Source organism: Peribacillus sp. FSL K6-5616 (assembly GCF_038008245.1).
Lineage (GTDB): Bacteria > Bacillota > Bacilli > Bacillales > DSM-1321 > Peribacillus > Peribacillus frigoritolerans.
This window is the reverse complement of record NZ_JBBOYT010000001.1, coordinates 2929885-3045227: the sequence shown is the minus strand read 5'-3', so window position 1 is coordinate 3045227 and position 115343 is coordinate 2929885. Positions and strand designations below refer to the sequence as shown.

The 115343-nt window shown below is 42.0% G+C and carries 117 protein-coding genes and 2 pseudogenes (1 of these 119 running past the window's edge); 99 read left to right on the top strand and 20 right to left on the bottom strand.

Translation table 11 applies throughout. The features are described from left to right. Positions 1 to 2102: the 3' portion of a vitamin B12-dependent ribonucleotide reductase gene (locus tag MHB45_RS14555; RefSeq protein WP_340907944.1), read on the top strand. It extends 469 nt beyond the left edge of the window; only the last 2102 of its 2571 coding nucleotides appear in the window; its start codon lies off the left edge, out of view; it ends in the stop codon at positions 2100 to 2102. Positions 2103 to 2254: 152 nt separating this feature from the next. Here MHB45_RS14555 and MHB45_RS14550 read toward each other — a convergent pair whose 3' ends face one another. Continuing rightward, positions 2255 to 2440 (bottom strand): hypothetical protein, encoded by a 186-nt coding sequence (locus MHB45_RS14550; protein ID WP_048688331.1) that lies wholly within the window; start codon positions 2438 to 2440, stop codon positions 2255 to 2257. 137 nt (positions 2441 to 2577) lie between these two features. Here MHB45_RS14550 and splB point away from each other — a divergent pair, with 137 nt between their 5' ends. The 3 genes and pseudogenes from splB to MHB45_RS14535 form a co-directional block, all read left to right on the top strand. Then, complete coding sequence (splB, locus tag MHB45_RS14545; protein WP_034308346.1) at positions 2578 to 3603, top strand: spore photoproduct lyase; 1026 nt, start codon at positions 2578 to 2580, stop codon at positions 3601 to 3603. An 85-nt stretch (positions 3604 to 3688) separates the two neighbouring features. Further along, positions 3689 to 4570: a patatin-like phospholipase family protein gene (locus MHB45_RS14540; protein ID WP_161922370.1), complete on the top strand. Its 882-nt coding sequence runs from the start codon at positions 3689 to 3691 to the stop codon at positions 4568 to 4570. Positions 4571 to 4884: 314 nt separating this feature from the next. Next, positions 4885 to 5868: pseudogene (locus MHB45_RS14535) on the top strand (IS1182 family transposase); the annotation flags it as partial. Between the two features lie 77 nt (positions 5869 to 5945). On the opposite strand, the gene MHB45_RS14530 reads toward MHB45_RS14535, so the two are convergent. Both MHB45_RS14530 and MHB45_RS14525 read right to left on the bottom strand, forming a co-directional pair. Further along, positions 5946 to 6320 (bottom strand): SA1362 family protein, encoded by a 375-nt coding sequence (locus tag MHB45_RS14530; RefSeq protein ID WP_048677789.1) that lies wholly within the window; start codon positions 6318 to 6320, stop codon positions 5946 to 5948. A gap of 137 nt (positions 6321 to 6457) precedes the next feature. Next, complete coding sequence (locus MHB45_RS14525; RefSeq protein WP_048677787.1) at positions 6458 to 7411, bottom strand: DUF1385 domain-containing protein; 954 nt, start codon at positions 7409 to 7411, stop codon at positions 6458 to 6460. Positions 7412 to 7745: 334 nt separating this feature from the next. Here MHB45_RS14525 and MHB45_RS14520 point away from each other — a divergent pair, with 334 nt between their 5' ends. From MHB45_RS14520 to spo0A, 27 genes are all read left to right on the top strand, one after another. After that, the gene (locus MHB45_RS14520; protein WP_048677785.1) at positions 7746 to 8258 is read left to right on the top strand and encodes a YqhR family membrane protein; all 513 of its coding nucleotides are present in this window, start codon (positions 7746 to 7748) and stop codon (positions 8256 to 8258) included. Between the two features lie 94 nt (positions 8259 to 8352). Beyond that, the gene (gene aroQ, locus MHB45_RS14515) at positions 8353 to 8802 is read left to right on the top strand and encodes a type II 3-dehydroquinate dehydratase (protein WP_048677783.1); all 450 of its coding nucleotides are present in this window, start codon (positions 8353 to 8355) and stop codon (positions 8800 to 8802) included. Further along, positions 8799 to 9860 carry a M24 family metallopeptidase gene (locus tag MHB45_RS14510; protein WP_340907943.1) on the top strand — a complete coding sequence of 354 codons (1062 nt, stop codon included), beginning with the start codon at positions 8799 to 8801 and terminating at the stop codon, positions 9858 to 9860. The genes aroQ and MHB45_RS14510 overlap by 4 nt, the downstream gene beginning before the upstream one ends. Positions 9861 to 9886: 26 nt before the next feature. After that, positions 9887 to 10444 carry an elongation factor P gene (efp, locus tag MHB45_RS14505; protein ID WP_034308328.1) on the top strand — a complete coding sequence of 186 codons (558 nt, stop codon included), beginning with the start codon at positions 9887 to 9889 and terminating at the stop codon, positions 10442 to 10444. Positions 10445 to 11060: 616 nt separating this feature from the next. Continuing rightward, a complete protein-coding gene (locus MHB45_RS14500) occupies positions 11061 to 11249 on the top strand; it encodes a hypothetical protein (RefSeq protein WP_142953094.1) in 189 nt (62 codons plus the stop codon). A 170-nt stretch (positions 11250 to 11419) separates the two neighbouring features. Next, complete coding sequence (spoIIIAA, locus tag MHB45_RS14495; RefSeq protein WP_340907942.1) at positions 11420 to 12352, top strand: stage III sporulation protein AA; 933 nt, start codon at positions 11420 to 11422, stop codon at positions 12350 to 12352. Further along, the gene (gene spoIIIAB, locus MHB45_RS14490) at positions 12345 to 12860 is read left to right on the top strand and encodes a stage III sporulation protein SpoIIIAB (protein WP_072273217.1); all 516 of its coding nucleotides are present in this window, start codon (positions 12345 to 12347) and stop codon (positions 12858 to 12860) included. Before spoIIIAA ends, spoIIIAB begins: the two co-directional genes overlap by 8 nt. A gap of 21 nt (positions 12861 to 12881) precedes the next feature. After that, positions 12882 to 13085 (top strand): stage III sporulation protein AC, encoded by a 204-nt coding sequence (gene spoIIIAC / locus MHB45_RS14485; protein WP_034308319.1) that lies wholly within the window; start codon positions 12882 to 12884, stop codon positions 13083 to 13085. Positions 13086 to 13108: 23 nt separating this feature from the next. Beyond that, positions 13109 to 13489: a stage III sporulation protein AD gene (spoIIIAD, locus tag MHB45_RS14480; RefSeq protein WP_223255841.1), complete on the top strand. Its 381-nt coding sequence runs from the start codon at positions 13109 to 13111 to the stop codon at positions 13487 to 13489. Positions 13490 to 13522: 33 nt separating this feature from the next. Continuing rightward, complete coding sequence (gene spoIIIAE / locus MHB45_RS14475; protein ID WP_048681800.1) at positions 13523 to 14731, top strand: stage III sporulation protein AE; 1209 nt, start codon at positions 13523 to 13525, stop codon at positions 14729 to 14731. A 16-nt stretch (positions 14732 to 14747) separates the two neighbouring features. Then, positions 14748 to 15356 carry a stage III sporulation protein AF gene (gene spoIIIAF / locus MHB45_RS14470; RefSeq protein WP_034308312.1) on the top strand — a complete coding sequence of 203 codons (609 nt, stop codon included), beginning with the start codon at positions 14748 to 14750 and terminating at the stop codon, positions 15354 to 15356. A gap of 7 nt (positions 15357 to 15363) precedes the next feature. Continuing rightward, positions 15364 to 16035 carry a stage III sporulation protein AG gene (gene spoIIIAG, locus MHB45_RS14465; protein ID WP_048681803.1) on the top strand — a complete coding sequence of 224 codons (672 nt, stop codon included), beginning with the start codon at positions 15364 to 15366 and terminating at the stop codon, positions 16033 to 16035. 14 nt (positions 16036 to 16049) lie between these two features. Next, positions 16050 to 16643, top strand: a complete 594-nt coding sequence (locus MHB45_RS14460; RefSeq protein ID WP_034308309.1) for a SpoIIIAH-like family protein — start codon at positions 16050 to 16052, stop codon at positions 16641 to 16643. Between the two features lie 623 nt (positions 16644 to 17266). Then, on the top strand, positions 17267 to 17767 hold the full coding sequence (accB, locus tag MHB45_RS14455) for an acetyl-CoA carboxylase biotin carboxyl carrier protein (protein ID WP_034308306.1): 501 nt from the start codon (positions 17267 to 17269) through the stop codon (positions 17765 to 17767). 14 nt (positions 17768 to 17781) lie between these two features. Further along, the gene (gene accC / locus MHB45_RS14450) at positions 17782 to 19134 is read left to right on the top strand and encodes an acetyl-CoA carboxylase biotin carboxylase subunit (RefSeq protein ID WP_034308301.1); all 1353 of its coding nucleotides are present in this window, start codon (positions 17782 to 17784) and stop codon (positions 19132 to 19134) included. A 37-nt stretch (positions 19135 to 19171) separates the two neighbouring features. Further along, positions 19172 to 19576, top strand: coding sequence for an Asp23/Gls24 family envelope stress response protein (locus MHB45_RS14445; protein ID WP_222620245.1), 405 nt, complete (start codon positions 19172 to 19174; stop codon positions 19574 to 19576). Positions 19577 to 20008: 432 nt separating this feature from the next. Further along, a complete protein-coding gene (gene nusB, locus MHB45_RS14440) occupies positions 20009 to 20401 on the top strand; it encodes a transcription antitermination factor NusB (protein ID WP_034308295.1) in 393 nt (130 codons plus the stop codon). Positions 20402 to 20470: 69 nt separating this feature from the next. Further along, entirely contained in the window at positions 20471 to 21346 is an 876-nt protein-coding gene (gene folD / locus MHB45_RS14435) for a bifunctional methylenetetrahydrofolate dehydrogenase/methenyltetrahydrofolate cyclohydrolase FolD (RefSeq protein WP_048681806.1), read from the top strand. 139 nt (positions 21347 to 21485) lie between these two features. Next, positions 21486 to 22838, top strand: coding sequence for an exodeoxyribonuclease VII large subunit (gene xseA / locus MHB45_RS14430; protein WP_340907941.1), 1353 nt, complete (start codon positions 21486 to 21488; stop codon positions 22836 to 22838). Continuing rightward, positions 22835 to 23068: an exodeoxyribonuclease VII small subunit gene (locus MHB45_RS14425; protein ID WP_034308286.1), complete on the top strand. Its 234-nt coding sequence runs from the start codon at positions 22835 to 22837 to the stop codon at positions 23066 to 23068. The genes xseA and MHB45_RS14425 overlap by 4 nt, the downstream gene beginning before the upstream one ends. Before the next feature lies 1 nt (position 23069). Beyond that, positions 23070 to 23963 carry a polyprenyl synthetase family protein gene (locus MHB45_RS14420; RefSeq protein ID WP_048681813.1) on the top strand — a complete coding sequence of 298 codons (894 nt, stop codon included), beginning with the start codon at positions 23070 to 23072 and terminating at the stop codon, positions 23961 to 23963. 249 nt (positions 23964 to 24212) lie between these two features. After that, positions 24213 to 26105 (top strand): 1-deoxy-D-xylulose-5-phosphate synthase, encoded by a 1893-nt coding sequence (gene dxs / locus MHB45_RS14415; RefSeq protein WP_048681832.1) that lies wholly within the window; start codon positions 24213 to 24215, stop codon positions 26103 to 26105. A gap of 4 nt (positions 26106 to 26109) precedes the next feature. Then, entirely contained in the window at positions 26110 to 26937 is an 828-nt protein-coding gene (locus MHB45_RS14410; RefSeq protein ID WP_340907940.1) for a TlyA family RNA methyltransferase, read from the top strand. Positions 26938 to 27257: 320 nt separating this feature from the next. Beyond that, the gene (ahrC, locus tag MHB45_RS14405; protein WP_034308279.1) at positions 27258 to 27707 is read left to right on the top strand and encodes a transcriptional regulator AhrC/ArgR; all 450 of its coding nucleotides are present in this window, start codon (positions 27258 to 27260) and stop codon (positions 27705 to 27707) included. Between the two features lie 22 nt (positions 27708 to 27729). Next, the gene (gene recN, locus MHB45_RS14400) at positions 27730 to 29445 is read left to right on the top strand and encodes a DNA repair protein RecN (protein WP_048681817.1); all 1716 of its coding nucleotides are present in this window, start codon (positions 27730 to 27732) and stop codon (positions 29443 to 29445) included. Positions 29446 to 29606: 161 nt separating this feature from the next. Beyond that, positions 29607 to 30899 carry a SpoIVB peptidase gene (gene spoIVB / locus MHB45_RS14395; RefSeq protein WP_048681822.1) on the top strand — a complete coding sequence of 431 codons (1293 nt, stop codon included), beginning with the start codon at positions 29607 to 29609 and terminating at the stop codon, positions 30897 to 30899. A gap of 330 nt (positions 30900 to 31229) precedes the next feature. Continuing rightward, a complete protein-coding gene (spo0A, locus tag MHB45_RS14390; RefSeq protein WP_034308269.1) occupies positions 31230 to 32021 on the top strand; it encodes a sporulation transcription factor Spo0A in 792 nt (263 codons plus the stop codon). Positions 32022 to 32904: 883 nt separating this feature from the next. Here spo0A and MHB45_RS14385 read toward each other — a convergent pair. Next, positions 32905 to 34279 (bottom strand): annotated as a pseudogene (locus MHB45_RS14385) (IS1182 family transposase). 707 nt (positions 34280 to 34986) lie between these two features. Here MHB45_RS14385 and MHB45_RS14380 point away from each other — a divergent pair. Beyond that, a complete protein-coding gene (locus MHB45_RS14380) occupies positions 34987 to 35721 on the top strand; it encodes a glycerophosphodiester phosphodiesterase (RefSeq protein WP_072273212.1) in 735 nt (244 codons plus the stop codon). Between the two features lie 140 nt (positions 35722 to 35861). On the opposite strand, the gene MHB45_RS14375 is transcribed toward MHB45_RS14380, so the two are convergent. Next, positions 35862 to 37220 carry an IS1182 family transposase gene (locus tag MHB45_RS14375; protein ID WP_072272405.1) on the bottom strand — a complete coding sequence of 453 codons (1359 nt, stop codon included), beginning with the start codon at positions 37218 to 37220 and terminating at the stop codon, positions 35862 to 35864. Positions 37221 to 37527: 307 nt separating this feature from the next. Beyond that, complete coding sequence (locus MHB45_RS14370) at positions 37528 to 37764, bottom strand: DUF2627 domain-containing protein (RefSeq protein WP_034308264.1); 237 nt, start codon at positions 37762 to 37764, stop codon at positions 37528 to 37530. 205 nt (positions 37765 to 37969) lie between these two features. Here MHB45_RS14370 and MHB45_RS14365 point away from each other — a divergent pair, with 205 nt between their 5' ends. The 15 genes from MHB45_RS14365 (at position 37970) to MHB45_RS14295 (ending at position 57639) form a co-directional block, all read left to right on the top strand. Continuing rightward, positions 37970 to 40030 carry a sigma-54 interaction domain-containing protein gene (locus MHB45_RS14365; RefSeq protein ID WP_072273211.1) on the top strand — a complete coding sequence of 687 codons (2061 nt, stop codon included), beginning with the start codon at positions 37970 to 37972 and terminating at the stop codon, positions 40028 to 40030. Positions 40031 to 40398: 368 nt separating this feature from the next. Then, complete coding sequence (bcd, locus tag MHB45_RS14360; protein ID WP_340907939.1) at positions 40399 to 41496, top strand: branched-chain amino acid dehydrogenase; 1098 nt, start codon at positions 40399 to 40401, stop codon at positions 41494 to 41496. 131 nt (positions 41497 to 41627) lie between these two features. Further along, positions 41628 to 43049, top strand: a complete 1422-nt coding sequence (gene lpdA, locus MHB45_RS14355) for a dihydrolipoyl dehydrogenase (RefSeq protein ID WP_048679304.1) — start codon at positions 41628 to 41630, stop codon at positions 43047 to 43049. Between the two features lie 24 nt (positions 43050 to 43073). Next, positions 43074 to 44069, top strand: a complete 996-nt coding sequence (locus MHB45_RS14350) for a thiamine pyrophosphate-dependent dehydrogenase E1 component subunit alpha (RefSeq protein ID WP_048679300.1) — start codon at positions 43074 to 43076, stop codon at positions 44067 to 44069. A gap of 12 nt (positions 44070 to 44081) precedes the next feature. Further along, a complete protein-coding gene (locus MHB45_RS14345) occupies positions 44082 to 45065 on the top strand; it encodes an alpha-ketoacid dehydrogenase subunit beta (protein ID WP_048679296.1) in 984 nt (327 codons plus the stop codon). Positions 45066 to 45091: 26 nt separating this feature from the next. Next, entirely contained in the window at positions 45092 to 46375 is a 1284-nt protein-coding gene (locus MHB45_RS14340; RefSeq protein ID WP_072273210.1) for a dihydrolipoamide acetyltransferase family protein, read from the top strand. A 317-nt stretch (positions 46376 to 46692) separates the two neighbouring features. Continuing rightward, positions 46693 to 48594 carry a methylmalonyl-CoA mutase family protein gene (locus tag MHB45_RS14335; RefSeq protein ID WP_161922379.1) on the top strand — a complete coding sequence of 634 codons (1902 nt, stop codon included), beginning with the start codon at positions 46693 to 46695 and terminating at the stop codon, positions 48592 to 48594. A gap of 1 nt (position 48595) precedes the next feature. Further along, positions 48596 to 50788, top strand: coding sequence for a methylmalonyl-CoA mutase (gene scpA / locus MHB45_RS14330; RefSeq protein WP_053535666.1), 2193 nt, complete (start codon positions 48596 to 48598; stop codon positions 50786 to 50788). Continuing rightward, positions 50788 to 51921 carry a methylmalonyl Co-A mutase-associated GTPase MeaB gene (meaB, locus tag MHB45_RS14325; RefSeq protein WP_063594082.1) on the top strand — a complete coding sequence of 378 codons (1134 nt, stop codon included), beginning with the start codon at positions 50788 to 50790 and terminating at the stop codon, positions 51919 to 51921. The genes scpA and meaB overlap by 1 nt, the downstream gene beginning before the upstream one ends. 203 nt (positions 51922 to 52124) lie before the next feature. Continuing rightward, positions 52125 to 52562: a BrxA/BrxB family bacilliredoxin gene (locus tag MHB45_RS14320; protein ID WP_034308239.1), complete on the top strand. Its 438-nt coding sequence runs from the start codon at positions 52125 to 52127 to the stop codon at positions 52560 to 52562. A 1040-nt stretch (positions 52563 to 53602) separates the two neighbouring features. Continuing rightward, positions 53603 to 54406 (top strand): transporter substrate-binding domain-containing protein, encoded by an 804-nt coding sequence (locus MHB45_RS14315; RefSeq protein ID WP_176474321.1) that lies wholly within the window; start codon positions 53603 to 53605, stop codon positions 54404 to 54406. A 131-nt stretch (positions 54407 to 54537) separates the two neighbouring features. After that, on the top strand, positions 54538 to 55197 hold the full coding sequence (locus tag MHB45_RS14310) for an amino acid ABC transporter permease (protein ID WP_034311315.1): 660 nt from the start codon (positions 54538 to 54540) through the stop codon (positions 55195 to 55197). After that, on the top strand, positions 55190 to 55912 hold the full coding sequence (locus tag MHB45_RS14305) for an amino acid ABC transporter ATP-binding protein (protein WP_048678537.1): 723 nt from the start codon (positions 55190 to 55192) through the stop codon (positions 55910 to 55912). Before MHB45_RS14310 ends, MHB45_RS14305 begins: the two co-directional genes overlap by 8 nt. A 191-nt stretch (positions 55913 to 56103) precedes the next feature. Then, entirely contained in the window at positions 56104 to 57093 is a 990-nt protein-coding gene (locus MHB45_RS14300) for an aromatic acid exporter family protein (protein ID WP_048678535.1), read from the top strand. A 30-nt stretch (positions 57094 to 57123) separates the two neighbouring features. Further along, positions 57124 to 57639, top strand: coding sequence for a L,D-transpeptidase (locus MHB45_RS14295; protein WP_048678533.1), 516 nt, complete (start codon positions 57124 to 57126; stop codon positions 57637 to 57639). Positions 57640 to 57681: 42 nt separating this feature from the next. Here MHB45_RS14295 and prli42 read toward each other — a convergent pair whose 3' ends face one another. Beyond that, complete coding sequence (gene prli42, locus MHB45_RS14290; RefSeq protein WP_152908319.1) at positions 57682 to 57777, bottom strand: stressosome-associated protein Prli42; 96 nt, start codon at positions 57775 to 57777, stop codon at positions 57682 to 57684. Between the two features lie 167 nt (positions 57778 to 57944). On the opposite strand from prli42, the gene mce reads away from it, so the two are divergent. The 5 genes from mce to gndA all read left to right on the top strand — a co-directional run bounded on the left by mce (position 57945) and on the right by gndA (position 64137). After that, positions 57945 to 58370 (top strand): methylmalonyl-CoA epimerase, encoded by a 426-nt coding sequence (gene mce / locus MHB45_RS14285; protein ID WP_072273208.1) that lies wholly within the window; start codon positions 57945 to 57947, stop codon positions 58368 to 58370. Then, on the top strand, positions 58367 to 59917 hold the full coding sequence (locus tag MHB45_RS14280; RefSeq protein ID WP_072273207.1) for an acyl-CoA carboxylase subunit beta: 1551 nt from the start codon (positions 58367 to 58369) through the stop codon (positions 59915 to 59917). The genes mce and MHB45_RS14280 overlap by 4 nt, the downstream gene beginning before the upstream one ends. A 194-nt stretch (positions 59918 to 60111) precedes the next feature. Continuing rightward, a complete protein-coding gene (locus MHB45_RS14275; RefSeq protein WP_048678525.1) occupies positions 60112 to 61233 on the top strand; it encodes a tripeptidase T in 1122 nt (373 codons plus the stop codon). 174 nt (positions 61234 to 61407) lie between these two features. Next, positions 61408 to 62682, top strand: a complete 1275-nt coding sequence (locus MHB45_RS14270; protein WP_253349592.1) for a DNA polymerase IV — start codon at positions 61408 to 61410, stop codon at positions 62680 to 62682. A 42-nt stretch (positions 62683 to 62724) separates the two neighbouring features. Continuing rightward, the gene (gene gndA / locus MHB45_RS14265; RefSeq protein WP_072273206.1) at positions 62725 to 64137 is read left to right on the top strand and encodes an NADP-dependent phosphogluconate dehydrogenase; all 1413 of its coding nucleotides are present in this window, start codon (positions 62725 to 62727) and stop codon (positions 64135 to 64137) included. 93 nt (positions 64138 to 64230) lie between these two features. On the opposite strand, the gene MHB45_RS14260 is transcribed toward gndA, so the two are convergent. Next, positions 64231 to 64404: a hypothetical protein gene (locus tag MHB45_RS14260; protein ID WP_034308217.1), complete on the bottom strand. Its 174-nt coding sequence runs from the start codon at positions 64402 to 64404 to the stop codon at positions 64231 to 64233. Between the two features lie 223 nt (positions 64405 to 64627). Here MHB45_RS14260 and MHB45_RS14255 point away from each other — a divergent pair, with 223 nt between their 5' ends. Next, complete coding sequence (locus MHB45_RS14255; protein ID WP_202186188.1) at positions 64628 to 64861, top strand: hypothetical protein; 234 nt, start codon at positions 64628 to 64630, stop codon at positions 64859 to 64861. 42 nt (positions 64862 to 64903) lie between these two features. Here MHB45_RS14255 and zwf read toward each other — a convergent pair whose 3' ends face one another. Next, on the bottom strand, positions 64904 to 66400 hold the full coding sequence (gene zwf / locus MHB45_RS14250) for a glucose-6-phosphate dehydrogenase (protein WP_048678516.1): 1497 nt from the start codon (positions 66398 to 66400) through the stop codon (positions 64904 to 64906). 229 nt (positions 66401 to 66629) lie between these two features. Here zwf and rnz point away from each other — a divergent pair, with 229 nt between their 5' ends. The 5 genes from rnz to MHB45_RS14225 all read left to right on the top strand — a co-directional run bounded on the left by rnz (position 66630) and on the right by MHB45_RS14225 (position 71488). After that, complete coding sequence (rnz, locus tag MHB45_RS14245; protein ID WP_048678514.1) at positions 66630 to 67571, top strand: ribonuclease Z; 942 nt, start codon at positions 66630 to 66632, stop codon at positions 67569 to 67571. A gap of 63 nt (positions 67572 to 67634) precedes the next feature. Next, positions 67635 to 68453, top strand: a complete 819-nt coding sequence (locus tag MHB45_RS14240) for a squalene/phytoene synthase family protein (protein ID WP_048678511.1) — start codon at positions 67635 to 67637, stop codon at positions 68451 to 68453. Positions 68454 to 68659: 206 nt separating this feature from the next. Then, on the top strand, positions 68660 to 69655 hold the full coding sequence (locus MHB45_RS14235; protein ID WP_048678510.1) for an ABC transporter substrate-binding protein: 996 nt from the start codon (positions 68660 to 68662) through the stop codon (positions 69653 to 69655). A gap of 32 nt (positions 69656 to 69687) precedes the next feature. Next, on the top strand, positions 69688 to 70719 hold the full coding sequence (locus MHB45_RS14230; RefSeq protein ID WP_048678508.1) for an ABC transporter permease: 1032 nt from the start codon (positions 69688 to 69690) through the stop codon (positions 70717 to 70719). Beyond that, on the top strand, positions 70694 to 71488 hold the full coding sequence (locus tag MHB45_RS14225) for an ABC transporter ATP-binding protein (protein WP_048678506.1): 795 nt from the start codon (positions 70694 to 70696) through the stop codon (positions 71486 to 71488). The genes MHB45_RS14230 and MHB45_RS14225 overlap by 26 nt, the downstream gene beginning before the upstream one ends. Before the next feature lie 157 nt (positions 71489 to 71645). Here MHB45_RS14225 and MHB45_RS14220 read toward each other — a convergent pair whose 3' ends face one another. Beyond that, positions 71646 to 72197, bottom strand: a complete 552-nt coding sequence (locus tag MHB45_RS14220; protein WP_053087356.1) for a MerR family transcriptional regulator — start codon at positions 72195 to 72197, stop codon at positions 71646 to 71648. A gap of 286 nt (positions 72198 to 72483) precedes the next feature. On the opposite strand from MHB45_RS14220, the gene MHB45_RS14215 reads away from it, so the two are divergent. Then, positions 72484 to 72915: a VOC family protein gene (locus tag MHB45_RS14215; protein ID WP_048678504.1), complete on the top strand. Its 432-nt coding sequence runs from the start codon at positions 72484 to 72486 to the stop codon at positions 72913 to 72915. A gap of 100 nt (positions 72916 to 73015) precedes the next feature. On the opposite strand, the gene proC is transcribed toward MHB45_RS14215, so the two are convergent. Beyond that, a complete protein-coding gene (gene proC, locus MHB45_RS14210; protein ID WP_338565911.1) occupies positions 73016 to 73861 on the bottom strand; it encodes a pyrroline-5-carboxylate reductase in 846 nt (281 codons plus the stop codon). A 737-nt stretch (positions 73862 to 74598) separates the two neighbouring features. On the opposite strand from proC, the gene MHB45_RS14205 reads away from it, so the two are divergent. From MHB45_RS14205 to MHB45_RS14190, 4 genes are all read left to right on the top strand, one after another. Next, positions 74599 to 75567, top strand: a complete 969-nt coding sequence (locus MHB45_RS14205) for an MBL fold metallo-hydrolase (protein ID WP_048680215.1) — start codon at positions 74599 to 74601, stop codon at positions 75565 to 75567. 23 nt (positions 75568 to 75590) lie between these two features. Next, a complete protein-coding gene (locus tag MHB45_RS14200) occupies positions 75591 to 76382 on the top strand; it encodes an SDR family NAD(P)-dependent oxidoreductase (RefSeq protein WP_095678600.1) in 792 nt (263 codons plus the stop codon). Between the two features lie 148 nt (positions 76383 to 76530). Further along, positions 76531 to 76671 (top strand): hypothetical protein, encoded by a 141-nt coding sequence (locus tag MHB45_RS14195; RefSeq protein WP_153246096.1) that lies wholly within the window; start codon positions 76531 to 76533, stop codon positions 76669 to 76671. 20 nt (positions 76672 to 76691) lie between these two features. Beyond that, on the top strand, positions 76692 to 77054 hold the full coding sequence (locus MHB45_RS14190; RefSeq protein ID WP_338565908.1) for a hypothetical protein: 363 nt from the start codon (positions 76692 to 76694) through the stop codon (positions 77052 to 77054). A 51-nt stretch (positions 77055 to 77105) separates the two neighbouring features. Here MHB45_RS14190 and MHB45_RS14185 read toward each other — a convergent pair whose 3' ends face one another. After that, complete coding sequence (locus MHB45_RS14185; protein WP_034308187.1) at positions 77106 to 77765, bottom strand: C40 family peptidase; 660 nt, start codon at positions 77763 to 77765, stop codon at positions 77106 to 77108. 414 nt (positions 77766 to 78179) lie between these two features. On the opposite strand from MHB45_RS14185, the gene MHB45_RS14180 reads away from it, so the two are divergent. The 3 genes from MHB45_RS14180 to MHB45_RS14170 all read left to right on the top strand — a co-directional run bounded on the left by MHB45_RS14180 (position 78180) and on the right by MHB45_RS14170 (position 80337). Then, a complete protein-coding gene (locus MHB45_RS14180) occupies positions 78180 to 79439 on the top strand; it encodes a Y-family DNA polymerase (RefSeq protein WP_048680204.1) in 1260 nt (419 codons plus the stop codon). Positions 79440 to 79465: 26 nt separating this feature from the next. Then, positions 79466 to 79798, top strand: a complete 333-nt coding sequence (locus tag MHB45_RS14175; protein WP_054400243.1) for a YolD-like family protein — start codon at positions 79466 to 79468, stop codon at positions 79796 to 79798. A gap of 215 nt (positions 79799 to 80013) precedes the next feature. Then, positions 80014 to 80337 carry an iron-sulfur cluster biosynthesis family protein gene (locus MHB45_RS14170; protein ID WP_048680197.1) on the top strand — a complete coding sequence of 108 codons (324 nt, stop codon included), beginning with the start codon at positions 80014 to 80016 and terminating at the stop codon, positions 80335 to 80337. Positions 80338 to 80380: 43 nt separating this feature from the next. On the opposite strand, the gene MHB45_RS14165 is transcribed toward MHB45_RS14170, so the two are convergent. Further along, positions 80381 to 81280, bottom strand: a complete 900-nt coding sequence (locus MHB45_RS14165; RefSeq protein WP_055348374.1) for an alpha/beta hydrolase — start codon at positions 81278 to 81280, stop codon at positions 80381 to 80383. Between the two features lie 130 nt (positions 81281 to 81410). Between MHB45_RS14165 and MHB45_RS14160 the strand changes: the two genes are divergently transcribed. Both MHB45_RS14160 and MHB45_RS14155 read left to right on the top strand, forming a co-directional pair. Beyond that, positions 81411 to 81671, top strand: a complete 261-nt coding sequence (locus MHB45_RS14160; protein WP_048680192.1) for a YqkE family protein — start codon at positions 81411 to 81413, stop codon at positions 81669 to 81671. Between the two features lie 163 nt (positions 81672 to 81834). Then, positions 81835 to 82272 (top strand): MarR family winged helix-turn-helix transcriptional regulator, encoded by a 438-nt coding sequence (locus MHB45_RS14155; RefSeq protein ID WP_034308170.1) that lies wholly within the window; start codon positions 81835 to 81837, stop codon positions 82270 to 82272. 48 nt (positions 82273 to 82320) lie between these two features. Here MHB45_RS14155 and MHB45_RS14150 read toward each other — a convergent pair whose 3' ends face one another. The 3 genes from MHB45_RS14150 to mciZ form a co-directional block, all read right to left on the bottom strand. Further along, positions 82321 to 82746 carry an Ohr family peroxiredoxin gene (locus MHB45_RS14150; protein WP_053535641.1) on the bottom strand — a complete coding sequence of 142 codons (426 nt, stop codon included), beginning with the start codon at positions 82744 to 82746 and terminating at the stop codon, positions 82321 to 82323. A 222-nt stretch (positions 82747 to 82968) separates the two neighbouring features. Beyond that, positions 82969 to 83877 carry an aldo/keto reductase gene (locus MHB45_RS14145; protein ID WP_253349590.1) on the bottom strand — a complete coding sequence of 303 codons (909 nt, stop codon included), beginning with the start codon at positions 83875 to 83877 and terminating at the stop codon, positions 82969 to 82971. Between the two features lie 56 nt (positions 83878 to 83933). Beyond that, positions 83934 to 84095, bottom strand: coding sequence for a Z-ring formation inhibitor MciZ (gene mciZ, locus MHB45_RS14140; protein WP_072273199.1), 162 nt, complete (start codon positions 84093 to 84095; stop codon positions 83934 to 83936). Positions 84096 to 84170: 75 nt separating this feature from the next. On the opposite strand from mciZ, the gene MHB45_RS14135 reads away from it, so the two are divergent. Next, positions 84171 to 84722 carry an NUDIX hydrolase gene (locus MHB45_RS14135; protein WP_048680183.1) on the top strand — a complete coding sequence of 184 codons (552 nt, stop codon included), beginning with the start codon at positions 84171 to 84173 and terminating at the stop codon, positions 84720 to 84722. After that, positions 84723 to 85904 carry an endonuclease Q family protein gene (locus tag MHB45_RS14130; RefSeq protein ID WP_048680180.1) on the top strand — a complete coding sequence of 394 codons (1182 nt, stop codon included), beginning with the start codon at positions 84723 to 84725 and terminating at the stop codon, positions 85902 to 85904. Positions 85905 to 85940: 36 nt separating this feature from the next. Here MHB45_RS14130 and MHB45_RS14125 read toward each other — a convergent pair whose 3' ends face one another. Continuing rightward, positions 85941 to 86504, bottom strand: coding sequence for a GNAT family N-acetyltransferase (locus MHB45_RS14125; protein ID WP_048680179.1), 564 nt, complete (start codon positions 86502 to 86504; stop codon positions 85941 to 85943). A 139-nt stretch (positions 86505 to 86643) separates the two neighbouring features. On the opposite strand from MHB45_RS14125, the gene spoIIM reads away from it, so the two are divergent. From spoIIM to lysA, 17 genes are all read left to right on the top strand, one after another. Then, complete coding sequence (gene spoIIM / locus MHB45_RS14120) at positions 86644 to 87291, top strand: stage II sporulation protein M (protein ID WP_048680177.1); 648 nt, start codon at positions 86644 to 86646, stop codon at positions 87289 to 87291. Positions 87292 to 87410: 119 nt separating this feature from the next. Beyond that, the gene (gene fur / locus MHB45_RS14115; RefSeq protein WP_034311309.1) at positions 87411 to 87860 is read left to right on the top strand and encodes a ferric iron uptake transcriptional regulator; all 450 of its coding nucleotides are present in this window, start codon (positions 87411 to 87413) and stop codon (positions 87858 to 87860) included. Between the two features lie 166 nt (positions 87861 to 88026). Continuing rightward, positions 88027 to 88254: a YqzK family protein gene (locus tag MHB45_RS14110; protein ID WP_034308153.1), complete on the top strand. Its 228-nt coding sequence runs from the start codon at positions 88027 to 88029 to the stop codon at positions 88252 to 88254. 5 nt (positions 88255 to 88259) lie between these two features. After that, entirely contained in the window at positions 88260 to 89153 is an 894-nt protein-coding gene (gene xerD, locus MHB45_RS14105; RefSeq protein ID WP_048680170.1) for a site-specific tyrosine recombinase XerD, read from the top strand. A 298-nt stretch (positions 89154 to 89451) separates the two neighbouring features. After that, a complete protein-coding gene (deoB, locus tag MHB45_RS14100; RefSeq protein WP_202186195.1) occupies positions 89452 to 90654 on the top strand; it encodes a phosphopentomutase in 1203 nt (400 codons plus the stop codon). Further along, positions 90655 to 91467 carry a purine-nucleoside phosphorylase gene (locus tag MHB45_RS14095; RefSeq protein ID WP_048680164.1) on the top strand — a complete coding sequence of 271 codons (813 nt, stop codon included), beginning with the start codon at positions 90655 to 90657 and terminating at the stop codon, positions 91465 to 91467. A gap of 66 nt (positions 91468 to 91533) precedes the next feature. Further along, complete coding sequence (locus tag MHB45_RS14090; RefSeq protein ID WP_048680161.1) at positions 91534 to 92838, top strand: pyrimidine-nucleoside phosphorylase; 1305 nt, start codon at positions 91534 to 91536, stop codon at positions 92836 to 92838. A 207-nt stretch (positions 92839 to 93045) separates the two neighbouring features. Next, positions 93046 to 94212, top strand: coding sequence for a D-alanyl-D-alanine carboxypeptidase family protein (locus MHB45_RS14085; RefSeq protein ID WP_034308145.1), 1167 nt, complete (start codon positions 93046 to 93048; stop codon positions 94210 to 94212). A 131-nt stretch (positions 94213 to 94343) separates the two neighbouring features. Beyond that, positions 94344 to 94694, top strand: a complete 351-nt coding sequence (gene spoIIAA / locus MHB45_RS14080) for an anti-sigma F factor antagonist (RefSeq protein ID WP_034308142.1) — start codon at positions 94344 to 94346, stop codon at positions 94692 to 94694. A 1-nt stretch (position 94695) separates the two neighbouring features. Beyond that, the gene (gene spoIIAB, locus MHB45_RS14075; RefSeq protein ID WP_034308139.1) at positions 94696 to 95136 is read left to right on the top strand and encodes an anti-sigma F factor; all 441 of its coding nucleotides are present in this window, start codon (positions 94696 to 94698) and stop codon (positions 95134 to 95136) included. 13 nt (positions 95137 to 95149) lie between these two features. Further along, complete coding sequence (gene sigF / locus MHB45_RS14070) at positions 95150 to 95917, top strand: RNA polymerase sporulation sigma factor SigF (protein ID WP_034308137.1); 768 nt, start codon at positions 95150 to 95152, stop codon at positions 95915 to 95917. Between the two features lie 280 nt (positions 95918 to 96197). After that, complete coding sequence (locus MHB45_RS14065) at positions 96198 to 97487, top strand: NCS2 family permease (RefSeq protein WP_048680228.1); 1290 nt, start codon at positions 96198 to 96200, stop codon at positions 97485 to 97487. Positions 97488 to 97645: 158 nt separating this feature from the next. Further along, a complete protein-coding gene (locus tag MHB45_RS14060; RefSeq protein WP_034308133.1) occupies positions 97646 to 98263 on the top strand; it encodes a stage V sporulation protein AA in 618 nt (205 codons plus the stop codon). Then, entirely contained in the window at positions 98253 to 98675 is a 423-nt protein-coding gene (locus MHB45_RS14055; RefSeq protein WP_034308131.1) for a stage V sporulation protein AB, read from the top strand. The genes MHB45_RS14060 and MHB45_RS14055 overlap by 11 nt, the downstream gene beginning before the upstream one ends. A gap of 43 nt (positions 98676 to 98718) precedes the next feature. Next, complete coding sequence (locus tag MHB45_RS14050; protein ID WP_048680156.1) at positions 98719 to 99324, top strand: stage V sporulation protein AE; 606 nt, start codon at positions 98719 to 98721, stop codon at positions 99322 to 99324. After that, complete coding sequence (locus tag MHB45_RS14045) at positions 99305 to 100771, top strand: spore germination protein (RefSeq protein WP_373689802.1); 1467 nt, start codon at positions 99305 to 99307, stop codon at positions 100769 to 100771. Before MHB45_RS14050 ends, MHB45_RS14045 begins: the two co-directional genes overlap by 20 nt. A gap of 275 nt (positions 100772 to 101046) precedes the next feature. After that, positions 101047 to 102375 (top strand): diaminopimelate decarboxylase, encoded by a 1329-nt coding sequence (gene lysA / locus MHB45_RS14040; RefSeq protein ID WP_048680148.1) that lies wholly within the window; start codon positions 101047 to 101049, stop codon positions 102373 to 102375. 382 nt (positions 102376 to 102757) lie between these two features. On the opposite strand, the gene MHB45_RS14035 is transcribed toward lysA, so the two are convergent. Further along, entirely contained in the window at positions 102758 to 103627 is an 870-nt protein-coding gene (locus MHB45_RS14035; RefSeq protein ID WP_226990415.1) for a DUF1002 domain-containing protein, read from the bottom strand. A gap of 579 nt (positions 103628 to 104206) precedes the next feature. Between MHB45_RS14035 and MHB45_RS14030 the strand changes: the two genes are divergently transcribed. Continuing rightward, complete coding sequence (locus tag MHB45_RS14030; protein WP_034308124.1) at positions 104207 to 104551, top strand: GNAT family N-acetyltransferase; 345 nt, start codon at positions 104207 to 104209, stop codon at positions 104549 to 104551. Positions 104552 to 104579: 28 nt separating this feature from the next. Here MHB45_RS14030 and MHB45_RS14025 read toward each other — a convergent pair whose 3' ends face one another. Both MHB45_RS14025 and MHB45_RS14020 read right to left on the bottom strand, forming a co-directional pair. Next, a complete protein-coding gene (locus MHB45_RS14025) occupies positions 104580 to 105116 on the bottom strand; it encodes a DUF309 domain-containing protein (RefSeq protein WP_048680145.1) in 537 nt (178 codons plus the stop codon). 166 nt (positions 105117 to 105282) lie between these two features. Beyond that, entirely contained in the window at positions 105283 to 105375 is a 93-nt protein-coding gene (locus MHB45_RS14020) for a YjcZ family sporulation protein (RefSeq protein WP_072273196.1), read from the bottom strand. A 215-nt stretch (positions 105376 to 105590) separates the two neighbouring features. Here MHB45_RS14020 and MHB45_RS14015 point away from each other — a divergent pair, with 215 nt between their 5' ends. The 11 genes from MHB45_RS14015 to rluB all read left to right on the top strand — a co-directional run bounded on the left by MHB45_RS14015 (position 105591) and on the right by rluB (position 115224). After that, on the top strand, positions 105591 to 106358 hold the full coding sequence (locus tag MHB45_RS14015; RefSeq protein WP_048680142.1) for a segregation/condensation protein A: 768 nt from the start codon (positions 105591 to 105593) through the stop codon (positions 106356 to 106358). Further along, complete coding sequence (gene scpB, locus MHB45_RS14010) at positions 106345 to 106926, top strand: SMC-Scp complex subunit ScpB (RefSeq protein WP_034308120.1); 582 nt, start codon at positions 106345 to 106347, stop codon at positions 106924 to 106926. The genes MHB45_RS14015 and scpB overlap by 14 nt, the downstream gene beginning before the upstream one ends. A gap of 55 nt (positions 106927 to 106981) precedes the next feature. Continuing rightward, positions 106982 to 107392, top strand: a complete 411-nt coding sequence (locus MHB45_RS14005; RefSeq protein ID WP_048680137.1) for a hypothetical protein — start codon at positions 106982 to 106984, stop codon at positions 107390 to 107392. 28 nt (positions 107393 to 107420) lie between these two features. Further along, positions 107421 to 107909: a YpuI family protein gene (locus tag MHB45_RS14000; RefSeq protein ID WP_034308117.1), complete on the top strand. Its 489-nt coding sequence runs from the start codon at positions 107421 to 107423 to the stop codon at positions 107907 to 107909. Between the two features lie 120 nt (positions 107910 to 108029). Beyond that, on the top strand, positions 108030 to 108905 hold the full coding sequence (locus MHB45_RS13995) for a superoxide dismutase (RefSeq protein ID WP_048680134.1): 876 nt from the start codon (positions 108030 to 108032) through the stop codon (positions 108903 to 108905). A 442-nt stretch (positions 108906 to 109347) separates the two neighbouring features. Beyond that, positions 109348 to 109911, top strand: coding sequence for an alkyl hydroperoxide reductase subunit C (ahpC, locus tag MHB45_RS13990; RefSeq protein ID WP_034308115.1), 564 nt, complete (start codon positions 109348 to 109350; stop codon positions 109909 to 109911). Positions 109912 to 110089: 178 nt separating this feature from the next. Then, positions 110090 to 111736, top strand: coding sequence for an FAD-dependent oxidoreductase (locus MHB45_RS13985; RefSeq protein ID WP_072273195.1), 1647 nt, complete (start codon positions 110090 to 110092; stop codon positions 111734 to 111736). Positions 111737 to 111893: 157 nt separating this feature from the next. Then, the gene (locus tag MHB45_RS13980) at positions 111894 to 113054 is read left to right on the top strand and encodes a D-alanyl-D-alanine carboxypeptidase family protein (RefSeq protein ID WP_048680128.1); all 1161 of its coding nucleotides are present in this window, start codon (positions 111894 to 111896) and stop codon (positions 113052 to 113054) included. After that, positions 113047 to 113640, top strand: coding sequence for a nucleoside recognition domain-containing protein (locus tag MHB45_RS13975; RefSeq protein WP_048680124.1), 594 nt, complete (start codon positions 113047 to 113049; stop codon positions 113638 to 113640). Before MHB45_RS13980 ends, MHB45_RS13975 begins: the two co-directional genes overlap by 8 nt. Before the next feature lie 13 nt (positions 113641 to 113653). Further along, positions 113654 to 114181, top strand: a complete 528-nt coding sequence (locus MHB45_RS13970) for a spore maturation protein (protein ID WP_375543381.1) — start codon at positions 113654 to 113656, stop codon at positions 114179 to 114181. 302 nt (positions 114182 to 114483) lie between these two features. Further along, a complete protein-coding gene (gene rluB, locus MHB45_RS13965) occupies positions 114484 to 115224 on the top strand; it encodes a 23S rRNA pseudouridine(2605) synthase RluB (RefSeq protein ID WP_034308106.1) in 741 nt (246 codons plus the stop codon). Positions 115225 to 115343 lie beyond the last annotated feature (119 nt).

Below are 115343 nucleotides of genomic sequence, written 5' to 3'. Positions count from 1 at the left end.
ATAAATTCTATGAAGAATTAAAGAACCTTAATTTCGTCCCGGCAGGCCGAGTATTATACGGTGCAGGTTCCAATACGGATGTTACTTATTTCAACTGCTATGTAATGCCATTCGTACCGGATTCACGTGAAGGTATTTCAGAACATAGGAAACAAGTGATGGAAATCATGAGCCGCGGCGGCGGAGTGGGTACGAACGGATCGACACTGCGTCCAAGAAACACTCTGGCAAAAGGGGTAAATGGAAAATCCTCGGGTTCGGTGTCATGGCTTGACGATATTGCAAAACTGACGCATCTTGTTGAACAGGGCGGCAGCAGACGAGGCGCGCAAATGATCATGCTTGCTGATTGGCATCCCGATATTGCAGAGTTCATCATTTCCAAAATGCAAAATCCAAGGATCTTGCGTTACCTAGTGGAAAACACTAAAGATGAAGCCATCAAGAAATATGCGACGGATAAATTGAAATTCACGACGCACACGGAACAGGAAACGGCTATGTATCAAGGGATCATCAATTATAAGGAGATTCCTGGCCAAGGCGGGTTCAGCGAGAAAATCATTAGGGATGCAGAGGAAAAGATCCGTACAGGCGGAACGTACAGTGTTCATAATTCGGATTTCCTGACTGGAGCCAATATCTCTATTTGCCTGACTAAGGAATTTATGGAAGCGGCTGAACAAGATGCGGAATATGAATTGCGTTTTCCTGATGTTGAAAGCTATAATGCCGAAGAAATGGCCATTTACAATGAAGAATGGCATAATGTCGGTGATGTTCGCGAATGGGAGAAAATGGGTCATAAAGTCCGTGTTTACCGTAAAATCCGGGCTAAAGAGCTTTGGAACTTAATAAACATTTGTGCAACATATTCTGCTGAACCAGGTATTTTCTTTATCGATAATGCTAATGAAATGACGAATGCCAAAGCATACGGTCAACAGGTCGTAGCCACGAACCCTTGTGGAGAACAGCCATTGGCCCCATATTCAGTATGTAACCTTGCGGCTGTCAATCTGGCTGAAATGGCTGATAAAGAAAGCAAAACGGTTAATTTCGAGAAACTTAAGCAGACAGTTGAAGTCGGTGTGCGCATGCAGGACAATGTCATTGACGCAACTCCTTATTTCTTGGATGAAAACAAAAAACAGGCACTGGGCGAGCGACGGGTTGGACTTGGTGTAATGGGTCTGCATGACCTGTTGATCTACTGTGAAACGGAATATGGCTCTGAAGAAGGAAATATCCTGGTTGACAAGGTGTTTGAAACGATTGCGACCACAGCTTACAGGGCTTCAGTGGAACTTGCTAAAGAAAAAGGCAGTTTCCCGTTCCTGATCGGGTCAACGGACAAAGAAACCAATGAGCTTAGAACACGTTTCACACAAACCGGATTTATGGAAAAAATGCCGGAAGATATCAGGGAAAGTGTTGCTGCACATGGTATCCGTAACTCTCATTTATTGACAGTGGCTCCTACGGGAAGTACAGGAACGATGGTTGGGGTATCCACAGGTCTTGAACCGTATTTCTCCTTCACTTATTTCCGCAGCGGCCGTCTTGGTAAATTCATTGAAGTTAAGGCTGACATTGTACAGGAATACTTGGATCGCCATCCAGAAGCCGATACAGAAGAGCTTCCAAAATGGTTCATTTCCGCTATGGAATTAGCTCCAGAAGCACATGCTGATGTTCAATGCATCATTCAACGCTGGATTGACAGCTCGATCAGCAAGACGGTCAATGCTCCAAAAGGATATACTGTCGAACAAGTTGAAAAGGTATATGAACGTCTATACAAAGGCGGAGCAAAAGGCGGAACGGTATATGTGGATGGCAGCCGTGACAGTCAGGTCCTTACGCTCAAAGCGGAAGAAAACCAAATGGACGAGCAGCTTGAAATGGATGAATTGACAGATGTGGAAGAAAAGAAAAAAGTTGTATTGGTCGATACGATAAATGAGCTGCGTTCGACGAATGTTACAATTGGTTCGGAAGTGGGCAACACTTGCCCCGTATGCCGTAAGGGTGAAGTTCAGGAAATGGGCGGATGCAATACGTGCACGAATTGCGGAGCGCAATTGAAATGCGGGCTATAAGCTGATGCAAAGGAAGTCGTTAAGTATGCTGCAAAGCTATCTTAACGGCTTTTTTTTTAGAGTCATTAATCCAGGGCAGTGATAGTCTGTTCAATTAAATACCAATAAAGAAGACCGAATCATCGTAAATTCGGTCTTCTTTTCACGTTCAATCAACCATTTTCATTTTGCTGCCCTATTTCCTTTTCGGCTAGATATTGGTTGCCATCTTTCAATACCGAAAATTCATCGACCGAGTCTCCCGGTATATTCCTTGGATTTGGAAATTTATTATCTGTTTGAACGGTGATCGTTTGTTTTCCCATTCCATTTGTCAAGAAGTCTCGTTTATTAGCCATATCGCATCTCCTTCATTTTGAATTTCCAAGTAAAAACAATCATGAGGATAAAAGAATAAAGAAAAACTATCCTTATGAATTAGATTGTGTAGTTCGATTGAAAGTATGAACAAATCGAAAAAAGAATGGAGATCGAAATGAAACCATTTATGCCACAGTTAGTATATATCGAGCCGAGGGCATTGGAATACCCGCTTGGCCGGGAATTGAAGAAGAAATTCGAAGATTTGAACATTGAAATCCGTGAGACCACATCGCATAACCAAATTAGGGATCTTCCTGGAGAAAATGATCTGCAAAAATATCGTGTCGCCAAATCGACACTCGTGGTAGGAATCAGAAAAACATTGAAATTCGATTCTTCAAAGCCATCTGCTGAATATGCCATCCCTCTTGCTACAGGGTGCATGGGGCATTGTCACTATTGTTATTTACAGACGACACTCGGATCAAAGCCATATATTCGGACATATGTGAATCTTGACGAGATTTTCGAGGCAGCCGAAAAATATATAAATGAGAGAAAGCCTGAAATTACCCGTTTTGAGGCAGCCTGTACATCGGATATCGTCGGAATTGATCATTTGACACATTCGTTAAAAAGGGCCATAGAGTATTTTGGGAAAAGTGAATATGGGGTTCTTAGGTTCGTCACTAAATTCCATCATGTCGATCATCTGTTGGATGCTGAACATAATGGAAAAACGAGATTTCGCTTCAGTATAAATTCACGTTATGTGATAAAGAATTTCGAACCCGGGACTTCGAGCTTCGAAGAACGGATGGAAGCGGCACGTAAAGTGGCAGGTGCCGGATATCCCCTGGGTTTTATCGTAGCTCCAATATACCGTCATGAAGCATGGAAGGAGGGATACCATGAATTATTCGAACGGTTGAGTGAGGCCTTAAAAGGGGTGGATATTCCTGACTTGACTTTCGAATTAATCCAGCATCGGTTCACTGGTCCAGCAAAAAAAGTGATTCAAAAAAACTATCCGAAAACAAAATTGGAACTGGACGAAACGAAGCGTAAATATAAATGGGGCCGATATGGAATTGGTAAATATGTTTATCAAAACGAGGAAGCGGCAGAACTGGAAACGACCATTCGTGGGTATATAGCGGAATTCTTCCCGAAAGCGGAAATTCAGTATTTTACCTGAATCAAGGCCATTTTCTTTTTAAAACTGTCATAAATCGCTCTAATCCTGCTTAGAAATGTAAAGACCGGATTAGGGGAGGGCAGCTATGATTATTGACGGCGTTTTTTCCGGAGGCGGGATTAAAGGCTATGGTTTAGTGGGAGCCCTGCAGGAATTAGAAGAAAAGGGATTTGTATTCCATCGAACAGCAGGTACGAGTGCAGGATCCATAATTGCAGCATTCGTAGCGGCTGGGTACACGGGAAAAGAAATGGAAAAGTTTTTTCTTGATATAGATTTAAGCGGCCTGCTGGATAAAAGGCGTGGTCTTTTGCCTATCCCATTTGCCAAATGGCTTCTTTTATACTGGAAACTGGGCCTTTATAAAGGTAACGCCTTGGAAGCATGGGTCGCCGGTAAACTTGCCGAAAGGAATGTAGTCACCTTTAAGGATGTTCGGCCGAAATCACTCCGTATCATAACCTCTGACATTTCAAATGGGAAATTGGTCGTACTGCCTGATGATTTGCCTAATTATGGAATAGACCCGGGTGCTTTTCCAGTGGCAAAGGCAGTAAGAATGAGTTGCAGCATTCCTTATTTCTTTGAGCCAGTCAAACTTAATGTCGGAAAAAGCAAGTTCCTTTTTGTTGATGGAGGTGTGTTAAGCAATTTTCCAATGTGGTTATTCAATTCAGATCATGTTAGAAAGGAAAGACCGGTCATAGGCTTGCGGTTAAGCGTCGATGAGATATGGAAACCGCATGAGGTGGATAATGCGGTTGAATTGTTCTCCGCACTATTCAAAACGATGAAGGATGCCCATGATGCACGGTATATTTCCAAGAAACACGTCCATAATATTGTATTCATCCCGATGAAGGGAATTTCTGCAATGGATTTTAATCTGGATGATGAAAAAAAGGGTGAATTGATCAATAAAGGCAGGCAATGTACGAAAGAATTCCTTAAAAAATGGACTTATTGATGTTAAATAAAAAAATCGGGCTCTTAAAATGAAGCCCGATTCAGACTGTAGACAAACTCGATGAAAATCGAGTTTGTCTATTTTTATGGCTTGTACAATTTGGACGTTGATTTCCACTCCAGGCACTCGCTTTCCGCGGGCGGTCGGGGAGCCTCCTCGGCTTTCGCCTGCGGGGTCTCCCCTAGACGCGCTTTTCCCGCAGGAGTCTCGTACCTTCCGTTCCAATCAACTTTGTCTTACCTTTTAGATAGAACACTTTTGCCTGGAGTCATGTTTGTTTTAAAATAGAAGTATTAAAACTTGAGGTGATGAGGATGCTTTCTAAACATGATTCTATTCAGCGAGATCAACTTGAAATGATTACTTTAGATCAATTGGTGCCACCGAACCATTTGGTTCGTAAAATGGAGGCTGCCATTGACTTCACTTTCATTTATGACTTGGTGAAAGATATGTATTCAGAGGTAGGACGCCCAAGTATTGATCCAGTTATTTTAGTTAAACTGACTTTCATTCAATATACCTTCGGTATTCGTTCCATGCGTAAAACGATTGAAGAAGTTGAAACCAATATGGCTTACCGTTGGTTCTTAGGCTATGGTTTCCATGATAAAGTACCTCATTTCTCTACGTTCGGGAAAAATTATGAGCGACGCTTCAAAGATACAGATCTGTTTGAACAGATTTTCTATCGCATTTTAATGACAGCTGCTAATAAAAAGTTAATAAGTGCTGAACACGTTTTCGTGGATTCCACACATGTGAAAGCCAGTGCGAATAAACGGAAATTTGAAAAGAAAATCGTTCGTAAAGAAACACGAGCGTATCAAGGACGTCTTCAAGAAGAAATCAATCAAGATCGTGAAAACCATGGAAAAAAGCCTTTTCCACCAGATAAATTTGATAAAGAAGAGACCAAAGAGATTAAAGAAAGTACAACGGATTCTGAGAGTGGCTACTATGTGAAAGATGAACGAACAAAACAGTTTGCCTATTCATTCCACGCGGCCGCAGACCGCAACGGTTTTGTATTGGGAACGATTGTAACACCTGGAAATACACATGACAGTCAGATCTTAGAGCCACTAGTTGAACAAGTGATTGAGAAAGTTGGAAAACCGGAAGCCGTTGCCGCAGATGCAGCTTATAAAACACCAGCGATTACAAGCTACCTATTTAACAAAGAAATCATACCGGCTTTACCTTATACACGTCCTCGCACCAAAGAAGGATTTTTCCGCAAACAGGACTATGTATACGATGAACATTTTGATTGTTACCTTTGCCCTTCGGGCGAAAATTCAAAGGGAATTTCAAAAGGGGTTCAGAATTTTTTAATTCCGAACCCCTTTTGTCTACAAACTGAATCGGGCTCTTAAAAAGAAGCCCGATTTTTCTTTTTATTCTTTTTCCCTTCGATGACGGTTAAGTGACTATCCGTTTTCTTTCTCCATTTTATTTTCTTTGATGATTTTGCTGCAGAGAAGCTAGCCACATTATCCTTTTTCGAAGTTCGGTTTTTTAGCCTTTTTTTCGATTGGCGGGCAGCCTTTCGGAATGCTTGCTGCTCTTTCTTAACTGGTTTTCCCTTTGTTAATCCGGTATAAATCATATAAATAATCCCTGCGACAATGGCTATTATGAGAATGTTTCTAAAAAAGCCAATCGGGTCATTAAATAGTCGGCTCAATAGTCCGAGGACTCCGAGGGCGATGATTCCGTATATCATGAAAGATATGAAACGTTTCAACAAAGACACCTCCTTAAGAGCATCATAAGCATTTTTAGCTTATTTTAAACATTTTAATTGTGAAATATTTGAAAAAAATGAAGATCATTCATTTAGTTAGTATATGATTTTCCATCATCAAAATGTGTATAGATGTTTTACACAATTACATCTGATTCTAAACCTTTTTCGGTCTCTTTTTCCATCCTCAACAGTTCTTGGAAGGATGCCAATGCGACTTCGACTTGATCATCGGTAGGGGCTTTGGTTGTCAATAACTGAAGCCAAAGGCCGGGATAGCCAAGGTAACGCAGGATGGGAGTGTCCCTTACTTTGTTAGTCAACTGCAAGACTTCGAATGCTATGCCGAGCACGACGGGGATAAGTAAAATGCGATTGACGACACGAACCCATAGCGGATCCGTTGGTACAAGAAGATAGACAAACATCCCTACAATGACAGTAAATAAAATAAAACTGCTGCCACAGCGATAATGAAGGCGGGAACTTGCCTGCACATTCGCAACCGTCAATTCTTTTCCGCTTTCAAAGCAATTGATCACCTTATGCTCTGCTCCGTGATACTGAAAGACCCGCTTGATCAATGGCGTCAAGGAAACTACATAAATATATACGAGCAGTAAGATCAGCTTGAACAAGCTTTCCACTAATACCTGAGCCGTATGGCCACTGAAAATGGGTTCTGTCAATTTTGCGAGGAAGACAGGAATCAAGGTGAAAAGCAATTTCCCAAAAAGGAAGGAGATCACACCGATCACGGCAACACCTAGCCAAAGACTTAATTTAGAGGGGTCTTTCGTTTCTTTTTTCGTTTCGACCTCTTTTTCCCCGTCTTCTTCTTCATACTGTTCAGTTGAAAAGTTAAGATGTTTCGAACCGGTGGCACTTGACTGAAGCAGTGATACGATACCCCGTAGAAACGGTATTTTTTTTAAGCGGTTTACAACAGGTTTCGATTCACGCGGCAGATGATAATATACAATCGTCGAATCTTTGCGGCGTACCGCAGTGACTGTGTGATGTTTGCCACCGAACATGACGCCTTCCACTACAGCCTGCCCTCCATAAACGGGTTTTTGAACCTCAGACATTTCTACACCAACCTAATAGTTATTCACGTAGCTCTCTCATGGGTGCTAACATGTGTATTATCAAGCATCACAAGGGTTTAAGGCGGTCCTCCAAAATGGAATGGAAGCTTTACCCCCTGCAATTGCTTTTTGAATGTTGAATCACAGGAAGGTATTATCCTGTGTACATTATAAATTTCAACAGAGGATGGGGATTTTCCTCTGAAAAAAGCAGATTATTTATGATTTAATCATACAGAATTAATCACAAAACCTCTAGTGATTCTCCTCCCCAATAATAAAAAAAAATAGTTCTATTTAACAAAGGGCATACTACGTAGCGGAGGTGTTTGATATGTCTTCTAATGAAAATGGACAAATTCAACAGGAATATCAAAGCATGTTAATTTACAATGTACTTGCTGTCGGTTTTGTAGGGGGGGCTTTAGCCAGTTTTATCGGAATTCTAGCCCATTATGTTAACTTTATGGATTTTAGCCCAAAATTCATACTGACTTCGTGGTCAAATATGACCTGGATCGATCATTGGCTCGGTACGGTAATGACCATGATTATATTCGGAATTCTATCCGTGGGGATCGCCTTTATATACTATAGCCTCTTTAAAAGGATGAAGAGTATTTTTCCGGGTATTATTTTGGGGGTGGTCTGCTGGGCTTTGCTTGTATTTGTCCTGAAACCGATGTTCATCGATTTGCCAACCTTTTATAAAATGTCAGCAAATACTGTTATAACAAGTGTATGCATTTTTATTATATACGGTCTTTTTGTAGGGTTTTCTATATCATACGATCATCAGGAATATATACGCTATAAAAACAAGGCCGAGAAGCAATCGGAAAGCTGATTGCTTCTTGGTTGTAAAAAAGTAGTAAGACAATTTGTAATTATGATAGAATGTTCATGGAAAGCATTCTTTTAACATGAGCAGGTGTTTGATGATGACAAAAATCTTACTAATCAATGGTCCGAATTTAAATCGTTTGGGGAAGCGGGAACCTGCGCATTATGGATCCTCGACGCTTGCGGATGTCGAAGCGCAATTAATGCTGCAAGCACAAGGGTTAAATGTGGAATTAACCTCTTTTCAAACTAACCATGAAGGAGCGATTATCGACAAGCTCCATTGGTCAGAGGATCATGGGATCGACGGGATTATCATTAATCCTGGGGCTTTTACTCATTATAGTTATGCGATTCGTGATGCAATAGCCGGAATTGATGTTCCAGTGGTGGAAGTGCATATTTCGAACATACATGCCCGTGAAAGCTTTAGACATGAATCAGTGACCGCTGCGGTATCGGCGGGACAGATTGTCGGCTTGGGGATACACGGTTATGAATTGGCGTTGCAGGCGATCACAAAGATTGCAAAGGGGGAAATTAAATGAATAAACTAATGCGCTTAAGAGCCTCGATGGAAAAGGTGGGCATTGATGGTTTTTTGATCACCAGTACATATAACCGCCGATACATGACCAACTTCACGGGAAGTGCAGGCGTTGTACTCATTTCCCAAAAAGAAGCTAAATTCATCACTGATTTCAGATACGTGGAACAAGCGGGCGAGCAGGCACCGGACTATGAAGTCGTTCAACACAAAGGAACCATCATCGAAGAAGTCGGCAAGCAGGCTAAAGCGATGAATATCGGCAAGCTGGGTTTTGAGCAAGAGCACCTGACTTATGCTACATATAAAGCTTATGAAGCGGCCATTGATGGCCAACTTTTGCCGGTGTCTGGGGTTATTGAGAATTTACGCTTGATAAAGACTTCATCAGAGATTAAGATATTAAAGGAAGCGGCTGCTATTGCTGATGCTGCGTTTACGCATATTCTGGATTTCCTGCGTCCAGGGATTTCGGAACTGGATGTATCCAATGAACTTGAATTCTTTATGAGGAAACAAGGGGCAACTTCTTCTTCCTTCGATATTATTGTAGCATCCGGCATCAGGTCCGCACTTCCGCATGGAGTGGCTACTGATAAAATCATCGAAAAAGGCGATTTTGTCACATTGGATTACGGGGCATATTATAACGGGTATGTGTCTGACATCACTCGGACATTAGCGGTTGGCAAGCCAAGTGAAGAACTTATTATTATTTATGACATTGTTTTAGAAGCTCAACTGAGAGGAATGGCTGGGATCAAACCCGGTATGACTGGCAGGGAAGCGGATGCACTAACTCGAAATCTAATTGAAGAAAAGGGATATGGGCAGTATTTTGGACATTCGACCGGACATGGAATCGGCCTTGAAGTTCATGAAGGTCCAGCATTATCCTTTAGGTCTGATATCATTTTAGAACCAGGTATGGCTGTAACCGTTGAACCGGGCATTTATTTACCGGGTGTAGGCGGAGTGCGGATTGAAGATGATACAATCGTTACAATTGACGGTAACGAAGAACTTACTCATTCAACTAAAGAGTTAATCATTCTGTAAACATGTACATGTAGGAGGACAAATTTATGATTTCAGTAAACGATTTTCGCACGGGTGTTACGATTGAAGTAGATAATGGAATTTGGCAGGTTATCGAGTTCCAACACGTTAAACCTGGTAAAGGTGCAGCTTTTGTACGTTCTAAACTTCGTAACCTTCGTACGGGTTCAATCCAGGAGAAAACATTCCGTGCTGGTGAAAAAGTTGCTAAAGCACATATTGAAAACCGCAAGATGCAGTACCTTTATGCAAGTGGAGACAGCCATGTATTCATGGATAACGAAACGTATGACCAAATCGAGCTCCCGGCTTCAAGCATTGAACGTGAACTTAAGTTCCTAAAGGAAAATATGGAAGTACATATCATGACTTTCCAAGCGGAAACACTTGGTGTCGAGCTTCCAAACACAGTGGAACTAGAAGTGGCGGAGACTGAGCCTGGAATTAAAGGCGATACATCTTCAGGCGGCACGAAATCAGCCGTACTTGAGACGGGCCTTTCGGTTCAAGTGCCATTCTTCATCAACCAAGGTGACAAACTATTGATCAATACAAATGAAGGTTCTTACGTATCACGTGCATAAATGAAAGAAGGCCGAGATTAATATCTCGGCCTCAAATTGTAGACAAAAAGGTTTCGGAATGGTCTCATTCCGAAACCTTTTTGATTTTTTATTGGATGGGACTTCATGATGACGCAGATGATCTGCTTCTTCCATTTATTCTTGCCAAATATGAAGTGTCACCACTTTCTGAAGGTCCTTACTTTCTGTACAACACTGTGATAAAGATGAACGAGTCCTGCACAAATGCAATTGGATGATTTGTACACACGATAGTCCTCTTTAATCTCCATTTTACAAGCTGGCACCAGTTGGTCCAAAGTAATCATTCATGCTGATCGAATCATGATCATGTTTAAAAAGCATCCTCATCTCCTCAAGTTCCCAGTCTGGAAGGTCCGTATGGTCTCATCCCAAACCATGATTTTATAAGAAGACTTGGTTACCCTTCATGTTTTACTTTTTTATGGAGTGGAACCCTCACTGGATTGAAGAAATCTGCGACACTCCTGCCGAATAACTGGCTAGCCGAGACCCCACAGGCGCTTGCGCCGAGGAGGCTTGGCAGACAGTCGGCGGAAAGGGAGCGGATTTCTGAAATCAACTGAAACTTTTAAATGAAAAATGTATCCGAACCGTGTTTTTAAAACAAGACTTGGTTATCCTTCATGGTTTATTTTTTATATTGGATGAAACCTATATAGGATTGAAGAAATTTGCGACACTCCTGCCCAATAACTGGCTAGCCGAGACCCCACAGGCGCTTGCGCTGAGGAGGCTTGGCAGACAGTCGGCGGAAAGGGAGCGGATTTCTGAAATCAACTGAAACTTTTTTAAAATAAAAAGACGTAGACCGAGATTAATTTCTCGGTCTTTTTTAGATCCAGGAAGTTATAAAAAATCAATAAATGATCCGTTTCTTTAATAGCCTGTCATCATTGCGGGCTTGTCGGCATATATTTTATTGAAAGTGGTGTATACAGGAGGATTGTCAAAATGGAAACGATTCTTTCTTTTTTACCGAAAAGTTTATACGAGCAACTCCGCGGTATGACACCGATGATGATCGATAAGATGGAAGAACTGCGAATTCGGGTTGGAAGGCCGCTTGAGGTCATTGTAGGGGGGGAACCATACTTTTTTTCCTATGAAGTGACCCATTCGGATGCAGATCAATTATTGAATAATATAGGTCAATTTTCGTTATATACGCTTGAGGAAGAATTAAAGCGAGGATATATAACCATAGCGGGCGGACATCGGGTGGGGCTTGCTGGCAAGGTGATCCTGGAAAATGGGTCGGTCAAAGCGATCAGGGATATTTCCTCATTCAATATTCGGGTTGCACGTGAAAAAATAGGTGCAGCTGAACCTCTCACTTCATATTTATATGACGGGGAATGGCAGCATACCATGTTGATCGGTGCTCCGCAAACGGGAAAAACGACCATATTACGTGATATTGCAAGAATGATATCCGGTGGTAATGAAAAACTCGGCATTGCCCCTCAAAAGGTGGGGATAGTGGACGAGCGCTCAGAAATTGCCGGATGTGTGCATGGAGTGCCGCAGCTCGAATTCGGAACAAGAGTTGATGTTCTCGATGGATGTCCTAAAGCGGAAGGGATGATGATGATGATCCGTTCGATGTCCCCGGATGTATTGATCGTGGATGAAATAGGCCGCGAAGCGGATACGCAGGCTGTGCTGGAAGCCGTGAATGCAGGTATTAAACTCATGATAACCACGCATGGCCATACACTGGATGAAATCAAGAAGCGACCCATTATCGCCGAAATATTAAAGCAAAACATCTTTGAACGCTTTATTGAATTAAAAAGAAGTAAATCCGGTAGGAGGAGCTACAAAGTCCTTGATGCAGCAGGGGTTCCCATTTACTTGGGAGAAAGAGTGAACCCGCATGTTTAAGTTAATGGGAGCAGCGATAATTATTATAGCGACGACTTGGGCAGGTTTTGAAGCGGCGAAAAAATTAAGTATGAGGCCCCGTCAACTGAGACAGCTGAAAGTCGCCATGCAATCGCTTGAAGCTGAAATCATGTTCGGTCATACACCTTTGAAAGAAGCGGCAAGGAAACTTTCTAAACAGATGGCCAAACCTTTGTCCAGCTTTTTCGATACATTTGCAAATCGACTCGAGTCAGGTGAAACCACCGTCAAGGAAGCATGGGATGATAGTTTGAAGAAAATATGGCAATCCCTTGCTTTAAAACAGGGAGAATTCGAGATTCTTTCACAGTTTGGGGAGACGCTTGGGAAAAGCGATAAATATCATCAGCAAAAGCAAATCATGCTAACGATGGCACATCTGGAACGGGAAGAAACCGATGCACTCGACCGCCAGGGGAAATATGAAAAAATGATGAAAAGTCTTGGTTTTTTATCAGGGCTATTATTGATCATCTTGCTGATGTAGGAATATGTGGGGGGAATGAAAATGGGCATTGACGTGGACATCATATTTAAAATAGCGGGTGTGGGGCTTGTAGTGGCATTTCTTCACACGATACTCGATCAGGTTGGGAAGAAGGAATATGCCCAGTGGGTGACACTTTTCGGATTTATCTATATTTTATTCATGGTTGCTTCTGTAGTAGAGGATTTATTTCAAAAAATTAAATCTGTATTTCTATTTCAGTAAGGGAGGGATTCGCGATTGAAATCATAAAAATCGTGGCCATTGCCCTAGTTGCCACCTTTTTGGCACTGATCGTCAAAGAGCAAAAACCAAATTTAGCATTCCTGCTTGTTGTTTTTGTAGGATGCTCCATTTTTCTTTTTTTAGCTGACAAAATATACGAAATCATTTTAATGTTAGAAAAAATTGCAGTTAATGCGAATGTAAATACCGTGTATCTAGAGACCATTTTAAAAATAATCGGAATTGCCTATATTGCAGAATTCGCTTCCCAAATTACAAAAGATGCAGGACAAGGTTCGCTCGCTTCCAAAATAGAATTAAGCGGAAAAATCTTGATTCTTGCCATGGCGATTCCGATTTTGACGGTCATTATCGAAACGATTCTACAGATGCTCCCAAGTTAATGGATTACTCCTACTAGTCAATGAGGTGAATGTATGAAGCAGCGGATGCCTTACTTATCCATACTATTCGTTTTACTCTTTTTTTTGCATGCATCTATTGGACAAGCTGCCGAAAATCCAGAAAATGGTGAAGTTGATCAAGAGCCGATCATGCAGTCCGAACTGGTACAAGCCCAAATAGAAAGGCTGGGCGTCGATGAGCTCAAACAATATTGGGATGGCATCGTTACGGAATATGGAGGATTCTTACCGGAAAGCCAGAAAGGGAGCTTCATGGATTTTGTAAGCGGCGATAAGAAATTTTCTTTTGATGAATGGATTAAGGGAATCACAAAATTCATTTTTCATGAACTGCTCGTGAATGGAAAGCTGCTGGGGTCACTCATTTTATTAACCGTTTTCAGCATGTTCCTCCAGTCTTTGCAGAATGCGTTCGAGCAAAGCTCCGTAAGTAAGGTCGCTTATGCAATCGTTTATATGGTGCTGATCATTTTGGCACTTAACAGTTTTCATGTGGCGATTGAATATACAAAAGATACGATAGATTTGATGATTTCCTTTTTAATGGCGCTCATCCCTTTACTCTTGGCATTGATAGCTGCTTCAGGCGGACTTGTATCGGCAGCCTTCTTTCATCCGGTATTGATGTTTTTGATGAATACAAGCGGCATCTTGATTCAGTTCGTCGTCCTTCCGTTATTATTCTTTGCAGCGATTTTAAGCATAGTCAGCACGTTGACCGAACATTACAAAGTGACTCAGCTGGCACAACTTCTCCGTAATTTTGCCATCGGGATCCTTGGGGCATTCATGACCATATTCCTTGGTGTGATCTCCGTTCAGGGAGCATCCTCAGCTGTAGCTGACGGAGTGACGATCAGGACAGCCAAATTCGTGACAGGTAACTTTATACCGGTCATAGGGCGCATGTTTACAGATGCAACGGATACGGTCATTAGTGCCTCCGTCCTTTTGAAAAATACAGTGGGATTGTCAGGCGTCATCATTCTCTTGCTCATTACCACATTTCCCGCCATAAAAATCCTGATGATTTCTTTTGTCTATAAATTGGCAGCGAGTCTTTTGCAGCCGCTGGGCGGAGGACCTGTAATAAAATGCCTTGACATTATAAGCAAAAGCATGATTTATATTTTCGCCGCATTGGCCATTGTCTCACTCATGTTTTTTTTAAGTATCACGGTAATCATCGCCTCTGGAAACATTACCCTGATGGTTCGTTAGAAAGGAGGAGGACTTGGTGAGTTTTTTAGCTGGCTGGGTATCCAACATCATCATATTTGTATTGCTGGCTACTGTGATCGATATGCTTCTGCCGAATTCAGCTTTACAGAAGTATGCCAAAATGGTTATCGGGCTTTTACTGATTGCAATCATCATCACTCCTATATTGGGATTATTCAATAAGGATTTCGATGATATTCTCACTGCGGCCACTAGTGAATTTGAGGATCAGAAAAAAAAAGATTTAGGAAATTTGACAGAAATGAAGAAAAAAGAAATACAAGCTACCCAGGGTGCATATATTTTAAAACAAATGGCTGTTGACTTACAGGCAGAAGTGGAAGAGGAGCTGATGGCGGATTATAACATGAGGATTAGTTCAATTGATGTAGGGGTCAAGAATGAGGAAGAGCCGGGTGTTGATGATCTGCAGAACATAACCATCTCATTGGAAAAGGCAGAAGGGAAAGAAAACTCGGAGATAGAGGCAGTAGCGAAGGTTGATATCAATACAGATAGCCCATCCACTTCGAATGATGCCAATCTGGATGCTGTCAAAAGGTTTCTGGCAACAAGTTGGTCTGTTGATGAAGAGATCATTGAAATCGCCGGGGAAAGGAAGTGACTGAGTATTGAACAAAGACAAAGGTCCATTATCCTGGCTGCAAAAACTATTAAATAAAGACCCTGACCAAAAAGAGCCTAAGGAAAAAAAACCTTCCCTGTATGTCTATGCTCTAATAGTTGTCCTTTTGGGATCGGGAATCATGATGGCCGGGAATTTGTTAACCACCAACAAGACGGGACAAACATCTGAAGTGACGACTGTATTCAATAATGATAAACAGCAGGAAGAAGATGGGGATGTTGAAACATTCGGCCAGAAGAAATCAGAATTCAAGACTACAAAAGACTATGAAATATATCTACAGAATGAAATGAAGGAAGCGCTAGAATCCATCGCAGGCGTCCAGGATGTGAAAGTCGTAATCTACGTCGATGCATCCGAGAAAAAAGTATATGAAAGAAATAAAGTCACCCAAAAACAAGTCACTGAAGAAACCGACCAGGAAGGCGGCAAAAGGACGGTCGAAGACACATCCGTTGATGAACAGCTAGTTTTGGTCAAGAGCGGTGAAAAAGAAGGACCGATCATTTCGGAAACGAAAAAACCCAGTGTACGAGGAGTCCTGGTAGTCGCTAAAGGGGCCGAAAACATTCAAATAAAGAAGTGGATCATCGAGGCTGTCACACGCTCACTTGATGTACCGAGTCACAGGGTTTCTGTCATGCCTAAAAAATAAGGGGGAAAATCTACATGTTATTAAAAAAACAAACCGTTTGGTTATTGACTATGCTAAGTCTGGTCGTTGTGCTTTCAGTCTATTATTTAACCGCTCCTGAAGAAAATGCCGCCGATATGACGGCAACAGAGCAAATGGAACAGGAAGAAAATAAAACAGAAAGTAAGACAGAGAACAAAGCAGAGACAAAAGGGGAAAATAAAAGTGAAAAAGAAACTTCCAAAAATACAGAAGGTTCCTCTGTAACCATTGCATCTGGAGATGAGTTCGAATCGTTAAGGATGCAGATTGAAGATGAACGGGCGAAGCTGAATGAAGAATTGACTGCTAAGATGGGCAACACAGAACTATCAGCTGAAGAAAGAGACGAGGCTTATGCAAAAATCGAACAATTAAGTGAAACGAAAGTGAAAGAAAATATCATCGAAAACTTAATTGTTGCCATGGATTATAATGCCGCACTGGTCCGGGTTGACGGAACGGATGTTAAGGTGAGTGTCAAGGCGGATAAACAAACGAAAACAGAGGCCAATAACATTATCCGCCTCGTAAGGAAAGAAGTGAGCGATGCACAAAATGTAGTGGTCGATTTCCAACCGGAAAAGTAAACACACATACAGAAAAAAGTGACTGATACAGAACAGTTCAACATCATAAAAATTTGAAAGCCCCCTTAATAAAAAAAATGGGAGGCTTTTTATTATGCTTTTTTAACTATCTCACAAACCTGGAAACTTTAGAGGAAAAGTTTTTTTATGTCGATTGGAATCAGGAACTCGAATAGAAATGGTGATAATGATCATCCGTAATATTCTAGAAAAGTAATTACAATGGATATTATGGCTGGTTTTCCAGGAATGCAATGCAAAATTAAAGAGCAAGCGTTAAGGTGTCCAAGTTGATAAATATTCACAATATTATAATAAAGGTGTAAGATGGAAGTATGGATATTCAGTAACAATTAATCTATCATTGAATTTGTATAAGCTAATATTGTATGATGTTAGAAGCTGGTCATAAACTTTTCAATTTTCTTAGGGAAACAATATTTTGAGAAAGTGAAATATCTGTTATAATACAGATGAGGTTTGTAGTCAGTTTATTCGCATTCGCGTAAAGAAAGCGGCTACTTTGTGCAGTATTGGACAAAGTAGGATAAGCTAAGGGTAGGGTTACATAAAATATTATTGCCTCACAAACTCATATTAAATTAGACAAGGGGTGCCACAAAATGAAAGTGCAAGAAATTCGTGAAATTATTAAGTTAGTCGATCAATCAAATATCGGTGAATTCGTTTTCGAAAATGAAGGAACGAAAATTAAATTGAAAAAAACCGAAACGGGTACAGTATTACACCAAGCAGCAGTTGCTCCAGATGTTGTTCAAGCCAATGCAGCTGTAGAGGTCAAGCCCGCAGCGGCCCCTGCCCCTGAAGTACCGAAAGCTGTTGAACCTGCAAAACCGGCTGCTGCCGTCACTGAACAGGAAAATTTACATAAAATCACTTCCCCGATGGTAGGGACATTCTACCAATCTCCTGCACCGGATTCACCTGCATACGTAAAAGCAGGCGATAAAGTAACGGGGGATTCCATCGTCTGCATCGTGGAAGCCATGAAACTTTTCAATGAAATCGAAGCTGAAGTAAGCGGTGAAATCGTGGAAGTCCTTGTAAAAGAAGGTCAGCTTGTAGAATATGGTCAACCATTATTTTTAGTAAAGCCGGAATGAGGAGCTGTTTCTAAATGATTAAAAAGGTATTAATTGCCAATCGTGGGGAAATTGCTGTCCGAATCATCCGGGCATGCAAGGAATTAGGAATCGAGACTGTTGCTGTCTATTCAGAAGCAGATAAAGAAGCATTACATGTTCAAATTGCTGATGAAGCATATTGCATCGGTCCTAAATTATCAAAAGACAGTTATTTAAATACAACCAACATTATCAGCACAGCCAAGAAAACGGGATCCGATGCAATTCATCCGGGATATGGTTTCCTAGCTGAAAATGCCGATTTTGCCGAGCTATGCCGTGAATGCAATATCATTTTCATCGGTCCTAGCCCCGAAGCGATCAATAAAATGGGAACAAAGGACGTAGCAAGGGAAACCATGCGCAAAGCTGGTGTACCGATCGTGCCAGGTTCTAAAGGCATAATCAAAGATACGGATGAGGGTGTAGCACTAGCTAATGAAATGGGCTACCCAGTCATCATCAAAGCTACTGCAGGCGGAGGCGGTAAAGGTATCCGCGTCGCAAGGACGGAAGAAGATCTCATTAAGGGCATTAACATCACGCAACAGGAAGCCGCGACGGCATTCGGGAATCCTGGCGTGTATATTGAAAAGTTCATCGAGGACTTCCGTCACGTTGAAATACAGGTCATGGCAGATAATCATGGCAACGCCATCCATTTAGGAGAGCGTGATTGTACGGTCCAACGACGTTTGCAAAAACTTGTTGAAGAAACCCCGTCACCGGCGTTGGATGGTGAAATACGTGCGGAAATGGGGCAGGCCGCTGTGACGGCTGCACTTGCCGTAAACTATTCAGGTGCCGGAACAGTAGAATTTATTTATGACTATGTGAATAGAAAATACTACTTTATGGAAATGAATACACGTATCCAGGTTGAGCACCCAGTTACAGAAATGGTAACGGGCGTGGATTTGATTAAAGAACAGATCAAAGTTGCTTCAGGCAACAAACTATCGCTTTCGCAAGAGGATGTTACTTATAACGGATGGTCTATCGAATGCCGGATCAATGCCGAAAATCCAGAAAAGAATTTCATGCCTTCCGCAGGTAAGATTCAAATGTATTTACCTCCAGGCGGCTACGGAGTTCGTGTTGATTCTGCGGCATACCCTGGGTACTCCATACCGCCGTATTACGATTCCATGATCGCTAAATTGATTGTCCATGCACCGACTAGAGAAGAGGCGATCGAGAAGATGAAACGCGCCTTGGGTGAGTTTGTCATTGAAGGGATCAGTACCACAATTCCTTTCCATATTAAGTTGCTTCAGCATGAACAATTTGTTTCCGGAGAATTTAATACCAAATTCCTTGAAATATATGATGTAATGAACTCATAATGTAAAGGAAGACAGGAGGTGCTTTTGAATGAGTGAAATGGAAGGCCAATTACTCGAAATGAATGATTATAATAGTGGGCTGGGCAAAGTGGAGATTGCGCCTGAGGTGATAGAGGTTATTGCGGGTATCGCTGCATCGGAAGTTGAAGGTGTTGCACATATGCGCGGGAATTTCGCTACGGGTGTTGTTGAAAAGCTTGGTAAAAAGAACCACGGTAAAGGTGTTAAAGTGGACTTAACGGGAGAATCCATCAAAGTCGAACTTTATTGTGTCATGAAGTTTGGTGTTTCAATTCCGAAAGTTGCTCAGGAAGTGCAAGATAACATTCGTGAAGCTTTGTTGAATATGACCGCTATCGACGCTGGCGAAGTGAACATTCATGTAGTGGGCATTGCGTTTGAAAACGCTAAACAAGAAGCGGATTACGAACAAGAAGTGTAAGTGGGCTTCATTCGATTCACACCTGCAAAAACCCGGCAAAAAGCCGGGTTTTTGTTTTTTTGAATGGAAACTCAAAGATACCCGTTTTTGGAGCCTGCTTATAATATTAAATTTAAATGAACATAATAAGGCGGTGTCTGGAAATTTCCCTTTAATTCAAGGGTGATTTCTGTTAGAGTGTAAAAGGTGAAATATGAGCATGAAAGCTAGGCAAGAGCTTTTTGACACTTTCAAAAAGTATGGGACTGTGTTGGCCGTTGGAAAGTAATCTTGAATCAAGATATTGAATCTTTTGGCCTTTAATTTAGTGGGATTTAGCTTGTTTTTATAAATAATATAGCGAGAATCTTAATATTTTTGAAAAAATGTTATTTAATGTTCGTTTGTTCTAGCGTTTTCATATATAATAGTAGATGTAAAAGGAGTAAGATTATGAAAAGAAGAGAAGCCCGTGAAAAATCCCTTCAAGCACTATATCAGATAGATATTGCGAACTCGAATGCAGAAGAAGCAATGGAAAGCGTACTGGATGGTGCTCCCACTGATAATTATTTCAAGAAATTAGTAATGGGGATAACGGAAAATCGTGAACAAATTGATGGAATGATCAGGGACAATTTAGAGAATTGGACGTTGGAAAGACTGGCGAACATTGATCGGAATTTACTGCGGATCGCGGTTTATGAAATGGTTCACAGTGAAGATGTTCCTGTAAGTGTTGCAATGAATGAAGCTATTGAAATTGCTAAGAAATTCGGTGATGATCAATCAAGCAGCTTTGTAAATGCCGTTTTATCCAAAGTGAAGGTGAAAAGCGGCAGCTAAAGCTGCAGCCTTGAACAAGGATTCTCTCAGCAATTTCTTTAGCAAAATTAACTTGGGAGGAATAAACACATGTCAGCTCAAATCATTAATGGTAAAGAAATTGCAGAGTCAGTTAGGCAGGAAATCAGTAAGGAAGTTCAACAGTTACGTGAAAAAAATATCGTTCCGGGTTTAGCTGTAATCCTGGTGGGTGACAATCAAGCATCTCAAACTTATGTGCGCAATAAGCAAAAGGCCTGTGAGGACTTGGGTATGCATTCCGTACTAATTAAAAAGCCTGCGGAACTCTCTCAGGAGGAATTAATTCAGAGCATTGCTGAATTAAACCAAGATGACAGCATTCATGGTATATTGGTGCAGCTGCCCTTGCCTGGACATATTCAGGAAAAGGCGATCATTGAAGCGATTTCCCCTGAAAAGGATGTAGATGGATTCCACCCGATTAATATTGGGCGGATGATGACGGGACAAGATGCATTTTTACCTTGTACTCCATACGGCGTCATGGTGATGCTTGAGTATATCGACTATGACCTTGAAGGTAAGCATGTTGTCATAGTAGGGAGAAGTAATATCGTCGGAAAACCAGCCGGACAATTGTTTTTAAATGCAAATGCAACCGTTACATACTGTCATTCACGGACAAAGGATCTTGCTTATTATACCAAGCAAGCCGATGTCGTTGTGGCAGCGGTCGGAAAGAGGGACACGATCACGAGTGACCATATTAAAGAAGGCGCAATCGTCATTGACGTCGGAATGAACAGGAATGATGAAGGGAAGCTTTGCGGTGATGTGGCGTTTGATGAAGTGAAAAATAAGGCTTCATACATTACACCTGTTCCTAAAGGCGTTGGTCCCATGACGATTACGATGCTTATGAAGAATACGGTCAAATCTGCTCAAAAAGCACATGAATTAAACAAGCAAGCATTAAAAAGCTGAAAAAAACGTTAAATTATTTTAAAGAAGCGGACCTCTTGTTTTATAATAACGGGAGACCGCTTTTTTTCCATTCATGGATTTATGATAATCTATAGGTGAGTTTTCTTTATATCCGATTTCCATCGGAAGGAGACATTATATGAGCAACCAACAATATTTGAGTGTGTCGGCTTTAACGAAGTACATCAAAAGGAAGTTCGATGCCGACCCCCATTTGCAAAATGTATACATAAAAGGTGAAATTTCAAATTTTAAACAACATACAAGCGGACATATGTATTTTACTTTAAAGGATGAGAAGGCACGACTTCTCTCCGTTATGTTTTCCGCCAATAATAAAGGGATGAAATTCCTGCCTGAAAATGGCATGAAGGTACTTGTTAAGGGTGATATATCATTATACGAAGCTGGAGGACAGTATCAGCTTTATGTGAAAAGCATGGCCCCTGATGGTGTGGGGGATTTATATCTTGCTTATGAACAGCTGAAGAAAAAGCTGGAGGGGGCAGGCTTGTTTTTGGCCGAACACAAGAAGCCGATCCCGCAGTACCCTAAGTCTGTAGGGGTCATTACTTCGCCGACCGGAGCTGCATTAAGAGATATCCTGACAACGATCAAGCGGAGATATCCGATCGCAAGGATCATCGTTTATCCAGCACTTGTACAAGGGAATAATGCCGCTAAATCGATTGCCAAGGCAATTTCCATGGCGAACGCAAGGGCAGAAAGCGATGTTCTCATTGTCGGAAGGGGCGGCGGGTCGATCGAGGAACTATGGGCCTTTAATGAGGAGATAGTGGCTGAATCTATATATGATTCCGATATACCGGTAATTTCTGCTGTCGGTCACGAAACCGACTTTACGATCGCTGATTTTGTCGCCGATATGCGTGCTCCTACACCTACTGGTGCAGCAGAGTTAGCGGTTCCTCACTTGAATGAAATACTCGAACGTCTGATGAACCGCAAGAATCGATTGACCCGCTCCATTCAAGAAGCGGTGAATTTTGAACGAACCCGTTTGACCAGGATGGAGAGGTCTTATGCTTTCCGTTACCCACATAAAATGTACGAACAGAAGCTGGAACAACTAGACAAGACGATGGACAGGCTAGGGAGGACCAGCACGCGATATTTCATGAAAAAGAGAAATGAGCTGAATCAGCTGAACGATATTTTGAAAAAGCAGCATCCTGAACAAGCGGTGAAAAATGCGAAAGATGAACTGCAGCAGCATGCAAAGGTTTTACGGAGGGCCATGGAAGCCATCTATCGGCATAAATCTCAGCATTTCGTCCATATTACAGCCACTTTATCTGCCCTCAGTCCACTAAAAATCATGGAACGGGGCTATGGATTGGTTTTTGCTGAGGATGAGACATTAGTGAAAAGTACACAGCAAGTATCAAAAGGGGATAAGATAGCAGTTTCGATAAAAGATGGAACTCTTGAATGTGAAATTAAAGAAATTAAGGAGCGGATTGAATCATGACAAAAAAACAGGAAGCTACATTTGAAGAAGCGATGGAGAATCTCGAAAAAATTGTAGAGCAGTTGGAAGAAGGCGATGTGCCCTTGGAAGAAGCCATTTCGATATATAAACAAGGAATGGATTTATCAAGGCTTTGCCATTCAAAGCTTAAGGCTGTTGAAGATCAGTTGACTCAAATTTTACGCGAAGATGGGGAACTTGAAAACTTTGCTGTACAGGAGGAAGAATGACATGGGTACGGCGTCCTTTGAAATGTTTTCTAATGAATATAAGGCAATTATAGAACGGGAAATCGTCGAATATGTCAATATACTTAAAGCCCCGGCAGTAGTCAAAGAAGCCATGATCTATTCACTGCAGGCAGGGGGTAAACGGATTCGCCCATTATTGGTCTTTGCGGTTTTGGAGGCCTTTGGAAAAAGCTTGAGGATAGGGATTCCTGCAGCGGCTGCCATTGAAATGATTCATACATATTCTTTGATTCATGATGACCTTCCGGCAATGGATGATGATGATCTCCGCCGCGGAAAACCGACGAATCATAAAGTGTTCGGTGAAGCGGTGGCCATACTGGCAGGTGATGCGCTTCTTACTTATAGCTTTCAATTGGTGACGGATATGATCGATCCCGAGGTCACGGCTGAAATGAAGCTGAACCTTGTAAGTGAAATTGCGAAGTCTGCCGGAGCCGAAGGAATGGTTGGGGGGCAAGTTGCCGATATGGAAGGTGAGAATAAACAGCTGACCCTTCAGGAATTGGAGTATATTCATGAACATAAAACAGGGAAGTTATTGACTGCAAGCATCCTTTCCGGTGCTATATTAGCAGGGGCGAGTGAAGAACAGCAACTGCATTTACGTGACTTTGCATACCACCTGGGGCTTGCTTTTCAAATTCGCGATGATATTCTGGATATTGAAGGGTCAGTCGAGTTGATCGGCAAGCCGGTTGGCAGTGATGTGGGGAATCATAAAAGCACATATCCTTCTTTACTAACCCTTCAAGGGGCAAAGCAAAAGTTGGAACATCATATAGAACTTGCCCATGCCGCTTTAGGAAAAACAACCTTACAAACGGGTTTGTTGAATGAACTAACCGATTTAATTGCGAACCGTAATCATTGATTGTGGCTAAATTTGTTATCAATTGAGGTTTTGTGGTATACTCATTGTGCAAAAATATGTGAAAATCAAACTGAATTTTTTAATTGAGATACGTGATAAAATAGGTATAATAAGCCGCCGAAATCACCTGGGTGTTGGCGGCTATTTTTTAACTTAAAACCAATTTTTCGGTCAAGTCTTCCATAGCCCTCTTTTATGAGGCTTTGTTTATGCTAACAACCGAAAATGACAGAAAGTGAGTGGTCCTGTTTGGATCTTCTATCTATAAAAGACCCTTCTTTTTTGAAGAAGATGAATAATGAAGAACTCGTCGAGTTAAGTGTGGAAGTACGGAAATTCCTTGTGGAAAAATTATCGGTGACCGGTGGGCACATTGGTCCCAATTTAGGTGTCGTCGAGTTGACCATTGCCTTGCATAAAGAATTCGACAGTCCGAATGATAAAATTTTATGGGATGTCGGACATCAATCCTATGTCCATAAAATCCTGACTGGCAGAGCAGGGGAGTTCGACACCTTAAAGAAATATAAAGGTCTTTGCGGTTTTCCTAAAATGATTGAAAGCCCCCATGATGTTTGGGAAACCGGTCACAGTTCGACTTCCCTTTCAGCTGCAATGGGGATGGCGGCTGCCCGTGATATCAAAGGGGAAAGCAGCTTTATTTTGCCTGTAATCGGAGACGGTGCCCTAACAGGGGGAATGGCGCTTGAAGCGTTGAATCATATCGGTGATGAAAAAAAGGACATGATCGTTATCCTGAATGATAATGAAATGTCCATAGCCCCCAATGTAGGTGCCTTACACACGATATTGGGAAGGTTGCGGACAGCAGGTAAATATAACTGGGCAAAAGATGAATTGGAGCTGCTTTTGAAAAAAATTCCTGCAGTCGGTGGTAAACTTGCGGCTACAGCTGAACGCTTGAAGGATAGCATGAAGTATTTATTAGTATCAGGAATCTTTTTCGAAGAACTCGGATTCACATACCTTGGACCAGTAGATGGACATAATTATGAAGAATTGCTTGAGAATTTAAGATATGCCAAGAAAACGAAGGGACCGGTCCTGCTGCATGTCATCACGAAAAAAGGCAAGGGATATTCACCTGCCGAGTTGGACACAACCGGGAATTGGCATGGGACAGGCCCATACAAGATAGAGACAGGCGATTTCGTGAAATCCCCTAGTAAGGGTCCTGCTTGGAGCGCTCTCGTAAGCGATACTGTCAGCAGGCTAGCCCGTGACGATGAGCGGATTGTCGCGATTACACCTGCAATGCCCGTAGGTTCGAAATTGGTGGGCTTCTCTCAAGAGTTCCCAGAGCGTTTCTATGATGTAGGGATTGCCGAGCAGCATGCTGCAACTTTTGCAGCCGGATTGGCAACGCAAAAAATGAAACCATTCCTGGCTATATATTCAACCTTCCTGCAAAGGGCTTATGACCAGGTGGTGCATGATATTTGCCGTCAGAATTTGAACGTATTCATAGGAATCGATCGTGCCGGATTGGTTGGTTCCGATGGTGAAACGCATCAAGGCGTTTTCGACATTGCTTTCTTGCGCCACGTACCGAATATGGTACTGATGATGCCGAAAGATGAAAACGAAGGCCAGCATATGGTCAATACGGCCTTAAACTATAATGATGGTCCGATTGCGATGCGTTTCCCTCGTGGGAATGGTTGGGGAGTTGAGATGGATGCTGAATTACAGCAGATTCCGATCGGTTCGTGGGAAGTTCTTAAAGAAGGAACGGATGCTGCCATCTTAACGTTCGGCACAACGATTCCCATGGCTCTTGAAGCGGCAGAACTGCTCGAGAAAGAGGATTATTCAGTGAAGGTGGTCAATGCCCGGTTCATTAAGCCTTTGGATGAGAACATGCTAAGCAGTCTCCTTGGTGAAAAAATGCCTATCCTGACAATAGAAGAAGCGGTTCTTCAAGGTGGTTTTGGTAGTTCTGTTCTTGAATATGCTCATGATCAAGGATTTTATGGGGCAATTATAGATCGAATGGGGATACCTGATTATTTCATTGAGCATGGAAGCGTCGATGAACTTCTTGAAGAAATCGGTCTGACGACTGAGACAGCCATCAAAAAGATTAAAATGATAACACCCAAAAAAGAAAAAAGGGCCTGAAAATATGAAAGTGATGAAAGAAAGAGTGGATGTATTACTTGTAGAACAAGGCTTGGCCGATACACGTGAAAAAGCGAAGCGTATGGTTATGGCAGGCCTTGTCTACGCGAATGAAGAGAGATACGAAAAACCGGGGGAAAAAGTGCCGGTCGATCTCGAATTCACGATCAAAGGAAAAGTCATGCCTTACGTTTCAAGAGGCGGTCTTAAACTTGAGAAGGCATTAAGGGAATTCGATTTACAAGTGAATGGAAAAATACTGCTTGATATCGGATCATCAACTGGCGGGTTTACGGATTGTGCTTTGCAAAATGGCGCCATAATGTCTTATGCGCTTGATGTCGGCTATAATCAACTTGCCTGGAAGCTTAGGCAGGATGAGCGGGTAAAAGTAATGGAAAGAACCAATTTCCGTTATGTTACACCCGCCGATCTCGACGGGGAGATGCCAAACTTTGCAAGCATTGATGTTTCCTTCATCTCGCTTACGTTAATTTTACCGGTGCTAAAGACCTTGCTCGTCCCGAATAGTGATGTCGTTGCCTTGGTTAAACCGCAATTCGAAGCCGGGAAGGATCAAGTGGGTAAAAAGGGGATTGTTCGTGATCCCAAAATCCATAAACAAGTGTTGGATAAGATCATTTCTTTTTCTTTAAAGGAAGGCTATGATATTAAGGATGCCTCCTTCTCACCGATTACCGGCGGTGATGGAAACATTGAATTCTTACTTCATTTACACTGGCAAGGGTCGAAGGAAGATAGAGCATTATTGCTTTCGAAAACGGTTGATGACATCGTTGGAGAGGCCCATGCCCAATTTAAAAAAGAATAGCTAGAACTTTGTATGGCTCCTTTGGCTGAACGGTTGGCTAAAGGAGCTTTTTGACTATACATTGTCGTCATGAACTTGAATCATTTATGGGTGGATACATAAAATAGGTAAGTGCAAAAATTAGACTTGTATTCATTTTAGAGAAAAAGTTGTACAATTGCATAAAAATCCGATAACATTAATATTAGCCACTTAGTAAAGCGGCCTATTTGCACGTACTGATGATACCGAGGCAAATTGGGCAGCTTGCTTAAAGTAAGAAATGAAAGTGATACCATTACCATTAAATGAGCAACAGTTGAGAAGAGGTGCTTCTACTTATGAATAAAGGACAACGACATATAAAAATAAGGGACATTATAACGAATAATGATATCGAAACACAGGATGAGTTAGTTGAAGAATTGAAATTAGCTGGATACAATGTAACTCAAGCCACCGTTTCAAGGGATATTAAAGAACTTCACCTTGTAAAAGTTCCTTTAACGGATGGAAGGTATAAATACAGTCTGCCGGCCGACCAACGTTTCAATCCACTTCAAAAATTAAAGAGAATCCTTGTCGATGCATTTGTACGCATTGACTCAGCCAACAATTTGCTGGTTATGAAGATGCTCCCGGGTAATGCCCAGGCCATCTGTGCATTGATTGATAATTTAAATTGGCAAGAAATACTCGGGACGATCGGCGGCGACGATACATGTTTAATTATCTGCCGTTCTGAGGAAGATGCAAAGATCATTTCCGGCAAATTCTTGGACATGCTCTAATAATGTTGTGAGGTGACCTAGTTTGTTAACAGAACTATCGATTAGGAATTTTGCGATCATAGACAGCCTGTCCGTTTCATTTGAGAAAGGCTTGACGGTCTTGACAGGAGAAACAGGGGCAGGGAAGTCAATCATAATAGATGCCGTTCATCTCTTGGTTGGGGGCCGTGGTTCTGCAGAGTTCATTCGGCATGGTGAGTCGAAGGCTGAAATAGAAGGACTATTCCAAATTGAAGATGAAAAACACCCGGTCTTTGCCAAAGCGGAAGAGTTTGGCCTGGATATGAATGATGGGATGGCTATACTTCGAAGGGATATCTCACAGAGCGGTAAAAGCGTTTGCAGGGTAAATGGGAAGCTGGTAACGATTTCCACATTACGTGAGATAGGGCGGACATTGATAGACATCCATGGTCAGCATGAACATCAGGAATTAATGGATGAACGACTCCATCTTCCGCTGCTCGATCAATTTGGCGGTGAAAAAATCGCATCTGCACTCACTGAATACCAAAAGCTATATAAACGTTATGAAACGGCTTCTAAACAATTGAATGGTTTGAGCCAAAATGAACAGCAAATGGTCCATCGCCTTGATCTGATCCAATTTCAATTCGATGAAATCCAAAAAGCTGATTTGAAATTACGCGAAGATGAAGAATTGATGGAAGAACGGAAGAAAATTAATAATTTCGAAAAAATCCATGAAGCGCTGCAAACCAGTTATAATGCTTTAAATGGCGAGCAGCATGCAATTGATTGGCTTTCCGTAGCCATGAATAATTTGGAGGAAGCGGCAGGGCTTGATGAAGGTTTAAAGCACAGCTCTGAAACCGTTTCAAATAGCTACTTCCTGCTCGAAGAGGCTGTGTCAAACATCCGGGACCAATTGGACTCTTTGGATTATGATACAGAACGTGTGGAATTCATTGAAAGTAGACTTAATGAAATAAATCAATTAAAGCGTAAATACGGGCGGACCATCGAGGAAATCCTGGAATATGGGGCCGCAATTGAAGAAGAAGTCGAAAAGCTGCAAAATAGGGAAACCCATATCGCGAAGCTTGAAAAGGAAATGAAATCCATCAAGGCAGATCTAATCGTCGAAGCAAAGAATCTGTCTGAACTTCGCCAGAAATTCGCTCAGCAGCTAACCAAAAAGATTCATCAGGAATTAAAGGATTTATATATGGAAAAAACAATTTTCGAACCTCATTTCCTTCAGACAGCCTATACTTTCGATGAATTGTCAGATAGGGGCATTAATCAGTCAGGGCTGGATTCAATGGAATTTTATATTTCCACCAATCCAGGTGAACCGTTAAAACCTCTTTCTAAAATCGCATCTGGTGGAGAACTGTCGAGGATCATGCTGGCTTTGAAAAGTATTTTCTCCAAGCATCAAGGCATAACGTCCATTATATTTGATGAAGTGGATACAGGTGTAAGCGGACGGGTTGCCCAATCCATTGCCGAAAAGATCTATAAAGTGGCAACTGGATCACAAGTATTGTGCATATCCCATTTGCCTCAGGTGGCAGCCATGGCGGATACTCACCTTTTCATAGCGAAAAATGTAAGGGCCGGACGCACGAATACCTCGGTCAAGCCGCTAATTGAAACTGAAAAAATAAAAGAAATTGGCAGGATGATTTCGGGAGTAGAGATTACGGACTTGACGAAACAACATGCCAATGAATTAATCCAACTGGCCAAAAGGCTGAAGATTACATCTTGATGGGCCGGTAAGAACATTATTTGAACTTATCATAAGCATTCATTGTAAAGCTATCCAAAAACGGATAGCTTTTATTTTTTGCACCTGTTATAAATGACTGTCATGAGGGCTAAATTAAAGGTGTAGCCATAAAGTTTCAGAGAGCGAGGAGAGTGAATGGATTGAAATTTATATGGATAAACAGGATCATCGGTGGAATTCTCCTTGTTTCGCTATTAACATTAGGGTTATACCAGCCATCTCGTGAATATTTTTTAATTCCAAATCATCTTGTACTATTTGAAGGAAGTCAATATAGTATTTCCAAATCATTGCCTGTTTCTGCAAAAACTTCGGGAACCAGTGATGGAATTTCACTTCATGATGAACAAGCTTCGATTACGCTTGGTGCTGAGAAACCAGGTACGAATGAAGTGTTACTCGATGTAGCAGGCTTGCCTGCCAAAAAGGTCGACATCAGGGTGTTAAAAGACTTTAAGGTCATGCCTGGAGGCCAATCCATTGGAGTGAAGCTTAATACTCTTGGGGTGCTCGTAGTGGGTCATCATCTTATTGATACGGCGCAGGGGAAAAAATCACCGGGAGAAAAAGCGAAAATTGAAATCGGTGATATTATTACAGAAATCAATGGTCAGACGATAAAGAAGATGGGGGATGTAACCCCTTTTGTTCAGCAGGCAGGTGAAAAGGGTGAGGCGTTGAAACTTGTCATTAACCGTGATAATGAAGTGCTTCATAGTACCTTATTACCGCTAAAAGATAAGAATGAAGGAACTTACAAATTGGGTTTGTATATCCGTGATTCGGCAGCTGGCATCGGAACGATGACGTTTTATCACCCGGATTCAAAAAAATATGGGGCATTGGGACATGTCATATCCGATATGGATACAAAAAAGCCGATTGTTGTTAAGGACGGACAGATCGTTCAATCGACGGTCACATCCATCGAAAAAGGAAGCAATGGTGATCCGGGAGAAAAATTGGCACGCTTTTCTTCCAATAAAGAAAAAATAGGAAATATCAATCGCAATAGTCCCTTTGGCATTTTTGGGAAATTAAATCAAGATTTTAAAAATGGAATTAACGACAAACCACTCCCCATCACCCTTTCCCATGAGGTAAAGGAAGGGCCAGCAAAAATCCTTACAGTGGTGGATGGTTCTCAAGTGGAGGAATTCGATGTAGAAATCGTCAGTTCCATCCCACAGAAGTTTCCTGCAATCAAAGGAATGGTCTTAAAAGTGACGGATAAAGAATTGCTTCAAAAAACGGGTGGGATCGTTCAAGGTATGAGCGGCAGTCCTATCATACAAAATGGGAAATTAATCGGTGCAGTCACCCATGTATTCGTTAATGATCCTACAAGTGGGTATGGAGTCCATATCGAATGGATGTTAAACGAAGCCGGTATAAATATATACGACAAAGATAATTATGAAAAGGCAAGCTAAGAATCCGGGTATCCTTTTGGATGCCCCCTTTTTAATGGAAAATTATGATTAGCATAGGTTTGGGTCGGAATTAATTTTGATTTCTTCAAAAAATAGAGGTTTTTTTGGAACGATGTGATAAAATGAAAACGATATGAAGATTTTTCGACAAACGGTTTATTCCAATAGCAAACGAAGTCGAAAACAAGAGATATCCGGAGAATAATATTGAATTCCTTATATTTTTTCAAAAATAAAAGGAATTTAGTTTCCATTGTCGAAAAGTTCAATTACAATAGAATTTAGTCATATAGAAAAAAAGACCAATTGTAGTTGAGGAGGAAATCAAGCGTGAAAAAAATTAAGGTGTGCGTTGTAGATGATAATAGAGAACTTGTTGGCCTTCTGGAAGAATACATTTCTGCACAGGAAGACATGGAAGTGATTGGGGTGGCACATAACGGTCAAGATTGCCTGGGTATGCTAGAAAGCGTTGATCCGGATATTTTGATCCTCGATATTATCATGCCTCATTTAGATGGGTTAGGTGTACTTGAGAAACTTCGTGAAGTAAAACGGGGTGCCATGCCTAATGTGATAATGCTTACTGCCTTTGGTCAAGAAGATGTAACGAAAAAAGCAGTTGATTTGGGTGCGTCTTATTTTATCCTGAAACCATTTGATATGGAAAATCTGGCCAATCACATCCGTCAGGTAAGCGGTAAAGGGCAGGCGGTTTTAAAAAATCATAGTCAATTTAGCTATCGTCCCCAAAATGAATCCAAACCGAAGAACCTTGATGCAAGCATCACCAGCATCATTCACGAGATTGGAGTGCCTGCACATATTAAGGGCTATTTGTATTTAAGGGAAGCCATATCCATGGTATATAATGATATTGAACTATTGGGTTCCATCACCAAAGTTTTATATCCGGATATCGCAAAAAAATACAATACTACGGCCAGCCGAGTTGAACGTGCTATCCGGCATGCGATTGAAGTGGCTTGGAGCCGTGGAAATATAGAATCCATATCATCTCTTTTCGGCTATACCGTAAGCATGACAAAGGCAAAACCTACAAATTCCGAATTCATTGCCATGGTTGCCGATAAGCTGCGCCTCGAACATAAAGCTTCTTGACAGGGGTAGGAACGTTGATTTGACGCAATTTGGACGGGAATTTAACCGTGAATTTATCGCTATTCCGATAAACCTTCCGGTGGAATACCAATAAAGACTGATCGTATTTGGCGGATGAATGAACCCGGCATCTTTACGAGTCAGTATATAGGAAAATTCCGCAGTCGTCCAAACTGGGCGGCTATTATTTTTGCGTAGGGGCTGGTATTCATGTCAATCCGTAATCGATTGAAAGAAATACGTCATGACCATCGTATGTCCCAAACGGAATATCAGTTTTACCCCTGCGAATAAGAGACAGGCGAACCTTCGCTTGGCAAAGCGATGCTCATCAGGAAGGTTTGGAATGATGGTCAACGAAATCATTTATAGGGAAGAATCATGACGTCCATTGTTGGGCGTTTTTTTATGCTTTCGGCTTGCCGCTCCGTTTGAATTTTTTTGGGTAAGGCACTTCCATACACTCGTCTATACGCACTGCAACACTGTTGTTATGGCGGCTATTTTAATTTTCGATCCAGTTGCAGATTCAACTCAGTTAGTAAAATGGACTTATATGAGCGATAAAGCTGGTGTAATAGGAATCCGGAAACCTGATAAGAAACGTTGGGAGGGAGAGAGCTCGAGGGAGGATGGGGAGTATTCAAATATCCGAGATGAGCGAAATGTTAAAAATGTAGAAGAAACTCGTTAAAAAAGGTGCATAGTTTAATCTTAAGATATAAAGTTCAGAGGCGCAAAACATATTGGAGGTTGTCCATTTTGGACAATCTCAGTTTGTAGACAAAAGGGGTTCGGAATTAAAAAATTCTGAACCCCTTTTGAAATTCCCTTTGAATTTTCGCCTAAAGTTTAGAGATTGGGGCTCTACGAGCCCACTATGTTAGGCCATTTTTGGACCTTGCCATGTCCAATTGGCCATCTTCTTTAAATTAATGGCAGCGAAAGTAAGCATCGCCTGCATCGACAATTTTTTAAGTCCCCTTAAAGTAGTCCAACGCATACCATGCTTTTCTTTTGCATCTGCGAATACACGCTCAATCGTTTCTTTACGTTTTGCATATATAGGTTTTACATCTTGATGATGACGCAGATGATCTGCTTCTTCCACATGTGTTTGCCAGATATGCCGTGTCACCACTTTTTGACAGTCTTTGCTTTCTGTACACCGAGATAAAAATGAGCATGTTGTACAAATTTGTTTTGGCGATTTGTACTCGCGATAGCCCTCTTTATTTGTTGTTGAGTACTTTAAAGTTTCGCCCGAAGGGCAAAGGTAACAATCAAAATGTTCATCGTATACATAGTCCTGTTTGCGGAAAAATCCTTCTTTGGTGCGAGGACGTGTATAAGGTAAAGCCGGTATGATTTCTTTGTTAAATAGGTAGCTTGTAATCGCTGGTGTTTTATAAGCTGCATCTGCGGCAACGGCTTCCGGTTTTCCAACTTTCTCAATCACTTGTTCAACTAGTGGCTCTAAGATCTGACTGTCATGTGTATTTCCAGGTGTTACAATCGTTCCCAATACAAAACCGTTGCGGTCTGCGGCCGCGTGGAATGAATAGGCAAACTGTTTTGTTCGTTCATCTTTCACATAGTAGCCACTCTCAGAATCCGTTGTACTTTCTTTAATCTCTTTGGTCTCTTCTTTATCAAATTTATCTGGTGGAAAAGGCTTTTTTCCATGGTTTTCACGATCTTGATTGATTTCTTCTTGAAGACGTCCTTGATACGCTCGTGTTTCTTTACGAACGATTTTCTTTACGAACGATTTTCTTTTCAAATTTCCGTTTATTCGCACTGGCTTTCACATGTGTGGAATCCACGAAAACGTGTTCAGCACTTATTAACTTTTTATTAGCAGCTGTCATTAAAATGCGATAGAAAATCTGTTCAAACAGATCTGTATCTTTGAAGCGTCGCTCATAATTTTTCCCGAACGTAGAGAAATGAGGTACTTTATCATGGAAACCATAGCCTAAGAACCAACGGTAAGCCATATTGGTTTCAACTTCTTCAATCGTTTTACGCATGGAACGAATACCGAAGGTATATTGAATGAAAGTCAGTTTAACTAAAATAACTGGATCAATACTTGGGCGTCCTACCTCTGAATACATATCTTTCACCAAGTCATAAATGAAAGTGAAGTCAATGGCAGCCTCCATTTTACGAACCAAATGGTTCGGTGGCACCAATTGATCTAAAGTAATCATTTCAAGTTGATCTCGCTGAATAGAATCATGTTTAGAAAGCATCCTCATCACCTCAAGTTTTAATACTTCTATTTTAAAACAAACATGACTCCAGGCAAAAGTGTTCTATCTAAAAGGTAAGACAAAGTTGATTGGAACGGAAGGTACGAGACTCCTGCGGGAAAAGCGCGTCTAGGGGAGACCCCGCAGGCGAAAGCCGAGGAGGCTCCCCGACCGCCCGCGGAAAGCGAGTGCCTGGAGTGGAAATCAACGTCCAAATTGTACAAGCCATAAAAATAGACAAACTCGATTTTCATCGAGTTTGTCTACAGTCTGAGGTTGTCCATTTTGGACAATCTTTTTTTGTACCTATTGGAACGGATATTTTAAAACTAAATTTATGATATTTTTTGGTGGAATTTCTTTATTTATAGACGCTGATTGAGGAATTGGGAAAACAAAATATGTTTTAGATTTAAAAGAATCTGTATGAACAAACAAGAAATCAATTCGAGAGGGTATGTCTCAAGGACGAAAAACGGAAGTCAAACATGGATATGCTTGAACCAAAAGGGCAATTACGATTTCCGGATATCCGCTTGCAAATCAAAAGCTTGGAAATGAAGTGGAGTGATTTGAGGAAAGGAACCTTCTATGCAGAAAATAATCACCTGCGTTTTGATTGTAGAATTGATCTAGATGAAAATAATTTGCTGTTACTGTTCATAAAATCGGTGTATAACAATTTTTGAGAGAGGCGGCGTTTCATCATGACCTTAATCTTTGCACATCGAGGCTCTGCAGGAACTCATCCGGAAAATACGATGTCGGCGTTCAAGGAAGCTGCCCGTGTCGGTGCGGACGGAATTGAAACGGATGTCCAGCTCTCGAAAGATGGAGAAGTGGTCATCATCCACGATGAAAAGCTCGATCGGACCACGAATGCCTCGGGGTATGTAAAAGACCGGACCTTAAAGGAGTTGAAAACCCTTAATGCGTCCGCAACCCATAAGGGTAATTTTGGAAAACAAAAGATTCCCACACTTGAAGAACTGTTTATTTGGCTTAATGATAATCAGCTTTTTTGCAATATTGAATTGAAAAATACGGTTTTTTTGTATCCAGGCTTAGAAGAGAAAGTCATCCGGCTCATCCGTACCTACGAAATGGAGGAAAGGATAATCCTTTCTTCTTTCAATCATTACAGTTTGGTCAATTGCCATCGATTGGCACCTGAATTGGAAACGGCACCGCTATATAGGGATGGCCTGTATATGCCGTGGATATATGCAAAGGCAATAGGCGGAAGTGCAATTCACCCAAATATCCGGGCTGCCCCTGATGAACTCATTCAATCATCGGTTAGTATGGGTATTCCTGTAAGGCCCTATACCATTAATGAAGAAACCGAGATGAAGCGGTTATTCAAATTGGGGTGCAGCGGCATCATAACCGATTTCCCCGAAGCAGCGGTACGGGTCAGAGAAGGTTTGAAGTCAAGATAAAGAAAGAAGGTGCCTTAAGAGGCACCTTCTCAGTTTGTAGACAAAAGGGGTTCGGAATTAAAAAATTCTGAACCCCTTTTGAAATTCCCTTTGAATTTTCGCCTAAAGTTTAGAGATTGGGGCTCTACGAGCCCACTATGTTAGGCCATTTTTGGACCTTGCCATGTCCAATTGGCCATCTTCTTTAAATTAATGGCAGCGAAAGTAAGCATCGCCTGCATCGACAATTTTTTAAGTCCCCTTAAAGTAGTCCAACGCATACCATGCTTTTCTTTTGCATCTGCGAATACACGCTCAATCGTTTCTTTACGTTTTGCATATATAGGTTTTACATCTTGATGATGACGCAGATGATCTGCTTCTTCCACATGTGTTTGCCAGATATGCCGTGTCACCACTTTTTGACAGTCTTTGCTTTCTGTACACCGAGATAAAAATGAGCATGTTGTACAAATTTGTTTTGGCGATTTGTACTCGCGATAGCCCTCTTTATTTGTTGTTGAGTACTTTAAAGTTTCGCCCGAAGGGCAAAGGTAACAATCAAAATGTTCATCGTATACATAGTCCTGTTTGCGGAAAAATCCTTCTTTGGTGCGAGGACGTGTATAAGGTAAAGCCGGTATGATTTCTTTGTTAAATAGGTAGCTTGTAATCGCTGGTGTTTTATAAGCTGCATCTGCGGCAACGGCTTCCGGTTTTCCAACTTTCTCAATCACTTGTTCAACTAGTGGCTCTAAGATCTGACTGTCATGTGTATTTCCAGGTGTTACAATCGTTCCCAATACAAAACCGTTGCGGTCTGCGGCCGCGTGGAATGAATAGGCAAACTGTTTTGTTCGTTCATCTTTCACATAGTAGCCACTCTCAGAATCCGTTGTACTTTCTTTAATCTCTTTGGTCTCTTCTTTATCAAATTTATCTGGTGGAAAAGGCTTTTTTCCATGGTTTTCACGATCTTGATTGATTTCTTCTTGAAGACGTCCTTGATACGCTCGTGTTTCTTTACGAACGATTTTCTTTTCAAATTTCCGTTTATTCGCACTGGCTTTCACATGTGTGGAATCCACGAAAACGTGTTCAGCACTTATTAACTTTTTATTAGCAGCTGTCATTAAAATGCGATAGAAAATCTGTTCAAACAGATCTGTATCTTTGAAGCGTCGCTCATAATTTTTCCCGAACGTAGAGAAATGAGGTACTTTATCATGGAAACCATAGCCTAAGAACCAACGGTAAGCCATATTGGTTTCAACTTCTTCAATCGTTTTACGCATGGAACGAATACCGAAGGTATATTGAATGAAAGTCAGTTTAACTAAAATAACTGGATCAATACTTGGGCGTCCTACCTCTGAATACATATCTTTCACCAAGTCATAAATGAAAGTGAAGTCAATGGCAGCCTCCATTTTACGAACCAAATGGTTCGGTGGCACCAATTGATCTAAAGTAATCATTTCAAGTTGATCTCGCTGAATAGAATCATGTTTAGAAAGCATCCTCATCACCTCAAGTTTTAATACTTCTATTTTAAAACAAACATGACTCCAGGCAAAAGTGTTCTATCTAAAAGGTAAGACAAAGTTGATTGGAACGGAAGGTACGAGACTCCTGCGGGAAAAGCGCGTCTAGGGGAGACCCCGCAGGCGAAAGCCGAGGAGGCTCCCCGACCGCCCGCGGAAAGCGAGTGCCTGGAGTGGAAATCAACGTCCAAATTGTACAAGCCATAAAAATAGACAAACTCGATTTTCATCGAGTTTGTCTACAGTCTGAGAAGGTGCCTTAAGAGGCACCTTCTTTTTGCGTTTAAAATTTATTGAACCTGCTCTGGACCTTATTTTGTTTTCGATCTCGATGTAGGACGAAGCCGGCGATAAAGGCTATTCCGCCTATCGTAATGAGCAGTCCTATTAAAAATTGCAGCCAAAGGAATGGATAGGGAGGCTGTAAAATACCGAACACCATGTCCCTCATTATTTTTATGCCATAGGCAGCAAAGGCACCGGGGATAAAAAGAATCAAAAAAGCGATTAAACGTTTCATGCAGTCAAATCCCTTCCGAAAATTCCGTCTTTAAAAAATGATAAAGGATATAAATTATTTGTCAAGTAACGGGAATCTAGATAATGACTGGGAGTTGGCGGCTGTTTTTAAAGGGGGCCGATATGGTAAAATGGTGTGGAGTATGAAAAAAATTGCAGGGAATGATCTATTTAAAGGGGTAATTATTTCTTAAGGGGGATGGCTGATGCAAAAGGTCATGATAGTAGGGGGAGGAGTGGGAGGGACGACCGTGTTGAAACTCCTATCGGAAAGTGAAGTGTTCTCCATTGTTTGTATGGCTGATACGAATGAATCCGCTGAAGGGATGCTTGCTGCGAAGGAACGAAAGATTCCTACTGTGACTAATTGGAGCATGGGATTGGAGTGGGATTTGGACATCATATTTGATACGACCGGTGACCCGTCTGTCTATAAAAAGATAAAAAGGGACATGGGCGAACAAACGATTCTCATTCCTGGAAGTGTCGCCCTCATTATGACTAAGTTGTTTGAAGAGAAAAATCGTTTAATAAGTAAATTGGAGAATACCTCCGCAAAAATGGATTTGATCCTTAATACGACCAGTGAAGGGATGGTGGTGATTGACCATGAAGGATTCATCATCATGTTCAATGATAGTGCGGAACGTGCATCAGACACAAAGCGCGAGGATGTGATAGGGAGGCATATCAAAGATTTCATCCCATCAACAGGATTGCTGCGAGTGATGCAAACGAACCAAAAAGAAGTGAATCAGGAAATCACCCTTGGCAATGGGATGGAACTCATAACGACAAGGATACCTCTCGTGAATGCCGATAAGGAAATCATAGGGGCTTTTGCTGTGTTCAGGAATAAAATGGAAGCTGTGCAATTGGCGGAGCAGATCACTGATTTAAAAGAAATACAGACAATGCTCCAAGCAATCATTCAATCCAGTGATGAAGCTATATCTGTTGTGGATGATCAAGGAAGGGGGCTTTTGATCAATCCTGCATATACAAGAATCACTGGCTTAACAAAGACCCAAGTGATCGGTAAGCCGGCTTCCATCGATATTTACGAAGGCGAAAGTATGCATATGAAAGTGCTTCAGACAAAAAAACCTGTTCGTGGTGTCAATATGCGTGTCGGCCCAAAACACAAGGAAGTGATCGTGAATGTTGCTCCAATCATTGTGGATGGGTGCCTGAAAGGAAGTGTTGGCGTCATTCATGATGTATCGGAAATTCAAGCCTTGACCCACGAACTTAATCGGGCAAGACAGATCATCCGGACATTGCAGGCTAAATATTCCTTTGATGATATAATTGGGGCTTCCGAAGAGATGAAGCTTCCCATTGAACAGGCGAAATTATCGGCAAGAACACCAGCTACTGTCTTATTAAGAGGGGAATCAGGGACGGGCAAAGAGTTATTTGCACATGCCATCCATAATGCGAGCGATAGGAAGTTCAATAAATTCGTTCGGGTAAATTGTGCGGCCATCTCGGAATCATTACTTGAAAGTGAACTATTCGGTTATGATGAAGGAGCCTTTACCGGGGCAAGCAGGGGCGGAAAGGTCGGTTTTTTTGAAGAGGCAAATCAAGGGAGTATCTTTTTGGACGAAATTGGTGAATTGCCAGCCAACATCCAAGCTAAATTACTGCGGGTTTTACAAGAAAAGGAAATCGTCAGAGTGGGGGGGACGAAGCCGATCCCCATCAATGTCCGGGTCATAGCCGCTACGAATATCAATCTTGAACAGGCCATCGCAAACGGATCATTCAGGGAAGACTTATATTTCAGGCTGAACCGCATGCCTATTTTCATTGCTCCATTAAGAAAGAGAAAAGAAGATTTGAGAGAATTGGCGGAGCATTTGATTAATAAAATCAATCAGGAGTATGGACGGAGCATAGAGGGAATTACAGCAGCAGCTATACATAAGATGCAAATCTACAACTGGCCGGGAAATGTAAGGGAACTGGAAAATATCTTAGGACGGGCAATCATTTTCATGAAATTGAACGAGACAATCATTGATATCCATCATATTCCGGATTTTATCGAAGAGATTCCATTAAAACAACAAGAGAAATTATTAATGAAGCCTTCCGGCTACGTATCGGGGAAACCGCTCTCGGAGATAATAGACCAGTATGAAGCCGAAATCATTCAGCAAGCGTTCCACACCCACAAGGGAAATAAAACACTTACGGCAAAAGCGCTGGGGATTTCAGTTAGAAATCTATATTATAAAATGGAAAAACTAAAACTGTGAAAAATTTTGCATGCAATTATTTGCGCACTATGAAAAATAATGCGTGGAATTTTCTGATTTATTTTAATTTAAGCGAGACTCCACTTCTGACATGAAATTTTTTTGAATTTGTTATAGGCTATAGTTGCCCAACATATTAACCAGCATGTCCTTTTTTTGGATAAAAAGAAGCTGATTATGTATTTTATTGGCATGTTATTTGCATATTTAAAGGTGCATGGGTTTTTCAAGGGAACCATTCCCCATGGGGAAAATATCATGTGAGTAGCGGATTTTTATTTAAAACGAACGTAGGAACAAGTAAGAATGAGGAGAAATTCAGTAGTCTCATATCTGACATGTATTAAACATCTAGGGAGGATTCCTTTATGGAAATTTTTAAATATCTTGAGAAGTATGATTACGAGCAACTGCTATTCTGTCAGGATAAACAATCGGGTTTGAAAGCGATTATTGCCATTCATGATACAACATTAGGGCCTGCGCTTGGAGGAACAAGGATGTGGACGTATGCATCTGAAGAAGATGCCATTGAAGATGCCTTAAGGCTTTCGAGAGGAATGACATATAAAAACGCCGCTGCCGGCTTGAATTTGGGCGGGGGGAAAACCGTCATCATCGGCGATCCGCGTAAGGATAAAAATGAAGAAATGTTCCGTGCATTCGGAAGGTATCTCCAAGGGCTTAATGGCCGTTATATAACAGCTGAAGATGTAGGTACAACGGTTGAGGATATGGATCTCATTCATGAGGAGACGGATTTTGTCACGGGGATTTCCCCAGCATTCGGTTCTTCGGGTAACCCTTCCCCAGTAACGGCATATGGGGTATACCGCGGTATGAAGGCTGCTGCAAAAGAGGCATTCGGAACTGATTCCTTAGAAGGCAAGGTGGTTGCAGTCCAAGGCGTCGGGAATGTTTCTTATAACTTATGCCGTCATCTTCATGAGGAGGGCGCCAAGCTTATCGTTACGGATATCAATAAAGAAAGCGTGGCCCGTGCGGTTGAATCCTTTGGGGCGACTGCAGTGAATCCAGATGAAATTTATGGAGTCGAATGTGATATCTATGCACCTTGTGCATTAGGGGCTGTCATAAATGATCAAACAATCAATCAAATCAGGGCGAAGGTCATTGCAGGTGCTGCGAATAATCAATTAAAGGAAACTGTTCATGGCGATCAAATTCATGAAAAAGGGATTATATATGCTCCTGATTATGTAATTAATGCAGGGGGAGTCATAAACGTGGCCGATGAGCTTTTAGGGTATAATCGGGAAAGGGCCCTTAAGAAAGTGGAAACGGTTTATGATACAATTGAAAGAGTCATCGAGATTGCAAAACGTGATCAAATCCCAACTTATAAAGCGGCGGATAGGATGGCAGAGGAGCGAATTGCTCGCATGAGGAATTCAAGGAGCCAATTCCTGCAAAATGAAAAACATATCCTGAATGGAAGAAAATGAATGTAATTTTACAAGATTAGATTCCTGTGTTTTTTTAAATAAACACAGGAATTTTCAACATGGATAACGTAATAAACATAGGGCAAGTAAAAATGGTGACAAAATGTATGTATTTGTGAGGAGGAGTGGTTTTGGCTGAAGAATTTGACCTCGTTATCCTCGGAGGAGGAACAGGCGGGTATGTGGCGGCAATAAGGGCTGCTCAATTAGGATTGAAAACGGCTGTCGTGGAGAAAGGCAAGCTCGGCGGAACGTGTCTACATAATGGCTGTATCCCTTCGAAAGCACTTTTAAGGAGTGCGGAAGTTTATCAGACTGCAGTGAAAAGTGAGGAATTCGGTATTGTTACCGGGGATGTAAAGGTAGATTTCCTTAAAGTGCAGGAAAGAAAGAATAAAGTGGTCGATCAACTCTATAAAGGAGTTCAGCACTTGATGAAACAGGGAAAGATAACGGTTTATGAAGGGTTAGGGCGTATACTTGGTCCTTCTATATTTTCACCGATGCCTGGGACAATTTCCGTGGAAATGAATGATGGCACTGAAAATGAAATGCTCATCCCCCAGAATGTCATCATTGCCACCGGATCGCGTCCGAAGACACTGCCCGGTTTAGCGATTGATGGGGAATTGGTGCTTACATCGGATGAAGCTCTAAAGCTTGAGAGCCTGCCAAAATCGATGATTATTGTAGGCGGTGGAGTTATCGGCATTGAATGGGCTTCGATGCTCAATGATTTTGGTGTGGAAGTGACAGTACTGGAATATGCAGATAGAATCATCCCGACAGAAGACCATGATATTTCCAGTGAAATGCTTCGTCTCCTGACGAAAAAAGGCGTCAAATTCGTTACAGGTGCCAAGGTATTGCCTGAAACCCTGAAAACGGATGATTCAGTATCCATTTCTGCTGAAGTCAAAGGTTCGGTAGAGGAATTCACAGCTGAAAAAATGCTGGTTTCCGTAGGCAGATCGGCAAATGTTGAAGGGATCGGCCTTGAAAATACGGAGATTGTGAAAGAAAAAGGTTTAATTGAAACCAATGACTTTTTCCAAACGAAGGAATCACATATCTATGCGATCGGTGACTGTATCGGCGGTCTGCAATTGGCACACGTTGCCTCCCATGAAGGTATTACGGCCGTTGAACATATTGCAGGCAAAAAACCGGAACCGCTGGATTATTCGCTCATTTCAAAATGTGTATATTCAAGCCCTGAGGCTGCAAGTGTCGGTTTGACGGAAGATCAGGCAAATAAGGAAGGCTATGACCTTAAAATAGGGAAATTCCCATTCCGTGCAGTTGGTAAGGCCCTTGTTTTCGGGGAAGCGGATGGTTTTGTCAAAATCATCGCCGATAAGAAAACGGATGATATACTGGGCGTTCATATGATCGGACCACATGTTACGGATATGATTTCAGAAGCTGGACTCGCAAAAGTGCTTGATGCGACACCTTGGGAAATAGGCAAGACAATTCATCCGCACCCAAGTCTTTCCGAAGCAATCGGAGAGGCGGCCCTTGCTGTCGATGGACGTGCCATTCATTCATAAAGAATAAGGTCAGGAGGTTTTATGATGGTAGAAAAACGTCATGAACAATTAGGCTTAAATGAGGAAACGGTTTTAGATATGTACCGGACAATGCTTTTGTCCCGCAGAATTGATGAGCGCATGTGGCTTTTAAACCGATCCGGGAAAATTCCCTTCGTGATTTCCTGCCAGGGGCAAGAAGCTGCTCAGGTTGGGGCTGCGTTTGCGCTTGATCGGCAAAAGGATTATGTACTGCCTTATTATCGGGATGTAGGTGTTGTGCTTACCTTTGGAATGACCGCAAAAGACTTGATGCTTTCAGGCTTCGCGAAAGAGGAAGATCCCAATTCTGGCGGGCGCCAAATGCCTGGTCATTTTGGTCAAAAGAAAAATAGGATCGTCACTGGTTCATCGCCTGTAACGACACAGGTCCCGCATGCTGTCGGAATTGCCCTTGCAGGGAAGATGGAAGGTAAGGATTTGGTAACATTCGTAACGTTTGGGGAAGGTTCATCCAATCAGGGCGATTTTCATGAAGGGGCCAACTTTGCAGGTGTGCATAAGCTACCGGTCATTTTCATGTGTGAAAATAATAAATATGCGATTTCCGTTCCTATTGAGAAACAGCTATCGTGTGAAAATGTTTCCGACAGGGCGATTGGATATGGGATGCCTGGAATAACGGTGGATGGCAATGACCCATTGGAAGTGTATGCTGCGGTGAAAGAAGCGGCTGACCGTGCACGAAGGGGAGAAGGCCCTACACTGGTAGAAACCGTCTCATACAGGCTCACACCACATTCAAGTGATGATGATGACCGAAGCTACCGGACGGCGGACGAAGTGGCCGAAGCCAAAACGAAGGATTCCATAATGACATTTGGAGCCTATTTAAAAGAAGTGGGAATCATGGATGATGACCTTGAGAAACAAATGAATGATGAAGTAATGAAGATAGTCAACGAAGCAACCGATTATGCTGAAAATGCTCCATATCCGAAGGCTGAAAGTGCTATGAATCATGTGTATGCACAAAAGTAAGGGGGTAATAGAATGCCAGTGATTTCATATATAGATGCCGTGACAATGGCAATGAGGGAAGAGATGGAACGTGATTCCCGTGTATTCGTATTGGGTGAGGATGTAGGAAAAAAAGGCGGGGTCTTTAAAGCCACTAATGGTTTATACGACCAATTCGGTGAAGAGAGGGTCATCGATACCCCGCTCGCTGAATCTGCAATCGCAGGAGTTGGGATTGGAGCCGCCATGTATGGGCTTCGGCCGATAGCTGAGATGCAATTCGCTGATTTCATCATGCCTGCCATTAACCAAATCGTTTCAGAGGCAGCCAAAATCAGATACCGTTCCAATAATGACTGGAGCTGTCCTATGGTAATCCGTGCTCCATATGGAGGGGGGATTCATGGAGCTCTTTATCATTCGCAATCGGTTGAAGCGATCTTTGCCAATCAGCCGGGCTTGAAAATTGTGATGCCTTCCACTCCTTATGATGTAAAGGGTTTACTTAAAGCTGCCATTCGCGACGAAGACCCAGTGCTTTTCTTTGAACATAAACGCGCGTACCGCTTGATCAAGGGTGAGGTGCCTACTGAAGATTATGTACTTCCCATCGGTAAGGCGGATGTGAAAAGGGAAGGGGAAGACATTACTGTCATCTCCTATGGCCTTTGTGTGCATTTTGCCCTTCAGGCAGCCGAAAAATTAGCTGCAGATGGAATTTCTGCACATGTTCTTGACTTGCGTACCGTCTATCCTTTGGATAAGGATGCTATCATAGAAGCGGCTTCTAAAACAGGGAAAGTATTACTTGTTACGGAAGATAATAAAGAAGGAAGCATCATGAGTGAGGTCGCAGCCATAATTGCCGAGCATTGCCTTTTTGATTTGGATGCCCCTGTAAAACGATTGGCCGGCCCGGATGTACCTGCCATGCCTTATGCGCCTACGATGGAAAAACAATTCATGGTGAATCCCGATAAAGTGGAAAAAGCAATGAGGGAATTGGCCGAGTATTAATGACTGTTAAGAAGGAGGAATGAATTATGGCTATGGAATTAATGAAGATGCCCCAACTAGGCGAAAGTGTCACAGAGGGAACCATCAGTAAATGGCTTGTGAAGCCTGGGGATCATGTCACGAAATACGACCCGCTAGCTGAAGTGATGACGGATAAAGTAAATGCTGAGGTTCCTTCTTCCTTCACCGGCATCATCAAGGAATTGAAAGCGGATGAGAATCAAACATTGGCAGTCGGGGAAGTCATTTGCTCGATTGAAGTTGAAACGGCAAAGACGGATAACGAAAATGCCGGGCAAGTTTCTCATAGTGAGGAAAAAGTTGATGCACCTGTTACAAGAGATGTGCAGCAAGCGGCAGAACCATCAAGGAAAGCTCGCTATTCGCCAGCTGTGTTAAAACTTTCCCAGGAGCATGGAATCGATCTATCAAAAGTTAAAGGAACGGGGAATGAGGGACGGATCACCCGTAAAGATTTACTGAAACTTGTTGAATCAGGGAATCTTCCTAAGGCGGATGAGCCTTCCGCAATTTCCGATGCCGCTCCTGAAGTGATCGCCCCTCAAGTCAATCGTCAAACTAGTCCAGTAACAAACGTGCCGACTGCGTTTGGTGACAAGGAAATACCGGTAACCGGCATCCGTAAGGCAATTGCGTCCAATATGTTGAAAAGTAAGCACGAAATTCCGCATGCTTGGACGATGGTGGAAGTTGACGCCAGTAATATGGTGAAGTTGCGTGATAATCTAAAATCCGATTTTAAACAAAAAGAAGGCTATAATTTAACGTACTTTGCCTTTTTCGTAAAAGCGGTTGCTCAAGCCCTTACGGAATTTCCAGAACTGAATTCGATGTGGGCCGGCGAAAAAATCGTACAAAAGAAAGAAATCAATATATCGATAGCCGTTGCAACTGAAGATGCCCTATTTGTTCCGGTCATTAAAAATGCAGATGAAAAATCAATCAAAGGTATAGCAAGGGAAATACAGGAACTTGCATCCAAAGTGAAGTCAGGTAAGTTAAAAGCAGAGGATATGCAAGGTGGTACGTTCACTGTTAATAACACTGGCTCATTCGGTTCTGTCCAGTCCATGGGAATCATCAATTATCCACAGGCAGCCATTTTACAGGTTGAAACGATTGTAAAACGTCCAGTGGTCATTAATGACATGATTGCAGTACGAGATATGGTGAATCTCTGTTTATCACTTGATCATCGTGTTTTGGACGGACTGGTATGCGGACGATTCCTCGCGAGGGTTAAAGAAATCATCGAAAAGATTTCCAAAGACAACACTCCCATATACTAAAATGAAGAAAAGGAAGGCCGGAAGGTCCTTCCTTTTTTTTGCACTTCGCTTTTCCGTAGAAAAACATCGACAAAAATTTTATTTTTGCTATTATTTTATTAAGAGCTGTTCTAATACAGGTCAGGGGCTGTACTTGATTTGAAGAGGCAAAATAGGCTAGTGGTTTCCCTAATAACAGGTTTGCTAATTTCTATTGTCTTAAACTTCAAGAAAATTATGGTAGAATGTTAGTATAATCCAAATCAAATTGACGGGAGGGTGGTTTTCTTATCCAAAACTGACTGAGCGTTCGTTCTCCCAATGAAGGAAAAGGGCGTATGAGGATAAGAAAGCGATTACAGATGGAACTGAAAGATGTAAAAAACATAACCTTTCCTAAGCCTTCTTATGAAGAGTGGAAAGAAGCTGCGGAAGCAAGTTTAAAAGGGAAAAGTGTAGAAAAGCTTAAAACGAATACATATGAGGGCATCGCTTTATGTCCACTCTATACAGAAAAGGCGGAATCAACGGAAAAAGTAGCTGAATTGCCAGGATTTTTCCCTTTCACCCGAGGAACGTCCCCAACGGGATATCATGACAAACCTTGGCTTGTCGTTCAACCTGTAAGCGGTATCACGGCTGAAGAAGCAAATGAAAAGATGAGGGCTGCATTCAAGCGCGGTCAAAATGTCGTGGCATACCCTGCAAGATTGCTTTCCGAGGGAGCAAGGGCTGAAACATTGTTTAAGGAAATACCATTAAAAGAAATGCCGGTTTTCATTGACCTTAAGGGGAAACAAAAAGAATTATTCCCTCAATTCAAAGCTGTTGCCGAAGCACAAAATACCCAATTGACAGGCGTCATTGCTGAAGATCCAATTGCAGAATGGCTCATTTGCGGTCAGCTGCCAGAAGATACGGATAACTATTTTGCAGAATGGCTGAAGACGATCCAGGATTATCAGAAGGTAGGCAGTGACTTAAAAACAGTTTTGATTAATACGGCAGTCTACCATAATGGAGGAGCCAATGCCGTACAAGAAATAGCTTACGGATTATCGGCAGCCGTCCAATATCTATTGGAAGGGCAAAAGCAAGGGCTTTCTATTGCTGCGGTTTCTGAAAAAATAGTATTCTCGTTTGCAGTGGATTCAAATTACTTCATGTCCATCGCTAAACTGAGGGCTGCCAGAAGGCTTTGGGCAGGTCTTGCAGAAGCTTTCGATACAGCATCGGACCATTTTAAAATGACGATACATGCCGTAACTTCCGAGTTGACAGAAACGCTATATGATCAGCACGTCAATATTCTTCGGACCACGAACCAAGCTTTTGCAGCAGCTATCGGAGGCATTCAATATCTTCAAATCCATCCATTTACACACGCAACAGGTAAAACCGATGAGTTTTCAGAAAGAATTGCCCGTAATACTCACTTGATTTTAAAAGAAGAAACAAATATTACAACAGTTGTCGATCCTGCTGGCGGTTCATGGTATGTTGAGCAATTAACGGATGAATTGGCTGAAAAGGCTTGGGCAAAATTCCTTGAAATCGATGCAGCTGGAGGGATTCTGGAGCTAATTAAACAAGGTACCCTTCAGAAAGAAATAGCTGAAGTTTTCCAAGGAAGAGTTCAAAATGCGGCTTTCAGAAAAGAAAGTATCATCGGAACGAATGTATATCCGAATCCCGCTGATAAAATTAAAACCACGACAAAGGATAAACAGGTGTCATATATGAAAGTTTCGAAGCCGTTTGGCATTACCCCACTTGAATTGGAACGGGTATCCAGTCAGTTCGAACAGATAAGACTACGCAGTGAAAAGTTTAAAGGAATAAGCGGAACGGCTCTAACTATCGGTTTAATTAATTTGAAAAATCTCAAATCCTATAAACCTCGTGCAGATTTCGTTCAAAGTCTTGCGGCAGCAGGTGGTATCGAAACAATCGGCAGTAAGGGATGTCAAACCGTTGAGGAAGCAATCGATTATGTAGCTGCGACCAAGCTCCCAATCTATTGTCTTTGCGGCAGTGATGGTGACTATTCGGAATTAGCGCCAGTCATCATTAAAGAAATTAAAAAGCAATTCCCTGAAATCACTATTTATAGTGCCGGCAAGCAGCAAGAAGAATTGGAGATTACACTAAGAGAAGCCGGGGTCAAAGATTTTATCCATGTTAAAACGAATGCAATATCCATTTTACTTGAATTATTGCAGAAGCTAGGGGTGAACTGAAATGAAAAAACCGAATTTTTCTGCTATAAATCCTGCTAAGTCCGAGATGAAAGGTACAGTGGAAGCATGGAAAAAGGAAGTCGAAAAAGCCGTTGGGAAAAACATTGAGGATCTTCTGTTTGAAACCAATGAACAAATAAAAATCAAACCGCTTTATGTTGAGGAAGATATTCGCGGCCTGGAACATATGGAAAGTGTGCCAGGCATCGCTCCTTTTACAAGGGGGCCCTATCCTTCGATGTATGTCAATCGTCCTTGGACGGTACGGCAGTATGCAGGTTTTTCGACTGCTGAGGAATCCAATGCGTTTTACAGACGTAATCTGGCGATGGGGCAAAAAGGGCTCTCAGTTGCTTTTGATTTAGCTACACACCGCGGTTATGACTCCGATCATCCACGCGTTGTCGGTGATGTGGGGAAGGCGGGTGTTGCCATTGATTCCATTCTTGACATGAAGATCCTGTTCGACGGCATTCCGCTTGATCAGATGTCCGTGTCAATGACAATGAACGGTGCAGTATTACCGATCCTTGCGTTTTATATCGTGACAGCTGAAGAACAAGGCGTAACACAGGATAAGCTTTCAGGCACGATTCAAAATGACATCTTAAAGGAATACATGGTTAGGAATACGTATATCTACCCGCCTGAAATGTCCATGAAAATCATAGCTGATATCTTTGAGTATACTTCCAAATATATGCCCAAGTTCAATTCCATTTCCATCTCCGGTTATCATCTGCAAGAAGCGGGGGCGCCGGCTGATATCGAACTTGCCTATACGTTGGCGGATGGGCTTGAGTATGCACGTACCGGAATGAAAGCAGGCATTGATATCGATAAATTTGCACCACGTCTGTCATTCTTCTGGGCTGTAGGAATGAACTATTTCATGGAAGTCGCGAAAATGCGGGCGGCTCGTTTCATTTGGTCAAAACTGATGAAACAATTCGAACCGAAAAATAATAAAGCGATGGCATTGAGGACTCATTCCCAAACCTCCGGCTGGAGCCTTTCCGAGCAGGATCCGTTTAACAATGTCGCAAGGACCCTTATTGAAGCGCATGCTGCTGCACTTGGACATACACAGTCGCTCCATACTAATGCATTGGATGAGGCCATTGCCCTGCCAACGGATTTCTCGGCACGTATTGCACGTAATACACAGCTCTATCTGCAGGAGGAAACCGGGATCACAAAAGTAATCGATCCATGGGCGGGTTCTTACTATGTAGAATCGCTCACTAATGAATTGATCGAACGGGCTTGGGCGCACATAGAAGAAATCGAAGGTCTGGGAGGAATGGCGAAGGCAATTGAAACCGGCCTTCCAAAAATGAGGATCGAGGAAGCCGCTGCAAAGCGTCAGGCTAAAATCGATTCTCAAGATGAAACGATTGTAGGCGTCAATAAGTATCGGTTGAAAAAAGAAGATCCGATTGAAATACTGGAGATTGACAATACAGCAGTTCGGGAAAGTCAGCTTAAGCGTTTGAGCGAATTAAAAGCGAAACGTGATCAGGCAAAGGTGGATGAAGCTCTTCAAGCGCTTTCAATGGCTGCCAGAACTGGAGAGGGTAACCTTCTTGAACTGGCTGTGCAAGCAGCAAGAGTACGGGCTTCATTAGGTGAAATATCCGATGCGATCGAAGAGGTGGCTGGGCGTCACAAAGCAACGATCCGTTCTATCAGCGGCGTATACAGCTCGGCATACTCAAAAGAAGCGGAAATTGAGGAAGTCGTCCGCATGACGGAAGAATTCCTTGAAAATGAAGGAAGAAGACCGCGTTTGTTAATGGCTAAAATGGGCCAGGACGGTCATGATCGCGGAGCTAAAGTAGTCGGAACGGGGTTTGCGGATTTAGGATATGATGTCGATATCGGTCCATTATTCCAAACACCGAAAGAAACCGCCATCCAGGCCGTGGAAAATGATGTGCATGTAGTCGGAATGAGTTCGCTTGCTGCCGGCCATAAAACATTGTTGCCGCAGCTTATGACGGAACTGAAGAACTTGGGACGAGAGGACATCATAGTGATCGTAGGCGGCGTCATCCCTGCACAGGATTATGATTATCTTATGGAAAATGGCGCTACAGCCATTTTTGGACCTGGAACGGTCATTCCGCAGGCAGCAAAGAAAGTGCTTCAGGAAATATACAATCGCCTCGGATATGAGGAAGTGGCCCAATAATGAGTGAAGACAAGAAGCCGGAATGGGTCGATCTTAACAATCAGGAAGGTTTTGCTTCTTCATTAAAGCCAGGTGTGGAATTAGCAGCCAGCCAAAACAAACCTTCAAAAAGCAAATTCGTCAAAAAACATAATGTAAACATACCGGTCCATGAACTTAAAGAGGGAATCATAAAAGGGGACAGGGCCAAGCTAGCCAAAGGGATTACATTGGTTGAAAGCAATGCATCCCATCATTTGGATCATGCACAGGAATTATTGCATAGCATCCTTCCTCATACAGGGAACTCAATGCGAATCGGGATTTCCGGAGTGCCCGGTGCCGGGAAAAGTACCTTCATCGAGACGTTCGGAACCTACTTATGTGACAGGGGCCATAAGGTTGCCGTTCTAGCCGTCGATCCAAGCTCTTCGGTCAATGGCGGAAGTATACTGGGCGATAAGACTAGGATGGAGGAACTGGCTAGAAACCCCCATGCCTTCATAAGACCCTCACCATCCGAAGGAACTCTGGGCGGGGTTCACCGCAAAACGAGGGAAACGATGTTGCTTTGTGAAGCGGCAGGATTTGATGTGATACTGATAGAAACTGTCGGGGTCGGTCAGAGTGAAGCTATAGTTCGAAGTATGGTCGACTTCTTCATGCTTCTTGTCCTAACGGGTGCCGGAGATGAATTGCAAGGGATGAAAAAAGGGATTCTGGAACTTGTGGACGGAATTGTTGTCAATAAGGCCGACGGCGAGAACCTCCCCCTGGCGATTAGGACGAAATCCGAATATAGCAGAATCCTGCACTTCCTTCAGCCAGCCACAAAGGGTTGGGCAGGAAAGGCATATACTTGTTCCGCCATAACCGGTAAAGGAATTCCTGAACTTTGGGATGTATTGAATGAATTTTCCCATATGACCAAGGAATCGGGTGTTTTTCAAGAACGGAGAAGAATGCAATCTAGGGAATGGCTTTATTCATTGATCGATCACCAGCTTAAAACGATGTTTTATAAAAATGAAACCGTCAAGAGTCTTCTCCCTATACTCGAGAATCAAGTGATGTCAGGGAATAAAACGGTCACTGCTGCTGTTAAGCAGGCCTTTCAATCTTTTGCCGAAACATTTAAGTCTAATGAAAAATAAATGGGATGGGGCAGGCATGGATCATCTCCCACGCCTGCCCCATCCTTTTGTAAGTCTTGTTGTTACACACATGATTCCCGCTCCCCTTTCGTTTTAAACATGTTCGGAACGGATTATGCGGTTTTAACAGGTAAATTTATTGAATCACGAAGAGGCAATTGTTATGATAGGATTGAAGAGAAAACTTGGAAGGAGCAAATGCCATGAATATGGATTTTAATTTTTTAATGAACGACGTAGTCAAACAGGCTCGCGATGAGATTAAGACTGCTGGATATACAGAACTGACCACTCCCGAAGAAGTAGAGGAAGTATTTGCACAAAAAGGAACGACACTTGTTATGGTAAACTCCGTTTGTGGCTGTGCTGGGGGAATAGCTAGACCTGCAGCTGCTCATGCAATCCATAATGATAAACGCCCAGATCAGCTTGTAACCGTTTTTGCTGGGCAAGATAAAGAGGCGACGGAAAAAGCCCGTGATTATTTCGAAGGATATCCGCCGTCATCCCCATCATTTGCGTTGCTGAAGGATGGAAAAATCATCACCATGATAGAACGTCATGAAATTGAAGGGCACCACCCGATGTCTGTAGTAGAAAAATTACAAGACTACTTCGATCAATATTGCGAAGAAGTTTAATCCATATCGATAACCAAAAAACCCGCCCAATCGGCGGGTTTTTAGTTTGTCGACAAAAAGAGGTTCGGAATGGTCTCATCCGAACCATGATCTTAGAACAAGACTAGAATTTCATATGTGGTTTTTACTTTAAATCATAATTGGATCGCATCGATTACGAAACCCTCCAGGATAATTGGCTTTTAAGCCCTTGCTTTAATGAGGCTTGGCAGACAGTCGGCGGAAAGGGAGCGGATCTCTGGAATCAACAGAAATGTAATTTTAGAAACCTGTAGGCTGGACACATCCCGAACCAAGTTTTAGAATAGGTGATCCTTCATGTTTTTTTACAGTATTCCTTAATGGATGGAAGAAATTTGCGACACTCCTGCCGAATAACTGGCTAACCGAGACCCCACAGGCGGCTTGCGCTGAGGAGGCTTGGCAGACAGTCGGCGGAAAGGGAGCGGATTTCTGGAATCAACAGAAATGTAATTTTTAAAAAAACTGTAGGCTGGACACATCCCGAACCAAATTTAAGAATAGGTGACCCTTCATGTTTTTTTACAGTATTCCTTAATGGATGGAAGAAATTTGCGACACTCCTGCCGAGTAACTGGCTAGCCAAGACCCCACAGGCGCTTGCGCTGAGGAGGCTTGGCAGACAGTCGGCGGAAAGGGAGCGGATTTCTGGAATCAACAGAAATACTTTTTTAAGAAAAAAAACTATATGAAAACTGGCTTTTGTTCGAATTTTGTCTACAGTCTGAACCCGCCCAATCGGCGGTTTTTTTTATTCATGAAATTGCATAAGTCACGAACTTTTGGGAAAGAAGATAGATATGGAAGCGGATATATTACCTTTGGTGAGAAAGCACGAAGCCCAGATGTGTAATTATAATAATATTCTGAAAAATGAATCTATTATTTACGTTATTGAATAATTATTAGAGTGTGTTAAAATACACATTAGTGTATGAATATTAGTTATTCGAAATTTAACTAACCTAATTTAATAACAAAAGAATTGAAAATATCATTTTGGAGGAATAATAATGAAGTTGAAAAAGCAGTTAGCATTGTTGCTTACTTCTATTTTATTAGTAGGTATTTTAGCGGCATGCGGAACATCAGAGAAAGAAGATAAGAACACAGCTGACAATGAAGACAAGAAGGTCCTGGTAATGGGAACATCTGCGGATTATCCGCCATTTGAATTTGTTGAAACATCTAAAAGTGATGAAATCCAAGGATTTGACATTGATATCGCTAAAGCAATCGGAAAAAAATTAGGTTATGAGGTCGAAGTGAAGGACATTGACTTTAATAGTCTTGTGCCTGCCCTGGAAAATAAATCGGTCGATTTCGTTATCTCTGGAATGACTCCAACTGAAAAACGTGAGCAATCAGTCGATTTCAGTGATATTTACTATACAGCTAAAAACATGATCATCACGACAAAGGACAGTAAAATCAAAACTGTTGAAGATTTAAAAGGGAAAACGGTTGGCGTACAGCTTGCATCCATTCAGGAGACATTGGCAAATGACTTGAATAAATCCCAAGATATCGGGATGAAAGTTGAAAAAAGGAATCGTATTCCTGAGGTTGTTCAAGAAATGTCAACAGGACGTTTTGACGCCGTGATCATGGAAGATACTGTGGCAAAAGGCTACTTGAAAGATAATAAAGAATTGGTGGGGCATTTGATCGAGTCCGGTGAACAAGATGCCGGTTCGGCAATCGCTTTCCAAAAAGGAAGCAAGTTAACTGAAGAATTCAATGCCGAGTTGAAAAAAATGATGGAAAATGGTGAAATGGAAAAATTAATATTAAAATGGTTCGGTGGCAGTGAAACTGAATAATGCAGAGAGACGAAAAGCGTTCAGAAGAGATTTGGTATGCCTTCTGAACGTTTTTCCGCGCTTTATTGTTAATAAAATGAAGCAGGAGGAAGGCCCAAAGATAACGGCCTTCATAAGAGAGGATGAATGGAGTGAATCTGGAATTTGAAAGGATTATGCCTTCCCTTCCATATATCCTGGAGGGAATACCGACTACATTAAAGGTTGTAGCGGTAGCGGCAGTAATCGGATTTGTTTTGGGAATATTATTATCTATACTTAAAATCAGCAGAATCAAGCCATTGAATTGGATTGCTGACTTTTATACATCCATTTTTCGCGGTACCCCTTTGGTGCTGCAATTAATGCTGATTTATTTTGGTTCACCACAAATATTAGGGATTCAGATCGAAGCGTTCCAAGCAGCATTTTTAGCATTCGGGCTAAATTCAGCTGCATATATCTCTGAAATTATCAGGGGAGGCATTTTAGCGGTCGATAAAGGCCAACGAGAGGCTGCACTTGCACTTGGGGTTCCCTATTCAGGGATGATGCTTAATATTATCCTTCCGCAGGCCATCAAGAACATCCTGCCATCCCTTGTTAACGAATTGATTTCCTTAACGAAGGAATCAGCCGTTGTAACAATTATTGGATTAGGGGATATCATGCGCCGTGCTTATATTGTCGGCGGTGAGACATATAAATTCTTCGAGCCGATTTTATTTGCCGGTCTCATTTATTATGTGATGGTCATGATTCTCACCATCTTAGGCAAAGTGATTGAAAGGAGAATGAGACGCAGTGATTAAAATTGATGGACTCAAAAAAAATTATGGTAAGCTCGAAGTTTTAAAAGGAATCAGCACCGAGATAGGACAGGGTGAAGTGGTAGCGATCATCGGTCCATCCGGTTCGGGAAAATCAACTTTCTTACGCTGCATCAATATGCTTGAAACTCCAACTGATGGTCAAATCAGGTTTAAAGATCAAATCATCACTGAAAAAAAGACCAATATCATGAAAGTGCGTGAAAATGTCGGAATGGTATTTCAACATTTTCATTTATTTCCACATAAAACCGTACTGGAGAATCTGATATATGCACCTATGAAGGTGAAAAAATTATCAAAGGCCGAGGCTGTAAAACAAGCTCGTGAGCTATTGACTAAAGTCGGTTTGGCCGATAAAGAATCGACTTATCCGAATCGTCTGTCAGGCGGACAAAAACAAAGGGTCGCGATTGCACGGGCATTGGCAATGAACCCGGAAGTAATGCTTTTCGATGAGCCGACTTCAGCGCTTGATCCCGAGATGGTAAAAGAAGTGCTCGAGGTTATGAAGTCACTGGCACATACGGGGATGACCATGCTGATTGTAACGCATGAAATGGGATTCGCCAAAGAAGTGGCCGATCGAGTACTATTCCTGGACGGGGGTCTGCTCGTTGAGGAAAGTGCTCCGGAAGATTTCTTTTCCAATCCGAAAAGCCAGCGTGCAAAAGACTTCTTGGAAAAAGTTTTATAAGCTAAAGCAAATAGTATATAATTGTGAAAAAAGGTAACGTTTAGTTACCTTTTTTTATTTTTTTCCTATAATGTATTTTTGCGTGCATGTATTTAGAAAAATTGGAAATTTAACTCGCAAAGGACTGTAAAAATATCTGATTTCCTGATAGTATTATAATAGATAGAGAAAGAGCCAGGTGATACATAACAATGTTTAAAATCGGATACAGGACGATTAAAACTGCTTTGGGGGCCACCCTGGCAATTATTATTGCACAAATGCTTAATCTCGAATATTTCTCTGCCGCGGGAATCATTGCGATCTTATGCATCCAAGTTACAAAAAAGAAGTCGGTGTATGCCTCCTGGCACCGGTTTTTAGCTTGTTTGATTGCAATGGCCTATGCATCCCTATTATTTCAGTTCATCGCATTTCATCCGCTGATAATAGGTTTGATTCTCTTGATTTTCATTCCAACGACAGTGGCCTTGAAGATTAATGAGGGGATCGTGACGAGCAGCGTCATCATCATGCACCTATACGGGTCCGGTAACATCACTTTTTCCCTGCTGATCAATGAAACGATATTAATTGCAGTTGGAGTTGGAGTGGCACTTGTCATGAATCTGTACATGCCCAGTGTCGATGACAAACTGCTGGCCTATCAGGAAAATATCGAAACGAACTTCAGTGCGATCTTGATGGGAATTGTCCGATATTTGAGGGATAATGATCACACATGGGATGGTAAGGAAATCACCGAAACAGCCAATCTTCTTAATCAAGCCAAGAGCCTTGCCTTCAGGGACGTGGAAAATCATTTCTTAAGGGAAGAAGACCTGTATTACCATTATTTCAAAATGCGTGAAAAGCAATTTGAAATAATTGAACGAATTCTTCCCCTGGTCACGAATATTCCGTTGGTCGTCAAGCAAAGTGGGATAGTGGCAGATTTTATAGAAGATTTGGCAGAAAACGTCCACCCACAAAATACGGCCATCCTTTATCTGAAGAAGCTTGAAGAAATGGAGATTCATTTTAGGGGAATGGCACTGCCGCAGACACGTGAAGAGTTCGAATCCAGGGCTGCATTACTGCAGCTCATGAAGGAAATGGAGCGCTATTTATTGTTGAAGCATTCCTTCAAGGGATTACCCAAGCTGACCGGCAACCGAATGAAAAAGAGGCACTTGGCTTAAACTAAGCAAAAAAGAAAAGGAATGATACAAATGAAATGGATCCTTTCTTTGTTGCTTATGCTATCTTTGTGGCCGTTACAGGTACAGGCCCAGCCTCAATCGGTTAAGCCTGGCGATCCGTTTATCATCATCAATAAAGCCAACAATAAATTGGCGTTCATTGATGATAACGAGGTCAAGGAGATTCTGCCGGTCGGTACGGGAAAGAGTCAGGAACTGACACCTGAAGGGATCTTCACGGTCAAAGTAAAAGCGGTCAATCCATATTACCGGAAAAAGAATATTCCTGGCGGTGATCCGAGGAACCCTTTGGGGTCGCGGTGGATTGGCTTCGATGCACGAAATACCGATGGGAGGATATACGGCATACATGGTACGAATCAGCCATCATCGATTGGTGAATATATTTCAAATGGCTGTGTACGGATGCATAAATCCGATGTGGAGCGTTTGTACGAAAAAGTCCCCATCGGCACTAAGGTGTTAATCGCCCTATCGAACGAGGATTTCAAAACGCTGGCTAAGAAAAACGGAGCGATAAAATAAAGAGAGGGAAGCTTTTTGCTCCCCTCCCCATTACGGTGTCTATTACATAAGAAATGCGATACCTGATAATAAGCTCGTTAATAACATTGAGATAAGCATTAAATACACGACGATCTTTCTGATTTTCTTGTTTCCCATATGCTCTCTCCCTCAATACAGTTTGATTGATTTTATTTTAACTTGAACATTTAGTAGAAACAAGTAAAAGTATAATGTTCATATTATTCCGAATCTTAAAAGGCTTTAATGCAAGATTAGTAGTATTTTAATGGAGTCATCCAATAATACATAGCATGGGGGTTTTTATGATGATTAAAAATATCGATCATATCGGTATTGCCGTCAAGTCACTAGATGAAGCCTTGCCGCTTTACACGGAAACGTTGAAATTGAAACTTGAAGGAATCGAGACAGTGGAGAGCCAAGGAGTGAAAGTGGCCTTCATCCTGGCAGGCAATACCCGTTTGGAATTGTTGGAAGCGTTGTCACCTGCAAGCCCAATCGCCAAATTCATCGAAAAACGCGGTGAAGGGATTCATCATGTGGCACTTGGCGTCGAAGACATCGAAGATAGAATAAAAGAAATCAAAGAAGCTGGATTGCGCATGATTGATGATTCATCAAGAAAGGGAGCGCACAATGCGGATGTTGCTTTCGTTCATCCGAAGTCTACCGCGGGAGTATTATATGAGCTTTGTGAACAAGCATTATCAAAGGAGGAGCAGAAATGACAGACATTTATGATACGATCAATGACCTATATGACAGACGCCGCAAAGTGGAAATGGGCGGCGGTGAAGAAAGAATCGATAAGCAGCATGATAAGGGCAAACTTACGGCAAGGGAAAGAATTGAACTTCTAGTTGATCCAGGTACTTTCATCGAGCTTAATCCTTTTATCAAACACCGTAATACCAATTTCGGCATGGAAAAGGAAGAAGGGCCGGGAGAAGGGGTTGTCACCGGTTACGGAAAGGTCAACGGCCGCGACATCTATCTGTTTTCACAGGATTTTACTGTTTTTGGCGGTGCACTCGGTGAAATGCATGCTCTGAAAATTGCCAATGTTATGGATTTGGCAGCGGAAAATGGAGCCCCTTTCATAGGTTTGAACGATTCTGGCGGAGCGCGTATTCAAGAAGGCGTAGTTTCGCTTGACGGATATGGCCAAATATTTTACCGGAATTCCATATATTCAGGGGTCATTCCACAGATTTCGGTTATTATGGGACCTTGTGCAGGCGGAGCCGTATATTCCCCAGCCATTACCGACTTTGTCTTCATGGTTGAAAAAACGAGCCAAATGTTCATAACAGGCCCTAAAGTCATTGAAACGGTTACAGGTGAAAAGATTTCATCCGAAGGATTGGGCGGAGCGACTGTACATAATACCATAAGCGGTAATGCCCATTTCAAAGGAGCATCTGAGGAGCAAGTTTTGGCTGACGTAAGACGGCTCCTGAGCTATCTTCCACAAAATAATGAAGAGAAGCCGCCGGTTTTGGAAGCGGATGAGGGAGATGACTACCGGCCGGACTTAACGGATGTAGTCCCTTATGAAGGGATCCGTCCATATGATGTTCGGAAAGTATTGGAGCAGGTTGTCGATGAGGATTCCTTTATGGAAGTGCAAGAGGGCTTTGCGAAAAACATAGTGGTCGGCTTGGCGCGAATCAAAGGGAAATCTGTGGGGCTTGTCTGTAACCAGCCAAAGGTGTTGGCAGGGGGACTTGATATAGATTCATCAGATAAAGCTGCCCGTTTTATTCGTTTTTGTGACTCGTTTAACATTCCGCTTATTACGTTTGAAGACGTTTCAGGGTTTTTCCCCGGCGTTAAACAAGAACATGGCGGGATCATTCGCCACGGTGCAAAGCTGCTATATGCTTATTCGGAAGCAACAGTACCTAAATTAACGATCATTCTGCGAAAAGCATACGGAGGAGCTTATGTGGCTCTTAATAGTAAATCCATCGGTGCGGATCTTACATTTGCATGGCCGAATGCTGAAATCGCTGTAATGGGTTCTGCTGGAGCGGCAAATATCATTTTTGCCCGTGAAATTCAAAATAGCCAGGATCCGGAAGCGACACGAGCAGCTAAAATTGAAGAATACCGTGAGAAGTTCGCCAATCCATATGTTGCCGCAAGTCTTGGAATGGTGGATGATGTTATCGATCCCCGTGAAACCAGGATTAAGATCATTCAATCTCTTGATATGCTACGCAACAAAAAAGAAACTCGACCTTGGAAAAAACACGGAAATATCCCATTGTGATCAAACGTTGCAAGGAGCCCAAACTTATCTGTTTTGGGCTCTTTTCCATACGGGGCCAAGATATCCTTTTGAAATAAATAAGTCATCATTCACTTTTTAAAACGGTCTTTAGGATCAGCATGCCACATTATTTGCCGGGGCGCCGCTTTTAGAAGTATAATTGAAGAGGAAAACTTTTTTGGAGGTTTTATTTTATGATTAATGAAGAACGTTTAGTTAATGAATTTATGGAATTGGTGCAGATCGATTCCGAAACGAAAAATGAAGCAGCCATCGCCAAAGTGCTGAAAGAAAAATTCGGGGCACTAGGTGTAGAAGTTTTTGAAGATGATACAACAGCAGTCACCGGTCATGGTGCAGGGAATTTAGTATGTACTTTAAAAGGAACGAAAGAAGGCGTAGATACCATTTATTTCACCTCCCATATGGATACGGTTGTACCGGGGAATGGAATCAAGCCTTCCATCAAAGATGGATACATAGTGTCAGACGGAACGACCATTTTAGGGGCGGATGACAAAGCTGGATTAGCGGTCATGTTAGAAACGCTTAAAGTGTTGAAAGAACAGAATATCGAACACGGTACCATCGAATTCATCATTACAGTCGGTGAAGAATCTGGCTTGGTAGGGGCAAAGGCATTGGATCGCTCCCTTGTAACGGCTAAATTCGGTTTTGCACTTGATAGTGATGGAAAAGTGGGCAATGTGGTTGTTGCTGCACCTACTCAGGCGAAAGTGTCCGCAACCATTTTAGGCAAGACTGCTCACGCTGGTGTCGCTCCAGAGAAAGGCGTTTCGGCCATTACGATCGCTGCCAAAGCAATCTCTAGAATGCCATTAGGCAGAATCGACGAGGAAACGACAGCCAATATCGGACGTTTCCAGGGGGGACAGCAAACCAATATTGTTTGTGACCATGTTGAAATCCTTGCAGAAGCAAGATCCTTGATCCCTGAAAAAATGGAAATACAGGTAGCGAAAATGAAAGAGGCTTTCGAGACTGCAGCCATTGAAATGGGCGGACGTGCTGAAGTTGAAGTTACCGTCATGTATCCTGGTTTTAAATATGGTGCTGGTGACCATGTTGTCGAAATCGCAAGAAAGGCAGCAGAGAAAATCGGCCGTCCATGCGAGCTGGTTAAAAGCGGCGGTGGAAGCGATGCAAATGTCATTGCAGGCTTTGGCATCCCTACTGTCAATCTCGCAGTGGGCTATGAAGATATCCATACTACGAATGAAAGAATTCCAGTTGAGGAATTAACGAAGCTAGCTGAAATGGTCATCACTATCATCAAAGAAGTTTCAGGGGAATAATCACCCATAATAGGTCAAGATGTTCAAAGTATTGAAGGAATATATGTACAGTCATCAATGACATGATGGCTGTTTTTCTTGGAGTGGAAGCATCTTTCACCGTGGTTACCAAAGATAAATAGGGGTACTTTAATAGAAATGTTTTTTATTTTTACAAGGATGTGACGGTCAAGCATGAAGGACATGTATCCCAAAAATGGCAGGGTCATTCTCCATGTAGACATGAATAGTTTCTATGCTTCAGTGGAAATGTCATATGATGTTTCATTGAAAGGCAAACCGCTTGCCATTGCAGGGAATGTTGAAGAGAGAAGGGGCATAATCGTCACCTGCAGCTATGAGGCGAGGAAGTTCGGGGTTAAAACGACCATGCCGATTTGGCAGGCGAAAAAATTATGTCCTCAATTAGTCATTCAGAAACCGAATTTCGAGCGCTATCGAAAGGCATCACTGGCTATTTTCGATGTTTTGAGGCAATATACAGAGATGGTTGAACCGGTTTCGATTGATGAGGGGTATCTGGATATCAGTGAATGCGCCGAATTGGGTTCGCCTTTAGATATAGCCAATAGCATTCAGGAAAGAATTTTTAATACGATGGATCTCCCTTGCAGTATCGGGATTGCCCCTAATAAATTTTTGGCCAAAACGGCTTCTGATATGAAGAAACCTATGGGTATCACCGTGTTAAGGAAACGGGACATTCCGGAAAAGCTCTGGCCTTTACAAGTGGGCGATATGCATGGCATCGGGGATAAGACATCGGAAAAGCTTCAAACTATCGGGATAATGACGATCAGGGACCTTGCACAAGCCAATGATAGTCAACTTAAACAGCTTCTTGGGATCAATGGCATCCGTTTGAAGGATAGGGCTAATGGAATTGACCCGAGGATAGTGGATCCCGAAGCGATTTTTGAGCATAAGAGCATTGGGAACTCGACAACTCTTCCGCATGACTCCACCAATCAAAAAGAACTGATCGGTGTATTGGAAAAGCTTTCCGGGAAAGTTGCCGTCCGTTTGAGAAATAAACGCCTCCTTGGTCAAAAAATAGGTGTGACGATCCGTTACAAAGACCGCCGCACAATAACGAGAAGCAGAACGGTTCCTAATCCTGTTTTTGAAAAAAAGGATATTTTGGATGGAGCTATCGATCTCTTCATGAAAAATTGGAATGGGGAAGGAATCAGGCTTCTTGGTGTCACTGCCTATGATGTCATCGAAAAAGAGTCGGCCTACAAGCAACTGGATATTTTCTCCTTTCAAGAGGATGCAGAAAAAGAACCTCTGTATGAAGCGATGGAACACTTGCAAAATAAGTACGGAGAAAATATTATTAAAAAGGGATTACCCTTGAAAAACCGTTCAATAGGAACAGACACTAGCTTCAGCAAAGATTTCTTTGAGCAATCCAGGAGGAATGATCCTTCTTTTGACAAAGAATAGCGTACGAGCTGTGTAAAGATATAGAGAAGGGAAAGATGAGTCATGACAAAACAGCAGATTGGCGTTATCGGATTAGCCGTAATGGGCAAGAACCTTGCGTTTAATATTGAAAGCAGGGGATATTCAATTTCCGTATATAATCGCTCAGGATCAAAAACGGACGAGATGATGAAGGAAGCGGAAGGCAAAAACGTAACAGCCGCTTATACGCTTGAAGAATTCGTCCATTCTTTGGAAACACCACGCAAAATTTTATTGATGGTTAAAGCCGGAGCGGCAACGGATGCAACAATCGAGCAATTAAAACCGCTGCTTGAAAAAGGTGATATCGTTATCGATGGAGGAAATACCTTCTTCAAGGACACTCAGCGCCGTAATGAGGAGTTAAGCAAGCTTGGCATCCATTTCATCGGTACAGGCGTGTCAGGAGGGGAAGAAGGAGCTCTGACAGGTCCATCCATCATGCCTGGAGGTCAAAAAGAAGCATATGAACTGGTTGCACCGATCTTGAAGGACATTTCAGCTAAGGTCGATGGGGATGCTTGCTGCACATATATCGGACCGGATGGGGCAGGTCATTATGTTAAAATGGTACATAATGGAATTGAATATGGGGACATGCAATTGATTTCCGAATCTTATTTCCTTCTGAAAAATCTTCTTGGATTATCTGCTGAAGAATTCCATGAAGTCTTTACTGAATGGAATGAAGGGGAACTTGATAGCTATTTAATTGAAATTACTGCTGATATTTTCAAAAAATATGATGAAGAAACCGGCAAGCCGATGGTCGATGTCATTTTAGATAAAGCTGGCCAAAAAGGTACAGGTAAATGGACAAGTCAAAGTGCGCTTGATCTTGGTGTTCCGCTTCCAATCATTACGGAATCCGTGTTTGCCCGGTTTATTTCAGCAATCAAGGACGAGCGTGTCGAAGCGAGTAAAATCCTTCGTGGTCCAAAAACCGATTCATTTACAGGCGACAAAAAAGCTTTGATTGAAAGTATCCGAAAAGCACTTTATATGAGCAAAATCTGTTCATATGCACAAGGATTTGCACAAATGAAAGCAGCATCAGAAGAAAATGGCTGGAACTTGCAATATGGGGAAATCGCGATGATTTTCCGTGGCGGCTGTATCATTCGTGCACAATTCCTCCAAAAAATCAAGGAAGCGTACGATCGTGAAGCGAACTTGAACAATCTTCTTCTAGATCCTTACTTCCAAGGGATCGTCGAAAGCTACCAAGGAGCTTTACGTGAGGTAGTATCAACGGCTGTGATGAACGGAATCCCGGTTCCTTGCTTGTCATCGGCACTTGCCTATTTCGACAGCTATCGTACAGAAACACTGCCAGCTAACCTGATTCAAGCTCAGCGTGACTATTTTGGAGCTCATACTTACCAACGCATTGATAAAGAAGGAACGTTCCATACCGAATGGATGGAAAAATAAAAAGTTCAAGCCGGCTTAGGAGGGGATCCCCTTTAAGCCGGCTTTTTTGTTTCATCATGTAAAAAGGGGGCGCTTGGCGCCCCTCTTTTAATACTATCTCCGATGCTCTACAAGGTCAATGACCCCTAATACAACATGTGCCAAACCGAAACCAAAAACCGTATTAGCTACCATTTTGTTTGAACCCCGGGTCTGCTTCATTGCATAACCCGCAGCTGTCACGGCTGTGCCCAACGCTGTTGGAATTAATCCTTCACGAATGTCCATCGTTTAATCCCTCCACATCGAAGTTAGCGGTACTGTCACTAAGCACCTTTTTTAGTGTATCCTCAGCAAGGGCTTACCATTCTTTTTGGATAGGGTGAAAATGGTAAAGATGAACTAGTTGTAAATAGTTCCAATTAATTTACCTTTTTTAGGGAAAACGTAGTATGATGTATGACATTCATCCTTGCTTTTTTTAGGTTTAAACACCTGTGGAAAAAGGAATATGAACATTGAAAGAGATGGGCGGACCGTAGAATACAGTAGGCAGAAAGAGAGAGAAGGAGCGGAGGACTTTATGTTCATCATCTGGTGGGCTGTAGCCATTTTTTTAGTTTTCATTGCCTTAGAATCCGGTGTTTCATTTTGGCTTAATTCAGAAAAAGAGGAAGAAATGTCTAAGTCCAAGGAAATGTTTCATATTATCCGGAATAAATTGCTGAGGAAGAGTGTTTCATGAAGAAGAAGGGATGCAGATTCAAATCTGCATCCCTTTTTCATTTCAATCATTATTTTCATTTTTCTTGACTTGCCACCAAATATGTCCATCTTCCGCCAGGAGTTCATCGGATGCAAGTGGACCTGTTGATCCCGCTTCATAGTTAGGGAAAGACTCGTCTTTAGTATTTTCCCATGCATTGGAAATGGTATCGACGAACTTCCATGAGAGGGCAACCTCGTCCCAGTGCGTAAAGTTTGTAGCATCCCCGCGCATGCTGTCAAACAATAGCTTTTCATATGCCTCGGGAGAATTGATGTGTTCGATCCCTTTGTTCGAGACGGTCAGCTTCATTGGCTTTGTATTGGATGTCGTCCCGGATTTCTTGACATTTAAGTACAATGTGATACCTTCGTCAGGCTGGATATTGATGACGAGAAGATTCGGATTCAGCGTTTCTTCCGTTTTATAATACAGATTCATTGGGATATCTTTGAATTGAACAACGATATTCGTTGATTTGACATCCATTCTCTTACCGGTACGGATATAAAAAGGAACACCGGCCCAACGGAAGTTATCAATCATCAATTTACCCGCAACATAGGTCTCTGTGTTGGATTCGGGATTTACATTATGTTCATTTCGGTAGGCCGGAAGCATTTGACCATCTATCGTTCCTTCACCATACTGGCCACGAACGAAGTATTGGTTGACTTCGTCGACTTTCATTGGTCGAAGTGAACGCAATGCCCGTACTTTTTCGCTTCTAATCTCTTCTGTCGTCAAAGCGATCGGGGGTTCCATTGCAAGCAAGGCCACCATTTGCAGCAGGTGGTTTTGGACCATATCCCTTAGGGCACCGCTGGTTTCATAATAACGCCCGCGTTCTTCAACGCCGAGTGTTTCGCTTGAAGTAACCTGGATGTTGGATATATATCTGTTATTCCATAGCGGCTCGAATAGGGCATTGGAAAAACGGATGACCTCGATATTTTGTACCATTTCTTTACCTAAATAATGATCGATACGGTAGATTTCATCTTCAGCGAATGCAGTCCGAATCTGCTCATTCAATTGTTGGGCTGTTTCAAAACTGTGTCCAAATGGCTTCTCGATGACCAGGCGCTTATATCCATCCGTGTCACTCAGGCCTTGTGCTTTAATCTGTTCGGCAATCGTTCCGAAAAACTCAGGTGCCATCGCCAAATAGAAGATCCTGTTTCCTTCTAATTGATAGTGTCCGTCTAATTGTTCGGCAATGTCTTTTAATTGCAAATATGATTCGGAACTTGAGACGTCATGGGAGTGATAATGGAAATGGGAAATGAATTCGTCGACCTTTTCTTCCGCATGTCCGAACGTAAGAATCGAGTCCTTGACACTTGTTTGGAACTCCTCGTTCGTCAATGGCCTCCTTGCCACTCCGACGACCGCGAACTTATTGATTTTCTCTTTTTGAAATAGTCGATATATGGAAGGAAACAATTTCCTTTTCGCTAAATCTCCGGTAGCACCAAAAATCATGATCAATGCTGTGGGTTTATTGTTTTCTGTCATGTTAAAACCTCAACTTTCCGTTAAATCTGTCTATAAAGTTGGAATTCCCGAATGTGTACCAATTTCTAATTTTACGTTTAGCTTTCCCTCAAAGCAATCAATTTGCGCATTTTTTCTCAGATTTCATTAAAAGTTTAATTTGGTTTCTGTTTTAATGGGTCATAAATGAAAGAGCACCTTGGTTATGCTATAGTTAAGGCATAAAGTATTTGCAACGGAGGTAGTATGAGTGGATTTCGTTTTATTGGGTACAGGCGCTGGCGTTCCGGCCAAAGCGCGGAATGTGACATCAATCGCCCTTCAATTATTGGAAGAACGAGGGACGGTTTGGTTATTCGATTGTGGGGAAGCAACACAGCATCAAATATTAAAAACGGCGGTCAAACCGCGAAAGGTTGAAAAGATCTTCATCACCCATTTACATGGTGACCACATCTTCGGACTGCCTGGTTTTTTAAGCAGCAGATCTTTTCAGGGCGGAGTGGATAAATTGACCGTATATGGTCCACAAGGCATAGATTCATTCATTAAGACGAGCTTACAGGTGAGTGGAACTCATTTAAAATATCCCTTGGAAATCATCGAAATTGAAGAAGGCACAGTGTTTGAGGACGAACAATTCACAGTGACGGCCAAGTCGCTTGATCATGGCATTTACAGCATCGGTTATCGGATTGTGGAAAAAGATCGTCCGGGCAGCCTACTGGTCGATCGGCTGCGTTCCGAAGGTGTGAAGCCGGGGCCTCTTTTTAAAGCATTGAAAAATGGACAAACGGTCTGTCTCGATGATGGCCGTGTCATAAATGGGAAGGACTATATCAGTGCTCCGCATAAAGGCCGGATCATCACGATTCTTGGTGATACAAGAATGTGCAGCAATGCGCTCATTCTTGCTGAATCGGCGGATTACCTTGTTCATGAAGCTACATTTTCAGCGGAAGAATCTGAAATGGCATCAGCCTATTATCATTCGACCACCGTTCAGGCTGCAGAAACGGCCTTGAAAGCGGGGGCTAAGCATCTAATCCTTACCCATATCAGCTCACGGTATACTCCAGAGGATGCTGAGAGGCTAAAAGAGGAAAGCAAAGCGATCTTTGCAAATACGATCATGGGTGAAGATCTAATGGCCATTAAAGTTCCTTTGTATTCAGAGGAATCGGGCAGCTGAAATCAAAGCCAATGTTTGATATAATTAATCAATTGTTCATTGGATATTTAAAGGAGTGTAAATATGACTGACAAAAGTGACCTACATACTAAAGCAATGGATTTTCTCCTAAAAACAAGCCGGACTTTTTTCATTCCAATCAGTTATCTTCCAAAGGGATTACAAGAGGCTATTGGAGCTGCATACCTTTGCATGCGCGCCATTGATGAGATCGAGGACCACCCAGGTCTTCCGGCAGATAGTAAGGTTTCCCTGTTACAGGCCCTTAGTGAGCTGCCGGATGCGGATTTCAAGGAAGAAGATCTTCAAAAGTTATTTGAACCATATAAGGATGACCTGCCTGAGGTGACACTGTTTCTTTCGGACTGGGTTGAATTTTGTCCACCCGGTGCAAAAGGCAAAGTCTTGGAGTCGACAAAGGAAATGGCCGAAGGCATGGCAAAATGGGTTATTAAGGACTGGCAAATCCATAACGAAGAGGAACTCGATGATTACACTTATTATGTTGCAGGTTTAGTAGGGGTCATGCTGTCTGATATGTGGAACTGGTACGACGGAACCGAAACGGACCGTGAACTTGCCATCGCATTTGGCCGTGGACTCCAAACGGTCAATATCCTGCGTAACCGTGAGGAAGATGCAGAACGTGGTGTGAACTTTTATCCCGATGGCTGGGGTTTTAACGAGATGCTTGCCCATACGGAGCGTAATCTTGCATTAGCCGATGCGTACATTGGAGAGATTGAAACGAAGGAAATCATCCAATTTTGTAAAATACCCTTGGAATTGGCAAAAGCCACATTGAAAGCCCTAAAAGAAGGCAAAGAAAAAATTGATCGGGCTACCGTTACCGAAATTGTCAGCCAGGTTGTCGAACATTGATTTTTCCAAAAGCTGCTGTGAAAGTTACCATACCTTTCACAGCAGCTTTTTTCATGTTTCACATGTAGAACTCAAAAAATTCTAAAAAGTTAAAAAATATATTGGAATAATTGGGACTAAACGATTATAATTTAGGAAATAAAAGCGAAAAAGCTGGCGTCGATAGAAAAACATTATTTTAAATAAGGAAAAAGCGGGGGGAAAATATGAAAAAGAAATTATATTCAGCTGCAGCCATGACATTGGTCGCAGGTTTATTGTTGGCTGGGTGTGGAAATGAAAAGGAAAAAGATGCGGCAAAGGATGAAAGCGGAAAGGATACCTTCAACATTGGGGTGACACAAATCGTTCAGCATGATTCCCTGGATCAAGCATATGAAGGCTTCCAGGCGGCATTGAAGGATAGTGACATCAATGCGAAATATGATCTTCAAATTGCTCAGGGTGACCAAAACAACAGCCAAACGATTGCCAATAACTTCGTTGGGGATAAAGTGGATCTGATATTTGCGAATTCGACTCCTAGTGCTCTAAGTGCTTTAAATGCGACCAAGGATATTCCGATCGTCTTTACATCGGTTACCGATCCTGTAGCGGGGGAGCTTGTCACTTCTTTGGAAAAACCAGGCGGAAATGTGACGGGTACGACGGATTCCCATCCTGAAGCCATTGCCAAGTCAATGAAATTCCTAGCGGAAGAGCTTGGCGCCAAAACGATTGGAACGGTTTATAACACAGGGGAGCAAAATTCAGTCGTCCAAATAAAAAATGTGAAGGCGGAAGCGAAAAAAGCTGGATTGAAAGTCGTGGAAGCGTCCGTATCGACTTCAGCGGATGTTAAACAGGCAACGGAATCATTAATCGGAAAAGCGGATGCTTTCTATATCATTACTGATAATACAGTTGTCTCGGCACTGGAATCGGTCATTTCCGTGGCAAATGATCAAGATATCCCCTTGTTTGTCGGCGAGCTTGATTCCGTGAATGCTGGCGGTTTTGCAGCATATGGCTTCAGTTACTATGATATTGGTTATGAAGCGGGGCAAAAAGCGGTTGAAATCCTCAAGGATGGTAAAAAACCTGGAGATATCCCGGTTCAATATCCACAAAAACTGAAATTGGTCATCAATGAAAAAGCAGCAAAAGATATGGGTGTTGAAATAAAAGAAGAATGGAAAGCAGATGCTGAGTTTGTAAAATAAACTCTGCTTTTGTTCGGGGAAGGAAGAAAAAAATGTTCTCAGCCTTATTCAACTCTTTTGAGTCGGGAATGATTTATGCAATCATGGCACTTGGTGTCTATTTAACATTCAGGATTCTCGATTTCCCGGATATGACTGTGGAAGGCAGTTTTGTGACAGGGGCGTCTGTTGCCGCGATTATGATCGTTAACGGTTACTCGCCGATCGTTGCCACGTTGAGTGCCATGGTGGCAGGGTTCATCGCTGGGACGATAACGGGGTTCCTTCATACGAAAGGGAAAATCAATCCTCTCTTGGCAGGTATCTTAATGATGATTGCGCTCTACTCGATCAATTTGCGGATCATGGGTGCATCCAACATTCCGTTGCTTTCCCAAACAACCATTATCACGAATATCCAGGATGCCTGGGTTGGCACCGGACTGGACAATTTGTTGAATGGTCTTTTATCATTCGTGGGTCTCGGTGACAGCCTGCCAAAAACGTGGGCCATATTAATCGTTATGCTGGTTGTGGCTGTAGTCATCCAAGCGGGAATGTCAGCGTTTTTAAAAACGGAAATTGGTCTTGCCTTACGGGCGACTGGTGATAATGAAGCAATGGTCAAGAGTTTTTCCGCCCATACCGGCAACATGAAGATCTTAGGACTTGCAATCGGAAATGCACTTGTGGCTTTTTCGGGATCCCTGGTTGCCCAATATAACGGTTTTAGCGATATAGGCATGGGGATTGGAATCATTGTCATCGGATTGGCATCCGTCATAATCGGTGAGGCTCTATTTGGTGCAAAAACGATTGCACGTGCTACGCTGGCTGTTATTGGAGGGGCGATCATTTACCGAATCGTCGTAACCTTGGCACTTCGCGTTGAATTCCTTGAAACGGGAGATGTTAAATTAATTACGGCACTTATTGTGGTCGGGGCACTTGTCATTCCAAAAATTTCCGATAAACAAAAGGAAAAAACCCGGAAGAAAAGGCGGCTTAAAGAAATACAGATGCGTCATGGTGGCACTTTACCGAAAGGGAGGGAAGAATATGCTTCGGTTAAATCAGATTTATAAAGTGTTCAATGAGGGAACACCAGATGAAAAGCTAGCCCTTGGAAATCTGGAACTGCAGATGACAAAAGGTGAATTTGTAACAGTCATCGGTAGTAATGGAGCAGGTAAATCGACTTTGATGAATATGATTTCCGGTAAGATTCTCCCTGATGCCGGTGAAGTCATCATCGATGGTGAAAACGTATCGGCCATTGAAGAACATGCCCGTGCAAAAATGATTGGACGCGTTTTTCAGGATCCCATGCTGGGTACTGCACCGCATATGACGATTGAAGAAAATATGGCAATTGCTTATGGCAGAACCAATAGAAGAGGTTTAGGCTTTGGGGTGACAAAAAAACGGAAAGAACTTTTTAAAGAATGTTTGGGCACCCTTCATTTAGGCTTGGAAAACCGGATGACTGCAAAAGTGGGATTATTGTCAGGAGGGGAGCGTCAGGCACTATCATTGCTGATGGCGACCTTCACCGATCCTAAAATCCTGCTTCTTGATGAACATACTGCAGCGCTTGATCCTTCGCGGGCAGAACTTGTTACAAACCTGACGAAGGAAATCGTTGAAAAGAACCAATTAACGACGTTGATGGTGACTCATAATATGCAGCAGGCAATCGATCTTGGAAATTCCCTGATCATGATGGATAAGGGACAGATCATTTTTGAAGCCAGAGGCGCTGCAAAGCAGAAATTAACCGTCGAAAAACTGCTTAACGAATTCCAACGCATCAAAGGCGAAAAAATGATCAATGACCGTGCAGTGTTGATTTAAGATGATGAAAAGGCCCGACCCAGGTGAGATTAATCTTGGGTCAGGGCCTTTTTATTTTGGGGTAATTAATAAGATCAGGTCCTATTTCTGAAGAGATGCTTTGCCTAACAAAGATGGTTATCCGTGGGGTGCTCATGAAAGATCTTGATAATAGGTGTCAATCGCTGTCGGCTGTGCTCCATGATGAACTATCGTTCTTTCTGTTTCCGAAAATCATTTTTATGAATGGCCTTTTCTTCGTCTTTTTAGTGGCAGCAGCTTCTTCAGCCGCGAGGAAATAATCAAAGGGCTGGCCCGTTGGTGTTTCCAACGCTTCGATACGGGCTTCAAGCTTTTTAACGAGTTTGTGCATTTCTTCCATTTCACTTCTGTGCTGTAAAAGCTGATAGGATACAACATCGTCCGCTTTTGTTTTCAGGCCATTTTCAAGCCTGATGACCCGTTCAAGCAGTTGATCATGTTCTTTATTCGGTTCGGAGTGTTTCTGGATGGTTGCTTTTCTGATTTTTTTCTCTGAGATGCTGACCTTTTGAAGAATGATGCCCTCGTTCAGCTGATCTTGGATTTTTCTCAATAATGCAATGTCTTCATCCGAAAACTGGTAGTGGCCAAGCTGATTCCGTTCTACTTCCATGTTCAATTGGGTGACCCAGCGTTGAATCGTACTATGGGAAACATTCAGTAACCGGGCAACTGCACTTGTATTCATCGAGATTCCCCCTTTTGCTTGTTGAATTCGATAAGTATGGGGGAATTCCTTTACAGATGACAAAACATGTATTCATTCGGCAAAGAAAGTGGAATTCCTACGTAATTTGCATGAGGGGCAATCCAAGGTGGAATTCCCCGTGGAGCTGCTTTTTGCAAAGTGGTGAGCAGTATTAGGAACTTTAAGAAGCATTTGCTATCGTGTGGGCGATGGTCAATCAAGCTAAAAAGGGAAAAGTGATCCAGATGTCGAATTTACCCTTAAAACATGGCAAAGGAGGACTAGCATGAACAGGATCAACATTATAACTTTAGGTGTCAGGGATATTACTCAATCATTAAGGTTTTACCGGGACGGGTTGGGGTTCCGTACATTGATTAAAGAGGACGATCCCGCAATCGTTTTTTTTAATAATGCCGGTACGAAACTTGCTTTGTATCCTTTAGAGGAGCTAGCAAAAGACATTAATGAGATGGAACCGCCTAAGAAAAATGGTTTCCCGGGTCTTACGCTCGCTTATAATGCTAAATCAATTGAAGAAGTGGATGAAGTGATCAACAAGGCTGAAAAGGCTGGGGGAACAATCGAGAAATCACCTCAGCGTGTTTTTTGGGGAGGATACAGCGGATATTTTTCAGACCCCGATGGTTACTATTGGGAGGTTGCGTATTCGAAGGACTGGAGTTTCGATGAAAATGATATGCTGATTATAAAGTAACGTTCACTTCAGAAGGTTTACCCTTTATAAGATGTATGGATCATAAAAAGGGCTGTTGCCTGCCACTGCTGCAGGCAACAGCCGATCATCATCCTGCGGCTTACTGCGAAACTACATATTTGGCCAGTTCTTTACTTATTTGATTGCCCATTCGCTTCGATTGCTCTGTCGCTTCTTGTACACAGGCAATGAATGCATCTTCCACTTGATGTGCTTGTAGAGCCTTCAGACCTGCTTCAGTCGTTCCGCCTGGTGAAGTTACTTCCTTTCTTAGTACGGCAGGCGTTTTAGGTGATTTCTGTAACATGTCGGCTGCACCCATCAATGTCTGGAGAATCAATTGCTTAGCGGTTTCGGAATCGAGCCCTATTTTTTCCGCTGATTTTTCCAATGCCTCGACCAAGTAATAAATATAAGCAGGACCGCTGCCTGATAAGCCTGTTACCGCATCTAGCTGGGTTTCTTCGACCACTGCCACCGTACCCACCGTTTCAAAAAGGGTAATCGCCGTTTGTAATTGCGAATCTTTCGTATGACAGTTAGCCGCAAGGGCCGTTGCTGATTTTCCTACAGCTGCCGATGTATTAGGCATGGCCCGGACGATCGAAAACCGCTTGTTGGCGATTCCTTCCAAGCTTGTTGTATGAACCCCGGCAACAACGGAAATGAACAGCATTTCTTCACGAATGTATTCTTTTATCGATTGCATCGTTTCTAAAATATCTTTCGGTTTCACCGCCAGTACGACAAGGTCTGCATCCTTTACTAATAACTGCAGTGATCGTGTTGCAGTTACACCATATTGGTCCTTTAAATAAACTAACCGATCATCATTTGATTTATTTGTTACAAAAATATTTTCTGGTTCAATTACCTGTTGGGTCACCAGCCCCGAAATGATTGCTTCTGCCATCGATCCAGCTCCGATAAACGCGATTTTTTTCATAATTCCCGCTCCTTTTTCTTTTGAATTTTCGGCCATTTTATGAAGGCTGCTTTCACATACTTTGTTGCTATTTACCAGGTAGTGAGTTGTGGTTGATTTCCCTTCCAGATGCTCGCTTTCCGTGGGGCGGGCGGTGAGCCTCCTCGGCGTAAACGCCTGTGGGGTCTCACCTGTCCCGCTGCTCCCGCAGGAGTCTCGCACTTCCGCTCCAATCAACCTTAAATAGTTTCGTTTAAAAACAACAATCTTTACGAAAGAGCCTTTATGAAAAACAAAAAGACCCCTCATCCAATAAAGGACGAAAGGTCTAGCTTCCGTGGTACCACCTTTGTTCAACTTTTCCATAATAAATAAACAGAAAAGCTGCACTTGATTCCTCTAACGCGGGAATTACGTCAGGTTTTCCTGAAGGCTCATAAGGTAGGTTCAATAATGAGGGGGCGATGAAGCCTTTCAGCACATTCCGAGCTTCACTCTCTTTACGCCATCAATAATTTACTTGGCCTTAATCAAAGCCATGCCGTCTTTAATTACTTGTGATTATGAAGGATATATCAGTACTCTGTCAATGATAATATATGCATGGACGATAAAAAATAGACATGAATTATGTGAAAATAATGACAGTAATTAAAAATACATGTAAAATGGTAATTATACATGATAACTATACTTAGAATCCTGGTTAGCGTATAAAAAGATTTATATAAATATAATTTTCTAAGGTGGAAAAGATTATGGCGAATTGGAATGGAGATATTGCGAAAATTGCTTTGCCCACGCCGTTTGCAGTGGGTGATGTGAATGTTTATGTCGTTAAAGGGGATGCTTTAACATTAATCGATACCGGCGTGAAAACAAAACGTTCAAAGGAAGCCTTGACTAACGGTCTTGGGGATTTGGGTCTGAAACTGACTGATATCGAACAAATCATTTTAACCCATCATCATCCCGATCATGCTGGTGCACTCGATTTCTTTGAAAAGGATATCCCGGTTTATGGACACAAAAATAATCAGCGCTGGCTTACTATCAGTGATGAGTTTCTTGAAACCCATAATCGTTTTTTCCTTGATTACGCCAAAAAGTTCGGAGTGGCAGAAGAGCTGAAAAATAAACTGATCCATAACCGCGACGAAATCCGTTTCCTTAGTGAACGGAAGCTGCATGGATATTTGGCTGAGGGGGATGAGCTCCCTGGTCTTCCAGGCTGGAAAGTGATCGAGACTCCAGGGCATGCGCAAAGCCATTTATCTTTTTACCGGGAAAGTGACGGGATCATGATCGCTGGCGATCACTTGCTTGCCAAGATTTCACCTAACCCATTAATGGAACCACCTTTACTCCCTGGAGGCATGAGGCCTCGTCCGTTACTGCAATATAATGCATCACTTCAAAAATTATTGGATTTCCCCATATCCACTGTTTACTCAGGACATGGATCTGAAGTGGCAGGAGATGCAGTTGCAGACTTGATTCAATATAGATTCGAGCGGCAGCATAACCGTGCCATGCAGGTGAAAAGCATGCTTCAAGATAAGCCTTTATCTGTCTTTGAAGTGTGTCAGCAGCTGTTTCCGAAAGTATACCTTCAGGAAGTGGGCCTGACACTTTCGGAAACGGTCGGTCAGCTGGACTATTTAGAAGACTTGGGTGAAGTCCAAACAGAAATCCAATCAGGGGTCATTCTGTATTCAATCGCTTAATGTTCGCAAGGAGGCCGCTTTTTTTGAATAAGTTACAAGGTAAAGTTATTGTTATTACCGGTGCTTCCGGAGGGATTGGCAAGGAAGTTGCCATTCAAAGTGCAAAACAGGGAGGCCGTCTCGTCCTCTTGGCCAGAAGCATGGATAAATTACTGCTGCTGAAGAATGAACTGATCACCCAATATGGGATTGATGCATATGCCTATAAGCTTGACGTTGCAGACACGGATCAGGTGACAAATGTTTTTAATGACATCCATGAGCAAATAGGTGAAGTGGATGTGTTGGTCAACAATGCTGGTTTCGGCACGTTTAAAGAAGCGCAGGATACGGAATTAAATGAAACGAAAGCAATGTTTGCTGTCAACGTCATTGGATTGATGGCCTGCACAAAGCTGGTTCTGCCGTATATGAAGCAGAGAAAATCGGGGCATATCATCAATATCGCTTCACAGGCCGGTAAAATCGCCACTCCTAAATCAACATTGTACTCTTCTACCAAGTTCGCAGTTCTTGGCTATTCAAACGCACTTCGGCTCGAACTGATGGAAGATCATGTTTTTGTGACCACCGTCAATCCTGGCCCTATAGAAACGAATTTCTTTAACATTGCGGATGAATCAGGTACATACTTAAAGAACGTTGAAAAATTCATGCTTAAGCCTGGAGATGTCGCTGCTAAAATCGTAGCGGCGATGCTGACCAACAAGAGGGAAATCAATCTCCCTGGCTGGATGAATTTAGCTGGGAAATGGTATAACATGTTTCCGAAGATCACCGAAACATTAGGAAAAAAAGCATTTTTCAAAAAGTAGGCTAGTCTTTCGATTCCAGATGAAAAATGGTCCAATAATAGGTAAAGGGGAATGTCGATGACATTCCCCTTTTGAATTAACCGAAGTTATCATTTGAATGGGTAACTGTTTCATGGGGAATCCGTCATTTCTATTAGGAGGGATTTTCATGAAGATGATTGTAAACCTTTATATATATTTATTCGTCGCCTTTATTCTGGGCAGCTGTCAATCCCCCGATTGGAACATGGATGAATCCAATCGGGGGAAGAAGGTTTCATTACGGATCTTGACGATAAGAGGATTTTGATTAAAGGGACGTACTATAAGGTGACCAATGATACATATATTCAAGATCAACATGGTAATGACCTCGATTATTCCGAACTGGAAATCGGGATGAAAGTGAAACCGTGGCACCGGGGCGGGGTGAAGAAATCATTTCCTGGGAAAGCGGAAGCGGAATTGATTCTTGTTTTGACGGATGAAAGCAGCTTGGCCGAACAAAGGGCGGTCATTGCTGCTCTCGATCATGTCAGCAAAGCGGAAAGTCAGCGATTCATGGTTCTCGAAGTCGCCCATTTACCCTCAGAGCATGTTTATAATATCGAAATGATGAATCGTTCCAACTTGGATTCTTCATTCATTGTGACAGTTGAGGATGTAACGGATGAAATATTATATATAAAATAAAACAACCGGACTGAATCACTTTGAATTCCGTCCGGCTGTTTGTCCTGGATTTTATAAAGTTTTCGCACCTAAATATTTTGGTTTCCAATAAGAATTATCCATATCCGTAATGGTTATTCCTTTGGAAGACGTAGCACTAATGAATTGACCATTTCCGATATAGATCCCAACATGGGATACTCCTGTTCTTCCAGAAGAAGTATCAAAGAATACAAGATCACCCTTAGCTGGTGAAGATACTTTTAACCCTGTATTGGAATAGAGCAAGGATGTTGTACGCGGTAAGGTAATTCCTTGAGATTTCTGGAATACGTAATAGACGAAGCCTGAGCAGTCAAATCCAGTTGGTGTTGTTCCGCCCCATTTGTAGGGTTTGCCTATTAAGGTTTTTGCATAGCTGATCAAGCTAGTATTATTGACATTATAAACACCAAGCGCATTAAATGTGTTACGGCCGGCAATTCCGTCAGCAGTCAACCCTTTGGCTTTTTGGAATTTTTTTACTGCAGATACAGAATAGGTGCCGTAATATGTAGTCAGTGAACCTGAATATGTGAAATAACCTTTGGTTTTTAATAGTTGTTGTAGTTGTTTGACATCACTATGTGTCATTCCGGGTCTGAGGGTTTGGTCTCCAATATTGGCAAAGGCTTGCAGTGGGGTTAGCATCATGGCAGATGCAACAGCAGCTGAAGCGATCCATTTCTTCATAATTTTCATTTCCTCTCTATCTATCTCTCTATTATTTCTTAACAATATTATCCTACAATACCATTATGACAAATAGACATAATTTTGGTTACATTTTCATTACAAAAAATGAGCATTAAGACTGGATTCCAAGTAGACGAAAGCCTGTTGAAAAGGGTGGGGGGATTTTAAAAAACTAAGTATATGGACCTACTTAAAATTATTCAAGCTACCAATTAATCTTTTTCAAAAAAACAATCTGGATGCTAAGTTTAAATTTGGTATTTTATCCATTTTTAGTATCTATTATATTTTTCAAGGAAATTACAATAAAAAGTAGAAATTTGTATGAAAACTTCCATTGAATAAGAACGTATATTCGGTTAAAGTTATGAATATAATAAAGCGAACGTATATTCTTGTTAGGGTGAAGAAATGATGGATTATGGGACGATGCCGAAACAATCAATTATGTGTATCGATATGAAAAGTTTTTATGCAAGCTGTTCAGCGGTCATGCTTGGTCTGGACCCGCTTGATTGTTATCTGGCGGTGGTTGGTGATTTGAAGAGGACAGGGAGCATTGTGCTCGCGGCTTCTCCAAAGATGAAGAAGGAATTTGGCATCAAGACAGGTTCGCGGATGTTTGAGATCCCGAATGACCCGAGGATTGTCGTCGTTGAACCTAAAATGGCGACTTATTTAAGGGTTTCGACGGAAATCACCCGCTTGTTCAACCGTTATGTGCCAAAAGAAGCGATTCACGTATATAGTGTGGACGAAAGTTTTGTGAAAGTCGATGGTGCCGCTTCTTTATGGGGAGATGCCCGCATGATAGCTGAAAAGATAAAAGATGAAATTGAACGGGAATTACAGCTCCCCTGTGCCATTGGAATTGGACCGAACATGCTCATGGCAAAACTTTGCCTTGATTTGGAAGCCAAACATCAGGGGATTGCAGAATGGAAGTATGAGGATGTGCCAAGCAAACTTTGGCCGATTTCCCCGCTTCGTGAAATGTGGGGGATCGGCAGGCGCGTAGAAAAAACCCTTCATGGAATGGGTATATTTACGGTTGGGCAGCTTGCCAATTATGATCTTGAATTACTTGAAGCGAAGTTTGGAATTATGGGCAATCAGCTTTACCACCATGCCTGGGGAATAGATTTATCCGATATGGGGGCAGCGATCATCGAAGGGCAGGTCAGCTTCGGCAAAAGTCAAATCCTGCTGCGGGATTATAAGGATGAGCATGAGGTAAAGCAGGTCATGCTGGAAATTTGCGAAGAAGTTGGAAGAAGGGCACGCACCCATCGTAAGGCAGGAAGAACGGTGAGCCTAGGCATTGGTTACAGCAAGGATGAGTTTGGCGGAGGTTTCCATCGTTCGCGTTCGATTAATGAACCGACCAACATCACGATGGAGTTATATAAAGTTTGCCTGGAGCTTTTCCATGAGAACTATAAGCAAAAAACGGTTCGAAGCATAGAGGTCAGACTCTCGAATATTGTGGATGATAATGAAATGCAGCTGACTTTATTTGATGCTTCGCGCTGGAAGAAGCGGGAATTGAGTTACACGGTTGATCGAATCCGCCACAAATATGGAGCCAAATCGTTATTGCGTGCCGTTTCGTATACAGAAGCAGGTACAGCCGTATACCGAAGCAAGCTGCTTGGTGGGCATAAGGCGTAAGGCTGACTTTGAAAGGAGGGAAAAGAATGATTCGTGATCGCGGCCGTATCAAATGGACATCGATGATGTTGCCGGAACATGTGAAGATGCTCCGGGATTGGGTGGTGGAGGATGGCTATGAAACGAAGCGCATCCTGGATGAGCAGCAGCTGGAAGAAATGAATGCGGTAATGGGGGAAGCGATGGAGGAAAGAAAGGATGTCACGATTGCCCATTATGAAGGAAACCGGTATCAGCTGTTAATCGGCAGGATCCATTATTATAATGAGCTCACCCAAAAGCTCCATATCGTTGACCGGTTTGAGCAGGCTCACTATATCAGGCTTTCCGATATAGCGGATGTAAGGATAATGGAATGATGAGCGGAAGGGCTGTTCCCCAAGGGACAGCCTTTCATTTTCGAAACGGCATCGTGATGAAAGGACTGACGTGACATAAGAGAATCGGCATTTGTTAGAACGGTCCATGAGGAAAGTGATTTCCGTGAGGGCATAAGGAAGCAGGCAGTTTCGTTAACAGAAACGTTTTTATCGTTTATAATGGGGGAATGCAAAGACATCGGGAGGCAGCAATCATGTATATTGAATGGACGGAAACAGCGGCTGAGAAAATAGCCGGTAAGGTACAGGGACAAGAAGGATATTTACAGTTGAAATATGATACTGATGGCTGCGGCTGCGTGGTAAGTGGTGTGACGGCGCTATGGTGGGTCAACGAACCTGAAGAAGGTACCGAAAAAGTGGAAACAAACGGAATTCCGCTATATGTTGAGAAATCAAAAATGATTTTTCTTGATGAAGTCATGAAAATAGACTTTGTTGCGGAAGCGAACAGCTTTCAATTAAAAAGTCCGAATCAAATCTTAAATCCGAGGATGAGCTTTTTTAATAAAATCTAACTAAAAGCAAAAGAGGGGATCGTGGATACCCTCTCTTTTCTTCTCAGACAAGTTTTAGAAACTGATCGATTTGATCTTCATATTCTTTTGGATTTTCATTATAAGATTGAGCGTGGGCCCCTTTTTTAGCGATGTACAGCTGTTTTGGGCCCTCTTTTGCTGCATATAATTCCGCTGTCATGGAAGCGGGAATGAAACTGTCATTTTCACTATGGATGAAGAGCACGGGTTTTCGGATATTTTTCATATAATCTATTGGGGACACTTCATTGGTCCAATATCCGTCACGGAGTTTGATGAACGTACGCCCGAGCGGAAATACGGTCCAAGAAGGAAATGGGACTTCATGCTTGAGCTGGTGTTTGATCTGATCCTCGAAGTTTGAAAATGGACAGTCGGCAATGTAAAAATCAGCACCATCTTCAAGCATTCCGGCATATAAAAGCAGGGTTACGGCCCCCATGGATTCTCCATGAATGCCAATATGAAGGTCGGGCCCTTTGCGTCTTTTCAATTCATCGATTACGGCCTTCAGGTCGAATTTTTCATAATGTCCATAACTGCTCGTCTTGCCACCGGAATCCCCATGCCGGCGGTGGTCATAAATGATCGCATTGAAGCCCCGCTTAAGAAAAATGTTCATGTACTTAATCGAATTGACTTTGTTCTCCGTCACACCATGAGAAATGACCACCCACTTTTTGGTGTCATGCGGTTCGATAAACAAGCATTTCAAGGAATATCCGGATGGTGACGATACCCAAATTTCCGATTTAGGCAGATTATCAAAATCCTCCGTGATCAGGCGTTTAGCCATGATTTCACGATTCTGGATAAAATCATCTTCCTTCTTTTTCATGTACATGATCCGATTGGAAAAATAAAGGCCGACGCCGATGATATACGCTAGGATTCCAGCCAGTGTAAACCACCATTTCTTCATGAAAGGACCTCCTCGATTGATTTTCTTTATTTTACCATGAGGGAAATGGGAAAACACTGTCTGAAAACCATGATGAGGAAAACGGCAGTCGTGATATAATAATTTCATAAATGGCCAGGAGGTTTTAAGGATGAAAAAGAAACAGCCGCGAAAACAAAATCAAAGCAAAAACCAAGATAAAGATTCATCTTCATTGAAACTCGGTGATATGATCAATCAAGATATCATGTCCCAGCTTCGTCAAAAGCAAAAAGAACTTAATGAGGCTGAACAAGAGAAAAGGGAAGCGGAAGAAGAAAAAAAACGTGAAGAAAGAAAGCGGCGGGAGAAGAATAAATCATTCGAAGAACTATTGGGTGAAAGCAATTTGAACTGGAAGAACTATAAATAAAAACAGGGAGCAGTTAAAATTTTAAAAGGGCTGGCTCCCTTTTTCTGTTCAGGAAGATTTATTCCTTGCTGATATTCCTTTATTTTATAAAGTATAACGATTATATTAAAGATAAGTTCGATATGCTTTCATATCGGATGGACTACTATTAGCTGGTGATAGGATGCAAAATAAAATAGAAAAAGTACTGGAAGACCAATTATGTTTCCTGCTTTATGCAAGTTCGCGGGAAATGACGAAGAAATATAAACCGCTGCTTGATAAACTTGAAGTGACATATCCTCAATATCTTGTTCTGCTTCTATTATGGGAACAGGATACACTTACAGTAAAAAAACTTGGGGAGCTCCTTGCCCTCGACTCAGGAACGCTTACCCCCATGTTGAAACGAATGGAGCAGAATGGCTTGATTGTCCGTGAACGTTCCACTGAAGATGAACGGTCTGTCATGATTAAGTTGACGGAAAAGGGACTTGGTTTACAGGAAGATGCCTGTTTCATTCCCGATCGCATTTCGGCAATGTCGGGTGAGGATAAGAAGGTGGTTGAGGATTTAAAAGCTTCGCTGCTCCAACTATTGAAAACATTACAGGAATTTTAGCGAAGAAAAGACGCTTGGGAACCCCAAGCGTCTTTTTATTGATTGGATTTAGTCTACATCTATTTCAAAGGCGACATCCACATTGCCATTGATTGCTTTTGAATAAGGACACATTTGATGCGCTTTATGAACAAGGGTTTCGAATGTCTCCTTGTCGACCCCGGATCCCTTCACAGCCAAAGTTACAGCCAAGCTGTACTGATGCATCTCACCCATCAATAGACTGACGCTTGCGGTAACTTTTGAATCGAAAGAAACGCGTTCGATTTTACCAACCGATTGCAAAGCGCTATCAAAACATGCAGCATATCCAGCTGCAAAAAGCTGTTCCGGATTAGATGCTTCAGGCATCTGTTTAGCCCTAGGTGTTCCAGGCATCGCAATATCAACCGTGAAATTGCCGTCAGCAGAAATTGCCGTTCCTTCTCTTCCGCCATCGACTGTTACAGAGGTTGTAAATAATGTTTTTGTCATCATTTTTTCTCCCTTATCTTTTTATTTTTAATTGTGCACAACTGAATTGTACAATATTAGTTTTGGGATGTCCAATGAAAAGTTTAAAACCGTTAAATTAGAATGATTGGAAACTTGAAGTTGGTAAAGAAGGCGAAAAAAAGATGGAACGGAAAAAGGCTGACTATCCCGTTGGTTAAACGGAGATAGGGCAGCCTAAAGGTTTGTCCTGACATTTCTTTTTTAATTCCGGTGACTTTCATATTTGTTCACTTTGGTCAACCGCTTCAGGATATCCAACTCGGTGGTGGACAGTGAAGGGCTGTTGGCAGCTTGGCAGTTATCACGAAGCTGCTGTACTGAGCTTGCGCCTGGAACAACGGTAGCTACGCTTTGATGGGACAATACATATTGAAGTGCCGTTTCATTCAACTTCCTATCGGAAAGTTTGTCCTTTATTTGCGGAAGCAAATCTTTAAGTTCGTGATAGCTATAGTCAAGGTATCCATCCTCATTTGCCTTTTTAAGCATTTTTTCACTGAGCAGCCCTTTGGCAAGGGGGCCACGGGCGATCATGCTGATTTGTTTGTTGGCCAAAAGGGACAGCCACTCTTCTGGGCGGCGGTCGAGCAGATTAAACTGCATCATCACGGAATCAAGCTCAGACTTTTCAGTGAATTCCTTGATGACATTCGGACGAATCGAGGAAATTCCATAATATCGGATATAGCCTTCTTTTTTCAAATCTTCAAATGCTTCAACCGTTTCTTCGATATTGTCTGAAATGGTGCCGCCATGTAACTGATAAAGATCAATATAATCAGTCCCCAATCGCTTTAAGCTATCTTTTACTGCCGTTTTAATATGAGCGCCGGATGGGTCCCAGCTCCAGGAATCTTTATTTTCATTCCAGCGGTTTCCGACCTTGGTGGCTATGTATACCTTATCGCGGACCGATTTTAAATTCTTTCCGACGATTTCTTCATTCATACCGAAATCATATAAATCGGCCGTATCAAAATAATTGATTCCTTCATCTAAAGCGGCCTGTATGATTTCGGATGCCTGATTTTCAACAGTCCCCAATGACATGCATCCAAGCCCGATTTCAGAAACTAGCAAGTCAGAATTTCCTAGTCTGCGTTTTTTCATGTTATCCACTCCCTTTACATTCATTGTAAAGGAGAAATCCATTTCACTCAAAGAATTCACTTGATCCGTTTTAAAGGAGTGGGTGGCACCTGATCGTGAATGTCGGCAATCCAATCATTGACATAGACATATTGATTTTGTAATTGCTTTAGTTTTTGAAGGATTTCCCAGCTCTTTCCGGATAAAGTAACGCTTTTTTCCAATACGTAAACTTTCATTAAATCGCCCTCCATCTCTATTATGGTAAAATGTATGAGGAATCATGCTGCAATTAGAACAGAGGAGTGGTCACGATGAAAAAATTTGAAGAAAAAACGCTGTCTTCGAAAAAAATCTTCACAGGAAAAGTAATCAGCCTGCAAGTGGATGATGTAGAGCTTCCTGATGGGAAAACGGGTAAACGTGAAATAATCAAGCATCCGGGAGCGGTTGCCGTCATAGCTCTCACGTCAGAAAATAAAATCATCATGGTTGAACAGTACCGTAAAGCGCTGGAGAGAAGCTTGGTGGAAATTCCTGCAGGGAAGCTTGAAAAAGGCGAAGAACCGGTTCTGTCGGCTAAACGGGAGCTGGAAGAGGAGACAGGTTATGAATGTGAAAAAATGGAGCACATCATATCCTTCTATACATCCCCAGGTTTCGCCGATGAATTGGTCCACCTGTATGTGGCCCACAATTTGAAAAAGAAAGAAAATGCGGCACCGCTGGATGAAGATGAATTTGTCGAAATGCTTGAACTCACGCTGGAGGAAGCTCAAACTTACATGGATGAAGGGAAGATCCAGGATGCCAAAACGGCATATGCAGTTCAGTATCTGCAGTTGAAAAAGGCGATGACATCATAAATGAAAGAGTTTTACGCTGACCTGCATATCCATATAGGCAGAACGAGAAGCGGAAGGGCCGTGAAAATAACAGGTGCTAAAACGTTAACCTTCAGCAATGTGCTGCAAGTGGCAAGTGAAAGGAAGGGCCTTGATCTAATCGGGATAATCGATTGTCATTCTCCTGAAATTATCGAAGAGATCGAAGCGGGGATTCTTGATGGCGAAATCACGGAAAAGACTGAAGGCGGACTTCAATATAAGAATACAACCATCATTCCGGGCTCGGAGATTGAAATTTATGATCATAATTGTAATGGACCGATCCATGTCCTCGCCTATTTTCCCACTTTAAAAGCGATGAAGGAATTCTCCTCATGGATGAGCGGACATGTTAAAAATATCACCTTAAGCTCCCAAAGGATTTATTGTGATGGAAGAACGCTGCAAAAAACCGTGAAGTCACTGGGCGGCCTTTTTATCCCGGCACATGTTTTCACCCCATTTAAAAGCTTATATGGAAAAGGGGTGCGATCCAGTCTGACTGAAGTATTCGATCCGGAGCTAATTGATGCCATCGAGCTTGGTTTAAGTTCAGATACAGAAATGGTCAAGGATATCGAGGAGTTGGACTCCTATGTATTCGTAACAAATTCCGATGCGCATTCGCTTGGGAAAATCGCTCGTGAATATCAAAAAGTCCTGCTTGAAGAACCAAGTTTCAATGAGCTGGCAAAAGCCCTTAAAGAAACAGGGAATCGTAAGGTGACCGTTAATTATGGATTGAACCCCTTATTGGGAAAGTATCACCAAACCGTATGTTCAGGGTGTTTACATCAGGTATTGAGGGATAGTGAACAATGTCCTGAGTGTGGTAATAAATCCATTATTAAAGGGGTATCGGCCAGGATTGAAGAACTCTCCGTTTCCGGGATGGACAGAAGAGACGGAAAGGAAAGGCCGCCGTATATCCATCAAGTGCCACTCGACTTCATCCCGGGACTCGGACCTAAATCCATGGAAAAACTGCTGGTGGCATTTGGAACAGAGATGAATATCCTTCATGAAGTTACGCTTGAACAGCTAATGGAAATCGTTCCTGAAAAATTGGCGGTCTACATCGATTCTGCCAGAAAAGGGACGCTTTCTTTTGAAGTGGGGGGCGGAGGAAAGTACGGAAAGGTCAAAAAGGAATTATCCTGAAAAAAGTCCTGACAGATGAGATCTGTCAGGACTTTTTTAATTTGTTGTTTTTGCATAAATGGAGGTGTCCCGCACTTCCATGCCGTCTGCACTAAGGCAGTCATTACGCAAAATTCCTTCAAGGGTGAATCCCAGCTTCTCGGGAATCCGTTTGCTGGCAATATTATTGGGATCACAGCGGATTTCGACCCGTTTTGCACCGTAATGGTAAAAGGCGAATTTAGTTAACTTTTCCACTGTCTCCGTTATGTAGCCCAGTTTACTGAATCTCGTATCAATCCAATAGCCAATTTCGAATTTAGGAATATCCCAGTTGATTCGGTGCAGACCAGTGGAACCGATGAATTGATCGTCTTCTTTCCTATAAATATGGAGTCTTATATCCTCTTTTAAAATAAAGTCCGCAAAGGCCTTAAGGACGTTCTGTTCAGAAGTTTCCAATGAAACATCTTGATGGGCAAACGGCAGCCACTGTTTCAATTCAGGTTTAGAATGGACAATGGCTTCGTAAAGGTCCGGGCCATCGCCAGGCTGACAAGGTCTTAGATATAATCGAGGTGTTTCAATTTTTTCGGGAAAATCCATTAATATAGCTTTCATATCCTGCCTCCATCTCATTGATGTGGAAAATTATAACATAAATTGGGTTCAATGTGTTCGGCTGAAGGGGAAAGTTTTCTTAGCATAAATGAAAGAGTGAAAACATAGATTCTAGTAAGCGGAGTTGGGAGGATGAAAGATGAAAAAAAAATCTGTCGTACAAAATGCCGTAATGAAACATATTAACGAACATTCCTCATTATATGTCTTTATCACTGTGCTTTTTTTGATGGGTGTCATTTTTGGGGCAATATTGGTGAATAGTTTGAGCTTTACCCAAAAGGAAGACTTGTTCTATTATTTATCGCAATTTTTCGGACAAGTATCCAAAGGTGAATTTGCATCTTCGCATGATATGTTCAGCCAAAGTATTATGCATAATATAAAATATATCGGGGTCATCTGGATTCTCGGAATATCGGTCATCGGTTTGCCTGTCATCCTGGTTTTGTTATTTATAAAAGGGATGGTCGTTGGATTCACGGTCGGCTTTTTAGTCAATCAAATGGGATGGAGCGGGTTCTTATTATCGTTTGTCGCTATTCTGCCCCAAAATATATTCATCGTCCCGATATTCATCGTAATAACCGTCCTTGCCGTTTCACTATCCATGAAAATGATCAGCCGGATTTTCCTTAAGCAGGTTCGTGAACCGCTGAAGCCGATAATTTCACGGTATATTTTCTCATTGGTTTTGTCGGGGTTATTCTTGATTACGGCTGCTGTATTTGAAGCGTACCTATCCCCTTCTTTAATGAAAAATGTCGTAAGTTTATTGGGTCATTGATGGAAATATACCGTTCCCGCAAATTTTTTTATCATTAACAAGAAATCTATTTTGACAGTTTTCCCTCTTTTGATATAATGGATAAGATAGCGGCGCGGGAGGGAATATTAGGTATGGAAATAGAAAACAGAATTGATAGGATAAAAAAGCAGTTACACTCGTCCAGCTACAAATTAACGCCTCAGCGAGAAGCGACCGTCCGCGTTTTACTTGAGCATGAAGAGGATCATTTAAGCGCAGAAGACGTTTACCTCCTTGTCAAAGAAAAGTCGCCGGAAATTGGATTGGCAACAGTTTACCGTACGCTAGAGTTGCTGACTGAATTGAAAATAGTAGATAAAATTAACTTTGGAGACGGGGTTTCCCGTTATGATTTAAGACAAGAAGGAGCTGCGCATTTCCATCATCATCTTGTTTGTGTGGAATGTGGTGCGGTAGATGAGATCCAGGAAGACCTACTTGAAGACGTAGAAGACATTGTGGAACGCGACTGGAACTTCAAGATAAAAGACCATAGATTAACCTTTCATGGCATTTGTCATCGATGTCATGACAAAGAAGAAAATTAAGGTGAATGAAGTCGGACCTTTTCCATTTAATGGAGAAGGTTTTCTGCATTTTAATAGCTGGTTTTCTCAAGTAAGAGCTGTTTTTGTTTTCTCCTTTCCGAAACACGTATAAAACTTGTCCTGTTGGGCATAGATTGATACAAAGGGTCGAATGGGAGGGGAAAGGATGAAAACATCATTATCGCTTATTTTGCACACGGCTAAAGTGATGATTCTCTTTGTTAGCTTCACTGTTCTTTTTTATATAGGAATGGTATGGTTAAATCAGGAATATCAAAGTTATCATCGTTATGATGAACCGAAAGGCATGGCTGTAAAAGTATCGAAGGCTGTTGATACGGGTGATGATGCATGGCTTGAACGCCTAATGTTGTTTTATTTAAACGGGGAGTAATGAATATGGAGAATCAAATTAGGGATTTCATTCATTTTTTAACCATTGAAAAAGGACTTGCCAAGAATACGCTCGTCTCGTATGAGCGTGACTTAAGATCATATTGGAGCTTTCTGAAAGATGTTGAAACCATTGAAGATTGGAATGATTCACGACGGGTGAACATCCTGCATTTTCTCGTGCGGTTAAAGGATCAAGGGAAATCATCGAAGACGGTGGCGCGTCATATAGCTTCCATTCGTTCTTTTCATCAATTTCTTCTAAGGGAAAGAATAACAAATCAGGATCCGTCCATACATATAGAAACGCCAAAACCGGAACGAAGCCTTCCAAAGGTATTAAGCATGGAAGAGGTTGAAGCACTATTGGAAGCCCCGAAGAAAATGGATGAATTCGGATTACGCGATAAGGCAATGCTCGAACTGATGTATGCGACGGGTATGCGTGTCAGTGAGTTGATATCCATGGATGTGAGTGATGTCCATGCATCGATGGGTTTTGTCCGTTGTGTAGGGAAAGGAAATAAAGAGAGGATCATTCCGATTGGACAAACTGCATTGGGTGCGATTGAACATTATATGGAAAGTTCCCGGGGGAAAATGACCAGCCCGAAGCACAGGACAGATTCACTTTTTTTGAATCATCATGGAAACAGGCTGACAAGGCAGGGATTCTGGAAGATTCTAAAAAAACTTGTAAAATCGGCACAAATTGAAAAAGAAATTACACCGCATACACTGAGACATTCTTTCGCGACACATCTATTGATGAATGGGGCTGATTTACGTGCCGTCCAAGAAATGCTTGGCCATGCGGATATTTCGACAACTCAAATTTATACACATATTACGAACGTACGGATCAAGGATGTCTATTCAAAATTCCATCCGCGAGCTTAAAGGATTAGTAGACTGATAGAAAGGTTGTGAATTTAACTGCGAGGCAGTTGAAGGAGCAGCCTTTTTTCTGTGTCGGCAAGACGGCTATAAGGGATGCTGATGATTCTAACGCACATCTTATGGCACTTTGTTTCATTCCGAAATATATTATTTGTCTCCATCATGGTAATCGTTTACAATGTAGAGAGGTCAGACTTCTGACGTTCTTGCGATTTCATTTAAATGAAGAGTAACTGAGCAGAATAAGGGTATTATAGAGAGTATAAAAAGTGATTTACTATTTTAGGAGGAATGACTCATGAAAGGGAATTCAGCATTTAAACGAATATTTGTAATAGTTATGGATTCAGTTGGGATTGGCGAAGCACCTGATGCAGATTTATTCGGCGATAAAGGTGCGGATACACTGGGCCATATCGCAGAAAAAATGAATGGATTGAACATGCCGACTCTCGCAAAATTGGGTTTAGGCAATATCCGTGAAATCAAGGGAATTGAAAAAGCTCAGCAACCTCTCGCATACTATACGAAAATGAAGGAAGCCTCTACAGGGAAAGATACGATGACTGGACATTGGGAAATCATGGGGTTGAATATATCGACCCCATTCCGTGTATTTCCAGATGGTTTCCCGGAATTATTAGTCAATGAACTCGAGGCGAAAATGGGTCGGGGAATTATTGGGAATGTCCCGGCAAGCGGTACGGAAATCATTGAGAGGCTTGGCGAGGAACATATGAAAACGGGTGCGCTGATTGTATATACATCGGCTGATTCCGTATTACAGATTGCTGCACATGAAGAGATCGTCCCGATAGATGAATTATACAAGATTTGTGAAATTGCCCGTGAAGTGACAATGGCTGATGAGTTCAAGGTTGGACGCGTTATTGCCAGACCGTTCACTGGTGAACCAGGCAACTTCAAAAGAACGCCTAACCGTCATGATTATGCATTGAAACCGTTTGACCGGACAGTAATGGATGAATTGAAAGATTCTGGATATGATGTCCTTGCAATCGGGAAGATCTCGGATATCTTTGATGGGGAAGGTGTCACTGAATCATTAAGGACCGTATCCAATATGGATGGAATGGATAAATTAATCCAAACGGTAGAACAGGATTTCAAAGGGTTAAGTTTCCTAAATCTAGTCGACTTCGATGCTTTATACGGTCACCGCCGCGACCCAGAGGGATACGGAAAGGCATTGGAAGAATTCGATGCTCGGATGCCTGAAGTCCTTGATAAACTGAAAGAGGATGATTTATTGATCATCACTGCCGATCACGGGAATGATCCGGTCCATGAAGGAACCGATCATACACGTGAATATGTACCATTGTTAGTCTATTCCAAACGATTTACAGAAGGTGCCGAACTCCCGATAAGAGATACATTTGCTGATATTGGGGCGACGGTCGCTGCTAATTTTGATGTGAAAATGCCTGCCTTCGGAAAAAATATATTGGGCGATCTAAATTTAGGGGAGAATAAATAGATGTTTAATAAAATAGAGACTGCTGCGTCATTCATAAAAAGTAAAATTGAAGGCTCTCCGGAGATAGGACTGATTCTTGGTTCCGGACTTGGAGTATTGGCGGATGAAATTGAAAATCCGATAACGATTCCTTACCACGAAATCCCGGAATTCCCGGTATCGACTGTTGAAGGACACGCTGGACAGCTTGTCATTGGACAATTAAGTGGCAAAAAAGTTGTCGCGATGCAAGGGCGTTTCCACTTTTATGAGGGTTACTCCATGGAGAAGGTCACTTTCCCTGTCCGTGTAATGAAACTTCTTGGTGTTGAACAGTTAATCGTAACGAATGCTGCCGGAAGCGTTAATGAAAGCTATCAACCAGGTGACTTGATGCTCATTACGGATCATATTAATTTAATGGGGGCAAACCCATTGATTGGTCCTAATGAAGAGCGTTTCGGCCCTAGATTCCCTGATATGTCGGAAGCTTATAATAAAGACCTTCGGACGCAAGCGAAAAAAATAGCAGCTTCACTAGGATTGGATATTAAAGAAGGTGTCTATATCGGTAATACAGGACCGACCTATGAGACACCGGCAGAAGTGAAAATGGCAAGGATCCTTGGCGGGGATGCAGTTGGTATGTCGACAGTCCCGGAAGTTATCGTAGCAAGGCATAGCGGAATGAAGGTGCTCGGAATCTCATGCCTTACCAATATGGCCGCGGGCATTCTGGATCAGCCTTTGTCACATGAAGAGGTAATTGAAACGACTGAAAAAGTGAAAAGCAGTTTTCTTGAATTTGTTAAGCAAATCGTTAAAGACATATAAAACGATCCAAAAAAATACAAGTACACCTAAAGAAAATCGGTGTCTTTAAAAAGTGGGGATTCTAATATGAGAATGGTAGATTTAATCGAGAAAAAGCGTGATGGAAAGGCTCTTACTACAGAAGAAATACAGTTCATCATCAATGGGTTTACCGATGGATCGATTCCGGATTACCAAATGAGCGCTTGGTCAATGGCTGTTTATTTTAAGGGCATGAATGAGCAGGAACGTGCTGATCTAACCATGGCAATGGTCGAATCGGGAGATCAAATTGATTTATCGATGATTGAAGGAATTAAAGTCGATAAACATTCAACAGGCGGTGTGGGCGATACCACAACTCTAGTGCTTGGACCATTGGTTGCTGCTGTTGGTGTTCCGGTGGCAAAGATGTCAGGACGCGGTCTTGGCCATACAGGCGGGACGATCGATAAGCTGGAGTCTGTAAAAGGATTTCATGTCGAAATAGAAAATGACGAGTTCATCCGGCTTGTCAATAAAAATAAGATAGCAGTCATTGGGCAAAGCGGTAACCTGACTCCGGCCGACAAAAAGTTATATGCATTGCGCGATGTTACGGGTACCGTTAACAGTATCGGTTTGATCGCTGGCTCGATCATGAGTAAGAAAATCGCCGCTGGTGCTGATGCAATCGTACTTGATGTTAAAACGGGAGCGGGAGCTTTCATGAAAACTCTCGAAGATTCCGAAGAATTGGCGCATGCAATGGTTAGCATCGGAAACAATGTAGGACGAAACACGATGGCTGTCATCTCCGATATGAGCCAACCGTTGGGTTACGCTATCGGAAATGCTTTAGAAGTGAAGGAAGCAATCGACACGCTTAAAGGAGAGGGACCGGAAGATTTAACGGAACTTTCTTTAACACTGGGAAGCCATATGGTATACCTTGCCAAAAAGGCAAGCTCGCTGGAAGAAGCAAGAACCTTGCTGGAAAATGCAATCAAGGATGGTTCTGCACTTAACTCATTCAAGATTTTCCTGGAAGCGCAGGGAGGCGATGGTTCGGTTGTAGATCAGCCGGAAAAACTACCGCAGGCTGCTCATACTTTCGAGCTGGAAGCGAAAGAGGACGGATATGTATCGGAAATCATCGCTGATGAAGTAGGAACGGCAGCTATGCTGTTAGGCGCCGGGCGGGCGACAAAAGAATCAGAGATTGATTTGGCAGTCGGACTGGTACTTCGTAAAAAAATCGGGGAAACCGTAGCAAAAGGTGAATCACTTGTGACGATTTACAGCAATTTCGAAGATGTTTCAAAGGTAAAAGAAAAGTTGTATGAAAGCATTGCGATTTCCAAAGAGAAAATAGAAAAACCTACATTGATCTATAAAGAGATCATGGAATAAACATTTTCCAAAAAAAGGCCGCGCTTTTGAGCGGCCTTTTTACGTTTATCCCATTGAATTCTTAAAAGAGGATGCCCATGCGCATCCTCTTTTAATTTGGTTCACTTTGTTACCCTATATCCAGTATATGTTCAAAATTCATCTTTATTTGTATAAAAATGGGTTTAATGGAAAAAATAAAAAATATAAAGATTGGAGGGTATGGAGATGAAGCGGATTCTTTCTGTATTTTTAACCGTTTTGGTAGCATTGGGTTTTAACATCCCGCATACAAAAGCAGCTGAAGAAAAAGGAGTCGAATTGGCGGCAAATGCTAAATCCGCTATTTTGATTGAACGGGATACAGGTACTGTTCTCTATGATAAAAATGCAGACGATCGCCTTTCACCGGCAAGCATGACGAAAATCATGACGATGCTGCTGATCATGGAAGCGATCGATAAAGGCGAACTCAGCATGAAGGAGAAAATCAGGACTAGTGAGTATGCAGCGTCGATGGGCGGTTCCCAGATCTTCCTCGAGCCAGGTGAAGAAATGACCACGGAACAAATGCTTAAAGGCATCTCGATTGGTTCGGCGAATGATGCATCGGTGGCGATGGCTGAACGTCTAGCTGGATCGGAAGAAGAGTTTGTCAGGGAAATGAACAAAAAGGCGAAAGACCTCGGGTTGAAAAATACAAAGTTCCAAAACGCAACGGGACTTCCTGTTAAAGATCATTACAGTTCGGCACATGATATGTCGATCATGGCGAAGGAATTATTGAAATACGATACGATTACAAGGTTCACGGGTACATATGAAGATTATCTCCGTGAAAATACCGAAAAGAAATTTTGGCTTGTCAACACAAATAGGTTAGTGAAATTTTATCCTGGGGTCGATGGACTGAAAACAGGATTCACAAATGAAGCGAAATATTGTTTGACAGCAACTGCTAAAAAAGGGAATATGCGTGTCATTGCCGTCGTTTTCGGAGCCGTTTCTCCAAAGGAACGAAACGCTCAGGTCACCAAGATGTTAGATTATGCATTTTCACAATACATCACATACCCTATTTATAAACGCGGTGAGGTGTTAGGTGAAGCCAAGGTAAGTAAAGGGCAAAAGAAAACCGTGGTGGGCGTCACAAGTGAACCTATTTCGGTTTTGACAGCCAAAAACGGAACGGCAAAGGACTTTACTAAAAAAATCACGCTTGATAAAGATTTGGATGCCCCGATTAAAAAAGGTGATGAAATTGGTACGCTTGAATTGAAGAAAAACGGTAAGGTATATGTCGAATCTCCGATTGTTGCGAAGGAAACTGTTGATAATGCCAGCTGGTGGCAATTGTATAAACGGGCTTTCGGCATGTTTACCCAGGCGAAATAGAATAAATTGTCGCATTGCCTGTTAATCGTACTAATTTAGGCGAAACTCCACTAGTTTTGCTAGTAAGGAGGAATCGGCAGGTGAAAAAGAGAATTTGACTCTTTATAAGACAGTGAAGGAGGCTGTATATAATGAGTCTTACGATTAATATGGAGGCGAAAAATCGCGTATTGTGCATTCGTCTCAAAGGTGATTTAGATCATCATACAGCAGAAAAATTGAAAAATCAGGCAGAGGCAGCCATTCAAAAGCATAATATCAAGCATATCATCCTTAACATGGAAGAACTGGATTTTATGGACAGTTCAGGGCTCGGAGTTATTTTGGGCCGTTATAAGCAGGTAAACAAAAAGCAAGGTGAAATGGTGGTCTGTGCAATTTCTCCAGCAGTAAAGCGGTTATTTGAGATGTCAGGGTTGTTTAAAATTGTTAAAATGGAACTATCCGAAAAAAACGCTTTGCAAAGACTGGGGGTTGCCTAATATGAAAAATAAAATGGAAACGAAATTTTCTGCACTTAGCCAAAATGAATCTTTTGCCAGGGTAACTGTTGCGGCATTCATTGCCCAATTGGACCCGACGATGGATGAATTGACAGAGATCAAGACTGTCGTGTCAGAAGCCGTTACGAATTCGATCATCCATGGGTATGAGAGTGACCCGGAAGGTTGGGTCTACATTTCAGTGGTCATCGAAGGCGATACTGTGGAATTGACCATCCGGGATGAAGGACTGGGCATTGAAGACGTCGAGGAGGCTAAACAGCCGTTATTTACGACAAAACCCGAACTTGAACGTTCCGGTATGGGATTCACCATCATGGAAAACTTCATGGATGAAATCAATATAATTTCCCATAAGGGCGAAGGCACGATCATTCGATTAAAAAAGCACTTAACTACAAGCAGAGCTTTGTGCAATTAAGGGAGACTTGCATATGGATGTGGAGGTTAAAAACGAGAAGAGCAAGAAAGGCCAGCCCCATTTAAAAGATGAGGAATTGCGGAATTTAATCCAACGCAGCCAGAGCGGTGACCAAGATGCAAGGAATCTGATTGTCAATAGCAATCTGAGGCTTGTATGGTCAGTAGTGCAAAGATTCCTCAATCGAGGTTACGAACCGGATGACCTTTATCAAATAGGCTGTATAGGTCTGTTGAAGTCCGTGGATAAATTTGACTTATCGTTTGAAGTGAAATTCTCAACGTATGCTGTGCCTATGATCATTGGTGAAATCCAACGTTTTATCCGTGATGACGGAACGGTTAAAGTAAGCCGGTCATTAAAGGAAATGGCGAATAAAATTCGCAGGGCCAAAGAGGAACTTTCAAAGACGTATGGCCGCGTTCCGACTGTCAATGAATTGGCGGAACATCTAGAGCTGTCGCCAGAGGAAATCATCATGGCCCAAGAAGCTAGCAGGAGCCCTTCATCGATCCATGAAACGGTTTACGAAAATGATGGAGATCCGATTACTCTTCTTGACCAGATTGCCGACCATAATGAAACATCCTGGTTCGATCAAATCGCTTTGAAAGAAGCCATACATGAATTGAATGAACGTGAAAGGCTGATTGTTTTCCTGAGGTATTATAAAGATCAGACGCAATCGGAAGTGGCGGCAAGGCTTGGTATTTCCCAAGTTCAGGTATCAAGGCTGGAAAAGAAGATTCTTCAGCAAATGAAAAACCACATGAATCAGTGATTCATGTGGTTTTTTTTATTGAGCTGAAAATAAATACTGATTTTAGGAAAAAGTAAAAGTGATTTAAGATGAAACTAGGGATGGGGTCGAATTTTTAGTTGAATTTAGGAATAAAAACGAATATTATAGTAAAGGTCGCGTTTCTCATTCGTTTTTTTATCTTTCTTTCAATGAATAATGATCAGGAAAAACGTCGATGCAGTACAATATTAGGACACCTTGTCTTTTCGTGCAAACGGTTGTCGGTGATTCCTTTAGATCTGGAGGTCTAAATATGTTTATGGAAAAGTTTTTCTCCCTGAAAGAAAATGGGACGGATGTCCGTACAGAAGTCATGGCGGGTGTTACGACATTTTTAACTATGGTTTATATCCTCATTGTGAATCCTGCTTTATTGTCTTCAATCGGAATTCCATTTGAACAAGTTTTCATGGCAACGGTCATATCAGCGGTGATTGGTACCCTAATCATGGGGCTTGTTGCAAAATACCCGATTGCGATAGCACCAGGGATGGGCTTGAATGCTTATTTCGCAAGCGTGGTGGGAGCACAGGGCCTTTCATACCAGACCGTATTCGGTACGGTTTTCATTGCTGGTTTGCTATTTCTATTAATTAGCGTGACTAGCTTGCGTAAAATGATAATTGATGCGATTCCCAACTCATTAAAATACGGCATCACATCCGGAATTGGTTTATTCATTGCGTTTATCGGATTGAAAAATGCTGGAATCGTAGTGCCAAATGAATCAACGATGGTGACGCTTGGCGATTTGCATCAGCCTGGAACCGTTTTAGCATTAGCAGGCTTATTCATTACCTTGATTTTTATGGCCCGTAATATAAAAGGGGCCATTTTCATTGGCATGATCGTTACGGCAATCATTGGCTACTTTATCGGTTTGCTCAACTTCGATGGGGTCTTATCTGTACCTCCAACACCGGTATTTTTCGATATCGATATTGCTGGGGTCTTCACGAATTCTTTATATTCAATTGTTTTCGCCTTTTTACTTGTGACGATCTTCGATACGACAGGTACCTTGATTGGCGTGACAGAACAGGCAGGACTAACGAAAGATGGGAAAATCCCTCGTGCCAAGAAAGCCTTTTTAGGTGATGCGATTGCGACTACAGTCGGCTCGATGTTTGGTACAAGCCCATCGACTGCCTATGTGGAATCGAGCACGGGAGTGGCCGCAGGCGGACGTACGGGATTAACAGCTACTGTCGTGGCAATCTTGTTTGCTGCATCGATTTTCTTTTCTCCATTGATATCGGCAATTTCTTCCGTTCAAGCAATCACAGCTCCCGTTCTGATCATCGTGGGATGTTTCATGATGGAAGGGCTGGCTAAAGTCAATTGGAAAATTTTTGATGAGGCATTTCCGGCATTTGCGATCATTTTAACGATGCCGCTTACTTCAAGTATATCTACAGGGATTGCAATTGGGTTCATCACATATCCTCTAATGAAGGTATTCAGCGGAAAAGGAAAATCGGTACATCCGCTCATTTATATTTTTGGATTGATATTTTTGGTCCAGCTGATTTTCTTCCCCACTCATTAATAGATGAATGTAAACCAAAAAGACATGCTGTCATTGCAGCGTGTCTTTTTTTGGTTTCAAATTAGTAATATTTGGACATGGTTCACTTCCTGCATTTTCAAACTGCTTCCAATCCATACTACTAGCATAAGGAAATAAAAGGTCGGGATGTGATGATAATGGCAGTTGTATATATCAGGATGAGGAACCGTGTACAAGCAAAGGGAAATCAAACGGTGAGGATAAAAGATATTGCAAGGATAATCGGGCCTGAAGAAGTGATTACCAAAATTGAAGAAATCATATTATTAACGGTCAAGAAGGAAGATAAGAATATTATTGTCATTGATTTAGCTCAAGTTATCATGGCCATCCGCAAGGTGGATCCGACTATTGAAGTGGAAACATTCGGCCCTTCCCAAACGATCATCGAAATCATCCTCTCGAAAAAGAAAATGTCATACCTGACATTCGCCTTAGTTTGGTTTTTGTTATTTGTCGGCGGCGGGATGACGATCATGAATTTTCATGTGGATGTCAGCATGGGGGAAGTGCATCAAAAAATCTTTACTATAATAACGGGAAAAGTGGAAGATAAGCCGTTATTGATCCAAATCCCATATAGCTTCGGCCTTGGTATGGGCATGATTCTATTTTTTAATCATTTCTTTAAAAAACGCTTCAATGAGGAACCTAGTCCGCTCGAGGTTGAAATGTTCAACTATCAGCAGGATTTGGACCGTTATGTAATCATGAATGAAAATAAGGAAAACGTGCGCCACCTTGATGACCGGTAAAATCATCTTCGGAATCTTTGTCGGTTTAGCCGGGGGTTTTGCGACAGGTGCCGGTTTTGTAGCGTTTTTAACTGTACTTGGGGTGATTCCAAGACTGACTCAGCTGACAAAAACAATGAAAATGATACATTACTACGAAGGAGCCATCATTGCCGGAGTTGTCGCAGGAACATGGTTAGGATTACAGGAAACGGAACTTTCCCTTCCGCATTTTCTTTTAATTCCGATCGGTTTGGCTGACGGGATATTTAATGGGATGCTTGCGGCTGCCTTAACTGAAGTCCTGAATGTATTTCCAGTTCTTTCAAAACGAATCGGAATTCAAGAGAAGATCATTTATCTGTTAATGGCACTCGTATTGGGGAAAATAGCCGGATCATTATTCCAATGGATTTATTTTGTCGACTTATAAGTGTAAGAGGTAACTATTCCTGATGATGAAAGGTAGGCCCAAGATGGTGACCAAACGAAAAGTGATATTGATTACGGATGGAGATGAGTATGCGAAACGGGCTGTCGAGCATGTAGCCAAGGAAATAGGGGGAAGATGTATCTCCATGTCCCAAGGTAATCCATCACGATATACGGGCTTGGAGTTAGTTGAATTAATAAAAAAGGCAAAGTATGATCCTGTATTGGTCATGTTTGATGATAGCGGTTATATAGGAGAAGGATCAGGCGAACAGGCAATGAAGGTAGTTGCCGGACATCCTGATATTGATGTCCTTGGCGTGATAGCGGTCGCTTCAAAGACTAGAAGGGAAGAATGGACCAAGGTGGATATCTGTATTGACCGTGACGGTAACTTGACACCGAACGGGGTTGATAAATACGGCGCCGAGGAATTTGAACTGGGCAAGATAACAGGAGATACGGTGTATTGCATCGATCAATTACATGTTCCCATAGTAGTTGGGATAGGGGATATCGGAAAAATGTCCCATCAGGACGATTTTAAAAGAGGAGCACCGATAACGAAGCTAGCGGTGGAAATCATATTGGAAAGGAGTGGTCATGATGACTTCAGAAAAACCTCAAAACATGACGCCGATTCCGAGTAGGGTAGCGGAAGTTGACGCATACATGGAAGAGAAAGTAGGTCTAGGCGTCAGCTTTGACTTAGGAGTAAGAAAGATAAAGGTCTTTAGAAAAGATGTGCATATTTACTATATAAACGGGCTGACGGATACAGAGTACATCATTGATATCCTCGATTCTCTCATTCATAACAAAAATGCCGATATCGTGTCTACTAAAGTTTTTGATGTAGTCAAAGACTTGCTCGTACACCAATCCGTTCAGGAAATAAAGACGATGGATGAGCTTGTTGATCAGGTATTATCCGGTTTAATCGTCGTTGTTGTTGATGGTAAGCCAATAGGGCTGGTCGTGGATGTCAGGAGTTATCCAGGTAGACAGCCAGTTGAACCCGATACGGAAAAAGTCGTCCGTGGATCAAGGGATGGTTTTGTCGAGAATATCATCATTAACACAGCGATAACCAGACGAAGAATCCGGGATGAAAGATTACGTTTCGAAATGCTGCATGTAGGGGAACGATCGAAATCGGATATATCCATCGGCTACATAAAAGATATTGCCGATCCGGATTTAATAGAAATCGTTCGTAAGGAATTGAACAGTATCGAGGTTGATGGCATAACGATGTCTGATAAAACGATCGAAGAATTCATCGTAAACCAAAGGTATAACCCATATCCGCTTGTCAGATATACGGAACGGGCTGATGTGGCTGCAACGCATTTGCTTGAGGGCCATGTCCTTATTTATGTGGATACTTCACCGAGTGTCATCATTACCCCGTCCACCCTTTTTCATCACATGCAACACGCTGAGGAGTATCGGCAGGCACCTGCCGTTGGGACCTTGGTGCGCTGGGTCCGGTTTCTCGGGATTTTCGTTTCGTTATTCTTGCTGCCGATTTGGTTATTGTTTTGTTTAGATCCTTCCCTCCTGCCGGAAAAGTTCGAGTATATCGGGCCGAATGAAAAAACGCATATACCCATTGTGTTCCAAATCTTCATTTCCGATATAGGGATAGAATTTTTAAGGATGGCAGCCGTTCATACCCCGACCCCGCTTTCCACGGCAATGGGCTTGGTTGCGGCGGTTTTGATAGGGCAAATAGCGATAGATGTCGGCCTATTTGTTCCTGAAGTGGTTCTCTACGCTTCCGTAGCGACAATCGGTACATTTGTCACTCCGAGTTTAGAATTGGGGGTTGCAAATAAAATTACCCGTTTAGTACTGATAGTGTTGGTCGCTTTATTTAAAGTGCCTGGCTTAGTCATAGGCATCACACTCTATTTGATCATGCTCACTAGTATAAAAACATTAAATACACCTTATTTATGGCCGCTTCTCCCGTTTCAGCCGAAGGCCTTGTCACATATAATATTTAGAAGACCTTATCCAGGATCTATAGAACGTCCGAGCATTGTACATCCCCAGGATCTATATAGGCAGCCGAGAAAATCTAAAGGTTGATGTTGTCGAAAAGTTGTGGTAATTTATTTTTATTCGGATAAAGCGATAAAGTTAGGCTTCACAAAGAGATAAAGCTACTATGACTCTTTGGAGTTTAAACCAATCTGTCTTTCCCTTCGAACTACTAAGCAGTCATAGAGAACAATATTTACATCGGATAATTGATTCGGATGAGGCTTATTCATATAGAGGACCTTTTAGAGCAGGTTTTCTTTATTTGAGGCTGCCTCATTTCATATTAATCTTTAGTTTTAAGTCAGGAAGGTGAGGCTATCATGCATTTGTACGGAACCGGCGGTGTCAATGAACGTGGACATCTGGAGATTGGCGGAGTGGACACGATTGAATTGATCGAACAATTTGGTACACCATTATATGTTTATGATGTAGAGCTAATTCGCGAACGGGCGAGAGGGTTCAAGAGAACTTTTGAGGAATTGGGGATTTCGGCTCAAGTTGCTTACGCAAGTAAGGCCTTTTCTTCGATTGCCATGATCCAGTTGGCTGAGCAAGAGGGACTTTCTCTCGATGTTGTCTCAGCGGGGGAATTATATACGGCAATTAAGGCAAATTTCCCAACAGAACGGATTCACTTCCATGGAAATAACAAAAGTGAAGAAGAGCTACATATGGCTTTGGATCATGACATTGGCTGTATAGTAGTCGATAATTTTTCAGAGTTGACACTGTTGGAGGAAATTTGTACAAACCGTGAACAAAAGGTGAAAATCCTTCTTCGTGTAACACCGGGTATTGAAGCCCATACGCATGATTATATTTTGACAGGGCAAGAAGATTCGAAATTTGGTTTTGATCTTATTAACGGCCAGGCAGAAGCTGCCCTTCGACAAGCGCTTCAAAGTGAGTTTCTGGAAGTTCTTGGATTACACTGCCATATCGGTTCCCAAATCTTTCAAACGACCGGTTTCCTTCTGGCAGCCCAAAAAATTATCGGCAAGCTGAGTGATTGGCACGGTTCGGTAGGGTTTCAACCACAGGTATTGAATCTCGGAGGGGGATTCGGGATTCGGTATACACAAGAAGACGACCCGCTACCGGCGTCTCAATATGTTGAGGAGATCGTTAGGGAAGTGCAGAACCTGATTGCTGATTCTGATTTAGTGATGCCTGAAATCTGGATCGAACCTGGCCGTTCATTGGTCGGAGACGCAGGTGTGACACTGTACAAGGTGGGTTCTGAAAAGGAAGTTCCTAATGTCCGTAAATATATTGCCGTAGATGGGGGCATGAGTGATAATATACGTCCCGCTCTTTACGAAGCTAAATATGATGCCATTCTTGCAAACCGGCCGCTTGACCCTGTGGAAGAGACAGTGTCCATTGCCGGTAAATGCTGTGAAAGCGGAGATATGTTGATTTGGGATTTACCATTGCCAAAAGCCGGCCGCGGTGATGTCTTGGCGGTATTTTGTACAGGGGCATATGGATATTCCATGTCGAATAATTACAATCGCATTCCGAGACCGGCTGTCGTCTTTGCCGAAAATGGAGAAGCTCGGTTGGTCATCAAACGCGAAACTTATGAAGATCTTATTCATTTGGACTTGGCCCTTCATGAAGCGGCAGTCGTCAATAAAGATTAGAAAAAAAGGATGGCATTAGCCATCCTTTCAGTTTGTAAATAAAAGGGCTTTGTAAAACGTAACTTTGCTCAAATGATGTTCCCGAACCAAATAACCAATAGAAATACCTTCAAGACATCAGGAATTGATTCTATCTGAATTTTATATCAAATTTGATTAGAACGGAAGGGACGAGACTCCTGCGGGAAAAGCGCGTTCAAAGGGAGACCCCGCAGGCGCAATAGCGCCAAGGAGGCTCCCGGACCGCCCGCGGAAAGCGAGTGCCTGTAGTGGAACTCAACGGTCAAATTGTACTGTTAAAAAAACTGTAGGTAAACTCGATTTTCATCGAGTTTACCTACAGTCTGAAAGGGATGGCATTGGCCATCCTTTTTTTATTGAATCAGCTGAAAAGTGATTTGATCGCGTCTATTAAACTACTGAACACTTCTTTCAATTTATCCAGAAATGATTGACCCTCTTCGGATTCAAGAAAATTGGAAAGTTTATCTTTAGCTGCAGTCAGCTGATCACCGACAGCGTTCCAATCAATATTCAATTCTTTTAGCTTATTGAATAAATCAATTAAACTTTGTACTTGATCTTCATTTAAGGCGATTCCAAGGTCTTTTGCTGAAGACTCGACAACCTCGCGGACCTCTTCAGTATTGGCTGGTGGATTTGCAGCCATTTCCTCTTTGATTTTCGTAACAAGTGCAGAGGCTTCTTCCGTACCGATTTCATCACCCAATTTTGCTGTTTTCACCATTTCTTCATTCGCTGCCTGTTTCACATCTTCAGGAATCTTCTTGTCGGCAGAGATTTCATAGGCTTTAATGACTCCTGTCAAAGCCGCTGTACCGGAAACGGGTATAGGTGCGGTGACATAAACGGTAGCATCTTTTACTCCTGCAGTAGCCAGTGCATTGATATACATTTCATCGGAAACCCAGTTAATGTTTTTCGACTCCAGTTTAAGACCGGTACCTTTTTCCTCCAAAGTGATCGCAGAGGATGAAATCGCTTTTGTACCGATTAGACGGCTAGCGATATAGTCTCCTAAGTATTCATGTTCCTCCGCATTTGTAACGGTTAAAACCTCAACATCATTTGGTGCTTTCATTTCTGATAAAATCATATTTTTTTGTTCATTTGTCAAATTTTCACCAAGTGTGACGATCATTTCACCAACAGCTGCATCTGCAAAAGCCTTATATGGCAATAATAGACATAATAAAATGGTTATAATGACCCATTTATTCATTTTTTTCATGATAATCCTCCTTAACTTTCCTGCTGAATTGGGAATCTTTCAATAAAAGGGCGGCACTTTAAATCAGATTCATAGTATTTGACGAAACAAAGGCTAAAAAAGATACATATATTCCTGAAAAAAATTTATTAGCCAAAATAACTACGTTCATTTTAACGAAGAAGTTGGGTCTATCTTTGTCTTTTATACCTAAGATGGCACTCTATGAACCTAGATCACTTTACCAATGTAGTAAAATCGAAGCAAGATTGCAAGGATATTTGTCAGATTGTGTTAAGTTATAGTAGAATGAATTCGTTATTTAAATATTTGGACCATTCATAAAGGGAGTATGGGATGAGGAAAAGTAATAAGACTCTTTTACTTATGATGCTTATTATCGCTTTGATGTGGGGAATCGTATACTGGCTGTTTATCGCTTAGCACATAGCCCATTGATAAATCAAGTGCTGAAAGTGATGTTGAAACGAACGGGATTTTTATGTATGATGTAAATGTTATATGTGAGGATTATTATTCAAAGCAAATTAATTGGAAACAGGAAGATAATAAAAACGTTATTTAGTAACGAGGGATATTATGTTGATTAAGTATAAGAAAAGTTATGAGAAGTTTGCCATGGGATTATTATCTTTCATGCCAAATGAAAAAGAGATAAAAACGCTTCGGAATACGATGAAGAATTATGAAACGGATGAAAACCTACAGCTGTTCTTATGGAAAGATGAAGAGATTACGGGCCTGATCGGTATAGAAGTCTCTCCAACCCACATTGAGATACAACATATATCTGTAAATCCATCCTTCCGGAAGCAAGGTATCGGTAAAACGATGGTCAGGGCCATCAAGGAGCAATATCCTGACAAAGAATTAAAAGCAAATGAGTTTACGGAAAGCTTTCTTGACAGGTGTGAAGATTTTTGAATATGAAAGCTTGAATGGAGGACCGCCTTTAAGGGCGGTCCTCCATTCTTGTTTTTCGAAGGGATAGCTGTCGAGCCCTTTCTGAAATGACATCCGAACGGTCACGCATTAGGTGCTTATCAACTATCGATGTATTGGTCATGTCGCTATCCGCACCCCATATGGATCCTTCTTGCGAACACATGGACTGGCATTTTTCGATCAGTCTTTGATCCGATATGGGCAGATTGATGCTTTTATATGGCTTTTGTGATAACATTCGCTCATGGGTATCCTCGAGCAATTTGAACAGTCGTTCTGGATCGAGTCCCAACTTCAGGAGCTCGGCCTTTTTTAGGTGGAGATTTGCCAAGGCTTTAGACAGGGTCCTTGCAGCCCCTTTTTTGTTTCCCCTGCGATCATGATACAGGGCAACCGCAATCTGAATGAGCCCCACCCAATGAGAGTCACGCTCTTTTGGTGCGGTTTCCTTCCAATATTCTTCAAGGATTTCATGACATTCGAAGTAATCCCTCGTTCCATGGAAATGGACAAGGAAAGAAAGGTAGTCTTCCGCGTAAGTCAATAGGAGCACCCCTTTTGTTTGATGGAATCAACTAAAGTATGGCAAAAAGCCATTTTCTTATAGCTTAACATCCGCTATGTATACTCACTAAGTTTAGCATAGAATTTTTTCCTGGAAAATAAAGAAAGCTGATTGCAAGGCAATCAGCTGATTCATCAGTCTTCCATTAACACCAAGAAGCACCGACGATAACTAATAAAATGAACAAAACTACAATAAACGCGAATCCGCCGCCGTTTCCAAAACCACCTGCACCCATAATGAGTACCTCCTTTGTTCTGCTATTCTTACATTTCTAGGTTATGTTGGATTTCAGAATGTGATTGGGCATCGACCCATTTGACGGTAATCCCAAATAAAAACTTTTCTATGGACAGTAAATTATTATTTGGATAAAGGGCGGCAATCCACTATACTTGATTAGTAAAATAAATAGGTCTATATCGGCCAATTAGATTTAAATGAGGTAATTTAATGGGTTATAACATAAAAATTGACGCTTTCGAAGGTCCGATGGATTTACTCCTGCATTTGATCAATCGCCTGGAAATAGACATCTACGATATTCCGATGGCTGATATTACAGATCAATACCTAGGTTACATCCATACGATGCAGCATCTGGAATTGGATGTGGCCAGCGAATATCTGGTGATGGCTGCAACACTGCTTGCCATCAAGAGTAAAATGCTGCTTCCAAAGCATGAAGATGAGCAAATGATTGATGAAGATGGGGAAATATTTGAGGAAGATCCACGGGATGAGCTTGTGGAAAAACTATTAGAATATAAAAAGTATAAAAATGCAGCCGAAGAATTTAAAGGGATGGAAGAAGAAAGAAGCTTGATGTTCAGCAAACCCCCAAGTGATCTATCTGTTTATGTTAAAGAAGCGGAAAGTGATAAACAAGAGTTGAATATAAGTCTATATGATATGTTGGGGGCTCTGCAAAAATTGCTGAGAAGGCAAAAAATTCAAAAGCCGCTTTACACGAAAGTAACGAAACAAGAGATATCGATAGAGAAACGAATGGATGAAATCAAGATTGAGTTACAGTCCATTAAAGGGAAGAAAAGTTTTTTTGAACTGTTTTCGCTCCCGGTCAAGGAGCATATCGTCATCACTTTCATGGCGGTGCTGGAACTGATGAAACTTAATGAAATCATCGTTGAACAAGAAAATAATTTTTCGGAAATCATGATTGCTGCTAAGGAAGGTGTAGAACCAGTTGGAAGTTATTAATTGGAAAGGGATTCTTGAGGCATTATTGTTTGCTGCCGGAGATGAAGGGCTCTCTGTCAAACAAATTGCCTCTGTCCTGGAAATTACGGAATATCAAGCAACGGACATCGTTGAAAGTTTAAAGGAAGAATATGTATCGGATGTACGCGGGATTCAAGTGATCGAAATAGCGGGCGTTTATCAAATGACGACAAAAAAAGAGCACTCGGATTACTTGAAAAGACTAGTCGAAACATCAAGCACTCAAGGCTTATCCCAGGCGGCATTGGAAACACTCGCAATCATTGCTTATAAGCAGCCGATTACTAGAGCTGAAATTGATGAAATACGCGGAGTGAAAACGGAACGCCCCATTCATACACTTGTCACCAAAGTCTTAATTAAAGAGGTTGGACGTGCTGAAGGCTCGGGCCGGGCTTATTTATATGGGACAACAAAAGAGTTTTTGGATTACTTCGGCCTGAATTCCATAGATGAATTACCGCCTCTCGCCGATAATTCGGATGATAGCTTTGAAAGTGGTGAAGCCGATTTGTTTTTTGAAAAATTTCAGCAAACAATCGAATAACATTTTTCTTTGAATTGTGATAATATAGAAAAAAATGAATGCGGGGGGATTGCGGGTGCGAATTGTAGCATGCAATGGATTTGGGCTTGAAAAGGAAAAGTCAAATTCACCTGAGGACTTCTTTAATCGATCCGTTATACAATACATAAAGGATGGAGAAGAAAAGACGCTGAATGTACTGTATCTTCGCTATTTTGATGAGATGGTCACTCTTTGGACCCCATATCCCGCCAATCCCCTATTCAAAAGCCCTAACAGAGATATTTATATGGCTGACATCATCGCCATGGTCTGTCTACTCAAAGACCCGAGCCTGGTTAACCGAAAACGAATATATATAAATGCAGAAAAAGACCTGGCTGGTTATTTCGAAAATATAGATTTTGAAAAATTGGAGAAAGTGTTTATATCTATTGACCAAGCTAAACCATATGATATAGAATCACATGTTGACTATTATATTTAATCTTAATCAATTTGAGGAGGGTTCACGGTTGGGGAATACATTGGTAAAATCTCAGCTTGAGGATGTAAAGGGCTTTTTGGAAACGACAGTGGCTCAACTGGAAGAATTTATAAATGAGACGACCTATTCTAAGCTGCAAGAAGAAAAAAGCGGGGATGAAACCTATTATAAAGGAATCCTTTCAAGTTTAAGAAGAATGCTTGTAAGTTGTGAAGAGGGCCTGGAGGCTTGCCAAATCGTTCTGAAAAATGATGTTTTCAATAAAGCTGCAGCTGAAAAGACGCTTTATAGAGTTTATCATCAATGTATCGAAGAATACTTTTCCCCAAAATCAGATCGGTGGTTTGAGGACAGCAGATCTGCCTATACAGGAAAAAACTCGATTAAATTTCACCAAAGTGTACCTGACAGCATAATATCCATTCTGAAGGCCGTGGAAAGTGGATTCCAGACCATGCGTGAAGAATTGGAGTTTTATGAAACGGATTACCGGACGAAAATGTTGCAGTCAAGATAATGAAACAGCAAGGCTTAATAAGCCTTGCTGTTTTTTTTAGCTATAAATGGAATCTCCGCTTAATCGAAACATAAAATATTTTGATGATTTATGTGCATGGGAATAGGGGGAGGTTGCAAGATGTCTGAGGTAAGAGATTATGCTAAAGAGGTAAGTGATTGGGTTGATGGAGTGATGGAATATCTTGAGAAGATCGATATCACCGATTCGCCGTTGCTGTCAAATATTGAACGGCTTTCCGGGTTGGCTAAGAATATGGATGAGGAAGAAATGGATTATGAGGATATGGTCCTGATTGAAGAAGAGATGGCTCGGGTCTACGAGGAAATTGAAGAACTCGCTAGAGAATTCAATATACAGGAAAGGCAATCAGTGCCGATTGGGAAGCATACGCTACCGCCGTTACCTTATGCCTATGAAGCGTTGGAACCGACGATCTCAAGGGAAATCATGTATCTGCACCATGATAAGCATCATCAAGCATATGTCGATGGTCTGAATAAAGCGGAATTGATGATGAAAAAAGCGAGAGAAACGAATGATTTTTCCTTGTTGAAACATTGGGAAAAGGAAGCAGCTTTTCATGGATCAGGCCATTATCTCCATACGCTGTTCTGGGAAGTGATGATTCCGGGAGGGGGCGGACAGCCAAGGGGGGATTTACTTAAACAGATTGAGAAGGATTTTGGAAGCTTTGCAGCTTTTAAAAGTCATTTTAGTGAGGCTGCCAAACAAGTAGAAGGTGTTGGCTGGGCGATATTAGTCTGGTCTCCGCGTGCGCGGCGGCTAGAAATACTTCAATCGGAATTGCACATGGTTTTGACCCAGTGGGATACGATCCCAATCCTTGTTCTTGATGTATGGGAACATGCTTATTACCTGCAATATAAAAATAATCGGGCAGGCTATGTGGACAAATGGTGGGACGTTGTAAACTGGCCGAAAATAGCCGTAAGGTTCACCGAAGCGAAAAAGCTTATTTGGAAAAAGCAATAACTGATAAAATATAGAAATGTCTTTGGAGAACCAATTACAACTAAACGGGCCGTCAAGGTTCGTTTTTTTTTATTGAAATTTCGAAACAAGAATTTTTTAGGGGGAATATGGGAAAGATATGAAGGGAGACCTGAAAATTTTATTTGAAAGCAACTTATGATTCTCATTTGGATATTATAATTAGATTGAAAAGGAGAGGAAATCATCTCACGAAATAATGAGCATTTGTCTTATTTGTATCCTAGAAATAATATTGGAAATGTGTTGAAAATGCTAATTTGAAGTACTATGGGATTTTAAAAATAATTAATTTATATTAATATAAAAACTGTGACCAATTTGTGAACTTAAAAATTATTAAGGTATATTTATTGACTAGTTTCTATTTAATAATTATTATAAACAGGAGCAGATAAAAAAATAGCTATTGGAGGAATTTATTATGTCATTGATCAATAAACAAGTTGAAGATTTTAAAGTACAAGCTTACCATGCAGGAGAATTCAAAGAAGTTACACTTGAAGATGTTAAAGGGAAATGGGCAGTATTCTTTTTCTACCCAGCTGACTTCTCTTTCGTATGTCCAACTGAATTAGCCGATCTTCAAGATAACTATGAAACATTCAAGGAAATTGGTTGTGAAGTTTACTCAGTTTCAACAGATACTCATTTCAGCCACAAAGGATGGGCTGATGCTACTGATACAATCGGAAAAATCCAATATCCAATGTTAGCTGACCCAGCAAACGTTTTATCCCGTCAATTCGGTGTATTGATTGAAGAAGATGGTTTGGCTCTACGTGGAACTTTCATCGTAAATCCAGAAGGACAAATTAAAGCATACGAAGTCAATGATTTAGGAATTGGCCGTAATGCAGAAGAACTTGTAAGAAAAGTTCAAGCTGCACAATTCGTAGCGGAACATGGAGATAAAGTTTGCCCTGCAAAATGGACTCCAGGTGAAGATACTCTTGAACCAAGCCTAGACCTTGTAGGTAAACTTTAATTTTTAATGGGAGGGTCCATTTCTACTGGTAATGGACATACCCAGCATTGTTTACGATTACTGGACAAATCGTCCGACATGATCTAATGACAAAAGGCACTTACCTAAAATAAGTGCCTTTTGTTTTTCAAAATAATCAGTTTAGCACGTTATAATCATTCAGCAAGGAGCACAAAAGATGAAAAAAATATATGATTTATTAATTATTGGTGGCGGTCCTGCAGGCCTCTCAGCAGGTGTTTATGCAGGAAGAGCTAAGTTAAAAACAATAATCCTAGAAAAAGGAACTGGCGGCGGACAAGCTGCAACTACGTCGGAAATAGCCAATTATCCTGGTATCCGTCATATATCGGGCCCTAGGTTAGTTGAAGAAATGAAGCTTCAAAACGAAGATTTTGGCGTTGAGTTCGCCAAAGCCGATGTAACGGGCGTGGATTTCTCCGGTGAGGTGAAAGTCGTTAAAACCCTTGGCGGGGACTACCATGCACGCGCCGTCATCATTGCAACGGGTGCTTCTCCAAGAACGCTAGGATTTCCAGGTGAAGAGGAATTCACTGGCCGCGGTGTAGCGTATTGTTCAACATGTGATGGTGAATTCTTTGAAGGGTTGGAAGTTTTCGTTATCGGCGCAGGATATGCAGCCGCTGAAGAAGCGATATTCCTGACACGTTTTGCTACAAAAGTTACGATCATCGCCCGTGAATCAAGCTTCTCGTGTGCCCCGTCCATTGTTGATAAAGTAATGGCAAATGATAAGATTGAAGTGAAATTCAATACGGAAATCCTAGGGGTTCATGGAGACGGGATGATTCAAAGTGCGCGTTTCATCAATAATGTTACCAAAGAAGAATTTGAATATAAGGCGAAGGAAGAAGACAATACATTTGGCGTATTCGTTTTCATAGGTTACGAGCCGAAAACAGAGATATTCAAGGGCCATATCGAAATGGATGATGCTGGTTACATTTTAACCGATGATGATATGAAGACTAATGTGAATGGTGTCTATGCGGCGGGCGACCTAAGGCCAAAATCCTTGCGCCAGATTATCACAGCAGTATCCGATGGAGCGATTGCAGCAACGGATGCCGGCAAATATATTGAGGAAGAAAAAGATCGCCTGGGAATCAAGGATGAACCTGAAGATGAAAAACCAGCGAAAAAAGAACAGGCAGCTGTCCCAGCAGGCAAGAGCGCTTTATTAAGTGATGCGTTACGTGGCCAATTAAAGGGAATCTTCGGCAAGATGGAGAGCGGCGTTACTATGGTGTCCATTGTCGATGAAAGTTTGCCAAAATCAGTAGAATTGCGAGACTTCCTGTTGGATGTTGCGGAATTAGGAGATAAGCTTCATCTTGAGTTATACAACAAAGGGGAAAATGCGGAAATCGAAGAAAAAATCAATGCGGATAAGTTCCCTGTCGTTGCCCTCTTAAATTCAAATGGTGAATACAGTGGCGTCAAATTCCACGGTGTACCAGGCGGCCATGAGTTGAATTCCTTCATTTTGGCCATCTATAACCTGGCTGGACCTGGTCAAGCATTGGATTCAGCCGTATTGAATTCAATTAAGGGAATCAGTAAAAAAGCGAACATTAAGGTCATGGTTTCATTGTCATGTCACTACTGTCCAGACGTTGTTGTGGGTGCACAGCGCATAGCGATTGAAAACCCTAACGTTGAAGCTGAAATGGTCGATATAAGCAATTTCCAGGAAATCAAGAAGAAATATAAAGTCATGAGCGTGCCGGCCATGATCATCAATGATGAAGAAGTCGTATTCGGAGCTAAGAAAATTGATGAAATCGCTGCATTATTAGTATAATAGAACACTAAATCGATAGGGGCCCCTATCGATTTTTTTTATGGGAATTCTCCCTTGAAATCAGTGGATATCAGGAAGGTTTAGATTCTTTTATTCATAACCCTTGTCCCTTTGCATAAACTTGTACAAAAACAAGTAAAGAGACGAGGGGGCACTCATGCGTTTTCTATATAAAGGGTTATCGAGTTTATGTATCGTCATTCTCCTGTTGTCTTTTATGGCACCTGTACAAAGCGTCAATGCAAATGTATCCGTAAGTGCCCATAGCGCGATTTTAATGGATGAGGATAGCGGAAGGGTCATTTATGAAGTGAATGCTCATGAAAAGAATCGCATAGCAAGCATTACGAAAATAATGACGGCTATCTTGGCTATTGAATCGGGACAAATGGATGAGACAGTGAAAGTGAGCAGCAATGCTGTCGGGACGGAGGGATCTTCCCTTTACTTAAAAGAAGGAGAAAAAATTAAGCTCGAAGATTTGGTATATGGCTTGATGCTTCGTTCAGGTAATGATGCAGCAGTGGCAATCAGCGAAAAGGTTGGCGGAAGCCTGGATGGATTCGTCTGGATGATGAATCAAAAGGCGGAAGAAATAGGGATGAAAAATACCCATTTTTCAAATCCACATGGTTTGGATAATACGAAGAACCATTATTCAACCGCCTATGATATGGCCATTCTCACTCGTTATGCCATGCAAAATGAAACGTATGTGAAGATTGCCGGCACAAAGGAACACAGGGCACCTAATTCCACAGAACAATGGGATTATGTTTGGAAGAACAAAAATCGCCTTCTTACACAATTATATGAGTATTGCACAGGGGGGAAAACAGGGTATACGAAACTAGCAAAACGTACCTTGGTCACGACGGCAACAAAAAACGAGCATGACCTGATTGCTGTGACATTGAATGGTCCGGATGATTGGAATGATCATATTCACATGTACGAATCCGCCTTTAAGGATTATAAGCCAACAGAAATTTTACCCGCAGGCATGGTGGAAAACATGGAAAATAAAATATATAAAGGACATGTCTACATTAAAAATGATTTTTCGTACCCACTGACAAACGAAGAGAGAGAATTGGTCAAAGTGAAAATGAAATTGCTGAAGCCCCAGAAGGCTTGGGATGATAAAAGGAAAATCCCGGAAGTGGTCGGCAGAGCATCCATCTATCTTGATGGGAAGAAAATAGGCACTCGCTCAATTTTTTATGGAGAAGCAAAAGAAAGCTTCAAGCAACAATCATTCCAATCTTCATGGGCTGAAGTATTTGAAGCGGTATTGGGAATCGGACGCAATGGTTAATTACATTTGGGTCGGGATGTTCGTGATCGGTATCGTCTTTGGCATGATTAATGGAACGATGGATCAGGTGAATGAAGCTCTATTTGTCAGCGCAAAGGAAGCGGTCACCCTTTGCCTGGGACTGATGAGCATACTTGTCTTTTGGCTGGGTTTGATGAAAATAGCGGAGGAATCGGGGCTGTTAGATAAACTATCCAACTTGTTCAAGCCGTTCATGAGATGGCTATTCCCTGAAGTGCCTCCTAATCATCCAGCAATGGGGTATATACTTTCCAATATGATGGCAAACACATTCGGATTGGGGAATGCGGCTACACCTCTTGGTATAAAAGCCATGGAACAGCTTAAGAAACTAAATGGAGGAAAAGCAACGGTCAGCCGCTCGATGGTCACTTTTTTAGCAATCAATACCTCAAGCGTAACGTTGATTCCAACCACTGTCATTGCGATCCGCATGAACTACGATGCCCACTCCCCGACGGACATCGTATTTCCGACCATAATAGCAACGGCCATTTCTGCCGTTGGGGGAATCGCGATAGATCGATATTTTTATTACAGGAGAAAAAGGAGCGGGAGGGAATAGGATGTTGCACTGGATGACTACCATTTCAATTTGGATGATACCGGTTTTGATCCTCGGTATATTACTGTATGGCACATTGAAAAGAGTTCCCACCTATGAGACCTTCGTTGAGGGGGGGAAAGAAGGAATCAGCATGTCCTTTTCCCTCATCCCTTTCCTGGTGGGGATGCTTGTGGCAATTTCAGTATTTAGGGCATCAGGGGCCTTGGATTTCATTGTACAATCACTGCATCCCTTGCTTTCCCTTCTTCATTTTCCGTCTGAGGTTTTACCCCTTGCGATTATTAGACCAATATCCGGAACAGCAGCTTTAGGAATCACCAGCGACCTGATATCGGTTTATGGACCGGATTCCTTTGTTGGCCGCTTGGCTGCCACGATTCAGGGAAGTACAGATACCACCTTCTATGTATTGACCGTTTATTTTGGAGCCGTCGGAATCAAAAAAATGGGTGATGCCCTTAAGGTCGGCCTTTTGGCAGACTTGATTGGAATCATAGCTGCCGTTATTGTCGTCACACTGGTTTTCGGTATGAATTAAAAGGTAGGGAAATGGACGATTCCATTTCTTTTTTTTGTCTTTTTTCTTAAAAGCAGCCCTCCATTATTAAGGTGTATTCAAACTTTCATCAAAAGAAACATTTTTTTGTATGGAAAAATAAGCTATGTTACACTCATTATGGAAACCAACCCATTTAACCGTCCCATTATTGGTGTAATAATAAAAGAAAAGCTCTTAATCGCGAAAAACCTTTTGTTTTTGCCTCTCAATATGTAATAATTGTATGATTGTGTATGTATAGACAATAACAAACGAATGATTATACTATGGGGTGAAGATAGATGGAACGATTACAAAAGGTGATAGCACATGCTGGACTGGCTTCCCGCCGTAAAGCAGAAGAGTTGATTTTAGAAGGTAAGGTAAAAGTGAACGGCAAAGTAGTGAAGGAATTAGGTGTGAAAGTGGGGCCTAATGATAAGGTTGAGGTTAATGAAGTCCCGCTTGAAAAAGAAGCTCCGGTTTATTTCCTATTCTATAAACCGCGCGGCGTCATTTCGGCCGTTTCCGATGATAAGAACAGAAAAGTCGTAACGGACTTTTTCCCTTACATCAATGAACGGATTTATCCAGTTGGCCGCTTGGATTACGATACTTCGGGCTTGTTGATTTTAACCAATGACGGGGAATTTGCAAACACGTTAATGCATCCGAAGCATGAAGTGGATAAAGTGTATGTGGCAAAAGTGAAAGGGATGCCTTTGCGTGAAAGCTTGAAAAAGCTGGATAAGGGTATCAAGTTGGAGGATGGCAAGACTGCTCCGGCCAAGACAAGGGTATTGTCTACCGACAAGAAAAAGGAAACGGCCATAGTTGAAATCACAATACATGAAGGCAGGAATAGGCAAGTCCGCCGGATGTTCGAAGCAATTGGTCATCCCGTCATTAAATTGAAGAGGGAACAATATGGTTTCTTGACCTTGGACGGTTTAACTGCAGGGGATTCCCGGGAGCTGACTCCACATGAAGTTAAATTAATGCGGACTTTAGCAACGACCGAGCCTAAACAGCGGAGAATGTAAGCTAGTATTTTTTCCCGTATTGATAGGTTGAAACCACTACCCCTACTCTTCCCCTGGAAGAAATGGGTGGTGGAAAACAACCTGTAAATACCTTTTCCTTCATGAATCGGGAAAGAATG

Bases quoted from the DNA above. Each gene is read 5' to 3' on its own strand.
- MHB45_RS14135 (WP_048680183.1), top strand. From the start codon at position 84,171: ATGAAAAAATTTGAAGAAAAAACGCTGTCTTCGAAAAAAATCTTCACA.
- MHB45_RS14365 (WP_072273211.1), top strand. From the start codon at position 37,970: ATGCAAAAGGTCATGATAGTAGGGGGAGGAGTGGGAGGGACGACCGTG.
- lysA (WP_048680148.1), top strand. From the start codon at position 101,047: ATGCATTTGTACGGAACCGGCGGTGTCAATGAACGTGGACATCTGGAG.
- MHB45_RS14090 (WP_048680161.1), top strand. From the start codon at position 91,534: ATGAGAATGGTAGATTTAATCGAGAAAAAGCGTGATGGAAAGGCTCTT.
- spoIIM (WP_048680177.1), top strand. From the start codon at position 86,644: ATGAAAAAAAAATCTGTCGTACAAAATGCCGTAATGAAACATATTAAC.
- MHB45_RS14155 (WP_034308170.1), top strand. From the start codon at position 81,835: ATGCAAAATAAAATAGAAAAAGTACTGGAAGACCAATTATGTTTCCTG.
- MHB45_RS14380 (WP_072273212.1), top strand. From the start codon at position 34,987: ATGACCTTAATCTTTGCACATCGAGGCTCTGCAGGAACTCATCCGGAA.
- MHB45_RS14255 (WP_202186188.1), top strand. From the start codon at position 64,628: ATGAACATTGAAAGAGATGGGCGGACCGTAGAATACAGTAGGCAGAAA.
- MHB45_RS14225 (WP_048678506.1), top strand. From the start codon at position 70,694: ATGCTTCGGTTAAATCAGATTTATAAAGTGTTCAATGAGGGAACACCA.
- prli42 (WP_152908319.1), bottom strand. From the start codon at position 57,777: ATGGGAAACAAGAAAATCAGAAAGATCGTCGTGTATTTAATGCTTATC.
- proC (WP_338565911.1), bottom strand. From the start codon at position 73,861: ATGAAAAAAATCGCGTTTATCGGAGCTGGATCGATGGCAGAAGCAATC.
- MHB45_RS14125 (WP_048680179.1), bottom strand. From the start codon at position 86,504: ATGAAAGCTATATTAATGGATTTTCCCGAAAAAATTGAAACACCTCGA.
- ahrC (WP_034308279.1), top strand. From the start codon at position 27,258: ATGAATAAAGGACAACGACATATAAAAATAAGGGACATTATAACGAAT.
- MHB45_RS14160 (WP_048680192.1), top strand. From the start codon at position 81,411: ATGAAAAAGAAACAGCCGCGAAAACAAAATCAAAGCAAAAACCAAGAT.
- spoIIAB (WP_034308139.1), top strand. From the start codon at position 94,696: ATGAAAAATAAAATGGAAACGAAATTTTCTGCACTTAGCCAAAATGAA.
- zwf (WP_048678516.1), bottom strand. From the start codon at position 66,400: ATGACAGAAAACAATAAACCCACAGCATTGATCATGATTTTTGGTGCT.
- MHB45_RS14540 (WP_161922370.1), top strand. From the start codon at position 3,689: ATGATTATTGACGGCGTTTTTTCCGGAGGCGGGATTAAAGGCTATGGT.
- MHB45_RS14085 (WP_034308145.1), top strand. From the start codon at position 93,046: ATGAAGCGGATTCTTTCTGTATTTTTAACCGTTTTGGTAGCATTGGGT.
- MHB45_RS14065 (WP_048680228.1), top strand. From the start codon at position 96,198: ATGGAAAAGTTTTTCTCCCTGAAAGAAAATGGGACGGATGTCCGTACA.
- splB (WP_034308346.1), top strand. From the start codon at position 2,578: ATGAAACCATTTATGCCACAGTTAGTATATATCGAGCCGAGGGCATTG.
- MHB45_RS14280 (WP_072273207.1), top strand. From the start codon at position 58,367: ATGACAGACATTTATGATACGATCAATGACCTATATGACAGACGCCGC.
- MHB45_RS14235 (WP_048678510.1), top strand. From the start codon at position 68,660: ATGAAAAAGAAATTATATTCAGCTGCAGCCATGACATTGGTCGCAGGT.
- nusB (WP_034308295.1), top strand. From the start codon at position 20,009: ATGAAAAGAAGAGAAGCCCGTGAAAAATCCCTTCAAGCACTATATCAG.
- MHB45_RS14150 (WP_053535641.1), bottom strand. From the start codon at position 82,746: ATGACAAAAACATTATTTACAACCTCTGTAACAGTCGATGGCGGAAGA.
- bcd (WP_340907939.1), top strand. From the start codon at position 40,399: ATGGAAATTTTTAAATATCTTGAGAAGTATGATTACGAGCAACTGCTA.
- MHB45_RS14215 (WP_048678504.1), top strand. From the start codon at position 72,484: ATGAACAGGATCAACATTATAACTTTAGGTGTCAGGGATATTACTCAA.
- MHB45_RS14550 (WP_048688331.1), bottom strand. From the start codon at position 2,440: ATGGCTAATAAACGAGACTTCTTGACAAATGGAATGGGAAAACAAACG.
- spoIIAA (WP_034308142.1), top strand. From the start codon at position 94,344: ATGAGTCTTACGATTAATATGGAGGCGAAAAATCGCGTATTGTGCATT.
- mce (WP_072273208.1), top strand. From the start codon at position 57,945: ATGATGATTAAAAATATCGATCATATCGGTATTGCCGTCAAGTCACTA.
- accC (WP_034308301.1), top strand. From the start codon at position 17,782: ATGATTAAAAAGGTATTAATTGCCAATCGTGGGGAAATTGCTGTCCGA.
- MHB45_RS14145 (WP_253349590.1), bottom strand. From the start codon at position 83,877: ATGAAAAAACGCAGACTAGGAAATTCTGACTTGCTAGTTTCTGAAATC.
- MHB45_RS14460 (WP_034308309.1), top strand. From the start codon at position 16,050: ATGTTATTAAAAAAACAAACCGTTTGGTTATTGACTATGCTAAGTCTG.
- MHB45_RS14165 (WP_055348374.1), bottom strand. From the start codon at position 81,280: ATGAAGAAATGGTGGTTTACACTGGCTGGAATCCTAGCGTATATCATC.
- MHB45_RS14015 (WP_048680142.1), top strand. From the start codon at position 105,591: ATGGGTTATAACATAAAAATTGACGCTTTCGAAGGTCCGATGGATTTA.
- MHB45_RS14445 (WP_222620245.1), top strand. From the start codon at position 19,172: ATGGAAGGCCAATTACTCGAAATGAATGATTATAATAGTGGGCTGGGC.
- spoIIIAE (WP_048681800.1), top strand. From the start codon at position 13,523: ATGAAGCAGCGGATGCCTTACTTATCCATACTATTCGTTTTACTCTTT.
- MHB45_RS13970 (WP_375543381.1), top strand. From the start codon at position 113,654: ATGACTACCATTTCAATTTGGATGATACCGGTTTTGATCCTCGGTATA.
- MHB45_RS14035 (WP_226990415.1), bottom strand. From the start codon at position 103,627: ATGAAAAAAATGAATAAATGGGTCATTATAACCATTTTATTATGTCTA.
- ahpC (WP_034308115.1), top strand. From the start codon at position 109,348: ATGTCATTGATCAATAAACAAGTTGAAGATTTTAAAGTACAAGCTTAC.
- MHB45_RS14175 (WP_054400243.1), top strand. From the start codon at position 79,466: ATGATTCGTGATCGCGGCCGTATCAAATGGACATCGATGATGTTGCCG.
- deoB (WP_202186195.1), top strand. From the start codon at position 89,452: ATGAAAGGGAATTCAGCATTTAAACGAATATTTGTAATAGTTATGGAT.
- MHB45_RS14375 (WP_072272405.1), bottom strand. From the start codon at position 37,220: ATGCTTTCTAAACATGATTCTATTCAGCGAGATCAACTTGAAATGATT.
- MHB45_RS14060 (WP_034308133.1), top strand. From the start codon at position 97,646: ATGGCAGTTGTATATATCAGGATGAGGAACCGTGTACAAGCAAAGGGA.
- MHB45_RS14300 (WP_048678535.1), top strand. From the start codon at position 56,104: ATGTTTAAAATCGGATACAGGACGATTAAAACTGCTTTGGGGGCCACC.
- folD (WP_048681806.1), top strand. From the start codon at position 20,471: ATGTCAGCTCAAATCATTAATGGTAAAGAAATTGCAGAGTCAGTTAGG.
- MHB45_RS13975 (WP_048680124.1), top strand. From the start codon at position 113,047: ATGGTTAATTACATTTGGGTCGGGATGTTCGTGATCGGTATCGTCTTT.
- MHB45_RS14525 (WP_048677787.1), bottom strand. From the start codon at position 7,411: ATGTCTGAGGTTCAAAAACCCGTTTATGGAGGGCAGGCTGTAGTGGAA.
- scpA (WP_053535666.1), top strand. From the start codon at position 48,596: ATGAAAAAACCGAATTTTTCTGCTATAAATCCTGCTAAGTCCGAGATG.
- spoIIIAA (WP_340907942.1), top strand. From the start codon at position 11,420: ATGGAAACGATTCTTTCTTTTTTACCGAAAAGTTTATACGAGCAACTC.
- MHB45_RS14045 (WP_373689802.1), top strand. From the start codon at position 99,305: ATGACGCCGATTCCGAGTAGGGTAGCGGAAGTTGACGCATACATGGAA.
- MHB45_RS14205 (WP_048680215.1), top strand. From the start codon at position 74,599: ATGGCGAATTGGAATGGAGATATTGCGAAAATTGCTTTGCCCACGCCG.
- MHB45_RS14340 (WP_072273210.1), top strand. From the start codon at position 45,092: ATGGCTATGGAATTAATGAAGATGCCCCAACTAGGCGAAAGTGTCACA.
- MHB45_RS14345 (WP_048679296.1), top strand. From the start codon at position 44,082: ATGCCAGTGATTTCATATATAGATGCCGTGACAATGGCAATGAGGGAA.
- MHB45_RS14130 (WP_048680180.1), top strand. From the start codon at position 84,723: ATGAAAGAGTTTTACGCTGACCTGCATATCCATATAGGCAGAACGAGA.
- MHB45_RS14350 (WP_048679300.1), top strand. From the start codon at position 43,074: ATGGTAGAAAAACGTCATGAACAATTAGGCTTAAATGAGGAAACGGTT.
- MHB45_RS14275 (WP_048678525.1), top strand. From the start codon at position 60,112: ATGATTAATGAAGAACGTTTAGTTAATGAATTTATGGAATTGGTGCAG.
- MHB45_RS14170 (WP_048680197.1), top strand. From the start codon at position 80,014: ATGTATATTGAATGGACGGAAACAGCGGCTGAGAAAATAGCCGGTAAG.
- MHB45_RS14260 (WP_034308217.1), bottom strand. From the start codon at position 64,404: ATGGACATTCGTGAAGGATTAATTCCAACAGCGTTGGGCACAGCCGTG.
- MHB45_RS14220 (WP_053087356.1), bottom strand. From the start codon at position 72,197: ATGAATACAAGTGCAGTTGCCCGGTTACTGAATGTTTCCCATAGTACG.
- MHB45_RS14095 (WP_048680164.1), top strand. From the start codon at position 90,655: ATGTTTAATAAAATAGAGACTGCTGCGTCATTCATAAAAAGTAAAATT.
- MHB45_RS14240 (WP_048678511.1), top strand. From the start codon at position 67,635: ATGACTGACAAAAGTGACCTACATACTAAAGCAATGGATTTTCTCCTA.
- MHB45_RS14510 (WP_340907943.1), top strand. From the start codon at position 8,799: ATGAATAAACTAATGCGCTTAAGAGCCTCGATGGAAAAGGTGGGCATT.
- efp (WP_034308328.1), top strand. From the start codon at position 9,887: ATGATTTCAGTAAACGATTTTCGCACGGGTGTTACGATTGAAGTAGAT.
- MHB45_RS14335 (WP_161922379.1), top strand. From the start codon at position 46,693: ATGAGGATAAGAAAGCGATTACAGATGGAACTGAAAGATGTAAAAAAC.
- aroQ (WP_048677783.1), top strand. From the start codon at position 8,353: ATGACAAAAATCTTACTAATCAATGGTCCGAATTTAAATCGTTTGGGG.
- MHB45_RS14030 (WP_034308124.1), top strand. From the start codon at position 104,207: ATGTTGATTAAGTATAAGAAAAGTTATGAGAAGTTTGCCATGGGATTA.
- MHB45_RS14520 (WP_048677785.1), top strand. From the start codon at position 7,746: ATGTCTTCTAATGAAAATGGACAAATTCAACAGGAATATCAAAGCATG.
- MHB45_RS13985 (WP_072273195.1), top strand. From the start codon at position 110,090: ATGAAAAAAATATATGATTTATTAATTATTGGTGGCGGTCCTGCAGGC.
- MHB45_RS14055 (WP_034308131.1), top strand. From the start codon at position 98,253: ATGACCGGTAAAATCATCTTCGGAATCTTTGTCGGTTTAGCCGGGGGT.
- spoIIIAB (WP_072273217.1), top strand. From the start codon at position 12,345: ATGTTTAAGTTAATGGGAGCAGCGATAATTATTATAGCGACGACTTGG.
- MHB45_RS14230 (WP_048678508.1), top strand. From the start codon at position 69,688: ATGTTCTCAGCCTTATTCAACTCTTTTGAGTCGGGAATGATTTATGCA.
- MHB45_RS14425 (WP_034308286.1), top strand. From the start codon at position 22,835: ATGACAAAAAAACAGGAAGCTACATTTGAAGAAGCGATGGAGAATCTC.
- sigF (WP_034308137.1), top strand. From the start codon at position 95,150: ATGGATGTGGAGGTTAAAAACGAGAAGAGCAAGAAAGGCCAGCCCCAT.
- MHB45_RS14050 (WP_048680156.1), top strand. From the start codon at position 98,719: ATGGTGACCAAACGAAAAGTGATATTGATTACGGATGGAGATGAGTAT.
- MHB45_RS14295 (WP_048678533.1), top strand. From the start codon at position 57,124: ATGAAATGGATCCTTTCTTTGTTGCTTATGCTATCTTTGTGGCCGTTA.
- gndA (WP_072273206.1), top strand. From the start codon at position 62,725: ATGACAAAACAGCAGATTGGCGTTATCGGATTAGCCGTAATGGGCAAG.
- MHB45_RS14195 (WP_153246096.1), top strand. From the start codon at position 76,531: ATGAAGATGATTGTAAACCTTTATATATATTTATTCGTCGCCTTTATT.
- MHB45_RS14370 (WP_034308264.1), bottom strand. From the start codon at position 37,764: ATGAAACGTTTAATCGCTTTTTTGATTCTTTTTATCCCCGGTGCCTTT.
- MHB45_RS14020 (WP_072273196.1), bottom strand. From the start codon at position 105,375: ATGGGTGCAGGTGGTTTTGGAAACGGCGGCGGATTCGCGTTTATTGTA.
- meaB (WP_063594082.1), top strand. From the start codon at position 50,788: ATGAGTGAAGACAAGAAGCCGGAATGGGTCGATCTTAACAATCAGGAA.
- MHB45_RS14185 (WP_034308187.1), bottom strand. From the start codon at position 77,765: ATGAAGAAATGGATCGCTTCAGCTGCTGTTGCATCTGCCATGATGCTA.
- MHB45_RS14110 (WP_034308153.1), top strand. From the start codon at position 88,027: ATGAAAACATCATTATCGCTTATTTTGCACACGGCTAAAGTGATGATT.
- MHB45_RS13980 (WP_048680128.1), top strand. From the start codon at position 111,894: ATGCGTTTTCTATATAAAGGGTTATCGAGTTTATGTATCGTCATTCTC.
- MHB45_RS14420 (WP_048681813.1), top strand. From the start codon at position 23,070: ATGGGTACGGCGTCCTTTGAAATGTTTTCTAATGAATATAAGGCAATT.
- MHB45_RS14270 (WP_253349592.1), top strand. From the start codon at position 61,408: ATGAAGGACATGTATCCCAAAAATGGCAGGGTCATTCTCCATGTAGAC.
- xseA (WP_340907941.1), top strand. From the start codon at position 21,486: ATGAGCAACCAACAATATTTGAGTGTGTCGGCTTTAACGAAGTACATC.
- MHB45_RS14180 (WP_048680204.1), top strand. From the start codon at position 78,180: ATGATGGATTATGGGACGATGCCGAAACAATCAATTATGTGTATCGAT.
- MHB45_RS13995 (WP_048680134.1), top strand. From the start codon at position 108,030: ATGTCTGAGGTAAGAGATTATGCTAAAGAGGTAAGTGATTGGGTTGAT.
- MHB45_RS14320 (WP_034308239.1), top strand. From the start codon at position 52,125: ATGAATATGGATTTTAATTTTTTAATGAACGACGTAGTCAAACAGGCT.
- accB (WP_034308306.1), top strand. From the start codon at position 17,267: ATGAAAGTGCAAGAAATTCGTGAAATTATTAAGTTAGTCGATCAATCA.
- xerD (WP_048680170.1), top strand. From the start codon at position 88,260: ATGGAGAATCAAATTAGGGATTTCATTCATTTTTTAACCATTGAAAAA.
- mciZ (WP_072273199.1), bottom strand. From the start codon at position 84,095: ATGAAAGTTTACGTATTGGAAAAAAGCGTTACTTTATCCGGAAAGAGC.
- spoIIIAC (WP_034308319.1), top strand. From the start codon at position 12,882: ATGGGCATTGACGTGGACATCATATTTAAAATAGCGGGTGTGGGGCTT.
- rluB (WP_034308106.1), top strand. From the start codon at position 114,484: ATGGAACGATTACAAAAGGTGATAGCACATGCTGGACTGGCTTCCCGC.
- MHB45_RS14410 (WP_340907940.1), top strand. From the start codon at position 26,110: ATGAAAGTGATGAAAGAAAGAGTGGATGTATTACTTGTAGAACAAGGC.